The following is a 115,343-nucleotide window of genomic DNA, read 5'->3' as shown; positions in this document are numbered from 1 at the left end:
CTTATTAAGCATCATCAACCTCTAGTACGATGTACTTATTGTTACAACTTTATAAAAAAACAAGGGTCTTTTTAAACATAAAATTTATTTTAACACACTTTTTACAATTAGTAACATTGTTTTAATAATTGACCTAAATGTGATTTTAATTCCCTTGGAATATGAGTGAAAATATGATTATTATTAATTGCATGTGTGCACTTTACATTGAAGCAAGGATTAGCCCGTTTATCTTCCAATGATTCAAGCATTTCTCCGTGATATTATATAGGGAATATAGACCAAGCGTTTAAGCCTACCATATATCAGATTAGCTCCTTATAAAATTTGTTAGTTTAACAAATGATAAGTCTAAGGAGTGATACATTTGAAAGTGGAAGGTGTATATACTTATTTATGTGAAAGTTGTTTAACACTATTTGGCGTAGTTTCTCGTTTTTCTGTTATGGAAGATAAAGTTGATACACTGACGTGTCCCAAGTGTTCGAAGAAAGTAGCAGGTTGCATGGGAGAAGGGCATATAAATTACGTATATCATGAAAAAAAGGCAGAAATAATAACGAACGAAACGGATGAGATTTCACAACTGCCAGAATTATTAACAGTCGAGCATTTGGCAGCTTATTTAAATGTTAGTGAAAGAACTGCTGATGAATACATGGGAAATCCCGATTTTCCTTTGATTCGTTTAAAAAGGTCCAAAAGGGTTTTCAGGGATGACTTTTTAGACTGGTTACAATCAAAGAAAGAATAAATGCTTTGGATTTAGTATGGCTACTATAATTTTTAAAGAACTGAGGTGCTACGTAATGGCAGCACCTTATTTGTATTTTTCTTTTTAAACGATGATGGCAATTTAGATGAGATTTGATTTATTGAATTTCTGCAAAGCTGCAGCGGCACCTTCATTACATTCATTTTCCTCGACTGCTTATCTTGTTTTGGCTATTGCTTATTTTTTTGCCCAAAACGGTATCGTTTCCCCCCTTCAATTGAAACAGGAACAGCCCCCAATCAGATGATTGGAGGCTGTTCCTGTTTTTCCATTCACTTTTTAACTGTTACTTTTCTTGATTCGCTTACGTTTTTCGCTTTATCTTTGGCATGAATATATAGGTTCTTCCCGGCTTTTTGCTTGGGGATTCTAACCGAGAATGTACCTTTGGTCGTTGCTGTTGCAGAGCCGATCACTTTTTTTGATGCTCTGATGTACACTGTGGAGTTAGCTTCTGCCTTTCCGGTTACTATTGTCGTTTTTGTCGTGACTGTGTTGACCGTCGGTTTACTTGGTGCCGTTTTGTCTGCGACGGTCACGGTTTTGATCGAGCTTATATTGCCCGCTTTATCGGTTGCTGTAACGGATAGGACTTTTCCGGCTTTTTGTTTTTTTGACATCGTTACGGTGAAATTCCCTGCGCTGTTGGAATTTGCTTTGCCTAGAACCGTTTTGCCGGTTTTGACGGTGACGGAAGAGCTAGCTTCCGCTTTGCCGGTTACTTTTACGGTATTGTCACCTACCGTATTTACGGACGGTCTTGCAGGAGCCGTTTTATCTGCCACCTTAAATGAAACAGGTATACTTTTATTTCCCGATTTATCGATGAGCCTAGTAAAGATGGTCGTGCCGGCTGTTTGTTTTGCAATGGTCGCTGTAAACGTTTTTTCGCCGTTGATCTTCACTATGGCGAGTTGTTTTTTATCGGTATAAATGGAGACTGTCCCCGTTTTGAAATCAGCCGGGATTTTCCCATTGATTTTGGTGTCCTTATCGGATATCGCAGTCACGGACGGTTTGGTCAGCGTCTTCATTTCCAGTGCTTTTTTGGCATTGACCCGTCCGTTTCCATAGTAAATGTCTTTCCCTTTTGTACCTAGGTCCACGGCTGAATCATAGAGACGGTATTCAACCTCCGTTTTGTTGAGCTTGGGCTCATGGGACCAAATCAATGCCGCTACACCCGCCACCATTGGCGTCGCCATCGATGTTCCGCTCATCCAGCCGTATTTACCATTTGGCAAGGTTGAAAGGATGTCATCTCCAGGGGCCGCAATATCGACTGTTGAATGGTAGTTGGAATAACTGGGACGTTTGTCACTTGAGTTAGTGGCAGCAACGGAAATGACGTGGCTGAATGCAGCTGGGTACACACGCTGTACATTTTTGCCCATATCCCCTTCATTCCCGGCAGCCGCGACGATCAGTACGCCTTTTTTATAGGCTTCCTGGACGGCCTTGTTCAAGGACTCCGAATAACTGGTGTCGCCTAAACTCATATTGATGATGTTTGCCTTTTGCTGAACGGCATAATGTATCGCGTCAATGATATCTGCCGTATCGGCATACTCCCCATCAAAGACGTTGATCGGCATTAGTTTTACGTTCGGGGCAACACCCGTTCCGCCTATGCCGTTGTTCGCAGAACCGGCAATGATGCCAGCGATATGCGTTCCATGCTCCCCTTTTGGGACGATATGCTTCCGATTGCGTATCGTATCATAGGCATTGACGATCCTCCCTTTTAAATCTTCGTGGTTGCGATCGATGCCGTCGTCAATGATCGCAACGATCAGCTCCTTCGATCCCATTGACTTTGTCCACGCTGCACCCGTACCAAGCTTTTTATGGTGCCACTGGTCTATGTAGGCTGGATCGTTCGGGCTTTCCATCTTCTTGAACAGATAGTTTGGTTCTGCATATTCCACATCCTTCTGTTCTTCAAGTTCCTCGATCAGGTTATCGGTTGATTCCCCTTTAGGAACCTCCACCTTTTCTATCAACTCGTTGATCGGCTCATCGCTCGTCTCTTTGTACTTGACGATGACACCATCAGATTGCTGCGTCCCTTCCGCAGACGCAGCATCTGGCTGGTAGATTGGCAGAATCATAAATAGTAATAATACCGGCAATATGGCCTGAATAAGCTTGTGCATACAATCACTCCAAAAAATATGATTAAGAATAGCTATCGATGAGGTTAGATCATGAACCAATTCTACTATTATTCCTAACTAGATTGTATACCGTCCGATTCGGTTTTACTAACCTTTTTATCTAGTTGAATTAACTTATTTGCACAACAAAAAAACGCTATCCTTTCCTATGATTCTAGAGAAAGAATAACGTTTTTTTCATGTTATGGAGGATTTTGTTTTATTAGCTTAATAGCATGACTTTCCTTTTTGCCTACTTGCTAAATTCAGCAAGTAAAATATTTTTAAAAGGATCAGAACCACCATTAGCTTTATGGCCATTCAAATTGGTGGCCAATGTATGCTTGCCTCCAAGTGTGCCTCCAGCAAAAGTAGAAAACCCTGGAACACCGCCTGCGTGTCCCCATATCGAGACGTGGTTTGGAAGTTTAGTTTCATAGATTCCAAGACCATATCCATCGACCCCTTCCATTCCAGTAGGAACCGTAGTAAGCATTTGTTTTAGTTGCTGTTCCTTCAGTAATTTGCCACTGAGTAAGCAAGAGAAGAATTTGTTTAAGTCGTCAGCAGTAGAAATCAAATCTCCATCCGAACTACCTGGGTTAGAATACGTAACGTCTTTTAGCTCACTTTCTCCGTCATAACTTTCATATCCACGGGCATGCTTGGTGCCTGGAATAACCGTTGAATTGCCAGGCAGGAATGTATTCGACAATTCAAGCGGTTCAATAATCCGATTTTCAACCTCTTCCGCATAGCTGTTTCCAGTCACTTTTTCAATAAGGATGCCCAGTAATACGTATCCTGTGTTTGAATAAGACCAGCCCTTTCCTGGAGCAAAGTCTGGGGGAAGAGAAACCCCCATCTTTACGAATTCTTCAGCTGTATACGATTTTTTTGTATCTTTAATATCAAAGTCTTTTGACTTTATGTAGTCAGCGATACCACTTGTGTGATTCAATATCTGCCGGATAGTAATCTGGTTACTATCATATCCGTTTCCTTGAATGACACCAGGCAACCATTTTTCAATGGGGTCGTCTAGATTCAAGCGGTTCTCTCCAGCTAATTGAAGTAAAACCGTCGCGGTGAACGTCTTCGTCACACTGCCAATGCGAAAGCGAAATTCTGTTTTCATTGGTTTCTTGGTTCTCAGATCCGCTACCCCTGCGGCATAACCCCATGTTTTTCCACCCTCAGCAGTTTTAGCAAGTATCCCAGGGTATCCAAGTTGTAGTGTATCCCGCATTGCTTGCTTAACAGAAGTACGATCTTGTTGGGTACTTGTTTGTAACGAACTAGATACATTTTGAGTGGGCTCTGCTTTTATAATGGAGGTTGGTGTTGTATATAACAGAGAACTTCCAGTTATTAAAAGGACTAAACCTGTAGATGTAATTTGACGCTTTTTCATAAAGATATTCCTCTCCTCTATTCATATTGTATCGGTAGTTATTTGCTGTTTTATACTAGTCTCACAGCTTTCATCTTAACCAAAGACAAAAGGGCAAGAGTGGATTTGCAATTATCTTACTCATTATTATTTTCACAAACGCCATTGAGTTCTAACAAATGGTAAATTCCTCTTTTTCCACATGTATGTTAACCCTAGAAATTACTTCTTTTCCTTAAAAGACTCTTGTTACTGGTTTGTTTTTCATAAATAGGTCATACCAGTTTCCCCTTTCACGCCTCATTATATTTTTATCATGCACAATGAAAATCACCCCTCCTCCTTTATTGTTAATGCGTTAAGAACTGCTCTTTGATTCTATGGGTTTTTCTGTCACATACGGTAGTGTCAAAATGTCATGGTTTCTATGACATAGCTATTAATACAGCCGTATCCCACTCAAATTTTTGTTTTTTTTTATGAATATGACAAAAGTTCACTATCGACTATGACTCGCCGCTTGCTGCATGTAAAAATATTATGCTTTAGGATTTCGCCTCCCTACTTCAATAAAATAATTATGGTTACCTAGTTGTGGGGATAAAAACCGTTGATTAACTTCTTGTTTCTTTACAGTGAATGATTCTTGAACACTCTTTGTACCTAGTTTATATTTGTCCTTATTTTCATCATCATATCGAAATACTACAGTTTCATTATATTTCTCTGTAGACAGTACATTATTTGATGTAACTGCATAGCTAGATACCGGTAAACTAATTGATGTAGCAATAACACCAGCTGACAATAAAACTGCTAAACTTTGCTTCTTTTTTTTCATGTTTTTTTCTCCTTTGTTGTTACATTCTTCATTAGACAGAATGTTTGCGTTTTTCGAAAAGTGGTACCACATGTCCATCAAATTAAGAACTTTCCTTTCCCAAAAGATTTTTAGAGTAAGTTGTTTTTTTGAACCAGAAAGGTATATTTTCAACTATAAAAACTATGACAAAATTTATCCGGTTTTCCTTTTTGCCTACTTGCTAAATTCAGCAAGTAAAATATTTTTAAAAGGATCAGGACCGTTATCCCTACCCAAACTGTTCAAACTGACGGCCAACGTATGCTTACCGCCAAGTGTACCTCCAGCAAAAGTGCTGAATCCTGGTATGCCACCTGTATGTCCCCATATCGGGACACCGCTTGGAAGCTTAGTTTCATAGATTCCAAGACCATATCTCCCGATTTCAGCTCTTCCTGTAGGAACTGTAGTAAGCATTTGTTTTAGCTGCTGTTCCTTCATTAATTTGCCACCAAGCAAGTAAGAAAAGAATTTGTTTAAGTCGTCAGCAGTAGAAATCATCTCTCCAGCCGAGCTACCTATACTTGGATTAAAATAAGTAACGTCTTTTATCTCACTTGCTTCGTCTGGTTGGGAATATCCCCGGGCATGCTTGGTGCCTGGAATAACGCTTGAATTGCCAGGCAGGAATGTATTCGACAATTCAAGCGGTTCAATGATCCGATTTTCAATCTCTTCCGCATAACTGTTTCCGGTTACTTTTTCAATAAGGATACCTAGTAATACGTATCCTGTGTTTGAATAAGACCAGGTCTTTCCTGGGGCAAAGTCTGGGGGCATCAAAAGTCCAATCTTTACTAGCTCATCAGCGGTATACACTCTTTTTGTATGCGTAAAATCAGCTTCTTTTGATCTTGAGTATTCAGCGATACCACTTGTATGGTTCAACATCTGTCGGATAGTAATCTGTTTAGCATCATATCCATTTCCTTGAATGATACCAGGTAACCATTTTTCAATGGAGTCGTCTAGGTTCAGGCGGTTCTCTCCAGCTAATTGAAGTAAAACCGTCGCGATGAACGTCTTCGTCACACTGCCAATGCGAAAGCGAAAATCTGTTTTCATTGGTTTCTTGGTGCTAAGATCCGCTACCCCAGCGGCATACCCCCGCGTTTTTCCACCCTCAGCAGTTTTAGCAAGTATCCCCGGGAATCCAAATTGCAATGTATCCCGTATTGCTTGCTTGACAGCAGTACGATCTCGTTGAGTACTTGTTTGTAAAGAACTAGATACATTTTTAGTAGGCTCTCCTTTTACAATTGAGGTTGGCGTTGTGTATAACAGGGAACTTCCAGCTATTAAAAGGGCAAGACTTGCAAATGTAATTTTGCTACGTGTTTTCATAAGGTATTCCTCATCTCTATTTATCTTGTATAGTTAGTTGTTTGCTGTTTCGTATTAACCACACGGCCATTATCTCCGCCAATGTAGTTCATACCTGTTTCCTCTTTCACTCCTCTTTATATTTTTATCATGCACAATAAAAACCTCCCCTCCTCATTTATTGTTAATGCGGTAAAAACCGCTCTTTGATTCTAGGTGTTTTTCTGTCACATACGGTAGTGTCAAAATGTCATGGTTTCTATGACATAGCTATTAATACAGCCGTTTCCCACTCAATTTTTGTTGTTCTTTATAAATATGACAAAAGCTCACTATCGACTATGACTCGCCGCTTGCTACACTTTGTTCATACGCTAACGAGCCCCTAACTCGTTGTGCTAACAAAAATTCCAATCAAATAAAGGAGCGTACAAAAATGAAAAAAGCAATTAACAAACTGGGGATCGTTGCAATTCTCCTTACTTCTTCAACCATGATTTCTGCGTGTTCCCAACAATCGTTAGAAGCAGGAAAATCAAAACCATCGGCATCCACGACTGATATCCAAATGACGAAAGGACCTATTAATAAAAAAGAAATAGAATCTTTTGCTGATCCGTTATTTGAAGAAAAAATGAAGAAGTTCAATGTGAACGGTTCTAGTTTTGTCGTCGTTCATGATGGAAAGGTCGTTGTCAATAAAGGGTATGGATATGCCGATAAAGAAAAGAAAATCCCCGTCACTAAGGACACGGTCTTTCAAATCGGTTCAGTCACGAAAACTTTTACTGCTTTGGCTGTGATACAGCAAGTCGATAAAGGAAAGCTTAAACTAGATCAAGACGTACAAAAATATTTTGGTGGATTAAAAATGCCTAATCAAACTGGGAAACCTCTTACCCTGTTTGATATGCTCACTTATACCAGCGGGGTGGATTTTCCCGATCTTACAAACATAACTGGACCTGAATATATTAATAATAATAATAGTATACCGATGAAAGAATTTTTCGCTAAACATATGCCAACTGTGGTACGGCCACCAGGAGAAGTTTATACGTATGACAACGTCGGATTTGCGCTCGCAGGGTTTGCAGTGGAGAATGCTACCAACACCCCTTTCTCGAAATATATGGAAAAGAATATTTTCAAACCATTAGATATGAAATCTACAAGCATGAGCTTTACGCCTGATCTTCTCGAAAAAATGGCCACACCTTATGGTCCCACTGGCGATCCGATTCCAGCAAGTGGGAGCGGTTTAAGGGATACACCACAAGGAGGCATTTTATCTACTGCAGAAGACATGTCAAAATACATGATTATGCAACTACAGAAAGGAAAGTTTAAAGACAAGGAAATTGTAAGTAAAAAAAGCTTGGATATGATGCATGCCTATCAAGTTTTTGATGATAAGAAGATTCCTGTTGCGACAATTGGATTTGAAACGCCTTTTAATGAATTTGCTAACGGTCAACACGTTGTAATAAAAGGGGGAAGCATGCCTGGACATCAATCACTGCTGATTTTAGTGCCTGAACAAAAAACAGCATTCTTCATGTCTTACAATAATGATTCAAGGATGAGTTTAGACATATATGAAACTCTCATGGATCACTATTTCCCTGCTAAGAAGAATGAAGGAAAAACAAGTTATCTCCCGTTAGAGGAAAAAGAAGCTCATAAATACTTCGGCTTATTCCAAAATACGCGTTTCGCTGCACTTCGCACTCATTTCACTTATGAAAATGGGAACTTGGTCATGGAGAGTGGATTTGGAAAACAAGTTCTCAAAATGATTCATCCGTTGTTATTTGAAGATTCGGAAGGCAGCAAAGTTGCTTTCAAAAAGAATTCAGCTGGAGAAATCGCATATTTTCACTACAGCTCTCCTAAAAGCCTTGATTTTGTAGCAGATGCCCAGAGATTTAACAACAAACCACCTTTTGATGACGTTCCACAAAAGGGTAACTATAGAAGTCACATTGATAATCTTCATGCTCTAAATATTATGGGTGCTAAAACAGGTAATCTATTCAAACCGATGGACATCATGACACAAGGAGAGTTTGCGGATACGTTGTTACTTGCTTATGGATGGAACGGTTTTCCAGACGACTCCAAGGAGGCAAGGGAAAAAGTTATGAAAGGAATTCCAGGGTATGACCGTGCTACTCCGATTACCCGACAGGTCGCAGCAACCATGATTCAAAACTTAAAGCAAATTCATGACATGAAACCGATTCAACCTGACAAAGCTATTAAAGTTACATTACTTGATGCTGCGGATGACTGGGCAATTCAATCGATTCAGGCACTTGCCTCCCAAGGCATTCTAGACCCTGATACTTCCATTAATGCTGACGGATCCTTAACCTTCCGTCCGAAGGATTTGTTATTGCGTCAAGAAGCAAGTGCTTTGCTGGATTTAGCCTTTGGCTATCATGCACTACCTAACAAACAGCAGTAGATATTTTATTCATAGATTGAATCATGAAAAAATTGAATGCTGATGAGAAACCAACATCCAGCTAAAATAATACAAAAAATTCGACTTTGTAAGACCTTTATAAAAACGGAAACGATTCTAAAGATAATGTTATTGCATTTAAAGAAGGAACCTATCATGAAATATGATAGGTTCCTTCTTTGTTATATAGGGGGAATCATGCTTACCATCAACTTAAGAAATTAATGGTTCCCAAAAAAACGAAAAAATGAGCCAAAATCTCATAAATAACTGTGGAGGGTAAACTTTTCGTTATTAAAAACCTTAGCTTGATGGTCATGGGGTTCTATCTACGAGATGCGAGACTCCTGCGGGAAATGCGAGTCCGAGGGAGACCCCGCAGGCGCAAAAGCGCCGAGGAGGCTCCCGGGACCGCCCGCGGAAAGCGAGTGCCTGGAGTGGAAAATCAACGGTTCGAGTTTTACACACCCTCAAAAAAAGTGTAGACAAAAGAAGGTCTATTTTACTGTTAAAACAAAGTTGATTGGAGCGGGTGTTCGAGACTCCTGCGGGAAATGCGAGTCCAAGGGAAACCCCGCAGGCGCAAAAGCGCCGAGGGGCTCCCGGAACGCCCGCGGAAAGCGAGTGCCTGGAGTGGATATCAACGGTTCGAGTTTTACAAACAAAATAACTTCAGGCAACAAGGAGGTCTATCTAAGTATTCAAACAAAGTTGATTGGAACGGAAGGTACGAGACTCCTGCGGGAAATGCGAGTCCAAGGGAAACCCCGCAGGCGCAAAAGCGCCGAGGAGGCTCACGGACCGCCCGCGGAAAGCGAGTGCCTGGAGTGGAAATCAACGGTTCAAGTTTTACAAACAAAAAAACTGCAGCCAAACTCGTTTTTCCTCGAATATATCTCCAGTCAGTCTGGGAGTTCCGATTGGTCTAATCCTAAACCATGATTTTAAAACAAGACTAAATTATTCTTCATGTTTTTTTGCTGTAATCCTTAATAGATGGAAGAAATTTGCGACACTCCTGCCGAATTACTGGCTAGCCGAGACACCGGAGGCGCTTGCGCCGAGGAGGCTTGGCAAACAGTCGGCGGAAAGGGAGCGGATTTCTGAAATCAACTGGAACCTTTTTAAAATAAAAAAACTGCAGCCAAACTCGCTTTTTCCTCGAGTTCGTCTGCAGTCTGTAACAGGTTTAATGTCCGCCTAAATAGGCATTCTTGATTTCTTCGCTTGCAGTCAGCTCCTCTGATTTGCCTGATAGGACGATTCGGCCGGTTTCGACAACATAGGCTCTGTCCGCGATGGATAGTGCTAAGTTGGCATTTTGTTCGACCAGCAGAATCGTCGTACCTGTTTTGTTGATTTCTTCGATGATATGAAAGATTTGCTTCACCAATAATGGAGCAAGTCCCATCGATGGCTCGTCCAGTAACAGAAGCCGGGGCTTGGCCATGAGTGCCCTGCCCATCGCGAGCATTTGCTGTTCCCCGCCGGAAAGGGTTCCGGATTGCTGTTTCAGGCGCTCCAGCAAACGCGGGAATAATTCATAGACTTTCTCCATGTCCTGCTTGATGCCTGCCTTATCTTTGCGCAGATAAGCACCTAGCTGAAGGTTTTCTTCGACGGTCATGTTAGCAAAGACCCGCCGGCCTTCAGGGACATGGGAAATGCCCATTTTCACGATGGATTGCGCTGCCTTCCCCCCGATGGAATCCCCTTCGTATATGATCTTCCCTTGTTTTGGTTTTAATAGGCCGGAAATGCTCTTCAGCAACGTGCTTTTCCCGGCTCCGTTCGCCCCGATCAGGGTTACGATTTCGCCTTCGTTAATAGAAAGCGAGATTCCTTTCAAGGCTTGAATGTTTCCGTAATAGACGTTGATGTCCTCGATTTTTAACATTATGAAACCTCCTCGCCCAGATAGGCCTCGATGACTTTTGGATTGTTACGGATTTCCTCTGGCTTTCCTTGAGCGATCAGCTGTCCGTGATCGAGTACATATATGCGTTCACAAACACCCATGACGAGCGGCATATCATGTTCTATCAATAATACGGTCAAATCGAATTTCTCACGGATGAGGGCAATCAGGTTCATGAGTTCGTGCGTTTCCTGGGGGTTCATCCCCGCTGCCGGTTCATCGAGCAAAAGCAGTTTCGGGTTGGCGGCAAGGGCACGGGCGATCTCCAAACGTCTTTGTTTACCATATGGCAGGTTCTTTGCCTTTTCATCCTTATATTGATCAAGGTTGAAGATCTTCAGGAACTCAATCGCTTTTTCATCCATTTCCTTTTCGCCTTTAAAATGGATCGGCATGCGGAAGACCGAACTTAAGATGCCATGCTTCGAAAGCGAATGATAGGCCACTTTTACATTGTCGATCACCGATAGTTCGCTGAATAAGCGAATGTTCTGGAATGTCCGGCTGATCCCTTTTTGCGTGATTTTATATGGAGGCAGTTTTCTTAAGTTCTCACCTTCCAAAGAAATGGTGCCCTCCGTCGGGACGTAAACTCCTGTCAGCAAGTTAAAGAAAGTGGTTTTTCCAGCGCCGTTCGGCCCGATCAAGCCAATTAGTTCTCCTGGATATAATTCGACGTTAACATCAGAAACGGCTTTAAGCCCTCCGAACTGGATGCCGACCGAATCGACTTTAAGCAGCGGTGTTTTTATTTTTTTCATGGCTGCTTCCTCCTTTACGTTTGAACATGGATGTTATTTCTTTGGTACCCATTAAACCTTGCGGGCGATAGAGCATCATCACGATAAGCACAAGACTGTAGATGATCATTCGTGTTTCCGGATAATCCTGCAGGAAAGTCGTGACTACCGTCAGTAATATCGCGGCCAATACGGCACCGGAAAGACTTCCAAGACCGCCAAGTACGACAAGGATCAAAATATCAAATGATTTCAGGAATCCAAAGTTCGACGGCTGGATGATATAGAAGTTATGAGCGTAAAGCCCCCCAGCGATACCGGCAAAAAAAGCACCGATCGCAAAGGCGACAACTTTATAATAAGTCGTGTTGATTCCCATCGAATCGGCAGCCGTTTCGTCCTCGCGGATCGATATGCAGGCTCTTCCGTGGGTCGAGCTAGTAAAGTTTCGGATGACGATGATCGTTACGATGACGGAAGCGAATACCCACGGCCAAGTGGTCAAATGGGAAACCTGCATGCCGCTCGCCCCGCCGACATAATCGATATTCAAAAGCATGATCCGGACGATTTCCCCAAAACCAAGGGTCGCAATCGCCAGATAGTCACCTTTTAAGCGTAAGCTAGGAATTCCGATGATCAATCCTGCCAGCGCTGACGCCAAACCGCCGACTATCAATGCCGCATAAAATGGCATTTCCAGCTTCATCGTCATGACGGCTGAAGCATAGGCACCGACTGCCAGGAATCCGGCATGCCCGATGGAGAACTGCCCGGTTATCCCGATGATCAAGTGCAGGCTCGCCGCCAGAATGATATTGATCCCGATGAACATGAGCGTATTTTGATAAAAAGGATTTAGCGATCCGCCGCCGATTAACACTTGAACTACGGCGAAAAAGATCAATGATAGTAAAATCGAGAGCCAAAAACCTTTTGCTCGCTTAATTGTAGTCATTGCTTTGTCTCCCCTATACTTTTTCTTTTTTGTTTTTACCGAATAAGCCTTGTGGCATGAAAATCAAGATAAGAATCAGTACGACGAAGGCTACAGCATCACGCCATAATGAGTAACCGGCGGCACTGACCAAAGCTTCGATGACTCCTAGCAATAGGCCACCGACCATCGCGCCCGGTATAATCCCGATCCCTCCAAGTACGGCGGCAACGAATGCCTTCAATCCCGGAAGCACACCCATGAGCGGCTCGATCTTAATATAGTAAATACCGAAAATGACGCCCGCTGCCCCAGCCAATGCGGAACCGATTGCAAAGGTGGCAGAAATCGTGTTATCGACATTTATACCCATCAGCTTAGCTGCATCCGCATCGTAGGAAACGGCACGCATCGCTTTTCCAATTTTCGATTTATGAACGATGATTTGAAGGATGATCATCAAGACTACAGCCACTCCAAAAATCAAAATCGATTGACTATTGATGGAAACTCCAAAAATATTGAACTTGTCTGTCGGCAATACATCATTCGGATAAGCTTCCGGCTGTGCACCGCGGACGTAGATGAATCCGTATTCGATCAAAAGGGAAACACCGATGGCAGTGATAAGTGCCGCGATACGTGTTGCGTTACGCAATGGCTTGTACGCGATACGTTCGATCAATACTCCAAACAGAGCACAGACCGTCATCGAGATTAATAGGGCGGGCACGAATGACAGATCCAGGACCGTTATTGAGTAAAACCCAACGAATGAGCCGACCATGAATACATCGCCATGTGCAAAGTTTATCAATTTAACAATCCCGTAAACCATCGTATATCCGAGAGCGATAAGGGCATAAATACTTCCTAATGAAACCCCGTTAATTAACTGTTGTATCAATTCCATGTTCGACTCTCCTTGAAAATCTAATTTTATGAGTGATTAGTCCAGACTCTTTTCATTCCGCTAAGGGGATGTTCAACACCCTGGCATGCTTGAAAAATGAGAATTCGCCAGCACCTTCTTATTAAGGAAGGGCCGGCGAAAGGGTTGGAGTTGTTCTCCGAAATTAAGGATTGATTTTTGTGTTGAATACTTGTTTTCCTTCTTTAAATTCAAGGATGGTGGCAGATTTGATTGGATTATGTTTTTCATCCAATGTGAATGTACCCGTAACAAGCTCAAGGTCAGCCGTTTTTTCCAGCGCTTCTTTGATTTTTTCCGAATCCGCTGAACCAGCACGTTTAATCGCGTCTGCAAGGAAGTATCCTGTGTCATATCCTAGGGCATTGAATGCATCCGGGGACTTATCTTTGTATTTCGCTTTAAATGCTGACACAAAATTCTGAATTTTCTCATCAGGATCACCTGAAGAATAGTGGTTCGTGATGAACGTATTATTTAGAGCTTTTGCACCGGCAATTTCAACTAGCTTAGGAGAATCCCAGCCGTCGCCGCCCATGAATGGAACGTCAAGTCCAGTTTCCCGTGCCTGCTTCACGATCAGACCAGCTTCCTCATAGTAACCAGGAAGGAAAATGAAATCAGGTTTTGCCGATTTCAAACGAGTCAATGTGGAACGGAAATCAGTATCCTTCGCAATGTAAGCTTCCTCAGCAACAACTTTTCCGCCATTCTTTTCGAATTGTTCTTTAAAGGCTGCGGCTAACCCTTTTGAATAATCACTTGAGCTGTCAATATAGATGGCTGCACTTTTCGCTTTGATTTCTTTAGCGGCAAAGTTTGCAGCTACCGTCCCTTGGAACGGATCGATGAAGCTTGTCCTGAAAACGAAATCATTCAATTTATCCTTGCTGAAAGTGATTTCAGGGCTTGTACCAGAAGGTGAAATGACCGGCACTTTATTATCTTGGGCAATCTGTACTTGTGCAATCGAGTTCGTGCTTGTTGCTGCGCCCACGATCGCTGCTACCTGATCTTGCGATGTCAGCTTGATCGCCCCGCTTGTCGCTTCGGACGCTTCAGATTTATTATCGACTTTAATTAGTTTGATTTTTTTACCGTCAATGCCTTCTTTATTGATTTCTGCAGTTGCAAGCTCCAGACCTTCTGCAATCGATTGTCCATATGAAGCTACACCGCCTGATAATTCAAGGTTGACACCGATTTTGATCGTATCTCCATCCCCGCTTGATTTTTCAGATGAACCAGAGCCGGAACAACCCGCTAGCACTCCTGCAGCAAGTGATAGAGAAAGGAATGCACTTGCTAATTTTTTCTTTTTCATAAATAATCCCCCCATTTTGTAATCAAGCTCTGATGCATGAATATTTATTCATGATCCTTCAGAAAAAAATTGATTAGATGAAATGTTTCAAATTAAATTAATATTTCGAAAAATAGTTTACCGCATAATTTTCATTCCGTCTATACAATAATTGCGAGAAGATTTCGGTAATTAGGATATTCTTCACAGGTAGTGCCCTATCATTTTTATCTTTATATATTTTAAATATTGCGACAATAGGCGATATAATCAGAAAAAACGAATAATTAAATTATATTGATATTATAAATTCCTTATTTACAGATCAAAAAATTTTATTCATTCTCTAATTTTACTCATCCTATTAATTACATTTTTACCAAAATACAAGTATATTGATAGGGAATTAAACCCAGTTTTTTCGTGTTTTTTTAGTCTTAATTCCTATATCAAAATTGAATAATACTATATTGGATGTATAAAATCATGCATGAAACCCTGTGCTTTTTTATCTTTTTGCATATTTTGCATAACCCGATCAACAAACAAAAAAACCGCCAAATGGCGGTTCAGTGGCCTCCTAAATAGGCCATTTTTATTTCTTCACTTGATGTTAGTTCCTCGGCATTGCCCGACAGGACGATTCGGCCCGTTTCAACGACATACGCCCGATCTGCAATGGATAAGGCGAGGTTGGCGTTTTGCTCGACCAAAAGGATCGTTGTGCCGGACTCACTGATTTCCTGGATGATGTTGAATATTTGCTTCACCAGAAGCGGTGCAAGGCCCATCGAAGGTTCATCGAGCAGTAATAATCGCGGTTTCGCCATTAAGGCCCTGCCCATTGCAAGCATCTGTTGTTCACCGCCTGAAAGCGTGCCAGCCTGCTGTTTGATTCTTTCCAGCAGCCTCGGAAATAGCTCGTATACCTTTTCCATATCCTTATGGATGCCATCCTTGTCTTTCCGCAAATAAGCTCCAAGCTCCAGGTTTTCGGCCACCGTCATGTTGGCGAAGACACGTCGTCCTTCAGGCACATGGGATATGCCCAGTTTCACGATGGCCTGTGCCGCTTTTCCCCCAATCGAATCGCCTTCGAACAGAACTTTTCCTTGCTTTGGTTTTAACAGACCGGAAATCGTTTTGAGCAGCGTGCTTTTTCCCGCTCCGTTCGCCCCGATCAAAGTCACGATTTCCCCTTCATTTATCTCCATGGAAACCCCTTTTAGCGCTTGGATATTGCCGTAATAAACATTGATGTCCTCTATTTTCAGCATCAGGAAACCTCCTCCCCTAGATATGCCTCGATAACCTTTGGATCGTTGCGGATTTCATCCGGCTTTCCGTGAGCGATGAGCTGTCCATGATCAAGGACATAAATCCGTTCGCATACACCCATGACCAGTGACATATCATGTTCGATTAGCAAAACGGTAAGGTTGAACTCCTTCCGGATAAAAGCTATGAGGTTCATTAATTCTTTCGTTTCATGGGGGTTCATCCCGGCTGCCGGTTCATCCAGTAAAAGAAGTTTCGGATTGGCTGCAAGGGCACGGGCGATTTCCAGCCGCCTTTGCTGTCCGTATGGAAGATTCTTCGCTTTTTCGTCCTTAAAATGGTCAAGATTGAAAATCCGCAAAAATTCGAGCGCCTTTTCATCCATTTCCTTTTCCCCTGAAAAATGTCCGGGCAACCGGAATATGGAGCTTGGAATTCCATGCTTGGCAAGCGAGTGGTAAGCAACCTTCACATTATCGATCACGGATAACTCACTGAAGAGACGAATGTTTTGAAAGGTCCTCGAGATCCCTTTTCGGGTAATTTTATAAGGCTGCTGCTTATTTAGATTTTCCCCGTTCAAGGCGATCGTTCCTTCTGTAGGGACATACACACCCGTCAATAAATTGAAGAAGGTTGTTTTCCCAGCTCCATTCGGCCCGATCAGGCCTACAAGTTCCCCTGGAAATAATTCCACGTTCACATCGGACACCGCTTTCAATCCGCCAAAGCGGATACCCACCGAATCTACCTTAAGCAACGGTATTGTGGCTTCCATCCTTTGGGCCCCCTTTCGTTTTTTTATGTGTGAACAATGATGTGATTTCTTTTGTTCCCATTAACCCCTGCGGGCGGAAAATCATCATCAGGATCAGGACAAGACTGTAGATGATCATCCTCGTTTCCGGATAATCCTGAAGGAATGTCGTCACGATCGTCAGTAAAATGGCGGCCAAAACCGAACCTGAAAGACTTCCAAGACCGCCAAGTACGACGAAAATCAGTATATCGAAGGATTTCAGGAAACCGAAATTCGATGGCTGGATAATATAAAAATTATGGGCATAGAGCGATCCGGCAATTCCGGCAAAAAAAGCTCCGATGACGAAGGCCGCCACTTTATAATAGGTCGTATTGATTCCCATCGCATCAGCCGCCGTTTCATCTTCCCTTACGGATATGCATGCACGCCCGTGCGTCGAATTGGTGAAATTCCTGATGACTAAGACGGTGATCATGACACAGGCAAAAACCCATGGCCAAGTAGTCAGGTGGGATACCTGCATCCCGCTTGCACCGCCTACATATTCAATATTCAAAAGGACGATCCGGACAATTTCCCCAAATCCAAGGGTGGCTATCGCCAGGTAATCCCCCTTCAGGCGCAAGCTGGGTATCCCGATCACCATACCCGCAACAGCGGCGATGACGCCCCCAGTCAATACAGCTATGATGAAAGGAAGTTCCAGCTTCATTGTCATGACTGCCGAAGCATAGGCCCCAACCGCTAAAAAACCTGCATGCCCGATAGAGAACTGCCCGGTTATTCCAATGATTAAATGAAGGCTCGTCGCCAGCATGATATTGATGCCGATGAACATGAGCGTGTTGATATAAAATGGATTGAGGATACCGTTTGAAATGGTGTACTGCATGATTCCGAAAAAAATAAGTGCGAGCACGATCGAGAGCCAAAAACCCTTTGAATTCTTTAAAGTAGTCATCGCCATGTCTCCCCTATACTTTTTCTCTTTTATTTTTACCGAATAGTCCCTGCGGCAAGAAAATCAAAATCAAGATAAGTACGACGAAAGCCACACCATCGCGCCATAATGAGTAACCGGCGGCACTGACCAAAGCCTCGATCACACCAAGCAGCAGACCGCCGACCATCGCTCCCGGAATGATGCCGATACCGCCCAAGACGGCTGCAACAAATGCTTTAAGGCCAGGAAGGACACCCATCAACGGTTCGATTTTAATATAGTAGATGCCAAAAATGACACCAGCCGCCCCTGCCAGGGCCGAACCTATGGCGAAAGTAGCGGAAATCGTATTGTTCACATTGATTCCCATCAGCTTTGCCGCCTCGGAATCGAAAGAAACGGCACGCATCGCTTTGCCGATTTTGGTTTTATGGACAACGAATTGCAGGATGATCATTAATATGATGGATACGGATAAGATCAATATCGATTGACTGCTGATGGAAACTCCGAATATATCGAGTTTATCCATCGGAAGGACATTATTTGGATAGGCTTCCGGCTGGGCGCCCCGGATGTAAATCAGCCCATTTTCTATCAGAAGGGAAACACCGATGGCCGTTATCAAAGCCGCGATCCGTGTTGCATTACGAAGGGGTTTATAAGCAATGCGTTCAATTAAAACGCCAAAGATGGCACATGTGGCCATTGAAATCAATAAAGCCGGGATGAAGGATAAGTCCATTACGGTAATGGCGTAAAAGCCCACAAATGAACCGACCATGAATACGTCTCCATGAGCGAAGTTTATGAGTTTGACGATTCCATACACCATCGTATAACCAAGCGCGATCAAAGCATAAATGCTTCCGAGTGAAATGCCATTTACCAATTGCTGAATCAGTTCCATATTGCACTCTCCCCGTTAAGGTGTTTTTTAAGTGAATATAGAATAGGGGGGACTTGCCCCCTATCCACGTAAGGTATTATGGATTGATTTTTGTCTTGAATGTTTGTTTGCCATCCACATATTCCAGGATGGTCGCCGATTTGATCGGATCATGATTTTCATCAAGGTTCAGCGTTCCGGAAACTAATTGAAGATCTTTTACATCTTCCAACGCTTGTCTGATTTTTTCAGGGGAAGCATCTCCAGATCTCTTGATGGCGTCTGCCAGGTAGTACCCAGTGTCATAGCCAAGTGCAGCAAAGGCATCCGGTGTTTTATCGTATTCCTTTTTGAAGGCTGCAACGAAATCCTGGATTTTTGCATCTTCATCTTCCGGGGAATAGTGATTCGTGATATAAGTATTTTTTAAAGCTTCCGCTCCGGCAATTTCAACGACCTTCGGGGAATCCCAGCCGTCCCCGCCCATGAATGGAAGGTCTATGCCGTCTTCACGTGCCTGTTTTAGGATCAATCCGACTTCCTCATAATAACCAGGAAGGAAAACGAACTCAGGTTTTGCCGATTTGATACGTGTCAATGTAGAACGGAAATCAGTATCTTTCGTTACATAAGCTTCTTCTGCCACGATCTTACCGCCCTTGGCAGTGAATGCTTCTTTAAAAGCTGCGGCCAATCCTTTAGAATAATCGCTTGCGCTATCCACATAGATCGCAGCCGTCTTTGCCCCTATTTCGTCAGATGCGAAATTGGCTGCCACCGTACCTTGGAATGGATCGATAAAGCAAGTTCTGAACACATAATCATTTAATTTTCCAGCTTTGTTGGTAATGTCGGGATTTGTTGCAGTTGGTGTGAGTAGAGGAACTTTATTATCCTGTGCGACTTGAACCTGTGCCAATGTATTCGTGCTTGTCGCAGATCCGACTACAGCCACTACCTTGTCCTGGCTGACTAACTTGATCGAACCGCTTGTAGCTTCTGCTGCATCTGATTTATTATCAACCTTCACGATTTCCAATTTTTTACCGTCGATTCCCTCTTTATTAATCTCATCGATGGCCAGTTTCAAACCATCGGCAGCCGATTGGCCGAATGATGCCGTACCTCCGGACAATTCAAGGTTGGCCCCAATTTTAATGGTGTCACCCGATTTTGATGAACCCCCGCCTGAACTGCTGGTTTTCGAGTCGCCGCTGCAACCTGCCAGCGTCCCTGCAACCAAAGAAAGTGATAGAAACACTCCTGCTAGCTTTTTCTTCTTCATTTGAAACCCCCTTGTTTTAATATGTTCTTTTAAACAAATAGAATATCTGAATAAAAATAATATTCTGAAAATATAGTGTATCTCATTCTTTCGACCCCGTCTATATGATATGGATAAAAAAGTTATTTAAAGGAATATCTTCTATTCGCCACAAAAAAAACTGACCCTTTATAGAGTCAGTTGATTTTTATCAATCATTTACACGGCGAACTTCAATGTCTTTCAATATATCATTGATCACCCAACTTGCTGCAATTAAGCCCGCAACGGATGGTACGAAAGCATTCGAAGACGGAGGCATTTGGGCTTTACGGATTTTTGCCTCATCATTGCCGACTTCTTTCCGCACATCCTCCCGAATGACAATAGGGCTCTCGTCGGAAAAGACAACGGGAATTCCCTTTGTTATGCCCTCTTTACGCAATCTAGTACGAATGACCTTGGCAAGCGGATCGGTATGCGTTTTGGAGATATCGGCAATTTGAAAACGCGTCGGGTCCATCTTATTAGCGGCCCCCATGCTTGAAATCACCTTGATATTCCGTTTGAGGCACTCCTTCATCACATGTATCTTGTAAATGACCGTATCCGATGCATCAATGACATAGTCCAAGCCATAACTGAAGAATTCTTCAAACGTCTCTTCTGTATAGAACATTTTAAGAGCGATCACTTCGCAGTCAGGATTGATATCTTGAATGCGATTTTTCATCAATTCCGCTTTCGGTTGACCGACTGTTGATAATAGAGCATGGATCTGCCTATTTACATTTGTGATGTCGACATCGTCTTTATCCACAAGAATAATACGGCCTACCCCGGAACGTGCCAATGCTTCGGCTGAAAATGAACCGACGCCTCCAACACCCAGGACTGCAACGGTCGTATTTTTCAGTATATCGATTCCTTCCTTGCCAATTGCCAATTCATTTCGTGAAAACTGATGCAGCATATATATTCAACTCCAATAAATTCTGTTCTTATTTAGCTTCCCAATTAACAATATATCATAAACATCATTAATGACAAGCGAAATATGAGCAGTCTAATCGGAATTAGTGTGCTAGGTCATTTTTGATAATTTTTGAATGACTGTTGCCAATAGGAGTGTCCTTTCCGTAAGGCTGGGAATTTCCAAATACTCCTCTTCACTATGTGCATTCCCTCCAATGGGCCCGAGTCCATCCACTGTCGCGATTCCCAAATCAGAAGTGATGGAAGCATCCGAACCTCCACCCGTGGCCGTATCCTTGATTTCGATGCCGATTTCCTTCCCAGCCTGGCGGATCATCTCTAAAAGCAAGTTCGTTTTTTCATTCTTTTCCATGGGAGAGCGGTCCATTTTCCCGCTTAATGTCGTTTTCGTTCCTGGAATATAGGTTTCCGCACATATTTTTTTTAGTTGCTTGAGGATGACGGCTTCCTGCCTTTTTTCCGAAATCCGCACATCCACAAAGGCAGCCGCATGGGAAGCAATCATATTGACAGCGGAGCCCCCTTCAATTTTGCCGACATTCACGCTGATTCCTTTCTGCTGATCATTCATTCGATGTAAGGCGATGATCTTATGGGCCAATTCTTCAATTGCACTTCGTCCCTTTTCCGGCTCGATCCCTGAATGGGCGGCCACCCCCGCAATATCCACTTTAAACTGACCGCAGCCCCTTCTTGCCGTTACAAGCGAACCGTCCGTCCTTGCCGGTTCAAGAATTAGCGCAAACTTCTTATTGGCCGCTTTTTCCGATATGAGTGAAGCGGAGGACGGAGACCCGATCTCCTCATCACTATTAAGAATGATCTGGACATGCTTATAGCCTGTCTGCCCCGTCTGTTTCAGGCAAAGGATCGCATAAAAAAGCTCAACCAAACTAGACTTCATATCCGCCACACCGGGACCGTATGCCCGATTTCCCTTCACTTTAAAAGGACGTTTTTGCGCTGTCCCCTCCGGAAAAACCGTATCCATATGAGCAACGACCAGAATATGCGGTTGATGCGCATCACGATGCTGGATGAGCAGCTGATTGCCATAATTCTGCTGCTCAACGGTATCCACAATAAAATCCAGGCTTTCAAATTTCGTTTTCAAAATCGAACCAATTTCATCAATACCCTTTTTCGTATGAGAACCACTATCTATATTCACTAGCCGCTCCACTAATTGAAGCATTTCCATCCTCTTTGCATACAATAAATCTTTCAAAGCCCTCACTACTTTCTATCCTTGGCTGACTATTGCTCAACCTTACTATAATTTACGATTCTATATTGCGGAGTGTTACTTAAATCGGAATATTTGAAGTTTATTCGCTGGTTTTTAGTTGTTTTCTTTGAGTATGGGGTCTTTATTCGTGAGTCTGGATCGTTTACTCGTGAGTTTCCGCTGTTTACTCGTGAATTTGCACCATTTACTCGTGAGTTTGCGGCATTTACTCGTGAATTTGGCTCTTTTACTCGTGAATTTCCGCCATTTACTCGTGAGTTTGTGCAAAGTTTACTCGTGAGTTAACTATTTTAATGCACAAAAAAACCCATGTTATTTAACATGAGTTGCTTTGTAAGGTGTAAGAGTCCCAATTGTGCCGTTTACGCCTTTGTTTTGAACCCGCTCTCCGCAGGTGGGTGCTCGGTTCCTCGCGTTTGTAAGTCCTCTTCGAGGGAGGCTTTTACGCGGCCAGGAAACTAGTGCTCCCGGTAACTATAAGTGTTCGGTCAAAACTTATAGGTTAAAGAACGAACACATCAGGACTCTTACTTATTGAAAACATCATAGCATAATGCTTAACTCTATTTCAAGGAAAAACACATAGGTATTTTTTCATATTTTTCCCAAATGAATTATTTTTTAAGTGCAGCAAGCCTTAGGTTAAGTTCGGCCAATTGCTTGTCACTTACGGTACTCGGTGCGTCAACGAGCAGGTCGCTTGCGCTTGCTGTTTTCGGGAACGCGATGGTGTCGCGAAGGTTCGTGCGGCCTGCAAGCAGCATGACCATGCGGTCCAGTCCAAGGGCGATTCCGCCGTGTGGTGGCGTTCCGTATTCGAATGCATCCATTAGGAAGCCGAATTGTGCGTTTGCTTCTTCTTCGGAGAATCCAAGAACTTTGAACATTTTTTCCTGAACGTCGCGTTCGAATATCCGCAGTGATCCACCGCCAAGTTCGTAGCCGTTCAAGACAAGGTCATATGCTTGTGCACGGACGCTTGCTGGGTCTGATTCCAGTTTGTCCATGTCTTCACGGAATGGCATTGTGAATGGATGGTGTGCTGCATAGTAGCGTCCTTCTTCTTCGTCATATTCAAGTAATGGCCAGTCCGTCACCCATAGGAAGTTGAATTTGCTTTGATCGATCAAGCCTCTTTCTTTACCAAGCTTGATGCGAAGTGCTCCAAGTGCATCTGCGACTATGCCTTTCTTATCCGCCACGAATAGGATTAAATCGCCCACTTCAGCTTCCAATGCAGATACTAATTGCTCTTGATCTTCTGCGAAGAATTTTGCGATTGGCCCTTTTACACCGTCTTCTTCAACTTTTAGCCATGCAAGGCCTTTAGCACCGTAGATCGCTGCAAATTCAGCCAAGCCATCAATGTCTTTACGGGAATAATCCGCATTTCCGTCCTTAACGACGATTGCCTTAACTTGTCCTCCGCTTGCAACAGCACCGGTGAACACTTTGAAATCACTGTCTTTGACGATTTCGGAAACATCTTTAAGTTCCATTCCGAAACGTGTATCCGGTTTGTCGGAACCGTAACGGCTCATCGCTTCGTTGTAAGTCATTCGAGGGAATGGCAGTGTTACGTCCAATCCTTTTACGTCTTTCATCACTTTAGCCATCATGTTTTCTGCCGTGTTAATGATATCTTCTTGGCTCATGAAGCTTGTTTCAATATCGATTTGCGTGAATTCAGGCTGTCTGTCAGCACGTAAGTCTTCATCACGGAAACAGCGGGCAATTTGATAATAACGTTCGAAACCGGATACCATCAATAGCTGCTTGAAGATTTGCGGTGATTGCGGAAGTGCATAGAACTCCCCTTCGTGTACGCGGCTAGGCACTAAATAATCACGTGCTCCTTCAGGTGTACTTTTTGTTAAGATAGGTGTTTCGATATCAAGGAAGCCTTCACCGTCCAAGTAATCACGGATCGCTTTTGTTGTTTTGTTGCGCATTTTCAATGTTTCGAACATTGCCGGACGACGCAGGTCCAGATAACGATATTTCAAGCGGATGTCTTCTGATACATCCGTTCTTTCATCAATGATGAATGGAGGGGTCTTTGCTTCGTTTAAAATTGTAACGTTTTCGGCTTGAACTTCGACGGTCCCTGTTGTTACGTTCGGATTGAAGTTGGCCTCGTCACGTTTGATGACGGTCCCTTGGATATCAAGGACGTATTCATTACGGATTTTTTCGGCTGTGGCAAGCGCGTCTGCCGAAATGTCCGGATTGAAAACGACTTGGACGACTCCGCTTCTGTCACGTAGGTCGATAAAGATGACCCCGCCCAAATCCCGGCGTTTTTGTACCCATCCTTTTAATGTTACTTTTTCACCAATTGCTGCTTCTGTCACTTCACCATTGAAGTATGTTCTGCCAAACATGGTATTTCCCCCTTAAGCCTGTAGCTTTTTGAATTGTTCAACGAATGTTGCAAGATCCATTTGGACTTGTTCACCGGTTTCCATGAACTTTACATTGATTTTATTATTTGCCAATTCATCATCCCCAAGTGTCGCCACATATCTTGCTTCGAGGCGGTCGGCTGATTTGAATTGCGCTTTCACTTTACGATCTTGATAGTCTTTTTCGACGGTAAAACCGGCATTCCGCAATTGATGGGCAAGTTTGACGGTATAATCCTTGGCTGTTTCACCTAGTGAGACAAGATAGCAGTCAATTCCCTTTTTGATCGGAAGCTCGATGTTTTCTGCTTGGAGGGCAGCAATCAGCCGTTCAATGCTAAGTGCAAAGCCGATTCCCGGTGTTTCCGGTCCGCCAAGTTCTTCAGACAGCCCGTTATAACGGCCGCCGCCGCAAAGTGTAGTGATGGCGCCAAAGCCTTCTGCATCACTCATGATTTCAAATGCGGTATGATTATAGTAATCCAAGCCCCTCACTAGAGTCGGATCTTCGACGAAATCGATTTCCAAATCGGTTAAGTGCTGTTTCACCTTTTCGAAATAAGTACGGGATTCATCATTTAAATATTCAATGATGGAAGGAGCCGTGTTCATCAATTCGTGATCGTGATCCTTTTTGCAATCCAGGATACGCAATGGATTTTTTTCAAGGCGGTTTTGACAATCGCCGCAAAACTCGCCGATGCGTGGTTCGAAATGTTTGATTAACGCATTGCGATGCGCTGTCCGGCTTTCCTTATCACCAAGGCTGTTGATGACTAGCTTCAGCTTTTTCAAACCAAGTTCCTTGTACAGGTTCATCGCAAGTGACAGAACCTCTGCATCGATTCCGGGATCCTTACTTCCTAAAGCTTCGATGCCGAATTGAACGAACTGGCGGAATCGACCTGCTTGCGGACGTTCGTAACGGAACATCGGCCCGATATAATAAAGCTTGACCGGTTGATTGGCCCACCCGAACATTTTGTTCTCGATATATGACCGTACAACCGATGCGGTGCCTTCCGGACGAAGGGTTAAGTTCCTTTCACCGCGATCTTGAAATGAATACATCTCTTTTTGAACGATATCGGTTGTATCTCCAACACCGCGTAAAAATAATTCCGTGTGCTCAAAAATCGGTGTGCGGATTTCTTTATATTGGTAACGGTGACAAATATCACGCGCTGTGTTCTCGATATACTGCCAAATTTCCGTTTGGCCAGGCAATAAATCCTGGGTACCTCTAGGAATCTGAATAGACATATGTGTTTCCTCCTTTAAAGCAAAGCGGCCTTTCTTATCCGGCACGCTATACTGATTTTTTTTCCAAACAAAAAACTCCCGCCCCTTGTAACGTTATGTTACAAGGGACGAGAGTTTGGATATCCCGTGGTGCCACCCTAGTTGAAGCACAAAAAAAGTGCCCCCGCTCAAAAACAGTTAACGCCTGTTTTACGTCCATCTCCTATTAAGTAAATCCGTTCGGAGTGAAGCCTACGGAGGGTTCTTTCATTAAGTCATCATGTGGAATGCTTTCAGCCTCGGCATTTCCTCTCTTTTCATGTGTTTCTTAATTACTCTTCTCCATCATTGGTTATTGCAGTAATAAGTCTGATATTTTATAATCATACGGACGTTAACATCAAATGTCAAGGCAGACTGAGGATTTTTGTCGCATTTTACTGGTTCAATCGTTTTTTCAAATTTTTGATCGTCCGGACATTGACCCCGAATTCGGATGCCAATTCAACAAGGTTTGCGCTTTGTTCCTTTTGGATGAAATCGTGAAAATCGACACCCAGTACTTGGTTGCCTCCGCTTAAGCTCGTTTGATCTTTTTCGCTGAATTTCATGTGGTTTCCCTCCTACAGTTATATAAGCTATATTCTTTCCTAAAAAAAATGTTTTTTGCACAGGGAAAGAGGGAAATTTTCATTGAACGAGAATACATACATATAGACATTAAAAGGGAGAGACAACTTATGAAGAAGAAATCGGGTTTATTCGGCCTGACACTGATGCTGATATTCTCAGCGATTTTCCCCGTCCATCACGCTTTTGGAAAAGATGATGGGGAAAATATCGTGACGACCCAAGTGGTCAATGTCCGTGAAGGTGCAGGTCTCAGTTTCCCTATTATAAAAAAACTGTCAAAAGGGGAATCGTATCCCATTCTGAATGAAGATGGCGACTGGATTGAAATCCGGATTGGCACCGGCAAAACGGGCTGGGTTGCCAATTGGTTAGTGGAGAGACAATCAGGGTCTGATACCAATCAGGTCAAAAAGGAATCCGGACAAGGGACGATATCAGGCAGCTCCGTCCGTGTCCGAACAGGTCCCGGCACTACATTTCAAACGGTTGGGTCCTTGAGTAAAGGAACTTTTGTTGACATCATTGAAAAGAATGAGAATTGGATAAAGGTCAAAACGGCGGATATCGAAGGCTGGGTCTCTGCTGACTACATAACACTTCCCTCCGCATCGGAAAAAGCAGCGAAGAAAGATTCAACTAGGGAAAAAGGAACGAATCAATCCGTAAAAACCGGAGTAACTTTGGTGGACCGGCTCAATGTCCGTTCGGAACCGTCTACAAACAGTGCCGCTCTCGGAAAGCTGAATAAAAATACGTCAGTGACCGTCTACAGGGTTGAAAATGAATGGGCCGAAATTGATTTCCAAGGAACCCGCGGTTGGGTAGCTGAACCTTACATACAAGTAAGCGAAGATCATGTTGATATTAAAAAGGAAACGGAAGGCGCTACTGCAAGGGTGACCGCCACGGGTTTAACTGTCAGGAATGAAGCCTCGCTCTCAAGCAAGGTCATCGGTTCGGTCAACAAGGATGAGACTTACGCTGTGCTCCAAACAAAGGGAAATATGACACAGATCAAGCTCTCCGGTTCGAAAAAGGGCTGGGTCGTGAGTTGGTATCTGGAAAAAGAGAATGTTGAGCAAACGTCGAAGGAAAAAAAGGTTGATGTAAAAGGAAACAAGATTACCATCATTCATGATGGTACGATCCTTAGAAATGAGCCGGATGGCGACTCGGGGATTGTAGAGCAGGCCAATGCAGGTGAAACGTTCACGGCATCAGGTATGGAAGGCGACTGGTATTCCATTAAACTAAAGGGCGGAAAAACAGCTTATGTGGCCGGATGGATCGTGACGATCGAAGGGAATGCCGAGCAGATCCAACGACCTGGAGTTGAGAAATACCTAAAGGATAAAACGATTGTGATCGATCCCGGACATGGCGGCAGGGATAGCGGTACAATCGGGGTCGGTGGAACACTTGAGAAAAACCTGACGATTCGAACGGCAGAATTGCTGCGGGACAAACTTCAAGCGGCAGGAGCTAAAGTGATCCTGACCAGAAGCGGAAATACCTATATTCCACTTCCTTCCCGGGTCAGCACTTCTCATATACATAACGCGGATGCTTTCATCAGCCTCCATTATGATAGCACCAAGGACCAGATCACCAGCGGGATAACCACATACTACTATCATGACTACCAGCGTGCATTGGCGGCTACTCTGGCCAATTCACTCGGTTCAACCATGCAGGTGCCCAATCGCGGATCACGATACGGGAATTATCATGTTACCCGTGAAAATAAACGGGTAGCTACACTCATTGAACTAGGTTATTTAAGTAATCCAGTGGAAGAATTGACATTAACATCGAATGAGTATCAAGAAAAAATCACATCGGCCATCTATAATGGCTTGGCACGGTATTTTAAATAAGGACTAGAAAAGCCAGCTTCGTATCGAAGCTGGCTTTTCTACAAAAAAAACCTGCCGCAGCAGGTCATTTTTTGCTTTCGAGTATTAATGTGACGGGACCGTCATTAGTAAGCTGAACATCCATCATGGCACCAAATTGACCTGTTTCCGTATGGACGCCTTTTTTGCGGAGTTCCTCGTTAAATGCTTCATATAATTCATTCGCCTCTTCAGGACGGGCGGCGTCCATGAAGTTCGGTCGACGCCCTTTACGGCAATCGCCGTATAAGGTAAATTGTGAAACGGATAAAATCGAACCTCCCACATCCAATAGTGAGTGGTTCATCTTTTCATTTTCATCTTCAAATATTCTTAGATTGACAATCTTTTCGGCCAAATAGGCGGCGTCATCGATCGTATCTCCATGGGTGACACCAACCAATAGGACGAGACCGCTGTCGATTTGTCCGATTATTTGGTCTGCGACAACTACTTTTGCCGCTTTGGAACGTTGTAAAACAACACGCATGGCAATAAAAACTCCTTAGTTCATGATCCTTCTAACGGAATAAACATCTGAAATTTGTTTAATACGGTCGACAACCTTTTGCAAATGGGCAATGTTATGAATATAAATCGACATGTGAATGGTCGCCACCTTATTCCTGTCGGATTTACCCGAGACCGCTGAAATGTTGGTCTTGGTTTCATTGACGGCTTGAAGGACTTCATTCAATAAGCCGCGACGGTCATATCCGCTGATTTCAATTTCCACGATGTATTCCTTACGTTCGTTAATCGTACTTTCCCATTCAACCGGTACAAGGCGATGATCGGCATCCCCGCTATCCAGGTTCGGGCAATCTTGCCTATGAACTGAAACTCCACGGCCTTTGGTTATATAACCAACGATTTCGTCCCCTGGTACTGGGTTGCAACAGCGTGATAAGCGGATAAGCAGATTATCAATCCCTGGTACCTGTACGCCCGAGTCACGTTTTTTAGATGTATTCGAGAAGGTTTTCAGATCGGCTACCGCTTCAGAAATATCCGCTTCTTGCTCGACCATTTTCTGCTTGCGCCATTTTTCGGTAAGGCGGTTAGCTACCTGAAGGGCTGTTATTCCGTTATATCCAACTGCCGCATACATATCCTCTTCATTCAGGAAGTTGAATTTATCCGCAACACGCCTGATATTTTCGGCAGCCAGGATTTCCTTCAGGTCGAACTCCATATCCTTGATTTCCTTTTCAACAAGCTCTTTGCCTTTTTCGATATTTTCTTCCCGGCGCTGCTTCTTGAAAAATTGGCGGATCTTATTTTTCGCTTGAGATGTTTGCGTTAGTTTAAGCCAATCCTGACTTGGGCCATATGAATGCTTCGATGTTAAGATTTCTATGATATCGCCAGTTTTCAGTTTATAATCCAGCGGTACCATTTTCCCGTTCACTTTGGCACCAATCGTTTTGTTCCCGATTTCCGAATGAATCCGGTAAGCGAAATCAATCGGGTTGGATCCTGATGGCAGTTCGATGACATCGCCTTTTGGAGTGAAAATGAATACCATATCAGAAAAAAGATCTATTTTAAGGGATTCCATGAATTCCTCGGCATTAGTCGCATCATCCTGGAATTCAAGAATTTCCCGGAACCATGTCAATTTTTCTTCCAGTGAAGGCTGTTCACCGACATCTTTTCCCTCTTTATAAGCCCAGTGCGCAGCAACCCCGAACTCGGCAATGCGATGCATATCGGAAGTACGGATCTGCACTTCCAGCGGATCGCCTTTCGGTCCGATCACCGTCGTATGGAGCGATTGATACATATTCGGCTTCGGCATCGCGATATAGTCCTTGAATCGGCCAGGCATCGGTTTCCAGCATGTATGGATGATCCCTAAAACGGCATAGCAGTCTTTTATGCTATTGACGACGATCCGAACGGCAAGCAAGTCATAAATTTCGCTGAACTGTTTATTCTGCAATGCCATTTTGCGATAAATGCTGTATATATGTTTCGGCCTGCCGGATAGGTCAGCCTTAATGTTGACTTCCTCAACGTTTTTACGCACTTCATCAATGACTTCTTCCAGATAGTTTTCACGTTCTGCACGCTTTTTCTTCATCAGGTTGACGATTCGGTAATACTGCTGAGGATTCAAATACCTTAGTGCAGTATCTTCCAGTTCCCATTTAATCGTGCTGATACCAAGACGATGGGCAAGCGGTGCGAAGATCTCCAACGTCTCGTTCGATATCCTTCTCTGCTTTTCCTGCGGCAGATGCTTCAATGTCCGCATATTATGCAGTCTGTCCGCAAGCTTGATCAAGATGACCCGTATATCCTGGGCCATCGCCACGAACATTTTCCGATGGTTTTCCGCCTGTTGCTCCTGCTGTGATTTGTATTTGATTTTCCCTAACTTGGTCACGCCATCCACAAGCATGGCGACTTCAGGACTGAAATTTTCTTCAATATCCTTCAAAGTGATCTCCGTGTCTTCAACAACATCATGTAAAAAACCTGCCGCAATGGTTGCAGGGTCCATTTCAAGATCAGCCAGAATGCCCGCCACTTGAATCGGATGAATAATATACGGCTCTCCCGATTTACGGAATTGTTCTCGGTGAGCATACTCTGCATACTTAAACGCTCTATGAATAAATTCAGCTTCTTCCGGCTGAAGATATAAGCTGGCCCGTTCTACAACCTGCTCGGCAGTCAATATTTGATCATTAGCCATTTAATCACCTTAACCCCACTTTAACTGCCACCGGATATGATCCGGATTGAGTATGATTGGTAGCACTTCCCTTTATTCTGCAAAACGTGACAATTTTTGCGAAAAAAAATAAATCCGCTTAAACGGATAAAAGTGCAAATAAACTTATTAGCAGAAAAACTCTTTATTATTACTATTATCGAAAAAAAAGGCAAGGATGTAAAGAGTTAAACGTGTATTTTATTAAGAATAGTGCATTTTTTCACTGGAAATTCGACAAAATCCAGCTAAAATGGGAAAAACAGAAAGAGAGCACCCTGGTCAGAGTGCTCTCCTTTATTAAAAGCTCATTAATGTCAAGACATCATAGCCGTCTAATTTATCTTTTCCATCCAAGTCAGTCAATTCAATAAGGAAGGCAATCCCTGCTACAATTCCGCCAAGCTGTTCAACCAACTTGATCGTCGCTTCGATTGTTCCCCCGGTAGCAAGCAAATCGTCCGTAATCAGGACACGCTGTCCCGGTTTAATGGCATCTTTATGGATTGTCAATACATCCTTGCCGTATTCTAAACCATATTCGACTTTTATCGTTTCACGTGGAAGTTTTCCTTCTTTTCTCACTGGCGCGAAGCCCACTTCCAATGAGTATGCGACTGGACATCCGATAATGAATCCGCGTGCTTCCGGCCCGACCACCAAGTCGATATTTTTATCGCGAGCATACTCGACGATTTGGTCTGTTGCGTATTTATAAGCTGCGCCGTTATCCATTAATGTTGTAATATCTTTGAAGACGATACCCGGTTTTGGCCAGTCTTGCACAATTGTTACATATTGCTTTAAATCCATTGCTTTGTTTCCTCCTCAAGGTCTGTTGCCTCATGAACTAAATAATGATTGAACCAATCGAATAATTGCTGATAGGAAGAATAAACAAGCTCTTGTTCAAGCTCAAATTGCTCTTTCTTTCTTGTATACGATTCAGATTCACTGAAATCGCGTTTTTTCGCATTGGTTGTGAGCATAATTAACCCATTTTCTATTGTAACAAAATCAAGCTCAAAAAACACCTTAGAAATGAAATCCACTGTATCTCTTGACCAGCCGCGATATTTGGCCAGGTCATCACCATATCTTTTCACATCAAGCGGACCCTTCTTGGCAAGGAAGGCATAAAACCATTTAAAATGATCCCTTGTCGGCATCGTACTTAAGAAATGGTCCTGTTCATGGGAAAAATGAGCGTAGATACGGGAAGGGTTCTTTTTGGCAATCACCCGTTTCAAATATTCCCTGGACGGCGGCATGTCCATGAGCACCAAATGCCCTTCGAAGCAGTCGAGCTGCTCAGCATCCAGTTCTTTCTCGATATGAACGAGATCTGGATGGTTTTGCAAAAATGGATATCTGCTATAAATATCTTCCGAGAAAATGACGATCTTCCGGTTTTGTGCAGGAATGTCGGCAAGCCACTTCTCTGCCTGTCCCTTGCCGCGGTAATCGAATAACTGCCAATGGTCCACCGAGACATCCTGGACAAAGATCTGGGGCTTTTTCATATTATTCCACTCATTGATGGAAAGCTCTCCAATCACCGAAACTTCAGCGTGCGGAGCTATTTCATCGACAAAATGACCGAGACCGAAGCCCACACCGTCAAGTTTGTGTTTTTCACCATCTTCCAGCTGAACCTTCAAGTGATTTTGGTTGGCACCAATTTTGCGGACACTTGATAGTTGTACGGAATCTATCAAAATCTTCGGCTTGGGATTCGTAACCCCAAATGGTGCAAGCAAGCTCATTTCCTGAATCGTTTGAATGGAAACTTCAGCTAAAGTCGTAGCACCGTCCAAGTTTGTAATCGGTGTGAAGTCCTCTTCGTTCAGTTCTTCCTTCGCAATCAAGTTCATGCGGTCCCTAAGCTCCTGAACATCCTCTATTTTCAACGTCATTCCAGCTGCCATAGGATGTCCACCGAAATGAGGCAGCATTTCACGGCATTGGGAAAGACTTTGAAAAAGATCGAAACCAACGATGCTCCGAGCAGAACCTTTAGCTAATCCCTTATCCCGATCATAGCTCAATACAATCGTCGGCCGGTAAAAGCGTTCAACAAGTTTAGAGGCCACAATCCCCACAACTCCGGCATTCCAGCCTTCCCTGCCGATGATGAGCACGCCATTGGACTCCGGCGGGAAGTTTTCCTCAACTTCAGCAATCGCTTCCTCAGCCATTGCTGCAACCATTTCCTGCCGCTCTTTATTGATATCATTGATTTCATTAGCAAGTTCCATTGCTTCTTCGAGACTTGCGGACATCAATAAATCAACAGCGGGATCGGCATCTCCAAGGCGGCCGACAGCATTGATCCTCGGTGCCATTGCAAAGCCGATCGATTCTTCATTCAATGCTTCCTGCTGAACATTCGCCACTTTCATTAACGCAACAAGTCCCGGGCGGCGAGTCAATCGTAACTGCTCGATGCCTTTAGCAGCAATGACGCGGTTTTCCCCTTGTAAAGGCACTAAATCCGCTATCGTCCCGATTGCCGCAATTTCTAGCAAATCTTCAGGCAATTCCCCAAGCAAGGCGTGTGCAAGCTTAAATGCGACCCCTACTCCGGCCAGGTCTTTAAATGGATAGGTACTGTCCTCAAGTTTAGGATGGATGATCGCCAATGCCTCAGGCAATTGCGGTCCCGGTTCATGGTGATCGGTCAAAATATAATCCATGCCCAGCTCGGCGGCAAGTTTCGCTTCAGCGACTGCGGAAATTCCGGTATCTACGGTTATTAATACCTTCACACCTTGCTCGGCTGCAAGGCGGAATGCCATCGGATTCGGACCATATCCTTCAGTAAACCGATTCGGGATATAAAAATCAACATCGGCCCCCAATCTCGTCAGCGCAGTCATCATTACGGTGGTCGATGTCACGCCATCCGCATCATAATCACCGAATATACGTATTTTTTCTCCATTTTGAATCGCTTCTTTTATTCTATATACTGCTTTATCCATATCCTTCAATAAAAATGGGTCATGAAAAGTTTGATTTTTTACAAATAAAAACGATCGGGCACTTTCAATCGTATCCAGGCCTCGATTCACAAGCAGGGCTGCAACCAAAGGTGTGATATGAAGCTCTTCAGCTAGTACAGCAACTTTGTTTTCATCGGCAGTTCGCAAGTTCCACCGGGTTTTTGGCTTTAACATTTATTCACCCCTCAACCTACTCATTATACAAAACGAATATACCAGTTTCAATTTTATTTTAAACTCATAATTGGCTGTAATTCCCTATTCAATAAGCTAGTTCAACAAAAAGAAGGCTGGCATCACGCCAGCCCCCTTTCACCTTTTAAACTTGTCCTTCAAGACTTTGTTTCTTTTCTTTTGCGGTATTCAGCGGACCTTTCTTCCTCAATTCCCTGATTTTCAAATCAAGCCAGAATTGGGAAGCGATCAATAGCGATGAATACACGCCGCATATTAAACCGATAAACAGGGCAATGGAGAAGTTACGGATAGCTTCACTGCCGAAGATCATCAACGCGATGACCGTAATGAGAACGGTCAGAACCGTATTAATGGATCTCGTCAGCGTTTGCCTGATACTGACGTTCACAATGTTCTCAAGTTCTTCGACGGTTTTTACTTTACGGCTGAAGCGCAGGTTTTCACGAATACGGTCAAAGGTTACGATCGTATCATTGATCGAATAACCGACGATCGTCAGAACCGCAGCAATGAAGGTGATATCCACTTCGAGCCGGAGCAAGCTGAAAATCGTGATGATGAAGAATGCATCATGTATAAGCGCGACCACGGCAGGTACAGCCATTCGCCATTCAAACCGTATCGATACATACAATATGATTCCGATTGAGGCAATCGCTAACGCAAACATGGCATTTTTCGCAAGCTCTTTTCCTACTGTCGGTGATACGGTGCTGACATTCGGTTCTGCTCCGTGATTTTTCTTGAAATGGTCCTTCAATTCAGCAATCTCTTGCTTATCGAGGACACCGACTGTCCGAACGACAGCATTTTTATTGTCTTGTCCAGCGAGCCTGACATCCTTGATATCATCTTCGTCGATACCAACCTTTTCCATTTCGTCATTGACTTGCTGAGTCGTCAAGACATCTTTGGACGCAATCTCGATTCGGGTGCCGCTCGTGAAATCAATCCCAAGATTCAATCTGAAGACGAGCAGGAAGATGATCCCGATAATGGTGACACCGATTGAAATGCCGTAAAAAACTTTCCGATGTTTCACGAAATCGATTTTATCAAAGCGTGTTGGCAATGACATTAAATCCATTTTCTCGGATAAATCGTGAATATTTTTCTTCTTCACGCCAAACCATCCAGTACGTTTGTCCAGGAACCCGCTATTCACCCACAGGCTCATGAAGAGGCGTGTACCATAAACGGCTGTAATGAAACTCATTAAGATCGAAATGATCAAAGTGGTGGCAAACCCTTTAACCGAGCTTGTACCATAATAGAACAGTACGGCCGCAGCCAGCAGGGTCGTTAAGTTGGCATCCGTGATTGTAGCAAGTGAATTCTTGGTACCTTCTTTATATGCTGCCTTAACCGATCTGCCAAGTTTCAATTCATCCCTGATTCGCTCATAAGTTATGATATTGGCATCGACAGCCATCCCGACTCCGAGAACCAATGCCGCAATACCTGGCAGCGTAAGGACCGCATTCATCCAATCAAACACTAATAGCGTCAAGAAAATGTAGATGCTTAAAGTGACGACTGCAATGAATCCCGGGAAGCGGTAATACACAAGCATAAAGATGAAAACAAGTGCAATTCCGATGATTCCTGCAAAAATGGTATCATTCAGTGCACCCGCACCGAATTGGGCACCTACTGAAGTGGAGTACTTTTCTTTCAAATCTACAGGCAGGGCACCTGCATCCAGAAGGTCTGCAAGCTCTTTCGCTTCATCCACTGTGAATTGACCGGTAATATACACCTTCTTCGTATTGAAAACTTCACTTACAGCTGGAGCTGAAATCATATTGTCCTGTGAAGCTGTATCCTTAATGGAATCTTTTCCTTCCTCGAAATCCAGCCAGATTGCCAGTACATTGGTCGGACTTTCCATCGAGGAGATTTTTTGAGTGATTTCTTTAAACTTATTCACGTCTTTCAGCGTGACTTCGACAACCGGTTTATTATCTTGGAACGTTTGTTTCGCGCCGCCTTCTTTCAGGTCGGCACCGGTCATCATTTCCTTATCGTTGTAATCACGGAAGGATAATTTAGCTTGTGTAGAAAGGATTTCCCGAGCATTGTTTTGGTCTTTGACACCAGCCAATTGAACGCGGATCCGGTCTTTCCCTTCTATTTGAATGTTTGGTTCGCTAACACCCAACACATTGACACGCCGCTCAAGTGAGCTTACTGTAGCCCGTAAAACTTCCGGGGTGATCTTTTCCCCAGACAGCGGTTTTACTTCATATAACACTTCAAACCCGCCTTGAAGATCAAGACCCAGCTTGATATCCTTTAGGATTCCTTTTGAAGTCGTACCCATCGCTGCGAAAATCAAAAGTGCGATTAGAAAAAACGCAACGATCCTGCTTCTTTTTACCATTATGTAGTAGGCCCCTTTCTATAATACGCCTGTTCCTGAAGTTAAAAAAACTGTCATTTTTTGTTTATATGATAACTGCATACACTATGCTTTTTGAGAAAAAAGACACAGCTTTCCATACTTTTTCCAAAAAAAGCATAACCATATCTATTATGAGTCATATACAAACAGCTGTCAATTTAAGTATATCTTTGCGTTATTCTTTCAAAAGCTCCTTCAGTTCCTCTTCGGAAAGCGGCTCGAATAGGTTCGGTGATTTATAAGCTTCGACCATTTGGAAGGTCATGAACTGGTTGCTCGAAAATGTCACGATATCTGCGACAAGTTCATGAAGGTGAATGTTTTCCTGCGGGCGCTTCCATTTATTTTTGGTTAAGGTTCCCCATATGTCTTCCTCTGTTACGGCATTCAATCCGACCATTTGGAATTCCTCGCGCTTACTCTTCAAAAATGGACGCACCTTTAGATAATACCTTTGATAGGGATGATTCTTTTTTGCCATCATTTTGCCTCCAGTAAAATGATTCTCAAATGAATGCGCATTTTCTTAGAAGGGTTTCTTATCATTTGTTAGAACGCAAACAAACACTTTTGTCATGCTTTGTCCAAGTACAAGCATATAGATAATTGTATAGCATAACCGCTTTTTTGAGAAGGCAGGGAGGGAGTTCAATGTCCAAATTTTTAAAAGGGACGCTGATTTTATTAATCGCAAGCCTGATTACAAGGGTTCTTGGTTTCATTAACCGTATTGTCATCGCCCGCTTCATCGGCGAAGAAGGCGTTGGTTTATATATGATGGCTTTACCGACACTCTTTCTCGTCGTGAACATAACCCAGTTAGGCCTGCCAATCGCCATTTCGAAATACGTGGCCGAAGCCAATGCAAGGGGTGATGAACGGAAAATCAAGAAAATCCTTGTCGTCTCTTTGGCATGCACCTTTACTCTATCGATGATTTTCACTCCTGCGATGCTGCTTTTCGCACCGGTTCTATCAGAATACCTATTCACGGACGGACGGACATTATGGCCGCTCATGGCGATTGCCCCAATCGTCCCGATCATTGCCATTTCATCCGTACTGCGCGGTTATTTCCAAGGCAAGCAAAATATGAAGCCCTTCGCTTTCTCACAAGTTATCGAACAGGTGGCCCGAATCACTTTCATAGCCGTCCTGACCAAGGCCTTTTTGCCATACGGTATCGAATATGCGGCAGCCGGGGCAATGCTTGCATCGATTATCGGTGAGCTCGTCTCTCTCATTTACTTATTGACCAGCTTTAAAATAAAGAAACATTTTAAGTTCAGAAAGGGTTTCTTCAATAATGTCAAATCGGGAAAAGGAACGTTCACCGAATTGATGGGGATTGCCCTTCCTACCACCGGAAGCAGGATGATTGGATCGGTATCGTGGTTTTTCGAACCGATAGTGGTCGCCCAGAGTTTGGCACTTGCCGGGGTCACCGCGGCCGCAGCCACCAGTCAATACGGGGAGTTGACTGGATATGCTCTGCCTTTACTTATGCTTCCTTCCTTCGTTACATCATCATTGGCGACAGCACTTGTCCCGGCAGTGAGCGAAGCCCGTACGACCGGAAACTTTTTACTCGTTGAACACAGGTTTCAACAAGCCCTGAAAATCACCTTCATCACAGGCTGTTTAGCTATCGTCATTCTGTTCATCTTTGCCGAACCGATATTGCAAGTCATGTATGGATCTTCGCATGCTGCCGTTTTCATTAAATTCCTGGCGCCTTTTTTCATCCTTTATTACTTTCAATATCCGCTGCAATCCATGCTGCAAGCACTGGACCTTGCAAAGGCTGCAATGTTCAACAGCCTGGCTGGGAACATCCTTAAAATCGGTGTGATCTGTCTTCTGGCTTCAAAGGAAAGTTTCGGGATCATGGGAGCCGCAATCGGGATAGCTGTCGGTACGATGCTCGTTACTTTCCTGCATTTTTCAACCGTGCTGAAGGTCGTCCCTTTCACGCTTCATTTCCGAAGCTATATCTCAGCTCTTGTCCTTGCTTTAATTTCAGGATGGGGCGGTTATTATCTTTATCAATTCCCGCTCTCCTCACAGCCTATCGGCATACGGCTTTTGCTTTCCGTAACCGTCGTTATCCTGCTGTTCACATTTTTCCTGCTCATGACCGGCAGCATAAAAAAGGCCGATCTGATCAGGATTCCTGTAGTGGGCGGCTATTTGTCAAAATTGGCTTGGAAATAAAATGAACCGAAGCATTCAAGGCTTCGGTTCATTTCTTCGTTTCATTTTTATCGATGTAAATTTGGCCATCTATGTACCCGCAAATCGAAATCTCTTTAACCTTCGTTTCTCCATGTTCTTTTAACTGATTCAGAAGCCAAAAATGGTTTTTCCCAATTTTATCAAGATTTTTTTCCTGTATCTCCCCATCGACAATCAGCGGGAATGGTACCTGACTTTCCGACCCTTCTTTGTCGCTTTTTTTAATCACCGAGAGCCTTCCTGAAGTCTCAAGGATGGCAAACTGCACTTCGTTTATATCAATAATTCCTTGTTCACGAAGTTGCGTCAATAAGTCATCAAAATTATATCGTTGTCTGCGCATCGCTTTTTCATCTATTTTCCCCTGATTAATGATGATTTGTGGCTTACCGTCCATGAAATTGCGTAATTTGACACTTTTCAATGAGGCAAATGCCAATGTGATTTGGAGGAACGCGAGAACAAACATCGGGATAGTCTGTCGGATAAACGGTCTTTCCAAATCTTCAAAGGATAGCACAGCAATGTCCCCTATCATGATGGATACCACTAAATCAAGAACGCTCAGTTCCCCAACTTCCCGCTTACCCATCATTCGAAAAAGGAACCAGATGACCAGATAGATTACCGCCGTTCGAAATATAATCCCTAGATAGATATCCAATTCAACAACACTTCCTTCATCCATAGCATGGCTTGGGAACTGAAAAATTACTCCATAATCTTTTCTAATTTTACGGGAAGCTTCTTAAACCTGGTCTAAAGGTTCGATATCGGGAATATGCTTGTACAAACACATAAACAGGCTATACGTATCAGCCTTTTAAAAAGGAGGAATACCCATCGAAACTAAAAAAATGAGTGTCGCCGTAATTTATGGCGTAGGCTCCATCTTTGCCATAGCGATGATTGCTAGTTTAATCGTTTCCATCCTTCTACGTTTTACTTCACTGACGGAATCATCCCTGACATACGTGGTCATGATCGTGTCCTTTTTATCGCTGTTCATTGGTGGATTCATATCAGGAGGCAAAGGGAAAAAGCAAGGATTATTCTTGGGCGGAAGCACTGGGCTGCTTTATCTGTTGGTCGTGTTCCTTTTTCAATATTTAGGTCACGATGCCCTTTTCACCATCAAGCAATGGATATACTATGGCTGTTTTGTGATTACGGCCATGATGGGTGGCGTTCTTGGGGTCAACATGAGTTCCGACTCACGTTCCGATTAAAAAAAGACAGCAAAAAACCGGGCACACGGCCCGGTTTTCGTTTGTTTTATAGGGATGTTTCTTTATTCGGTGCGCTTTCCGTAATTTCACGGATTGCTGCACGGTCAAAAGTCAGTTTTGTACCGTCTGGTGATTTAATGACGATTTGCTGTTCATCGATTGCATCGATTGTTCCGTGCATGCCGCCGATAGTAGCAACTTTATCACCTTTTTTCAAACTGCTTTGCATGTTTTGCGTAGCCTTTTGGCGTTTTTGCTGCGGACGGATCAATAAGAAATAGAACAATACGAACATTAAAATCAACGGAAGTATTTGTGTTAAAGAACCCATTTAAGTATATTCACTCCTTTCGTTCATTAAAATATTTATGGAATTAGAAGTTTCTCGCATTTGGTTCATTGAAACCATACTGCTCAAAAAACTCTTCCCTAAAGTCTCCAAGACGATCTTCTCGAATAGCTTGTCTGACCTGTTCCATCAAGTTTAACAGAAAATGAAGATTATGGTAAGTCGTAAGGCGAATTCCAAAGGTTTCTTCACATTTAATCAAGTGGCGGATGTATGCCCGGCTATAATTCTTGCAAACATGGCAATCGCAATTTTCATCGATTGGACCGAAATCGCGTGCATACTTCGCATTTTTCACAACCAGCCGCCCATTGCTCGTCATGAGCGTACCATTACGCGCGATTCGCGTCGGCAGTACACAGTCAAACATATCAACACCGCGGAGTGCACCATCGATCAATGAGTCCGGTGAACCGACACCCATAAGATAGCGCGGTTTGTCAGATGGCAGCAGCGGAGTTGTAAACTCAAGGACGCGGTTCATGATGTCCTTCGGTTCCCCTACGGATAGTCCTCCAATAGCATAACCCGGGAAGTCAAGGGAGACAAGGTCTTTTGCACTTTGTTTGCGAAGATTTTCAAACTCCCCGCCTTGAACGATTCCGAACAGCCCTTGGTCATTTGGACGCTCATGTGCATTCAAACAGCGTTCCGCCCAGCGCGATGTCCGTTCAACCGACTTCTTCATATATTCTTCAGTCGCCGGAAATGGCGGACATTCATCAAAGGCCATCATGATATCGGAGCCAAGCGCATTTTGTATTTCCATCGCTTTTTCCGGAGATAAAAATAATTTATCGCCATTCAGATGGTTCCTGAAATGCACACCCTCTTCTTCAATTTTGCGAAACTCGCTTAAACTGAAGACTTGAAAGCCGCCTGAGTCGGTCAAAATCGCGCGATCCCAGTTCATGAACTTATGCAATCCGCCAGCTTCCTTGATGATTTCATGCCCCGGACGCAGCCATAGGTGGTACGTATTGCTCAGGATGATTCCTGCCCCCATTTGTTTCAAATCTTCCGGGGACATCGTTTTGACAGTAGCCATCGTTCCAACCGGCATAAATGCCGGCGTTTCAAAAGAACCATGCGGCGTATGGACCCGGCCTAGCCGTGCACCTGTCTGTTTACATGTTTTGATTAACTCATATCGTATTGCAGTCAACGCAATAACTCCCTTCAAGAGCTTCTCACTCTTATATTACTTAATTAACATTGCATCTCCAAAACTAAAGAACCTGTATTTTTCTTCCACAGCCGTTTCATAGGCATGAAGGACATGCTCCCTGCCTGCAAGTGCAGAAATAAGCATGATTAAAGTCGATTTAGGCAAATGGAAGTTCGTTATCATCGCATCGATCCCTTTGAACTCATAACCAGGATAAATGAAGATGCTCGTCCAGCCATTCTCTTCCTTGAAAACCCCATCATTGCGGGACGCAATCGTTTCCAATGTCCTTGTGGAAGTAGTGCCGACCGTAATGATTTTCCCGCCTTTTTCCTTCACGTCATTCAGTAATCTGGCAGTGCCTTCCGTCATTTGATAAAATTCCGAATGCATTTCATGGCTGTCAATATCGTCGACACTTACCGGACGGAATGTACCAAGCCCGACATGCAGCGTGATGAAGGCGATGTGGACACCCATCCCTTTAAGTTTCTCAAGCAAATCCTCCGTAAAATGCAGGCCAGCGGTAGGTGCAGCTGCAGATCCCCTTTCCCGCGCATAAACGGTTTGATAGCGGTCCTGATCATCAAGTTGTTCCTTGATGTATGGAGGTAACGGCATTTCGCCCAGCTTCTCCAGTATTTCATAAAATATGCCATCATATTTAAATTCAAGGATACGGCCGCCATGCTCGAGTACACCTGTACAGACGGCACTCAGCTTACCATCGCCGAAAACGATCGTCGAGCCTTCCTTAATCCGCTTGGCCGGCTTCACAAGCGTTTCCCAGACATCATCATGCTCTTGCTTAAGCAGCAATACTTCGATCTTTGCACCTGTCCCTTCTTTACTGCCGTATAGTCGGGCCGGAAGCACTTTTGTATCATTCAACACCAGGCAATCTCCCGGTTTGATATATTCCGTGATATGGCTGAATACATCATGCTGGAGCTTACCGGTTTCTTTGTCCAGTACCATCAATCTACTTGCTTCCCTATCCTCCAAAGGAACTTGGGCAATCAGTTCCTCCGGTAAATGAAAATCAAACATATCCAATTTCATCTGTTCCACTTCCTTACGTGTCTATCAAGCTGTAATCATTATTTAAAACGGCCGATCAAATAAAAAATCGCGGACAACACAACACTGACGATGATTGATGTAACGATAGGAAAGTAAAAAGTCGTATTCCCCTTTTTCAGAAAAATATCTCCCGGCAGCCTGCCGAGATGGATATATTTCATCGCGAAACCAATCACGAAAATAATCACACCCAGAATCATGACCATCTTTGGTATATTCATCATTCAGGCATCTCCATGCCGAAATGCTCATAAACAAGCTGTGTTGCCATCCGGCCTCTTGGGGTGCGCTGAAGAAAACCGACTTGCAACAGGTATGGTTCATACACATCTTCGATCGTATGTGCCTCTTCGCCAATCGTTGCCGCAATCGTTTCCAAGCCCACGGGCCCGCCACGGAATTTTTCAATGATCCCTTTAAGTAATTTATGGTCAATATGATCAAGTCCTAAACGGTCGACCTGCATTAATTCAAGCGCATAATCGGCAAGCTCCGCCGTTATCGTCCCATCACCGCGTACCTGGGCGAAATCCCTGACCCTCCGTAAAAGCCGATTGGCTATTCTTGGTGTGCCCCTTGACCTTCTTGCAAGCTCTGCCGCTGCTTGATCGTCCATTTCCGTATCCATGATTCTTGCTGTACGGATGATGATATCAGTCAAATGGTTTTCGGTATAATATTCAAGACGGCTCAATACGCCAAAACGGTCCCTGAGCGGTGCAGACAGCGAGCCTGCCCGTGTCGTGGCCCCTACAAGGGTGAACGGCGGCAAGTCGATCCGGATCGAACGGGCTTCCGGCCCCTTACCGACCACAATATCCAGACAGAAGTCCTCCATAGCCGGATATAACACTTCCTCAACAACACGAGGGAGACGGTGAATCTCATCAATGAACAATACATCACCTGGTTCAAGTGCACTCAAAATGGCCGCCAGATCTCCCGGCCGCTCAATGGCGGGACCGGAAGTCGTGCGGATATTCACACCCATTTCGTTGGCGATGATGACGGCAAGCGTCGTCTTGCCAAGACCAGGCGGTCCATATAAAAGTACATGATCGAGCGTTTCTTCACGCATCCTTGCCGCCTCGATGTATACACTCAAATTCGCTTTCACTTTATCCTGTCCGATATATTGCTTTAAGTTTTGCGGCCGCAGGCTTTGTTCAAAGGACAGTTCGTTCAGATCGGCTTCCTGATTGAATATTCTCTCCTCCATTGCGCCACTCCTTATCTTAACATCATTTGCAATGCTTTCTTAATATATTGCTCGGTCGTCATATCTTCAGCCTGCAATTTCTTGGCTACCTTTTGGACTTCCTTTTCAGAATAACCAAGAGCCTTCAATGCAAGAATTGCTTCATCCAATTCCTCCGTATAACCATTTGGACTGATTGCAGCCGTGACGCCTTCGTTAAACAAGCTTGGAAACGCATCCGGTATAATGTTCTCCAGTTTCCCTTTTAAGTCGAGAATCATTTGCCGTGCCGTTTTCTTTCCGACTCCCGGGAATTTCACCAAAAATGATTCATCTTCATTTTCGATCGCCTGTACCACCTGATCAACCTGGCCTGATGCCAATATGGCTAGGGCACCCTTCGGCCCGATTCCGGTTACATTCAATAATTTTGTGAATAATGCCTTTTCTTGACGAGTCTGAAATCCGTATAATGCCACCATATCCTCACGAACATAATGATACAGGAAAACTTGGATTTCTTTCTGGTATTGAGCGGAAAAAATAAAAGGATTCGGCGTCATCACTTGATATCCGATCCCCCCATTTTCCACAACTATGTATTCAGGTCCGATATAATCGACCTTGCCTTTTATATAATCATACAAATTAATTCTCTCCCTGATTTTGCTGTACCTCTCATTTTATCATAAAAAGGGGGTGTTGTTCATTAAAAGTTATTTCATAATCGGCAAAGTCTATTCACGAGGAATTCCGGGTGTCACCTCACTGCTTAAAATAAAGTTGATTGAAACAGGCGTGCAAGACTAGCGTCCAAGGGAGACCCGACAGGCGCAAAAACACAAAGGGTGGACCGCCCGCGGAAAGCGAGTGCCCGCAATGGAAATCAACGGTAATGGTAAACACCAAAAAAACTGTAGACAACTCTCCATCATTATCGAGTTAGTCTACAGTCTGAAGGGTGGGATATCATCCCACCCTAGTTTACCGAATATGGCTCATATTCTTTAATGAGCTGTTTATATTGGTCTTTATTCATGATCGGAATCCCTTTTTGCAGTTCCTCCTGCTTGTATGCTTCAAGTTTACCAACGTCTATTTGGTAGAATGTATGAATGATCTTGGCGTGCTCAGGCCTGCCGATAAAAATGGATAATGTACCATCTTCCCTCATCCCAAGGTAACCATTCGCTTTTAACAGCGGAGATATGTCATTCTCAATTTTCTTCATGACAATCTGCTCTTCATTTTGATCGACTACTTGCCATCCTTCATATTTTGCCCAAAAGTCCTCCATCGACCAAATTGTTTCTGTCAATTTCTCTTCACTTAACTCGCCATCCAAATACATACGCTGAAGAATGACCTTCCTTTCAATTGGATCATTTTCCTTTTGAACGGTTTCTTCCGCAAAAACGGTTAAGCAAAATGGCAATATGAAAAGTGCCATGAAAAATTGGATTCTAAGTTGATTAAACAATATACTCACCTCTTAAGGCGTTTACTTTTTATGTAGTTTGACCTAAATAAGGATTATTAACCTGAAAAAATCAAAAAGAGCTGACTCCAAGTCGGGTCAGCCCACAAATTATTTTAAGTGATTTTCGTGGATGTTAAGGTTATCGAACATGTCATTGGCATCCAAAATGATCATTTCCCTCGTATCTCCATCCCGAAGATTGTTATCAAGTGTCATCGTCCTGAAATAGACACCTTCATCGGTGGTTACATATAGGGTACGGCCATTGGTAAGCGGTCCGATCTCCTTCTTGATTCTCTGTTTAACATCATTTGCTTGGCTGTAGTCATCAAGCAGCAAGGCTACCAGCATTTCATCTTGCATGATGATTGTCCTGGCATCGCTAACCTGCTCCACTTTATTGGCGACACCATTTACTCTGTCGGCTAAAGTGCCTTCATAAGAATTATAATAAGATGATTTTGCCTTTAGCGGCTTACTTTCATGTCCATGGTAGTTACGGTCACTCTTACTGTACGCATCATCTTTATTGTATAAACCATGCACCATATTCTCATAATTGATGTTTCGCACCAATGCATCTTTTTCATGGTACCCTGTATCATTCGTGATATTTTCATTTTCCGCTGTATCATTATTAGCACATCCAACCAAACTGACGGCGGCCAATACCGTACAAAGCGGCTGTGCCCATTTTATTTTCTGCACCAATAACCCTCCCATTGCAATAGAATGAGCTATATTCCGCTCATAATTAGCATGGGTGTCGAACGGGAAATGTACTCTGTAAGATACGGCCAAAATCCCGTTTTAATTCCTATTAAGGGAAGAAATCCTTTTCGCCAATTTTTCATTCATCTCCATCCGCTCCGAATAACCTTCCACTGTCATTTTCCAGACCGAATGAAGCTGGGAAGAACTTTTATTAAGACGATTCCATTCACGGAAGATATCGGTAGGGTAAGTTAAAGCATATAAAAAGGCCAGGTCTGACTGATACCTTTGCAATTGCGGCACTTCCCACAGCTCGTTGGCCGCATCTTCCAAATGGGGCGAAATTCGATTTGCGTACTGTAAATAATCAATGCACCTCGGGGCATTTGCCATTAAGTCAAAATCGATTAAAGTCAAAATACCGTCCGCTCTCCGCAAGAAATTATGGTGGGCACAATCACCATGAATGATGACTTTCTTTTCCTTATCCCATAAAGACTGATATTTATCAAACCCCTCTAGCGACCATTCCCCCCATCTAATCCATTCCTTGATTATATCTTCGGAAACATATTGGCGAACATAAGAAAAGTTCTTTTTAAAAAGTGATAAGCGTTCTTTCCACTTTTTTGATTGATTGAACACAGGCGCGTTAATGGAGAGATTTTCCGACACATCATGGAAGCTTTCCAGTAACTGAATGCCTTCTAAGCGGTCCTTATCATTGGAAAACCTGAATTTTTTCTTGTTCGGCGGAAAATAGTCCATACTGCCATACCACTTCCCTTTAAATTGAAAGGGCATTAAATTCTGATGAATATAATACGTTTGATGAAATCCCTTTTGTTTTAATAAAGAAGTCAGTTCTCTTTGTCGATCCCATTTTTCAAAACTGTCAAACCCTTTAAGGATCATTGAATGACCTTTTTCAAAACTTATTAAATAGACACTGCTTTGGATATGGTGGACATTCTTTGGCTTACGATTTAAATAAGAGAGGAGACGAGTGTTAAAAACACTGTCTCCTTGATGATTAGTAGTCATCGCTTTCATCTACATATGTCGGTATCCCAAATGTTTCAGGTGCACGCACGCCCCCGAATTGGCCTGGCTGGCCTCCCATTTGTCCAGGTAACATAGCTTCAGGTTGCCCCCCAAGCTGTCCGCGCATCATGTCCGGCTGACCGCCAAATTGTCCCGGCATCATCCCTGGTTGACCTCCGTTCTGGCCGCCCATCATCCACGGCTGGCCTCCATTTTGGCCGCCCATCATTCCTGGCTGAGCTCCGTTTTGGCCGCCCATCATCCACGGCTGGCCTCCATATTGGCCGCCCATCATTCCTGGCTGACCTCCGTTTGGACCGCCCATCATCCACGGCTGGCCGCCATTTTGGCTGCCCATCATTCCTGGTTGTCCTCCGTTTTGACCACCCATCATCATGCCTGGCTGACCTCCGTTTTGTCCGCCCATCATCCCCGGCTGGCCTCCATTTTGGCCGCCCATCCTTCCTGGCTGTCCTCCGTTTTGACCGCCCATCATCCACGGCTGGCCTCCATTTTGGCTGCCCATCATTCCTGGTTGACCTCCGTTTTGACCACCCATCATCATGCCTTGCTGACCTCCGTTTTGACCGCCCATCATCCACGGCTGGCCTCCATTTTGGCTGCCCATCATTCCTGGTTGACCTCCGTTTTGGCCGCCCATCATCCACGGCTGGCCTCCGTTTTGGCCGTCCATCATCATGCCTGGTGGCTGACCTCCGTTTTGACCGCCCATCATCCACGGCTGGCCTCCGTTTTGGCCGCCCATCATCATGCCTGGTGCCTGACCTCCGTTTTGGCCACCCATCATCATGCCTGGCTGGCCTCCGTTTTGGCTGCCCACCATCCCTGGAGGACCTCCTATTTGCATCTCCTTTATGCCTGGCTGGCCTCCGTTTTGACCGCCCATCATCATGTCCGGCTGGCCTCCGTTTTGACCGCCCATCATCATGTCCGGCTGACCTCCGTTTTGGCCGCCCATCATCATGTCCGGCTGACCTCCGTTTTGGCCGCCCATCAACATGTCCGGCTGACCTCCGTTTTGGCCGCCCATCATCATGCCTGGTGCCTGACCTCCGTTTTGGCCGCCCATCATCATGCCTGGTGCCTGACCTCCGTTCTGGCCGCCCATCATCATGCCTGGTGGCTGCCCTCCGTTTTGGCCGCCCATCAACATGTCCGGCTGACCTCCGTTTTGGCTGCCCATCCTCATGCCTGGTGCCTGACCTCCGTTCTGGCCGCCCATCATCATGCCTGGTGCCTGATCTCCGTTTTGGCCGCCCATCATCCCGGGTGCCTGACCTCCGTTTTGGCCGCCCATCATCATGCCTGGTGCCTGACCTCCGTTTTGGCCGCCCATCATCATGAATCCATCTGATTCTTCTGACTCATCATCAAATTGATATTGCATATCCATTCCCATCTGAGACTCGTTAGGTGACATCCCTGGGTATGGGGCCTGTTGATGTGATTGAACGGATTGATATTGGTGATAATCCGGATGGTTATGTGCATTGGCATCCATCCCTTGGTTCCCTTGATACTGTCCCTTCACTCCCGGACCATAAGTTCCAAGTAGCCCCTTATTACAGCCGCAATCTTCCTCTTCCTCACCGGCAGTCTGTGAAAACTGAGGGAAGTTTTGATTGTAGGAAGGTGATTCACCTGGTGACTCATAATCTTGTTGCATATATGAACCTGCTTGAGGTTGTTGATTCATCCCTCCATAATAATGGTGCGGAACCGGTGCGGAGGCTTGATATGGATAATATTGCTGGCTTGGTGCATTCATGCTCGCCCCTTGGACAAATCCATGATCCATCATTTCCATGTCAGGAGATTCTCCCCAAATATCAGAGCTCTCTTCCATCATTTGATAACCATGCATTTCCGGAGCCCCCTGATACCCTTGAACGCCTTGGTATGGGGCTTGCATGCCTTGCATGTGCATATGTGCCCACGGTGGCGGTTGAATGCAATAGCCGCTTCCAGGCAAGATTGGCGTTACTGGAATACAATCATCCACCGGCTCATCCTGAGCTGACTGTACAGCTGGCTTTTTCTTCTTCTTTTTAGTGACTGCAGGCTCTTCTTTTTTCTTTGGTAAAGGCGGTGGTGCAGGAGGCTTTTGCACACTCATATTAGTCATGTTGACCATATAATAATTATTGACATCGATCTCCGGAATTACCGGCATAGGCACCGGCATTTCTTTTGGAACGACTTTTTGCTTTTCTTTAATGATAGGCTTTGGCTGAATGATTTGCTGCTCTTTTTTTGGTTTTTGAACGATTGGTTGCTCTTTTACAGGCTGTTGAAATTTCGGTTGCTCTTTAACGGGCTGTTGAAATTTTGGCTGTTCTTTCACCGGTTGTTGAAATTTCGGCTGTTCTTTTACCGGTTGTTGAAATTTTGGCTGCTCTTTTACGGGCTGTTGAAATTTCGGCTGTTCTTTTACAGCCGGCTTTTGCATGATTTGCTGCTCTTTCATTGGTGCTTGCTGAGGCTGATACGGTTGAATTTGGGATTCTTTCATTCCCGGCTGAATATTCACGTTTGGTTTACCCGTTTCTTTTATTACAGCTCCGGATGTCCCTGGAATTTTAATTTTCATTCCGGGCATCATCATGTCCGGGTTGCTCAATTGCGCGTTAACTTTTTTAAGTTCTTCAAAACTGACGCCGTATTTTTTGGCGAGTTTCCAAAGTGTATCGCCTTTTTGGACTATATGAATTTTCACGCTGTTAACCCCTCCTGTGCATATGTCCATATATTCTATGAAGCAGTGGGTGAAATGCTATTATTTTTATCATGAAAACTTATGCGTGAAAAATGACTTTTATGATTGGTTCAATGATTTAGGGACATGGAAGCTACTTTTTTGGAGAAGAAATAAATGATATGACATCTTAAAAAAGGAGATTCCATTGCATTCATCCTAGAGAGGAGGCAATGGTTTTTTAGTTATGTTCTGAAATGCTTCTTTCAAGCTTCTGTCTAAACTTAGGGAAATACGGGTATAAGAAAGTAAATGGCCTAAGGCTTTGTCTTCAGGTACTTATCTTACATTCCTAGGGGGAATAATAATGAAATGGAAAGGTAGACAGGGCAGCTCGAATGTCGAGGACAAAAGAGGGATGACCGGAAAAGGCATGGCAGGAATCGGCGGTGGGGTCGGATTGGTAATTGTCTTGATCGTGACGCTCCTTGGCGGTAATCCAAGTGATTTGCTGGGCAGCTTGAATTCTACTGAACCGAACAATGGCAGCTCTTATGTCGAAACGGATGAAGAGAAGGAGCTTGCGCAGTTCGTATCTGTCGTCCTTGCAGAAACGGAACAGGTCTGGACAAAAGAATTCCGTAAAAATGGACTGGAATATAGGGAACCTACACTTGTCATGTATTCAGGCAGTGTCGAATCGGCATGCGGGATGGCAGCTTCTTCGGTAGGGCCATTTTATTGTCCTGGTGACATGAAACTATATATTGATCTAAGCTTTTATCAAGAGTTGAAGCGAGAATTCCAGGCACCCGGGGATTTCGCCATGGCCTATGTCATTGCCCACGAGGTCGGACATCATGTTCAGACACTTTTAGGGACAACGGAGAAGGAAATGCCCGATCGGTCAAAGGTCAGCGAGACTGAATATAATAGGTATTCTGTCCGTCTTGAATTACAGGCCGATTATTTGGCTGGAGTTTGGGCACATCATGTCCAAGGAGAGAATTTGCTTGAAGAAGGCGATCTTGAGGAAGCCTTGAATGCAGCAAGTGGTGTGGGAGATGATCGTATCCAAAAAAAGGCACAGGGGTACGTGGTTCCGGACAGCTTCACGCACGGTACATCCGAACAGAGAAAACGGTGGTTCAATAAAGGATTTAAATCCGGTGATATGAATGAAGGCAATACTTTTAAAGCGAATAACCTTTAAAAGTTCTACTTGTTTCAAAACATAAAAAAAGGGGGAGTTTATCCCCCTTTCAGACTGAGACAAATTCGAAGAAAAGCGAGTTTGTCTCCTTTTTTATGGTGAAAATTATATTCGATTTCAGAAATCCGCTCCCTTTCCGCCGACTGTCTGCCAAGCCTCCTCGACGCAAGTGCCTCGGCTATCCAGTTATTCGGCAGGAGAGTCGCAAACCTGTGAGTTTCAGCTAAAACAGTAACAATACACGTGGATTACTGTCTTGTTTTAAAATCATGGCAATAATCCCATGATAAAATTGCATTCGGGATAAGACCATTCAATCCTCATTAGGCCGACTGACCGAACGGGTGTTCTACCCCTCTTTTTCTCATGATTCAAAGTCTTTTGCACTGACTCAAACGCGCTCCAGCATTCTGTTTAATGCCAGGATGGCATTATCAGCAATGTTCTTCTCCACTTTTATCGGATTGATGATGATACCTTCTTCAATGGCTTCAAGCGCCCATAGCAGGTGAGGCAGATCAATCCGGTTCATTGTAAGACACGGACACATATTCGGATTTAATGAGATGATGTTCTTGTCAGGATTATTGGCGATAAGACGCTTGACAAGGTTCATTTCCGTGCCTATTGCCCAAGAACTACCTGGTTCGGCTTTTTCAATCATGTTTATGATGTACGATGTCGAACCCGCGTAATCAGACAGGGCGACTACCTCACGGCGGCATTCGGGATGAACGATGATATTCATTTCAGGCTGCTCCGCTCTAAGCGTTTCAATATTCGCCGTAGTGAAATTTTCATGGACTGAACAATGTCCTTTCCAAAGAAGTACCTTCAGATCTTCCAGTTCCCCTTCATAGATCAATTCATCCTTATGCGGGTCCCAGACAGCCATTTCATTCAATGGGATTCCAAGGTCAAAGGCGGTATTCCTCCCAAGATGCTGATCGGGAAGAAAAAGGATTCTTTCTTTTTGCGAGAGGGCCCACGAGACCATCCCTTGTGCATTGGAAGACGTCACCGTCGCCCCGCCATTTTTCCCTACAAAAGCTTTGATGGCCGCAGTTGAATTCACATAAGTTAGCGGAAGGATCGTATCGCCAAAAAGATCCTGAAGCTTTGTCCACGCCCGTTCCGTTTGTTCAATATCGGCCATATCCGCCATGGAGCAGCCTGCACGCATATCAGGAAGGATAACCGTCTGCCCTTCTTCCGTCAAAATATCCGCTGTTTCAGCCATGAAATGCACGCCGCAAAACACGATATAATCCGCTTCACGATTTTGCGCGGAAAGCTGTGCCAATTGAAGTGAATCCCCCGTTGAATCCGAAAATTGAATGACTTCCTCCCGTTGATAATGATGACCTGGGATATAAAGACGGGTCCCCAGTCGTTTCTTGATGTCATGGACCCGATTCTCCATCTCTTCCTTTGTCATCGTTTTATACTTTTCAGGCAATGTATTTCCTGCTGTTTTAGCCATCTCCAATATGTTCATTTCAATATCCCCTCCTGCTCTTTGACCTTTGCGCTGATATCAAGTGCCCTGACACTGTGCGTCAAGCTGCCCAACGAAATATAATCTACCCCTGTTTCCCGATATGAGGCTAGATTGTCTAAATGGATTCCTCCAGAAGCTTCAGTAATGATGTGGGCGGGAACCAATTTGATCAGTTGCTTGATTTCTTCGGGGCTCCGGTTATCGAACATGATGATATCTGCACCGGCTTCCACTGCTTCAAGCACCTGCTGCGGTGATTCCGTTTCCACTTCCACTTTAGTGGTATGTCCCAGTTTGGATTTTACCGTTTGAACCGCTTTCGTTATGGACCCAGCGAAAGAAATATGGTTGTCCTTTATCATGACTGCATCATACAGACCATATCGGTGATTGAATGCCCCGCCGGAACGGACCGCATATTTTTCCAGCATCCGCAGGCCCGGTGTGGTTTTTCTCGTATCACAAGCTCTCGTCTTCGTCCCCGCTAATATCATGGCAGCTTTTTGAGCCTGTGTCGCAATTCCGGACATACGCTGCACCAAATTCAAAACGACCCGTTCCCCTTTTAAAAGGGAGGCCATATCGCCGGTCATTTTTGCAAGCTGCTGTCCTTCTTCGAAAACTTCGCCATCTTGAACAAAAAGGAAAACCTCGATTTGCTCATCCAGCAATGCAAATCCCGTCTTGATGACGTCCCCTCCACTGAAGACCCCGCCTTCTTTTGCGATGAATGTCAAAGTACCCTGTTCACCTTGATCAAAAATCGTATCACTCGTTACATCGCATTCCCCTATATCTTCCATTAAAAATTGTTGCAGCATCTGCTTAAGCTTCAATATATTCATATAGTCGTCTCCCTTTCACTCGGTTTTTTACATCCGTGCAAGCAAGGCTAACCGAATTTTCAAGCCATTGGGTGTCATCTTCGTTAGGATAGTCACTGCGGAAATGACCGCCCCTGCTTTCGGTTCTGGTCAATGCGGATTCGGCAATCAGCCACGCCACGATGATGGCATTGATTTTCGTTATTTCCTGTATCGGTAATGCCGTCACTTCCATTTGCAGCAATTTTTCGATATTAAATGTCTCAAGATAATCCTTCAGTCGAGTTAAACCCGCTTCATTTCGAATGATTCCCGCTTCGTTCATTAATTTTTCCTGCAATGTCGTGAGTTCAGGTAGAAAGGAAATTTGACTGGAACTCTTGGACTGCTCTTTTTCTTGCGGTATCGACCTTGCCGGCACTTTAGCAAGGAAACGGCCAAGCGTATTTCCAAAAACCAATCCTTCGAGAAGGGAGTTGCTTGCCAATCGGTTTGCACCATGTACACCAGTGCATGCCACTTCACCAACTGCATACAAAGAGGGTACAGAGGTTTGCCCCGATTCATCCACATCAATCCCTCCCATTAGAAAATGGTTTCCAGGTGCAACCGGGATTTTCCCCAATTGAAGGTCCAGCCCGCTTTTTTCGCATAATGAGCTCACTGTCGGAAAACGATTTTTAAAATCCTTGATCATCGAAATATCCAAAAATACCTTTTCACCGCGCTGCAAATAAGAAAAAATCGTCTGTGCAACAATATGCCTTGGTGCTAGATCCTTCAAGCTATGGACATCCTCCATGATCGGCTTTCCCATTTCCGTCACTAATCTCGCACCATCCCCGCGAACCGCTTCTGAAACCAGCCCTTTCACTTTGCCATTCACAAAAAGCAGGGTCGGATGGAATTGTATGAATTCCATGTCACGCACTTTTGCACCGGCCTTGAATGCAAGTGCGATCCCATCACCTGAAACCGTTTGTGAATTTGAAGTGAAATGGTATAGGGAACCACAGCCGCCTGTTGCCAAAACCGTCCGTTCCGCGTGATAGGCAACAAGTTCCCCTGCCTTATCAAGTGTTTTGACGCCTATGCAAGAATCATCTTTCCCGATGATCAACTCCACTGCAGCAACATTCTCCATCACAGTAACCGATGATTTTTTCAAGCAGCCTATAAGATGTTCCATCATGTACTTTCCGGTAGCATCCCCGTGACTATGGAGGATTCTTCGTTCACTGTGGGCCCCCTCCATGCCAAGCAATAAAATTCCGTCATCATCTCGGTCAAATCGCATACCCGAAGCAATAAGTTCAGCTATAACCGAAGGTGCCTCTTCAACGAGTTTTTCCACTGCCTTCACCTTGTTATATCGCTGACCAGCCGCCAGCGTATCTTTTTTATGAAAGGATACTCGATCACGATCAGATATTGCAGCAGCAATCCCGCCCTGGGCTAAATAAGAATTACCATGACGGATATTTGATTTTGTGATGAGTATCACATGCTTATGTTCACTTGCTTCCAATGCCGTTTTCAAGGCAGCAATCCCACTGCCTATCACGATGATATCCGCTTTTACCATTATTTCATTCCTCCTGTTTATGACAGGTGTCTTGACAACTATATTTACATATTATTAAACTATTATCAAGAGTTTTTTAAGATTAAAGGATGGAAGTGATTTCTTGATTTATTTGGATTACGCCGCTACAACTCCGATTGATGAGGAGGCTCTTGACGTATTCAGCCAAGCATCCCGGAAGTTTTTCGGGAATGCGAGCAGTTTGCATGATATTGGCTCTGAAGCGGCACGTTTATTGGATATGTCACGGCAGCAACTCGCAGAAATGCTGAACATAAAAAAGGAAGGAATCATCTTTACGAGCGGCGGATCAGAAAGCAACATGCTTGCGATCGATACTTTCATCGCTTCGAAACCATCCTGGCAGAACCACTTGATTGTAAGCCGGACTGAACATGCATCTCTTGCCAATTTCGTCGAAAAGCTTGAACAAGATGGCTTCGAGGTTACTTATTTACGGCATTTGAAAGATGGCCGTGTTGATATTGAACATCTGCAGGAATGCATGTCGGAGAGAACATGCTTAGTCATTGTCCAACATGTGAATTCGGAAATCGGGGTCATTCAACCCATTGAGCAAATAAGTGAAATCGTTCGAAAACACAAGGCTTTTTTTCATGTGGATTGCGTCCAATCATTTGCTAAATTACCACTTGGCAAGATAGCCGCCTCATGTGATGGACTATCCGTTTCCAGTCATAAAGTTTATGGTCCAAAAGGGACTGGGGCCGTCATTTTCCCGGCCATCCATCAGTTGAAGGCTTCGGTACCGAATATCACTCATGAATATGGTTTCAGACCAGGAACAGTGGACGTCCCCGCGATAGCTTCCTTCGTGACCGCTGCTAAGAAATTGGGCGACATCATGGAAGATGAACGAAAACGGATCTCCGCACTTAGGACGCAATTGATTCAACGGCTGACGGAAAGGAAAATCGATTTTCAAATCATTGAAGCAAAATACGAGCAATTGCCTCACATATTGGCGCTGACCTTCGCTGGATTGCAAGGACAGTACATCATGCTGGAATTAAACCAGAAAGGATTCGCCGTTTCGACGGGAAGCGCCTGCCAAATCGGAAAACAGGATCCTTCAAAAACGATGATGGCCATTGGAAAAAGCGAAGATGAAGCCCATCAATTCGTCCGCTTTTCCTTTGGCAAAAACACGACGGCCGACGACATTCACAAGTTGGCGGACTGCATCGAAGGAATAGCTTCCATTCGATAAAACCCTCCAATCTGTGTTAGAATGTTTGTAATTAAAGAGGTGAATGTTTATGGAAAGAAAGAAATTACTTGGGGAAGAAAGACGGACGAAACTCTTACATTTATTGCAAACAAGCACGGAGCCTGTAACGGGCAGCGAGCTTTCGCAAATAACGAATGTAAGCCGGCAGGTTATCGTTGGTGACATAACCCTCCTGAAAGCGCGGAATGAACCTATCATTGCCACAAGCCAAGGCTATCTGTACCTGCAAACGGGGAGCACGCAGAAGCCGGAAAGGATCATTGCTTGCCAGCACGATCCTTCCCGGACCCAAGAAGAACTATATTTACTAGTGGATATCGGCATCACGGTGAAAGATGTCAAAATCGAGCACCCCGTATACGGCGACCTAACCGCTTCCATCATGGTCAGCAGCCGTAAGGAGGTCCAGCAATTCCTTTCAAGGGTGACGGCAACGAATGCATCGTTTTTATCGGAACTAACGAGCGGCATCCATCTCCATACACTGAGCGCATCATCTGAAGAACTGCTCGACGAAGCGGAGTGCGCTTTGAGGGATGCCGGCATTTTAGTCGATTGAATGAACGAAAAATCCTCAAAAATAGGGCTTTTGAGGATTTTTTTTATGGACTCTCATGCTCACTCATCATTGGAATTGCTTTCATTTGAGCTTCCATTCCCGGAGTTTTCATCTTCGTTACTTCTCAACTGCCCTATAAGGCTAATGACGGAACCGACCGCCTGTACCCATCCCCCCATCACTTGGATTAATTCTGCATCAGATGGCTTCTCTTCCAAATTAGGATATTGATACTTTTGCTGTTCCTGCTCCTTATCTTGTTCTTCTTGTTCATGATTCTTATCTTGGTCTTTTTCTAGAATGCTATTTTTAAGTTCGGCAATTCCACCCATCGCTTGCATCGAATTACCAATCGCCTGCAACAAATTTCCCGTAGCATTGAAGGCCTGTTCCGGTTCATCCGGATTTTCGTATGCCCCCGCCAAAGCGGTTCCTCCTCCCAACGCTTGAATCAGATTGCCTTTGATGATTAATTCCTGTTTCGTTATTTCATCAAAGTCAATGACTAGACCTAAGATAACAGTCGAATTTCCGATTGCCTGTATTATATTCCCGAATTTATCCAGGGACCAGGTTTCTTCCGCGTCGGCCAATAAGGCATTTCCTGTTGCTTGAAGTTCATTTCCAATCAAATCCAAGTTCTTACGAAATTCTTCGTCCAAGACATGGGACGGTGTACCAGCAACAGCTGAAATGATGGTACCTATCGCTTGGGTCCACGAACCGAAAGTTTCTTTGAATTGATTATCCATCTCTGGTGACCACCACCCTCTCTCTACATTTTTGATTAAAAAGGTGCATCCACTGAATTAGTTTTCAAATATGTATTTGCCAGTTCCACATGTGGCCTACCGAGATTTACTTATTGTATTTGCTTTCAGCACAATCGGTGTTTGTTTTCCATCCAGAATCATAGGCACTTTTTATCATGAAAAACTTCTCCATCTTCCCAGAATCCAATAAACCTGCCTATTGCTATATATTTCATCAAATGACAGCCCACCATTTTAGGAACTTGTACACAAGGGAAATACAAATCTTAACGAACACAAAAAATGCCCCGGAAATAATTCCGGGGCACCCATCTTATTCATCGTACTCAGCTTTTAACATTCATCGTTGCGGTACACCAGTTTGGACTTTAAAACATGAATAGCTTCCCATGATCGATACCGTACATCCTAAGGCCTCGAGCTCAGAGATCGCTCCTGGGATGAGGACATCGTCAAGGGACATTTCGATGTCGATGATGAAGAAGTAATTGCCCAATCCTGTTTTCATTGGTCTTGATTCAATCTTGGAAAGGTTAAGTTTCCTCCAGGAAAAAGCGGAAAGGACTTGGTGCAGCTGCCCTGAGTGGTCGGCAGGCAGCTGAATCATCAAGGTCGTTTTCTTGTCCCCTTCAACGGTCAAATGCCCTTCATAGTCGACTTCACTGTTGGATACGACGATAAACTTGGTGTGATTATGTTCGTAATCGTGAATATTTTGTTTGGCAATCGTCAAACCGTACTCCTCCGCAGCCATATCATTCGCAATCGCCGCAATATTGATATCGGGATTCTCCATCACCATTTTCGCAGCGGCTGCTGTGGATGTGACATACTCATACGGAATGCCCCTTAGCTCATTATGTAGGAATTTGCGGCATTGAGCGATGGCATGGGAATGCGAATAAACCATGTCAGGTTTGAAACCAGGATATGCATGATCCGGGTGCACCATATAATGCTGTTGGATTGGAATCGTCACTTCGCCTTTCATCGGCAATGTGACTTCATGGATTAAGTAATCCATCGTTATATTTACCGAACCCTCTAAAGCATTCTCGATCGGCACGAGCGCGTGATTCACTTCCCCGTCCCGAACAGCATCAAGGCAGTCCGGAATCGTGTTCATCGGTATTTTTATATCATTAGGAAATAGTCGCGATACAGCTAAATCCGTGAACGTTGCTTTTGGTCCAAGAAATGCAATTTTCGCTGTCATATTATAAACTCCTTTTCACGGAAAATCTATTGTTTATGTTATGCCATTTTCTGATTTTTTACAATAGTTAATCGTTAATTTCCTCTTACAAATGAAAACAGCCTGAAGACAAACCCGATAATAAATGAGTTTGTCTTCAGGCTATTTTATGTTTTTAAACGTTGACCTCGCTTTCCGCGGACGGTCACCTGTTTGAACAGATTTACTATTGCATTTTAATGAAAGCTGCCGGATTATTTCCCGGAGCTACTATCGTCCCCAACATAAATCCATTACGGTCTGCACCGCATGAAACGAATAGGCAAACTTTTTTGTTCAGTATCAGTTGGAAAAGGTTTGGGAACCTTTTGTCTACAAACTGACAGCCTGTACATGTGTCATGTACAGGCTGTTTTCATGCGCCGTTACCAATGATTTCGACTTTTTCGACGAACTCCATTTTACGCAGTTTAGTGAGCAGTTCATTAATATCCATCGTCATCCCACCCGTATTCAGGGATAGGGTGACATTTGCACGTCCCTGTAAAGGAATCGTTTGGTGGATGGTCATGATGTTGCAACCGGATGAGGCGACGAGCCGTAAAAGCTCCGATAGAGTACCAGAACGATCTTCAAGATAGAAGAACAGTGTAATCAGCTTTTCCTTAACAACTGTATGAAACGGAAAAACCGTGTCACGGTATTTGTAAAAAGCACTCCTGCTTAGGTCCACTCGCTGTACCGCTTCCCAAACTGATTCCGCTTTTCCCCGTTCAATCATTTCTTTTGCATCCAGCGTTTTTTTCATCGCTTCGGGAAGGACATCCTCTCGAACGAGGAAAAATTTCTGATCGGACTTATTCAAACTCCGCACGCCTCCTTTTGCCTGCCATCATGTTCTCCAATCAATCAACAAATTCAAATTCATATTCAAGGATACGGACGATATCGCCATTTGTCGCACCTTTTTGGCGAAGGCCTTCGTCGACTCCGAATGAACGAAGCTGTCTGGCGAAACGACGTATGGACTCTTCACGGGTGAAGTCAGTCATTTTGAATAGACGCTCGATCTTGAATCCTGATACGGCAAAGCTGCCATCGGGTTCGCGTTCAATGTTAAATTCATCCGACTGTGATGTATGTTTATATAGAACCCGATGGATTCCAGTATTCTCTTCTTCATGTTCAAGAGGGAACTCAGGGGTCTCTTCAATTTTATCAGCGATTGCATAAAGAAGCTCACGGATCCCTTCACGCGTCACGGCAGAAATCGGGAAGACAGGATAGTCTTCTTCCAGCTTTTCTTTGAAAGCAGCTAAGTTATCTTCTGAGTCCGGCATATCCATTTTACTTGCTACAATGATTTGCGGACGTTCAGTCAAGCGCAGGTTATACTCTTCCAATTCTTTATTGATTGTTTGGTAGTCTTCATATGGATCCCGGCCTTCAAGACCCGACATATCGATTACATGAACGATTACCCTCGTTCTTTCAATATGGCGCAGGAATTGATGTCCAAGTCCCACTCCTTCTGAAGCGCCTTCGATCAGACCAGGTAAATCGGCCATGACGAAGCTGCGGTGATCTTCCGTTTCCACCATTCCTAGGTTCGGTACGATCGTTGTAAAATGATATTCGGCAATTTTAGGCCTTGCTGCGGATACGACAGAAAGCAAAGTGGATTTCCCTACACTTGGGAAACCAACCAAACCGACATCAGCCAACAGTTTCAATTCCATGACGATATCGCGTTCTTGGCCGGGTTCGCCATTCTCCGCGATTTCAGGTGCAGGATTGGCAGGCGTGGCAAAACGGGAATTTCCCCGGCCTCCGCGGCCACCTTTGGCGATAACGGCGCGTTGTCCATGCTCAACTAAATCAGCAATGACTTCCTTCGTTTTATCATCGATGACAACGGTGCCAGGTGGAACCTTGATGACCATATCTTTTGCAGCCGCACCATGCATGTTTTTGGACATGCCATGTTCTCCGCGAGGTGCCTTAAAGTGACGTTGGTAACGGAAATCCATTAATGTACGCAAGCCCTCTTCCACTTCAAATATGACATTGGCCCCATTACCGCCATCTCCGCCAGCCGGTCCGCCTTTAGGTATGAATTTCTCACGACGATAAGCAACTATCCCGTTACCACCGTCTCCGCCTTTTACATAGACTTTCGTTTGATCGACAAACATGCTATCACTTCCTTGTTTTCTGCAAGTCAATTCTTGCTGTATACTTCTCTAAAAGTTAATATCCATCTTAAAAAATATTTCATCCTCATTACATTCAAGAATTTCAATTGATTGCTCGGCCGTTAATGAACTTTCCAAAAACTCGATCACTGGGGATTGATCAATGAACCTGCCTTGCATATGAAATGTACAGTGCATATCGCTCACTTCTTTTTTACACATAGAAACAGCCAGTATATTTTCAAAAAACGGATCCAGGTTTTTATCCAGAATCTTGAAGAAATCGTTTGTCCAGCGATACATCAGCCCGTCCATCTCGGTTGAGCCTTCAAAAACATCAATGATTTCATATTCGCAAAAAAATGATCCATTATTCCAATTCGACGTCAACAGCATCTCGGTGAACTTGGGCAAATTCAAACTGGAAAGTCGTGCTTCATTCTGGGTTTCAACAATGATTTCATCAATGATGCCCTTGACACGATCAATTCTGTTCAACTCCAGATTCCCTTTGATGATTTGAATTTTATTCAGCCAGTCATGCCTGGTTTGACGCAGAGTTTCAATAGTCGTCCAATTTTTATCCATTATTAACACCTTCAATTATGATAAAGAAACTTTTTTCAGCTCTATCATGTTGAATACTTCCATTTGTACAGTATATCAAAAAAACAACAAACAGGAAATGAAGCTCGATTCACATGCCTTCACATGAAAGCCCCCGTCCAAAAAATACAGCCGCACACCCTGAGTTCTTTGGACGATGGTAGAGCCATTTGAACTAAAAAAGAGAATGGGCCTTATTTATGCACCAATTGGAGATATTATAGTTGAATTGGAGTGTCTATTTGGTTTAACCAAATCGGATGGATGAATAATCTTGGATTTACCCCCTGAAAGTTTAAGAAAGCCCGCCTATTGGCGAGCCTTTTGTAAGTCAGAGGTTGTTTCCTTATACTAATGACTAAAGTCTCCTGCAAAATGCTGGTTCGTTCCTATAGTATAAATAAAGGGCCGGACCCCTTCATCACTATATAGCATACCATTATTAATAATGACGCGGTATATAGTGTCTTGTAGAAGGAATCAGACCCTTTTGAGTCAGCCTCTGTTCAAAGATGCCAATTATGCTTCTTGTGCAACTGGATATACGCTTACTTTTTTACGGTCACGTCCGAAACGTTCGAATTTAACAACACCGTCTACTTTAGCGTATAGAGTATCGTCTCCACCACGGCCTACGTTCTCACCAGGATAGATTTTTGTTCCGCGTTGACGGTAAAGGATAGAACCACCAGATACGAATTGACCATCTGCACGTTTAGCGCCAAGACGCTTGGAGATTGAGTCACGTCCGTTCTTTGTAGAACCTACTCCTTTTTTCGAAGCGAAGAACTGAAGATCTAATCTTAACATTTGTTCCACCTCCTATTGGTTGAGGATAATTTTCATGTATTTACCATAATCACGTTCGATGGTTTGCAGCGATATGAGCATTCCGTTCAAAAGCAGCTGAACCTTCTCTTCCGATTCCGGCGAAAGATTCCCCGGAATGGCGCAGCGAAGATAGCCGCCTTCTCGCCCTTGCTCAATCTCAGGCTCTACGTCCGTTAAGGACATGATGGCATTGACTGCCCCGAAGGAAACAGCCGATACACCTGCACAAACGATATCAGAACCTTTTTTAGCAAAATCAGCATGTCCGCTTAAGGTGAACGAAGCAATCCGTTCCTGCGGAGCATCAAATACAACTTTGATCATCTAGAATCAGCCCTTACGCGTTGATTGCTTCGATAACAACTTTAGTGTATGGTTGACGATGACCTTGTTTTTTACGATTGTTTTTCTTCGCTTTGTATTTGAAAACAGTGATTTTCTTTTGCTTACCTTGTTTTTCGACAGTACCTGTTACAGTAGCGCCTTCAACTAGTGGAGCACCGACTTTCACGTCTTCGCCACCTACGAATAAAACTTTGTCAAATGTAACAGTTTCGCCTGCTTCTGCGTTTAATTTTTCAATGTAAACCGCTTCGCCAGCTGCTACTTTAATTTGTTTACCGCCAGTTTCGATAATTGCGTACATACTTGCACCTCCTTAAATGTCTCAGACTCGCCAATCACAGGCGTTTTACCAAAAAGGCAAAAGCTTAAAACCTGATGTTGAGCGGTTGTAGCACGGGTGCTACAAACATAACATTAAAATCCTACCATGAAACAGGAAAGGCTGTCAATATATTTATAACAATTCCCGCTCTTCACTCGAAAGCCCGCCCGATTTCCTGAATGCTTCCGAACCGCTTGATGGAATAGGCATTCGTCAAACCTGGGATAAAAGACAGGAATATCTTTTTAGCGATCAATTCCTCCAATGCCGGCCGATATGATTCCTTTTCACCAAGCAGCACGTCCGCCACCGCTTTACTGACCTCCACCCATACCGCTTCATCATCCGTCTTCCTGTGTTCCAGCAGTTCACGTTCCAACCGGAAGGCCACCGTTTCCGGGCTCTCGATTTTACCGCTTCCACTGCACACAGGGCAAGGCACCGTCGTCATTTCACTTAAAGACGGGGAGGTTCGCTTTCTCGTCATTTGTAAAATGCCCAGTTCCGTAAAACCGATGACCTGGATTCGCTTCTCATCTCTCACCGCTTCCTTTTTGACGATTTCGATGATTTCCTGCTTATGCCGGGACTGGTCCATATTGATGAAATCTATTAGGATGATTCCGCTGATATTCCTCAATCTCAGTTGACGGGCGACCTCTTTCGCCGCAGCCTGATTGACCGCAAACAAGGTTGCTTCCTTCGCCACCTTGCCGGTGAACTTACCTGAATTGACATCGATTACGGTGAAAGCTTCCGTTTCTTCAAAAATTAAATATCCGCCATTATCAAGCCAAACGATTTTCTTGGCCATTTTCTCAACTTGCGCTTCCACATTCCATTCGGAAAAAATATTCTTGGTACCCGCTACATGGGATATTTCCCACTCCTTACGGTTTTCCTGTATCCACTTTTTCAACTCGCGATAGGCCTCGAAGTCATCGATGGCAAGTTCCCCATTCGCCGTTCCCGACATTTCGGAAATGATCATATCAAGGTATGCGTCCCTTTCATAGAGAAGGGACGGGGCCTTTAGGGACGCAGCCTTGACTTCAAGCCCTTTATGGAGCTCCCGCAATCCAGTTAACCTGTCAAGGAAGACCGATTCACTTTCGTTCTCCATCGAGGTGCGGACAATCAGTCCCTCATCAGGATTTTTATGCTGCATGGCCGTTTCCCGCCATTGCTTCTGAAGATCGTCGTTTTTGAATTTCTTTGAAACACCAACATAATCTATTCCATGTATGTAAACGAGGGACTCCGTTGAAAACTCGATCAGCCCCGTCAATTTAGCTCCTTTTGTTCCCGTTTCATCCCGGGTCACCTGAACTAGCAGCTTTTCTCCCTGACGGACAAATTGACCGATGGATGCTTTCCCATCACTTTTTTTTGTAAGCTGGAAGGAGGGAATCTCGTCACGGTGTAAAAAACCATTCTTCTCTGCACCATAATCAATGAAGGCGGCATCCATTCCCGGCAGCACCTTCGTCACCTTCCCAAGATAAATATTACCGACCGTACTGCGCTTTTGAGGCGGCATGATTTCAAGTTTACGCAAAACACCATTCTCAAGGACGGCCACTCTTTTTTCGCGTGAAGCTAGGTTCGCGATCATTTTTTTCATCAAAAAAAATCCTCTCCTCAATTTGAAGAAAGGATAACATATTTAATAAGAATATAATAGGTCGCCGATTTTCCCGTTCGTCATTTTCTCCGAAAAATAGGCGTGAAGGATTTCCGTTTCATCCAACGAGCCGCTCTCTTTCCCGTTTTTCATGATGATGACGGGGTGTTTACAGCCGCGTTGAAACAGTTCCAGCACTTTATAAATCGGTTCTTGTGAATCCACCGATATCGGCTTCAGTTTCGCCAAATCATTCGTATGCCCGTAATGGCGCTGCAAAAGAAAGCGGATGAACGCGTAATACCTCTGCCGCCATTCCATGACGAGTGAGAGACTTATGAAAAAGATGATGAGCCAGATGTTCAAATTGAGCGGATCCAGTATGATCCAGGTCAAAAAAGCCAGGACAGCGAATACTGCAGAAAAGTGAAGGGTATGTTTCTGCGCTTCCAAAAAGGTGCAGTATAGGGAAATGCCGATGAATAGCAAGCGTCCCCCGTCCAAGGGCCAAATTGGCAGCAGATTAAAAATCAGCAGCATGAGATTCATATACAAAAAGGGCTGATACAGCTCATATGGGATAATAGTGAAGAAATAGAGCAAAAAAGCTGCACCAATGAGCCAAACATGTTGAAGCGGACCGGCAAGCACCACCGCCAAATCCTCCTTCAAACTCTTATTTCCATACTCCTCAGTCTCGACAGCCCCGCCAAAAGGAAGCAGCTGGATTGACTTTATCCGCCATTTGAAGTGCTGGGCACAGACAGCATGCCCCATTTCATGAATGAAGACGATGAGCAGCAGCATCATCATTTCAACGAAATGGGCTGTGAGGATGGCGATGCCAATGACAAACCACAGTGTCGGGTGCACCCTGATTTTAAACAGTAACTTCGCATATTCACTCAAAGGAAATCACCTTTTTAGGATCGACGAAAGCATCATTTTCTTTTATCGCTAAATAAAATCTGCCCTTCGATCCATCTTCACTTAGTGTAACCTGTCCGACTTCATTGCCCTTTTTAACGAACTCATACAATTTCACATCAATTTCTTTCAGCTGCCCATACCAAGATTCAGTTTTATTGGCATGCTGAATGACTACCGTCTTTCCGATCCCCTCCTTTTCACCGGCAAAAATGACGACCCCTTCATTAACGGCCTCGACCTTTGAGCCTTTGCTCGTTTCCAATATGATTCCCTCACCGTTCGTCTCGAAGTTTTGGGTAATCTTCGCAGAAGCAGGCATTGCATATTCTTCATTCGAATCAACAGTTTCCGTATCGGCATCATTCGGTAAAAAAGCGATTGGTTTACCAAATGCACTTTCATACCAGTTGGAAATTGAAGCGAACTGAAATTCCTTGTTCATGTTCTCCATGACAAAACTCCTGGCAGGGTCAAGCCGCACTGAAGGGTGTTTGAACATCACCGCTACTATCAGGAACAGGCATACACTGGCAAGGATTTTAAAGAAAAAATATTCTTTCTTGAAGAGCGGATGATCTTTCTCTGAATACCCGTTATATGAATCAATCCCATATGGTTCCTCATTGTTGATTTCCGTCCAACTGCTGCTTCCTGCCGGCTTATCATTAAACTTGCGTCTCTTGGCGATACGATTTCGGATATCTTTCCTGCGATCATCCATTCCAGATTCCCCTCCCTGCTCATGTCAAAGCGCTATATTACAACGTATGAGCAACTTGTCCAGACTATGACGGAGAAAAGATATTCTTTCTGCACATCCTGAAAAATTTTTCCCAATGAAAAATCATCCGGAAACTAATGAATTTCCAAGGTGATTTCTGTATCGATTCAGAAAATCTAATAATTGAGATTGATATTGTTCCCCGAAATTTGTTATAATAAAGTGGTTTTAACATTATTGAGGGGGAACATTTTTTTATGTCAATCGAAATAGGCAGCAAAGTACAAGGTAAAGTAACAGGTATCACTAATTTTGGAGCATTCGTAGAATTACCAGGAGGCTCAACAGGTCTTGTGCATATCAGTGAGGTAGCAGATAGCTATGTAAAAGACGTAAATGACCATCTTAAAGTAGGCGACCAAATTGAAGTAAAAGTGATTAGTGAGAAAGACGGAAAAACTGCCTTGTCCATCAAAAAGGCTATAGATAGACCCGAAGGGCAAACCTCTTCTTATACCAAACGCCCACCACGCCAAGGGGATAGCCGTTCTAAAGATTTTCGTTCAAAAGGTAATTTCCAACCAAAGGAAAATTTCGAAGATAAAATGGTGCGCTTTTTAAAGACTAGCGAAGAAAATTTATCGACTCTTAAACGCAGCACTGAATCAAAACGCGGCGGCAGAGGCGGAAGACGCGGATAACCCGCTGCATTTTAGCATATAGAACAGGCAAGCCGGGATACGGCTTGCCTTTTTTATTTTCATGAAGTTCCGTGCAAAAAAAAAGCGAGGGCATCAAATGCTCCCCGCTTCTGGACAAAAGAATATAGATTTACCGCACGCTAAAGAATTTTTTCAACTTGGACATGAAGCCCTTTGGTTCGCTGCCAATTGGAGTCAAGGGCACAGATTCACCAAGGATCCTTCTGGCAATGTTCCGATAGGCAAGCGAGACTCTATTGTCCGGATTGTAGGCAATGGGTTCCTTTTTATTCGCTGCCACGATGACCTGGTCATCATCAGGAATGACGCCGATCAAATCAATCTTAAGAAAATCGGCAACTCCATCGATATCCATTTCTTCATCCTCATGAAGCAAATGGCCGCGAATCCGGTTGATGATCAATTGAGGCGGTTCAATATGCTCTTCTTTTTCAAGCAGGCCAATAATACGGTCAGCATCCCTTACAGCAGGTCTCTCTGCCGTCGTAACGATAATCGCCTTGTCTGCCCCAGCTATGGCATTCCTGAACCCCTGTTCGATGCCTGCAGGGCAATCAATGATGACATAATCATAGTCAGGCTTCATATCGCTTATGAGTTTCCTCATCTGCTCTTCATTCACCACTGTTTTATCACTATTTTGCGGAGCGGGAAGCAAATAAAGCAAATCCTCGAAATGTTTATCCTTAATGAGCGCCTGGTGTATCTTGCAGCGCCCTTCGACCACATCGACCAAATCATAGATGATGCGATTCTCCAATCCCATGATCACATCCAAATTCCGAAGACCAATATCCGTATCAATCAAGCAAACCTTCTTGCCTAGAAGAGCTAAAGATGTTCCTAAATTGGCGGAGGTGGTCGTTTTCCCGACACCACCCTTACCGGATGTTATAACTATTGCCTCTCCCACGATTAGAGACCCCCTTCTAATCTATTTAAATTAGGTCTATATTTCTTTAAAACTTGCAGTTTTTCTATAATGATATTTTCTTCTTCATCCATGAAGGCACATTCCAGGTCATGTCCCCATTTTGAATATTGATCAGGAGATAAGTTCACTTGTCCGGCAATGCGCAGCTGGGCAGGCTTCATGACAGAGGCAGCTATGATGGCCTCATTATTCCCTTTATATCCGGCATGGGCTATTCCCTTTAGCTGTCCCATGATATATATGTTGCCACCCGCACGAACCGTTCCGTCGGGATTGACATCCCCAATTAACAGTAAGTCACCGGGAACTTCAAAAACCTGTCCCGACCTTATCACCTTTGTCACGGTCGTCACTTGGTTTTCTTCTTTCCATCGTTTCGCTTCATCCTTCGTCAGGACATTCGAAATCATCTCAACCACGAAAAGCTTCTTCTTTTTATGGATGACCTCTTTAATCTTTTCTTCTTGTTGTTCATCAAGATAGCGGTTCCCTGTATGTACTTTTACGGAAATGGACGGGTCATTTTCTTGAAACTGATAGTTTGCCGAAAGCTTCACTTCTAACTCTTTCAATAATTCGGAAAATGAGCAAGAATCATCGAGATGAAGCATAAACCCGTCTTTTGTTCCCTTAATCATGACATTTTGCTGAATTCTTTTATTCATGACGTTTGTTTCACCTCAATGAAATATAATTCGACATAGGAAAACAAATTTCCTTTTTCTACGTACACGGAAAAGAGAAAATACATTTCCCACCTGCTTCTTAAAGACACAGGAACGTTATTCCGTTTCTCCTTGCAAATCAAGCATTTCAATCATTCTTTTTAAAGGATAGCAGCTGATGATAATGAATGCGAGATTCAATAATAATGTCGGAATCAATCTCCGTTCCGCAAATTCACCAAATCCCATATCTGCAAATGATAGGATGATATTCATCTGAAAGATGACAACCTCTAAAACTGCCGTGAATAAAAGCGCAGTAAGGCAGGCAACCAAAATATTATTTTGCAGGATTTTCATGCTTTTCGATATCAGATAGGCAAGAAAAGGCAGCAGGAACATGTAAATTCCAAGGATTTCTGTATATACGACATCATAAGTCAACCCAAGAATCGCCCCATAAAGCATACCCATTTTCCTGGACCCGTACATGGTCAGGAAAAAAACGAATATCATCATGAAATGGGGCACGAGGATTTTATCGGCCCCGAATGCATCTCCAGCGAACATCTGGGCGAAGATGCTTTCAAAAACAAAAAAAACCAAGGCTATGAAAGAAAGGATGAAATATCTCACTCAGCTTCATCCTCCCCTTCACTTTCTTTCGGTACACCGTCCACTTCACGCTGAACGACCATGACATTATTAATATCATAAAAATCCGTCGAAGGTTCGATATATGCAGTCTGGTTCAATCCATATTGATCCACTTTGACATCGACAACTTTCCCGATCAGCAGACCTTTCGGAAAGATTCCTCCATAACCGGATGTGATGACCAATGAATTCTTCTTGATCTTTTTATCGTAAGGAATCCGTTTCATCAGCAAAAGGTTCTTCTTATCATCGAACCCTTCAATCAAGCCATATGCTTTATCATCACCCTGAACGATGGCTGAGACACGGTTGGCTTTATCGATCGAACTTAAAAGTTGAACCGAGGCCGTGAAATCCGTCGCCGATTTCACCTTACCGACTAACCCATTGGAAGTGATGACAGCCATGTTTTTTTCTACCCCATTACGCTTCCCTTTATTGATCGTCAGCATTTCATGCCAGCGGTCGGGATTACGGCCGATGACCGTCGCCTGAGTGGGCGAATACTTCCGCAGGTCATCTTCTTTTTTGAGGTTGTCGCGTAGTTCTTCATTTTCTTCCTTTAAATCTTGGACTTGGGTTTTCAATAATACATATTCATCCAAGCGGGCTTTCAATTTTTTGTTTTCATCGTATGTATGTTGAAGGTCTTTTAAGCCCCCTACAAAACCTGTTATACCCGATACTGGCTTATTAAACACATTTCCGACCCAGCCTGTCGTATCTTTCAGGAATTGCTCCGGCCAGGTCAACTCTTCTCTCTCCCTTAATGAAAAACCGATCAATGCCACGAGAACGATAATACTAACGAGCAAGAGAAGGAGCTTTTTATTAAAAAACTGTGGCATGGTGATTACACCTCTATCTAAAATTTACTCTATGGTTTTTAAAATTACACTATGGATTCAATGAAACAGCAAAACATAAGAAAACCGGCTCAAAATTGCACCTTTTGTTGAGCCGGCCCTATTTGAGAAGTGATGCTTATCGCGAATCTCTTGATTTAGTCTTGAATAAATGAATGTGGTCCAGCGCTTTTCCCGTTCCGATCGCAACACAATCCAGCGGATTTTCAGCGATGATCACCGGCATTTGCGTTTCTTCACTGATGACTTTATCCAAATTGCGCAGCAAAGCACCCCCGCCTGTCAGTACAATGCCTCTGTCCATGATGTCAGCGGCTAATTCAGGTGGTGTTTTCTCTAAAGTGTTTTTCACGGAATCCACAATTGCAGAAACGGTGTCGCTTAATGCTTTGGATATTTCCTCAGCTGTAATTTCGATCGTTTTTGGTAATCCAGTCAATAGGTCACGGCCGCGAATTTCCATGTTTTCGACGCCTTCCGTGTCTCCAGCAGAACCAATTTCCATTTTGATCGCTTCAGCAGTACGCTCACCGATCATCAAATTGTAGTTCTTACGGATGTAGACGATTATGGCATCATCCATTTCGTCACCGGCAATACGGATCGATTGGCTTGTAACGATTCCGCCAAGGGAAATGATGGCCACTTCCGTCGTCCCTCCCCCGATATCGACGACCATGCTGCCTGTAGGCTCCCAAACGGGAAGGTCCGCCCCGATCGCTGCTGCAAACGGTTCTTCGATAGGATATGCGTCACGGGCTCCAGCTTGTCTTGCTGCATCGATGACTGCACGCTGCTCAACTGCCGTAATTCCAGAAGGCACACAAATCATGACATATGGCTTGTTGCCGAATACGCCCTTCTTTTGAGCTTCCTTCATATAGTACTTCATCATGGTAGCCGTCGTTTCATAATCGGCAATTACTCCATCCTTCATCGGGCGCAGGGCAACCACGTTACCAGGCGTACGGCCGATCATGTTTTTGGCATCGTTTCCGACTGCAACGATTTGCTTTGTATCTGTTTGCACCGCTACAACCGATGGTTCACGTACTGCGATGCCTTTTCCCTTCACATAGACAAGCGTATTCGCCGTTCCTAAATCAATCCCTATATCTCTTGCTCCAATTCCAAACATTATGGTATCTCCCTTTCGTAAACAAAAATGCCTTTTTATAAGTTCAAATAATAATTTGTCGTTTTTTGACAATAAGAGTTTTGAAAAAGTTTCCTCTTTTAAAAATCATAAACAATATTATATCGTATCGTCAAAAAATTTGATAGTGTCATAAATAACCTTTTTCCTTCAAGCTAACATATTTATGTTCCCCGATGATGATATGGTCCAATACTTCAATGCCGATTATTTTACCACATTCGACTAACCTTTTTGTCACTTCAATATCTTCTCTGCTGGGAGAGGGGTCTCCGGAGGGGTGGTTATGAAGACAAATGATAGAGGCAGCTGACCTTTTGAAAGCCTCTTTAAAGACCTCGCGCGGATGCACGATCGAGGCATTGAGGCTCCCGATGAATACCGTAGTTTTTTGTAGCACTTGATTTTTCGTATTTAAATAGAGACAGACGAAATGTTCCTGTGATAAAAACCGCATTTCCTCCATGCAATAATTAGCTCCATCTTCAGGAGATCGAATCACATAACGGTCTTGGTCATTCAAATTGTTAATTCTCCTGCCAAGTTCGACAGAGGCCAGGATTTGTATCGCTTTTGCTTCACCAATCCCTTTAATCACGGTCAGTTCTTCCACTGAGGCTTCTTTTAGCAGGCGCAGGCCCTTGAAGGAATTGATGAGCCTGCCGGATAGTTGCAGGACTGATTCTTCCCTTGATCCTGTCCTCAATAGCAAAGCAAGCAATTCCTGATTGGAAAGACTTTGCGGCCCGTCCTGGAGAAACCTTTCGCGCGGCCTCTCTTCTTTCGGGTAATCCCGTATTAACATTTTTTCGCTCAAAAGATCAACCCTTCCTTAGAAAAGGGAAGATGCCAGGGGAAATCAGATTATCCTAACTCTTCCTGCATCGCTTTAAGTTCCCGGGCCAGTCTTGAGACCGGAAGCCCGACGACTGAGAAATAGTCCCCTTTGATTTGTTTGACAAGAAGAGATCCGTATCCTTGAATCCCATAGCCGCCAGCTTTATCAAAAGGTTCCCCGCTATCCAGATATCGTTCGATTTCAGCTTCTGGCAGCTCCCAAAATGTCACTTCCGTTTTTTCTGCGAATACTCTGCGATGCTTTCCGAACAGGATGGCGACACCTGTGTATACTTCATGTGTCCGTCCTGATAACATTTCCAGCATTCTTTTTCCATCCGCCCTGCTTACCGGCTTACCCAAAATCTTACCATCAAGGACAACAACGGTATCCGAGCCGATTACCCAGCTTTCCTGAAATTTTGCTGCGATGGCTTCCGCTTTACGGGATGCCAGTTCTTTCACCGCTGCATCAGCACACATGTTTTCATCAATACTTTCATCAACATTGGAATTCATGCTTTCAAAGGGGATTTGAAGAAATTGAAGAAGTTCTTTACGACGTGGTGATGAGGAAGCTAAAATCAATGGCTGCATAATATAAAAGTCACCTTTCTTTACATAGGGAGATACATATCTATCCTATCAAATAATGGTGCAATCCACAATTATTGTTTACTAGGAATCGACAAATCCCTGTAAGTATTTCCCGGAAAATAAAAAAGGTGTCACAGATGGTTTCATATTAGGAGGCTTGTCCCATAAGGCAGCCCCCCCTTTTTCTTTACTTTTGGTAATTCAATAAAAAATTCAGAAGACTTTCTTGAGCCTGGAATAGCTTTTCTTCGTTTTTGGAAGTCTCATATTCATCAATCGACTTTGCCGCAGCAGTCAGGTCATCGTTCATCTTTGAAAACGCCGGCGATAATTTTCCCGCCTTCAGTTCATCCATGTTTTTTTTCAGGGTTTCCCCGTTTACCGTCCCTGCCTTTCCGCGAAGCTTTGTTGCGGATGTTTCTGCCAACGAAGCATATACTGCCTTCATCTTGTCGAGGGTTTTTTCATCTTCTTGGCTTGTCCCGGCCGCTTCAAAATTGATTTCCTTCCAATATACATCCACATCATATGACTTTAAGAACAAGGCCAGTTCTTTACTTGCAGCTAGACTCTCTGCCGATCCCAGAAATAGATAATAGCTTTCTTCCAATTTGAAGATTTCAGCAGGAACCTGCTTTTCAATGATTTTCTTTTGAATTTGCCTTGCCGCATCCTCGCTGCTGAATACTCCACCCTGTACAAGGAATGTCTTCAGCTGGTTTCCCGGTTCAGTCACTGCCGCTTTTTTATCTTCAACTGTGGCTTCAGTTGGAATCGGGGTCTCGACCGAAGATACTTCGGCTTTTTCCTTTGTAATCGTTTTAACGGCGATCAAGCCAAGAATCGACCCAAAAAACACAGCACAAATGACTGCAATCATGAATGTCTTGATCGGTCTTTTATCCGAGCTTTTCAGTGACCCGGTACCAAAACCGATGAGCTTCGGCATTTTCTTCTTTGGCGGTGTGGGTACCAATACGATCTTGCTTTCATTTGAATCCTCAGGGAGTATCCATTCGAAACTCTCATCAGTTTGTTCCTGCTCCTTACTCGCCGCCTCTTGACTTTCAATTTTTTTATCGGCAAATACTTTTTCTTCCCCATTTATTTTAATCGTTACACCCTTGCTTTCTTCCGGCTTGCCCAATTTTTTTCCTCCCCTCCAGATCATTTTTTTCATCCTATCATAGAGGGAAAAAAAAATAACAAGACTTTTGTCGTCTTGTCATTAATAGGTTTCGTCAAATTTCCCTATTCATATATGGGTAACCAAAAAGGAATTCCAGGTACTGGTACTATTGCTTCATGAACCATTCCATATCACCTCTCACCAATTACATACCTCCCTCTATCATTTCATAATCTCTTGCCGTCAAATGGGGATGGTTCCCTACTGAGCTATTTTTCAGGTGATTTTTGACAAATTCCTCTTGGATCAGGATGGCCCTTTAAGCTCATCTTAAAAATGTTACATACCAATGTAATAGCGAATCGCCCCAAAAATAAGCAGTCAATGTCCCAAAAACGATATACGGTCCGAAAGGAATAAGGGTTTTCTTTTTTAAGATTCCGGTCAGCAACCCGATGATGCCAAGCAATGCCCCATAAAAGCACGCAAAAAGCAAAGATAACAGCACCATCTTCATTCCCAATACGAAGCCAATCACTGCAAACAGCTTGATATCACCGCCACCCATGCCACCCTTACTTACGACCGCGATTGATAACAGCAGGCTAAAACCAACCGCTGCCCCGACAATTGAATCCCACCAGGGCGTCAGTGGAAATGAGACTCTTAAAACAATAAAAATCACTATAAAGAAAAGCAGTATTTTATCGGGTATGAGCATATAGGCGACATCAGTCACGAAGATGATCATAAATAATGAAATCAATATCCAGCCAACCAACAGTTCACCCGACCAGCCAAGGAATATCGGAGCAGAGGCAAACAAAACACCGGTCAGTATTTCCACGGCCGGATAAAGGGGGGATATCCTTGCTTTACAGCCCCGGCATTTACCGACTTGCAACATATAAGAAATAACCGGTATCAACTCGAAGAATGTCAATGTACGCCCGCAAGAAGGGCAGGCGGAGCGACGATTCGCGAATGAATGACCAGCTGGAACACTTAAACCGACAACGTTAAAGAATGAGCCTAAAATTAAGCCCAATACGAAGAGATAGATATGGATAGCCATCATTTATACAAAGTGCATGAGGATTCGATTGCCTTTCTTTGAAACCCTGATATAAAATTCCCTTCCGCTATGTAATTAACCATTGGGTTCTTCATGCTCATTCCTCCCATCATTTTATTAAGCAGATCCTATTCATATGGAATGCAATATATAAACATATTTTAACAAATAAACTGGCTGATTTGTCATCAATCACTCTATTGGAGTTTTTTCTTTCCAAGAGGCTCTTTAACAAGAGAAAAGGACCTTTGAAAAGATCCTTTTCTCAGACTGAAGACAAACTCGATGAAAATAGAGTTTCTCTTCAGTTTTTTAGGGGTTTGTGCAATTTGAACGTTAATTTCCACTCCCCAGGCACTCGCTTTCCGCGGGCGGTCCGCCCTCGGCGCCTTTGCGCCTGCGGGGTCTCCCCTGGACTCGCTTTTCCCGCAGGAGTCTCGTACACCCGCTCCAATCAACTTTGTTTTAACTTATAGATAGAACCCCTTTTGCCAGGTGAAGATGATGCTTTCGAAACATTATTCTATTCAGCGAGGCCAACTTGAAATGATTACTTTAGATCAACTGGTGCCGGCGAATCATTTGGTTCGTAAAATTGAGGCTGCCATTGACTTCACTTTTATTTATGATTTGGTGAAAGATATATATTCAGAGATAGGAAGCCCAAGTATTGATCCAGTTATATTAGCCAAACTGACTTTCATTCGATTTACTCTCGGTATTCGTTCAATGCATAAAGCAATTGAAGAAGTTGAAACAAATATGGCTTACCGTTGGTTCTTAGGCTTTGGTTTCCATTATAAAGTGCCTCATTACGGTAATGCACATCCTTTAGGCATCTTCTCTGATTAGGAACTCCCTCACCAGTGAAAGGAAATGAAGGGACCCTGTAATGACAAGGATCTCTTTATCCCCCGTTTTCCTTCTGCCTTCCGTTATCGCCGCCTGCCAATCCTTGTTTATACTTTTATTTGGATGACTGCATTTTTCATAAAGCGTTTTCGCATCCGCCGCCCGTTCATGGTCGAATTCGGTAATGATGATTTCCATTGCCCCCGTTTCCAGTCCACGAAGCATCTCGGAATAGTTTTTATCTTTAAATGAGCTGAATACGAATCGGTACTTATAGTCGGGGTAATGCACTTTTAGCGTTTCCTTCAGTACGTCGATGCCGGCAGGATTATGTGCACCATCAATGATCACCAATGGCTCATCTGATATTTTTTCAAAGCGTCCATCCCATTTCGCTGCCCCTATTCCTTTAAGGATGCTTTTTTCATCGATATTTTCCATCCCTACTGTGACAGCAGCAATGGCCAGTGCCGCATTTTCCATTTGATGACGGCCCAGCATCCGCATTTCCACATTTTCGATCGACCTGTCGGCAAGCGAAAATGAGAAACTTTGCCCACGTTCACTTCGCTTCATATCGCTAACACGAAAGTCTTTACCCAATTGGTAATAAGGTACGCCTAAAGCTGACGCTTTTTCTTCAATTACTTTTGCTGGTTCCCCGGCTGTGACTCCGCTGATGACCGGCGCCCCGCTTTTTATGATGCCTGCCTTCTCAAAAGCAATTTCCCCAAGTGTGTTACCCAGGATGTTCGTATGTTCCAAAGAGATCGAGGTAATGATCGAAAGAAACGGCTGGATGACATTGGTTGTATCAAGCCTGCCTCCCAAACCGGTTTCCATCAAAACCAAATCGACTTCCTTTTTGCTAAAATAAGAGAATGACATTGCAGTCAAAATTTCGAACTGGGTGGGACCAATCCCCTTGCTGTCCATCTCATGGATGATCGGCCAAAGCTTCCGGAAGACATCGATGAAATCCTGATCACTGATTTCATCCTCATTCACCTTCAGCTGTTCATTCATCCGGATTAAATAAGGAGAAGTGAAGGAAGCGACCCGAATCCCTTGGGCAAGCAGAATTTCTTTAATATATTGCAGTGTCGATCCTTTCCCGTTGGACCCCGCAATGTGAATATATCTTAGCTCCTTGTGCGGGTCGCCTAATTCAGTTAACAATGTTTCCATCCGTGACAGGCCAAAATTCATGCCCAACCGAACTTGGCGCCGTTCGAAAAATTGATTGATTTCTTTCATGGCTGTAACCATTATCGTGGAGCCTCCTCTTTCTTTATACCGCTCTTATGCGTTAAGATTATTTTATCAATATATGTACGATTAACCTAGATGAAAGGTAGTGTTTTACCATGAAACCTTCAGATTTCCACTGCTGGATTGTCGTCAACGGCTATTTACAGCATGATAAGTTTTCCAGTTTAGCTTTGTTCATTAAAGAGGCGGCTGAAAGGAAAGATATCATGGCAACCCTTATCCGCAATTCAGATCTCATTCCCATAATCGAAAAAGGAGTGCCGCTGCTTAAAGGAACCTTTGATAAGCTGCCGGATTTTGTTCTGTTCATGGATAAAGACATTCATTTGGCGCGCCATTTGGAATTGCTCGGCATCCCCGTATATAACAGCAGTGCAGCAATCGATATATGCGACAGCAAAGCAAAAACACATCAAGCCTTAACAGGGCATGGCATACCGATGCCGAAAACCATATTTCCCCCTTTTACGTACGAAGGGATTGAAAGGGGTAATATGGATGCTTTTATCCAAATCGGCAATGAACTCGGGTATCCTCTTATCGTAAAGGAAGCATACGGTTCTTTTGGGGAACAAGTATATTTAATCCAAACAGAGGATGAGTTACTGAAGACGGTCCGTGATCTTGGCCATAAACCATTTATCATCCAGGAATTCATCGAGCACAGTAAAGGTCGGGATATTCGCGTGAATGTCGTGGGCAATCAAGTCATAGCAGCGATGCAACGTCATTCCGAGCAGGACTTCCGTGCTAATATGACTGCCGGGGGGCAGGCTGCACCATATATACCCACCAGTGAAGAAGCACAACTTGCCATTCGATGTGCGCAAATTCTCGGTGCCGACTTCGCTGGCGTCGATTTGCTTTTTGGTGAAGAAGGTCCGCTTTTATGCGAAGTGAATTCGAATTCGCATTTACTGAATATTTTTGAATGTACAGGCATCAACATCGCCGATAGCATGTTCGATTATATCTTGAAAGAATTAGGAAAAGGAAGTGCATCTGATGAAAAAACAAGCAGGCTGGTTGATTTACAACCGTGAGGATGCCTTGAAAAATAAAGGATACATAGATTGGATGCTTGACGAAGCCAGTAAGCTTGATCTTGATTTACACTTTCACTTTCGGGAAGACCTTAGGATCGGACATCGTTTCAACAAGTTGTATGTGGAACATGAGATGCTGCCAATTTCATTGCCGGACTTTGCCATCGTCCGGACCATTGATCCTTTTTTCACTAAGCAACTAGAGCGATTGGGAATTGCTTGCTTTAACTCCTCCTTCGTATCGGAAATCGCGAATGACAAAGCAAAGACGCATCAATATTTGTCCTCGCTTGGGATTCCAATGGCCGATACCGTATATTGTAACGGAAGGCCGAGTGCCGATGACATGGAGCTCCCTTTCATTGCTAAAGAAACAAGCGGCCGCGGCGGGAAACAAGTATTTCTAATCGAGCATGCCGATGATCTTGCCCAACTGAATGATGGGAATTGGATAGTTCAAAAACCTGGCTTATTCGGTAGGGATATTCGCGTTTTTGTGGTTGGTAATAAAGTGAAGGCTGCTGTACTCAGGGAATCCGCTTCCAGTTTCAAGGCAAATTATACACTGGGCGGATCGGCTTCGCTATATGAGCTGACTGCATCTGAATTTGGCCTTGTTGAAAGAGTGATGAGTTCATTTGATTTCGGCCTGGTCGGTATCGATTTCATATTTGCCGAAGATGGCAGCCTCATGCTGAACGAAATTGAGGATGTCGTCGGGAGCCGGACATTAAGTGCACTAAGTGATATGAATATCGTTGGGGAGTACCTTACATTCATAAAAGAAAGCATATCCTCTTCTTAAATAGCATGTAAACAGAAAAAGGATGAACCGGCTTCAAGCTGGTTCATCCTTTTGTTTTACAGTTGTTTCAGTTCGCTGATCCTGTGGATTACAGAGTCGCGTTTTTCGCTATAGTCTTTTTCCTTGGCACGTTCTTCTTCGATGACGCTTGCCGGCGCCTTTTTAACGAAGCCTTCGTTGCCTAATTTTTTCTGTACACGCTCAACTTCTTTATTAAGTTTGTCGAGTTCTTTTTCAAGACGTTTCACTTCTTCGTCAATATTGATCAGTCCTGTAAGCGGAAGGATTAGTTCTACGCCAGTTACGACAGCTGTCATGGCTTGAGCAGGCTCTTCGACTTCGATTCCGATCGTCAATTGTTCAGGATTACAGAAACGCTCGATATAGCTGCTGTTTTTCTGTAATGTCGCTAAGATGGCCTCATCTTTCGCTTTTAAAATCAAATTGATTTTTTTGCTTAACGGTGTGTTCACCTCAGCACGGATATTACGGACGGAGCGGATGATTTCAACAAGCAGCTTCATTTCCTCGGCTGCAGCTGTATCTGTCAACTCTTCATTCACTTCCGGCCAAGCGGCAACAGTGATGGACTCACCGTGGTGAGGTAGGTTCTGCCAGATTTCTTCGGTAATGAATGGCATGAACGGGTGTAACAATCTCATTGTGTTATCCAGTACATACGCCAAGATCGAGCGCGTCGTTTTCTTAGCCGCTTCGTCTTCACCATATAAAGGAAGCTTCGCCATTTCAATATACCAGTCACAGAAGTCATCCCAAATGAAGTTGTATAGCACACGGCCCACTTCACCAAACTCATAACGGTCCGCAAGTCTGGTTACGTTGGAAATCGTTTCATTCAAACGCGTCAAGATCCATTTATCGGCTACAGACTTCTCACCGCTTAAATCGATTTCGTCATACGTCATGCCATTCATGTTCATCAAAGCAAAACGGGATGCGTTCCAAATCTTATTGGAGAAATTCCAAACTGCTTCGACTTTTTCCGTACTATAACGAAGGTCCTGGCCTGGCGAGCTGCCCGTAGATAAGAAGTAACGCAGGGAATCGGCACCGTATTGATCGATGACATCCATCGGATCGACACCATTGCCTAGCGATTTACTCATCTTGCGCCCCTGTTCGTCACGAACCAGACCGTGGATCAGCACATCTTCAAATGGTCGTTCACCTGTGAACTCAAGAGCTTGGAAAATCATCCGCGATACCCAGAAGAAAATGATATCATAGCCTGTCACAAGTGCCCCGGTTGGATAGTAACGTTGGAAATCGACACTGTCCTTGTCAGGCCAGCCCATAGTCGAGAACGGCCATAATGCCGAGCTGAACCATGTATCAAGGACATCTGTATCTTGTTCCCAGTTTTCAGCGTCCGCCGGCTCTTCATGACCTACATACACTTCACCTGTTTCTTTATGGTACCAGGCGGGAATGCGGTGACCCCACCAAAGCTGACGGGAAATGCACCAGTCGCGGATATTTTCCATCCAATGCAGGTACGTTTTCTCGAAACGGTCCGGTACGAAATGAACTTTTTCCTCATCGGTTCCTTTTTGAAGCTCAACGGAAGCATCAGCCAGCGGCTGCATCTTAACGAACCATTGCGTCGAAAGATATGGTTCAACAACAGCACCGCTTCTCTCTGAATGGCCTACTGAGTGAAGGTGATCTTCGATTTTGAAGAGTACTCCTTCTTCCTGAAGGTCCTTGACGATTTGCTTACGGCATTCAAAACGGTCCATGCCTTCATATTTACCGGCCTTTTCATTCATCGAGCCATCTTCATGCATGACAAGGATGCGCTCCAAGTCGTGACGGTTCCCGATTTCGAAGTCATTCGGATCATGAGCAGGAGTAATTTTGACCGCGCCTGAACCGAATTCCATATCGACATAATCATCACCGACAATCGGGATTTCCCTGCCAGTAATTGGCAAGCGGACCTTTTTGCCGATCAAGTGTTTATAACGGTCATCTTCAGGGTGTACAGCAACAGCAGTATCGCCAAGCATCGTTTCTGGACGGGTGGTGGCAATTTCTATTTCACCCGATCCGTCAACCAATGGATATTTCATATGGTAAAATGCGCCCTGCACATCTTTGTATATGACCTCGATATCGGATAACGCCGTTTTCGTTGATGGATCCCAGTTGATGATGTATTCGCCGCGATAAATCAAGCCCTTGTTATAAAGCGAAACGAACACTTCGCGCACTGCTTTTGAAAGACCTTCATCCAGGGTGAAGCGTTCACGGGTATAATCAAGTCCAAGACCTAGCTTTGACCATTGTTCACGGATATGGCTCGCATATTCCTCTTTCCATTTCCATGTCTCTTCCACGAATTTTTCACGCCCAAGGTCATAACGGCTCACGCCATCCGCACGAAGTTTCTGTTCTACTTTCGCTTGAGTGGCAATACCCGCATGGTCCATGCCTGGTAACCATAAAACATCATAGCCTTGCATCCTTTTCATGCGTGTCAGTATATCTTGAAGAGTCGTATCCCAAGCGTGGCCAAGATGCAGCTTACCTGTAACGTTAGGCGGCGGGATGACGATCGTGTATGGTTCTTTTTTATCGTCACCCGTCGTTTCGAAAAACTTTCCATCAAGCCACCATTTGTAGCGGCCTTTCTCTATCGTCTGCGGATCATATTTAGTCGGCATTGAAATTTGGTTCTCTTCCATATCATTTCCTCCTTTTGGGCATAAAAAAAACTTCCATCATCACAAAAGGACGAAGGAAGTTGTTCGCGGTGCCACCTTTTTTCCGAAAAAGAAAAAATCCCTTTCGGCTCTCAAATCGGATAACGGCTCTTCACCGGCCTTCGCTACTAAGAAGTTCACGAAGACTGCTCGCGGACGACTTCGGATGCTGCTTCCTGGAAACCTCGCACCAATTTGGTTTCCTCTCTGAAAAGTGCATTTCATCTTACTATTTCCGGTCTTTGCATTGATTTATATTCATATGTAAAAACATTGAATGCATATAGTATATAGTACAAAAAACATGGGGCTCCAGTCAATCATCTTTTCGCTTACTTTCTCAGGAATCATCCCATTTGATGCATTCAAGTTCATTTTCTTTATTTTATCCTCCAGGAACAGTGAATGTGACGGCTGTTTCACCTTTTTCACTGCCCACCCATAGAATATAAGAAGTCCTAAAAAGGAAGGTAATAATATGAAGCGAAGATATACTCCCTATACTTTACCGCCTTGGGTGAAAAAATTCCGCGGTGTCTGCCAGCAGTTCATCGTCCCCTTTATCGTATTCCAAGGATTACGTACGCTGATTTTCCCGACTTTTTTCGATATGCTCCTGCTTATCGCGTTTATTTTCCTGGCCATGTCTTTGTATTTCGAATGGATTTAATTATTCCCTTACAGCAAAAAAATATACATGACTGGAGATGATCCAATCATGTATATTTAGCTTGGGGGTGATTGTTCTTCGTTGGCAGCCTCGGCAGCGGCCTTTTTCTTCTGTTCGATTTCTTCGATTCTCATCACCATATATTCAATATTTTTCAAAAGCCAAAATTGCCTCTGAAGTTGTGTGACATTATCAAGCTCTGAACGATGGCTCCTGCCATCGGAATAACCCTTCACTAATTCCAAAGCTGATCCAGGGAATGCCAGATAACTTTGCATGAGCAATAATTCTTCTTCTTTTAACGGAAAATAACGAAAATAGTTATATAGCCAGTCAACACAGTCATCGCATTGGACAGGATAGGTCCTGGCCGATTTAACGAGAAATGGCAGTAAATCGAAATGCGGCGGAGCCGTATTCGAATTCTCAAAATTGATGAAGTAGCCATATCCCCGTTCATCATAAACGAAATGCTTCAAAGAAACCTTTCCGTGCGTTACCACGGTTCGAACCTTTTCACTATCCTTCGTTTTTTCATACCAGGTTTCAAACTTCTTGATCGAGTACTTCAGCGCCTGTGAAATATCAGTGTAGAAAGAACAAACCGTCAGTTCGAATGGAGACATATACCACTTCTTTTCACAGCTGACAATATACTCTTCTATAAATTCCTTTTCGTTATTCCAGGCATCAAGCGTCCGCTCATAATGGGCTTCCCGTTCCTCAATATCCACTTGTATTTCCTTAACGGAAAGTGTATGCATGCGAGCAAGCTCCCTGAACAATTGCTTATGCTTTTCATCGCGCTCCCCGTCCCTTTCATCATTGAGCCAGGGCATCAGGTAATACAAACGTCCATTATGAAGAACGGCGTAACGCTGATCCATCGTTTGATAAATGGGAACGATTCGATTATAGCCGCGATGGTACAGTTTTTGAACATTTTTGATAAAATCAATGCCGTTATGCGGTGACATGGATTTCAAGGCAAATGTACCGCGATCACTGTATACTTTTTTTACACGCCCGAAGTCCTCAATATATTGTACATACATGGCATATTCCTTCAATACGGTCTCCGTGTCCCGATCCCGATTGGCAGGCTGCTGATTCTCGTTTTCCCTCACGAGACTCACTCACTTTCTCTAAAAAAACTAAACAATCCGCTTCCTCTAGCATTTAAAAAACAGGAGCAGAGCATATGCCCTGCTCTCTGTTCCGGTCAATTCTTATACGCAACCGCCTTCGGTATATAAATGACTTGCCCTTCATGGACGTTCTGATTCGACTCCAATTCATTGCTGAAAAGGATCGATTGAACCGTAACATCATATCGCTGAGCCAAGTCATCAAGCGTTTCCCCTTGCTGAACAATGCAAACCTTCATCCTTACCAGTTCTTCTTCTTGTTTCCGTCCGAATAAATCCATGATGGAAAGCTGCTTTTCATCATGATCGGCCGTATCTTTTTCATCACGTTCCGCTGCTTGTTTCCTGCCTTTGAAATTCTTACCTTCCTTAGCCGGAGGCGCAGGTCTTTCCCTCTTTTTGAATAGATCGCTTATGGATGAATTGGATTCCTCTTCCTGCTCCACCTTCACATTCTCATTAAGGATAGGACCCGCTGTAACGGCATCGTCTTCCTGCCGGATGACATCCTCGGTTTCTACATTTAAAACTGGGCTACTTTGATGATCGGTTGCTTGACTTGGTTCTTCCTCTACTTCTTCTATAAATGTCACTCTAGGAATCTCCAAGGAATCCTGCCTGCTTGGTTCTTCCTCCAATTTTGCCTCTCCCATGAAAGGTACCTTTTCCGAGGAGTCAGGCGGATCACCAATTACTTCTTCCTCTACAGCTTGAGCTTCTTCCTGTCTATGCACTTCCGTTTCCCATTCCTCCTCTTCAGGATATGGTGAAACCGGGATTTCAAAAACGGGAGCATTATGCTGATCGCTTAAATAAATCGGTTCCTCTTCTTCTTCTTCATTTGCTTCAGAAACCCGTTTTGACTCTGCAGAAAAAGGGGCGTATAACTCTTCTTCCTCCTCATCACGGAAAACGGGCTGAAAATCCGGGATTGGCGGCACTGCAGCTGCATAAGGAATGTATGACTCATTTTCCCCATCCGTTTCTTCCTGATCCTCCGTTTCCCCAACTTCCTGCTCAGTATCAAACCGTTCTTCCACATATGAATCATTATAGATTCCGGTTATCAAAAGGTCCGCCTGCAATTTCAAGCAGTTATGCTCTGGCATGGCATAATCAAAGCTTTGAATCGAGACATCAACCTCATCCAAAGAGGCAATCCGATTATTCGGAATCGTTATATCAACCGGAAAACGGTGTGTGAACTCATTAAGTCCATTGGGATGCCTCTCGACCTTTTGAACAGCTTTTGGCAAAAAGGTCTGCGAAAACTCCTCTTCTTCACCATTTTGCGAGTCTTTGTATTCACCGCTTAAATCCAACGAGCCTCGTATAAAAACATATTGATCACTTTCTTGAATCGACACATTTGGATCAAGGGAAATCGAATATAGCTCAGCCACTTCCTGTCCCTTCTGAAACCAAACGGATTCCTCTAAAGAAAATCGTAAATACGATTCATTTTCTTGCGACAAGACAACTCCTCCTTTCAGCTTCATGAAACGGTACCTATACCAATATCAATCTATGAAGGAAGGAAGCTGTTTATTCCTTAATTTCATTTGCAGCGCTTCTTAGATATTCCCTGAACCTTTTAATAGAAGGGGGTTCAATTTTCAGGCTAAATCAAGCGGGAATACAATCAGATTGAAAAACCCGCTCGGTTATACCGCCATATTAATTCTCAACAGCCTATTAATTCTGCTTTCTACCAATTATTTAGATCTACCTCCAAATAATTCGGCCGTGAACGTTAAATTCGGTTCTTACACATACGGATTGAATTCAAAAAAACTGGCTGCCTTTCTCCAAAAGTTTTTGGAAAAATGGCAGCCAGTTCAAATTTATCATTATCGAATATCGCGGTAGCTCATGAAGCCTTGAATCATTTTTTTAATTTGGCAAAAGCCTGTTCTGCCGCAGCAATGGTTTTTTCGATATCTTCATCACTATGTGCAGTGGAAAGGAATAACCCTTCAAACTGTGACGGCGGCAAGTAGATGCCTTGATTCGCCATTTCCCTATAGTAGGAAGCAAAGAACTCTAAATCGGATGTTTTTGCTGTATCATAGTTTACGACATCTTCATTAGTAAAGAAAAGTCCAATCATGGAGCCGGCACGGTTGAATGTATGGGGAACACCGTACTTATCCGCTGCCGCTCCAATTCCTTTTTCGAGCATATCCCCTTTTCGGGTGAACTCATCATAAGATTCTGGAGTCAATTGGCTCAGCGTCTCAAAGCCGGCCGTCATGGCAAGAGGGTTACCGGACAATGTTCCCGCTTGATAGATTGTCCCACTCGGGGCAATTTGTTCCATGAATTCGCGCTTGCCTCCGAATGCTCCGACAGGCAAGCCGCCGCCAATTACTTTCCCAAGGCAAGTCAGGTCAGGTACGATGCCAAAATAGCCTTGTGCACAATTATAGCCGACACGGAACCCTGTCATGACTTCGTCAAAGATCAATAGAGCTCCGTATTGGGTCGTCACTTCACGTAAGCCTTCGAGGAAACCAGGTTGTGGCGGAACCACGCCCATGTTCCCTGCAACAGGTTCTACGATGATACAGGCGATGTCTTCACCAAATTGTTCAAACGCATATTTGGTTGCAGCAAGATCATTATATGCTACGGTAATCGTATTTTTTGCAATGCCTTCCGGTACACCAGGGCTATCCGGTAAACCTAATGTTGCAACGCCGGAACCCGCTTTGATCAGCAATGAATCGCCATGGCCATGATAGGAACCTTCGAATTTCAGGATTTTATCACGGCCTGTAATGCCTCGTGCCAGCCTTAGCGCACTCATCGTCGCTTCGGTTCCTGATGATACCATCCGGATCATTTCAATCGAAGGCACCCGTTCCATGACCAGCTTGGCCAGTTCATTCTCAATCAGTGTAGAGGTTCCAAAGCTTGTACCTGACTCCGCTACTTTTTTCAATGATTCCACGACACGGTCATTCGTGTGACCCAGGATGAGCGGTCCCCATGAAAGAACATAGTCGATATATTCATTTCCATCGATATCATACATTTTCGAGCCTTTTCCACGCTCCATGAAAATGGGATCCATGTCCACAGATTTGAAGGCACGTACCGGGCTGTTCACGCCGCCTGGCATCAAATTTTTTGCTTCGGCAAAAGCTTTTTTCGATTTTTCATATGACCGCATGATTCAATCCCCTTTTTCCATTACAGGTTATATTTTTTTATCATTGATTATCTTCGTTTATCCAGCGTGCTACCTCTTTTGAAAAATACGTGATGATCAAGTCGGAACCTGCGCGTTTCAAGCCTGTCAGCATTTCCATCACTATCGCTTTTTCATCAATCCAGCCGTTTTGGGCAGCAGCTTTGACCATTGAATATTCACCGCTGACATTATAGGAAACGATCGGAAGATTAAAGTTATTCTTAACGTCCCTGATGATGTCCATGTAGGAAAGGGCTGGTTTCACGATTAGGAAGTCCGCACCTTCAGCAACATCGGATTCAGCTTCACGAAATGCTTCCAGGCGATTGGCGGGATCCATTTGGTAAGTTTTCCTGTCGCCAAATTGCGGCGCACCATTCGCGGCATCACGGAATGGACCGTAAAAAGCCGAAGCATATTTCACCGCATAGGACATGATCGGAATATCTTCATAACCCGCTTCATCCAGACCTGCACGGATGGCCGCAACGAAACCGTCCATCATATTGGAAGGCGCAATGATGTCTGCTCCGGCCTCAGCCTGGCTGATTGCCGTTTTGGCAAGAAGGTCAAGAGAAGCGTCATTAAGGATTTTTTCCCCTTCAACGACCCCGCAATGGCCATGGCTTGTATACTCGCAAAGGCAGGTATCCGCTATGACAATAACTTCAGGATATTGTTTTTTAATAAACCGCGTTGCTTCTTGCACTAGTCCGTTGTGATGAAATGCCCCTGTTCCCTGTTCGTCTTTATCATGATCAAAAGGGACACCGAATAAAATGACTGATTTAATGCCCAGACTCACGACTTCATCCATTTCGGCACCCAGATTATCCATGGATAGCTGATAGATACCTGGCATGGAGTTGATTTCATTTTTCACATTTTCCCCGTCGATGACGAAGATCGGATAAATCAAATCCTCTTTATGCAATTGTGTTTCACGGACTAAAGCCCTCATGCCAGCACTTGCACGCAAGCCGCGGTGGCGATTGAATGGAATGTTTTTCATTTGAAAGTTCCTCCCTTTTTATTTCTTTTCAAGATAAAGCGTATTAACTCCGCAACCATGGCATCCGTCGTATAAACATCTGGACAGACATCGACGGATAGCCCATGTTTTTCAGCCGTTTTAGCGGCAATCGGCCCGATGCAGGCGATGATGATCCGGTCTATGTATGTATCCAATTCATGGCTTTTCATGATCTGTAAAAAATGATTGACCGTCGATGAACTCGTAAAGGTCATGATGTCGATTTCATGGTTCTTTATAAGCTGCACCAGTTTTTTTTCACTGCTTCGGGGAAGCACTGTATGATAAATTATCACTTCATCACAGATTGCTCCAGCTTCATTGATCGCCTCCGCAATAACCGCCCTTGCGAGATTTCCTTTTGCAAGCAACACGCGGGCCCCCGGATCAAGCAGGGTATTGAACTCCGCCACGAACCCTTCGGCAACAAACTGAGCTGGAACGAAATCCGCCTTATATCCATGCCGTTTCAGGGCCGCTTCTGTTTTGGAGCCGATTACGGCTATTTTCGGAAGCTTCAAAGGCTGGTTTCCTAGAAGCTTAAAGAAGAAATCCACTCCATTTTGACTGGTCAGAATGATCCAGTCATATGTGAGCAGCTCTTCAAACCGCTGTTGCACATCTTCCATATGATCTGGAAGGGTGAACTCAAGCAATGGCACAAGAAGCGGCGTTCCGCCATTTTTTTCGATCGACTCTTTTAAACCATCTGCCTGTCCTTTCCCTCTGGTGATCAATACCTGATAATCCTTAAGAGGTTGAACTGGCTTCATTACTGATCAAGCTCTTCTTTAACGCGATCGATCAGTTCTTTACCGCCCATTTCGCTAATCTGTTTGGCAGCGGCATGCCCAACCGCCTCGGGATCAGCACCTTCAACCATTTCTTTATATATCACCTTTCCATCCGGGGCAGCGACCAAAGCCGTCAAGGAAACGGATCCATTATCTTTTGCCACCGCAAATCCAGCAATTGGCACCTGGCATCCGCCTTCCATTTTATCCAAAAAGGCACGTTCCGCTTCAACCGTCCTTTTCGTTGTTTCACAGGTCAATTTCGCAAGTTCCGCCAGCAGTTCTTTGTCGTCTTCACGGCATTCAATGGAAAGAGCTCCTTGTCCAACTGCCGGAATGCAAATATCTTCATCTAAAAATTCCGTTACGATGTCCTGCTCCCAACCCATTCTTGATAGTCCGGCTGCCGCTAAAATGATAGCATCATAATCTTCCGTTTTCAGCTTATTCAGACGGGTATCGATATTCCCGCGAATCCATTTAATTTCAAGGTCCGGCCTTCTAGCCAAAATTTGCGCGCCACGCCGCAAGCTGCTTGTACCTATGATGGAACCGGGCTTCAGTTCGGAAAGGGTTTCATGGTTCTTTGAAATCAAGGCATCCCGATGGTCCTCCCTCGGTGGTATGCAGCCGATCGTCAAACCTTGAGGCAGCACTGCCGGCATATCCTTCATACTATGTACGGCCATATCAATTTCTTTATCCAGCATCGCTTGTTCGATTTCTTTAACGAATAAGCCCTTTCCGCCGACCTTGGAAAGTGTTACATCAAGGATTTGGTCACCCTTTGTGACAATTTCCTTCACCTCGAACTCGTATGGGACCCCAAGTCCTTTAAGTTGATCGATCACCCAGTTCGTTTGGGTGATCGCTAATTTACTACGTCTTGAACCGACAATTATTTTTCTCATAGTTTCCTCCTATGTATTCCAAAAGTGGAATGTTGAAAGGCTTCCGAAAAGGAAAAAGTTAATTAACACAATCATGAAAGATCCAATATTCAGAAAGGCTAGCGTCCTTCCATACATTTGTTTCCGAATTTTCAAGTATAAAAACACACTGTAAGCAATAAGCAAAATAAATGAGCCGATGATCTTCATGTCCAGCCAGGATACCCCAGGGACTTTTATATAAGCCCATTGAATCCCCAGGATGAGGGAGACCACCAATAATGGAACACCTATAACTGCGAGGACATAGGACATATGCTCGAGCTTTGTTAAATCGCCGAGTCGAAGCAGGCGTTTTCCCCACTTCTTCCGTTTCAATAAATCATATTGAATTAAGTATAAAACTGAAAAAACGAAAGAAAGCGTGAATGCCCCATATGATAGGATCGCAAAAGTGATATGTATGAGCAATAGCTCTGAAACCAGGCGCTGTGCAAGCACTTGAGATTCTATCTGAACAGGTGCAAAGGTATGGATGGCCATAACCATGAAACCTAATACATTCGTAAAAAAGACCGTAAAATCGACTCTTAGCAATCGGTTAATGATCAATGATAGCGATATGAGGACCCATGCATAAAAATATAATCCTTCAAAAATCGTCAATACCGGGAACCTTCCCGTTTTCAACACATACAGAAACAAAAAAATTGTTTGCAGCACCCAAACAATAGAAAGCAACCAGAAGGCGACCCTGTTCGCCTTCTGGTTATTATTAAGGAAATCAATAAAGTATAAAAGCATACTGATGGCATACAGCAAAACAGTGGCTTCATGCAATCTTGTCATTAGTAATTCCATATCTACCTCATTACTGGACAGGAACTGGATTCAATAGGGATGACTTGGAGCTGTTCCGTTCTTTTTCATCCGCAACCAGCTGGTCTTCAATCAATTCCTCTAAATGGAAGATTTTCACGAAATTATTTAATTGCTCTTTTGCATTCGGCTCATCTGCCAGCTCTTTTGCATAAAGTATCGGATCTTTCAGCATTTGGTTGATGATGCTTTTCGTATGCTTGTTCAGGACTTTTTTGTCACGTTCGCTCAAATGCGGAAGCTTTCTTTCGATGCTTTCCATCGTTTCCTTTTGTATCGATAGGGATTTTTCCCGTAAAGAAGAAATGACGGGAACCACACCAAGTAAATTAATCCACTGGTTGAAGTCCACGATTTCTGATTCGATCATCATTTCTATTTTCTCGGCAGCTTTTTTACGTTCTTCGATATTGGCTTGCACGATACCTTCGAGATCGTCAATGTCATACAAGAAGACATTTTCCAGCTCGGCCAATGTTGGATCGAGGTCACGCGGCACTGCGATATCGACCATGAAAATAGGACGGCCCTTACGAAGCTTATTGACGAATGACATCATTTCTTTTGTTACAAGAAGATCTTTTGCACCAGTGGAAGTAATCAGGATATCGGTATCCACTAAAGCGCATTGAAGCTCCTGCAGCTGTTTGGCCGTACCATTGAATCTCTCAGCCAGGTCGACCGCTTTCTGAAAGGTGCGGTTAATGACCGTAATGCTGTCGGCGCCATTGCTATGCAGATTTTGAATGGCAAGCTCACCCATCTTACCGGCCCCAAGAATCAAGACATTCTTGCCGTTCAGGCCTCCGAAGATTTTTTTTGCAAGCTCGACTGCCGCATAGCTGACGGACACGGCATTGGTATTGATTTCGGTTTCCGAATGAGCTTTTTTAGCTAATGTAAGGGCTTGCTTGAAGAGATGGTTAAAAACGGTACCGATCGTATCTTCCTTCTGCCCTAACAAATAGCTTGAACGTACTTGTCCCAAAATCTGAGTTTCCCCCAGTATCATGGAATTCAAGCCGCAGGTAACTGAAAATAAATGCTCTACAGCCCCGTCGCCTTCATAAATGAACAGATATTTAGAAAATTCTTCTTTATCGATGTTAAACCATTCCGAAAGAAATTCCTTGATATAATACCTGCTTGTATGGAGCTGGTCCCCGACCGCATAGATTTCCGTCCTGTTGCATGTTGAAATAATAATATTTTCCAAGATGCTTTTTTTATTTTTAAGAGCTTTCATTGCCTCGGCAAGTTCGGCTTCGTTAAACGATAGTTTTTCCCGAATTTCTACAGGGGCAGTTTTGTAATTTATACCAACCGCTAGAATATGCATCCTTTTGTTTTGCACCCCCAAAATTTTTCATGTAAATTAATTATACCATGTACTAAAATGGATTCACGCAAATAATATGAACAGTTTATGAAAACGTATGCTACCATGAAAAGACAGCCAAAACGCCTCAATGCTACAAAAGGTGTCTAAGCGGGATTTGTAAAGTTACATACATATTTCGACATTGTGTACAAAAGTACCATATCAAAAATGGCAAAAAACTTCAAGTAATCGAATTGCATAGGAGGATAAAATGAAAACGCATCGTATTTTCCCAGGAATCGTTTTAATCGGTTTCGGGCTCTATTTTTTTCTTGAACATTCCCAAATTGAAATCTTTCCGGGCTTTTTCAGCTGGCCCACTTTATTATGTATTGTCGGTGCCGCCTTCCTGATTCAGGCATATAGCGGTAATGAATATGAGTCCATCCTGCCAGGCGTCATCTTACTGGGGTTCGGGGCTCACTTCCACATCGCCGAGAACCTGGAGATTTGGCCGGATGATATAGGTATCTTTATTTTAATCATCTCACTGGGATTTATTCTCCGGGCACGTAAAGCAAATTCTGGAATGTTTTACGGGTTGGTCATATTCATCGTCTCGATCACATTCTTATTCTATGATAAAATTAAAACGTCTTTCGGGCTTGTTGAAACAACCACCGCGAACATCGAAAGGTTTTGGCCCTTTGCCTTGATGGCGATCGGCATTTATTTTTTGGTTCGAAAAAAGTGAAGATTTTCCATAATGAAAAAGGGTATTCCAGATGCGGAATACCCTTTTCTTTTACATATATTTCTTAAGGACGCCCCATGCTTGTTCCTTACCTTCGCCTGTTTCACCAGAGAATAGAAGCAATTCATCTTCTTTTTCCATATTTAACGTTTGGCGCGTGATTTTCAAGTGTTTCTGCCATTTGCCTTTTGGAATTTTATCCGCTTTGGTGGCAATGACGATCCGGGGCAGGTCATAATGCTTCAGGAATTCATACATTGCGATATCATCCTTTGTCGGCGGATGACGCAAATCGACGATCAGAAGCGCAGCGCGGAGCTGGTCACGGGAAGTGAAGTACGTTTCAATCATCTTCCCCCAAGCATCACGCTCCGTCTTGGATACTTTTGCATAACCATAACCGGGTACATCCACAAAATGGAGTGCTTCATTTATGATATAAAAATTCAAGGTCTGCGTCTTCCCCGGTTTAGAGGATGTGCGCGCCAAGTTTTTTCGATTGATCATTTTGTTGATGAAACTGGACTTCCCAACGTTGGAACGGCCTGCCAAGGCAAATTCCGGTATTGGCGTATTGGGATATTGTTCAGGCTTCACAGCACTGATGACAATATCTGAACTTGTTACTTTCATTCATTCACACCTACCAATGCATGCTCAAGGACTTCATCGACGTGTGAAACTGGAACAAATGTTAATGCTTTACGGACACTTTCCGGGATATCATCAATATCCTTTTCGTTATTTTGCGGGATGATGATTTTCGTAAGTCCTGCGCGATGGGCCGCTAAAGATTTTTCTTTAAGCCCGCCGATCGGAAGAACCCGTCCGCGTAATGTAATTTCGCCTGTCATGCCTACCTCTTTTCTGATCGGCCTATTTGTAAGGGCCGATATTAACGCTGTTGCAATCGTGATGCCTGCAGAAGGGCCATCTTTTGGAACCGCACCTTCGGGGACATGAATATGAATATCATATTTTTCATGGAAGTTCGCATCAATCTGAAGTTTCTCGGTTTTTGAACGGACATAACTGAAAGCAGCCTGGGCTGACTCTTTCATTACATCGCCAAGCTTTCCTGTCAGGATCAGCTTCCCTTTACCTGGTGATAAGGAAACCTCGATTTGCAGCGTATCGCCACCTACCGACGTGTATGCTAAACCATTAGCAACACCAACTTGGTTCTCGACCTCCGCCTGTCCATAATGGAACATGGTTTTCCCTAAAAACTCCTCGACATTCTTTTCAGCGATGACGACCCGCTTTTTATCTCCGGACACGATGATTTTTGCAGTCTTCCGACAGATGCCTGCAAGCTGTCGTTCCAGACTCCGAACACCGGCTTCCCGAGTATAGTAACGGATGATTTTTGTAAGTGCTTCCTCACGGACTTGCAATTGTGTCTTCAATAAACCATGGTTTTCAAGCTGTCTAGGCAGCAAGTGATCCTTGGCTATATGAAGTTTCTCTATCTCAGTATAACCTGCAATCGAAATGATTTCCATACGATCACGAAGCGGACCAGGAATCGAGCCCAAATTATTTGCCGTTGCGACGAACATGACTTTGGAAAGATCGTAGGTTTCTTCAATATAATGATCACTGAAATTATGATTTTGCTCTGGATCGAGCACCTCAAGCATCGCTGCAGATGGATCTCCCCTAAAGTCATTGGACATCTTATCCACTTCGTCCAGTAAAAAGACCGGATTTATCGTTCCAGCTTTTTTCATGCCTTGAATGATCCGTCCCGGCATTGCCCCTACATATGTGCGGCGATGTCCGCGGATTTCTGATTCATCGCGCACCCCACCTAAAGATATACGGACGAAATTCCTATTCAGGGATGAAGCGATCGATTTAGCCAAGCTCGTTTTCCCGACTCCTGGCGGTCCCACCAAGCAAAGGATCGGTCCCTTCAATGATTTGGTCAATTGCTGTACGGCCAAATACTCAAGCACACGCTCCTTCACCTTTTCCAAACCATGGTGGTCCCGGTTCAGGATTTTTTCGGCTTTATGAATATTCAAGTCATCTTTGGTCGCTTTGGTCCAAGGAAGAGAGATCAGCCATTCGATATAATTGCGGATCACAGAGCTTTCGGCTGAGCTCGAAGGAACTTTTTCATAACGGTCCAATTCCTTTAATGCCGTTTCTTTGATATGCTCAGGCATTTCCGCTTCTTCTATCTTTTCGTTCAGGACTTCAATTTCCCCTGTTTTTCCTTCTTTATCGCCCAATTCCTTTTGGATCGCTTTCATTTGCTCTCGTAAATAATATTCCTTTTGAGTCCGTTCCATCGAACGTTTAACACGCTGGCCGATCTTTTTCTCGAGAAAAAGAACTTCTTTTTCGTTATTGATGATCTCGATTACACGGCTAAGACGCTCTTTCATATCAATGGTCTCAAGCACTTCTTGCTTCTCCTTCAATTTCAAAGGCAAATGGGAAGCGATTATATCCGCTAATCGCCCAGGCTCTTCAATATCCGAAGTGGACGAAAACGTTTCACCGGTTATTTTCTTGGACATTTTTATGTATTGTTCAAAATAATCCAGTAGTGTGCGCATTAATGCTTGATGTTCAGCATCCTTTTCATCACTGTCTTCATATATTTTAATCTTGGCACCATAATGTGTCTCATAATCGTAAAATTCCATGACTTCTGCGCGGTTCAACCCTTCCACCAACACCCGGATTGTACCATTCGGAAGCTTCAACATCTGTTTTACCTTTGTTAAAGTTCCCATTGTAAATAAATCTTCTTCACCTGGTTCGTCCAACGAAACATCTTGTTGTGTCGTCAAAAATATAAGATGGTCTTCCACCATTGCTTTCTCAAGGGCTTGTACCGATTTATCTCGGCCTACATCTAAATGAAGTACCATCGTTGGATATACAAGCAGTCCTCTAAGCGGCAGGAGGGGGACGATGATTTCTTTATCAGTCATTTCCTGACACCTCCATCTAATTAGTATCGTCGTTGTAAACTATTTACCCATGTTCTCAACCTTTTAACAATTCTATCCTATTTATATAGAAGTGTCTATTCGTTTACCTTAACACGTTTCGACTGCTATTATTATCTCCAATATTAGATAAAAAAGCACGTCTGAATGCGTGTTTTTTAAGACAGGGTGGCCGGGAACGCCAATTTTGTCCTTAAAATGCCCCGGTTCTATTTTTAGCCGGGGCATGTCCTTTATACACTTTCTTTTTTTGATAGGTCCAAGGTTGTGAGGATTTGTTCCGACATCAATTCTTTCTTCAGTGCCTGATCCAGCACTTCTTTCACATTCGAAACAGGAATGATCTCTATATCCTTGATTTCAGATAGAAGCGGCTGCATGTTTTCGGCTGGGATGATTACCTTTTTTGCCCCGGCAAGTTTAGCCGCCTTGATTTTCGGAATGACACCGCCGATCGGTTTAACGCCGGCATGAATGCTTATTTCCCCAGTCATCGCCACAGTGTGGTCAACAGGGATTTTATATATGGCCGAGTATATGCCTGTGGCCATTGCAATTCCTGCAGAAGGGCCATCCACTGGACTTCCGCCCGGAAAGTTCACATGGATATCGAATTGATTGGCAGGCACTCCCATCGAACGTAATACCGTAATGACATTTTCAATCGAACCTTTCGCCATGCTCTTGCGTCGAACCGATTTGCCACTCCCGCCGCCGATACTTTCTTCCTCAACGATACCGGTAATGTTTATCGAACCTTTTTCATCAGAGGCAGCCATTACCGTAACCTCTATTTCCAGCAATGCCCCGCTGTTTGGACCATAGACTGCAAGACCGTTGACAAGGCCTATTTTGGATTTCGATTGTATTTTCCTGTCCATTCTTTGGGTCAGCTGGCTGCTATGGGCCATCCAATCTATATCTTCTTCCCTGATGAAAGTCCTGTTTTCATTAATTGAGATTCCTGCAAGAGTCTGAATCATGTTGACAGCTTCCCTGCCATTTCGGGCATAATCCGAAATCGATTCCAAGCCTTTATCACTGATGGTGATCCCCACTTTATCTGAGGCATTCTTGGCCACGGCGATTATTTCTTCCCGGTCCAGTTCACGGAAAAACACTTCTATGCATCTTGAACGTATCGCAGGCGCGATTTCATTTGGCGTTCTTGTTGTAGCACCAATCAACCGAAAGTCAGCCGGCAGTCCATTTTTAAAAATATCATGGATGTGAGTGGGAATATTTTGATTTTCCTCTTGATAATAGGCACTTTCCAGAAAAACCTTACGATCTTCCAATACCTTTAAAAGTTTATTCATCTGTATCGGATGAAGCTCCCCTATTTCATCTATGAACAGTACGCCTCCATGTGCATTGCTGACTGCACCCTGCTTTGGCTGCGGAATGCCTGCCTGTCCCATTGCCCCGGCTCCTTGGTAGATTGGATCGTGCACAGAACCGATGAGCGGATCGGCAATTCCTCGTTCATCGAACCTGGCTGTGGTGGCGTCCAATTCAACAAAAACGGCCGAATTCTTAAAAGGGGACTTGCCATTTTTCTTCGCCTCTTCCAAAACAAGTCTGGCAGCTGCCGTTTTCCCTACCCCAGGAGGACCGTAAATTATCACATGCTGGGGATTCGGCCCACATAAAGCAGCTTTTAAAGATTTAATCCCATCTTCTTGACCGATGATTTCATTAAATGTGCTTGGTCTAACTTTTTCTGCCAATGGTTCTGTTAACGAAATCGATCTCATCTTCCGTAATTGGTCCATCTCCTTACGTGAATCACGGTCAATGGAAACTTTTTGTGTCCGCTGGCCTTTCAATAAGTTCAAAAAATACAATCCAATAATAATCCCAAAAAACAGCTGGATAAACAACGCCAATCCTGTCCAATTCATCTTATTCCCTCCTGCACTCTCCTAGTTTGTCATTTCTGTTAGTATCTCCTTTGGAAGGGCGAAATTATCCAAGAAATTCGTGTTGAAAAATTGGCGTTTTTATCCTAAATACAACAATTTTGAAAAAAGGGAAAAGAAAAAGACTGCCAGGATGAACTGGCAGTCTCAGACTGTAAACAACTCGAAATTATCTGGTTTTACCCTGCTGTTTTGAGGTTTTAACGTTGATTTCCACTGCAGGCACTCGCTTTCCGCGGGCGGCCTGCGCCTGCAGGGTCTCCCTCGGACGCGTATTCCCGCAGGAGTCTCGTACCTTCCGTTACAATCAACTTTGGTCTAAAAACAAGGCTGTTTTCGCATACTTTGTTGCTATTTACGAAGTAGTGCAGTGTGGTTGATTTCCCCTCCAGGTGCTCGCTTTCCGCGGGGAGGGCGGTGAGCCTCCTCGGCGTAAACGCCTGTGGGGTCACACCTGTCCCGCAGCTCCCGCAGGAGTCTCGCACTTCCGCTCCAATCAACCTAAAATAGTTTCGTTTTAAAAACAACAATCTTTACGAAAAGAGCCAAAAACAAAAAGACTGCCAGCATTAACTGGCAGTCTTTCTTTTCCTTATAAATCAAGCAGATGTTTTCTTTTCTTGTCCTTTTATGGTTGTACCGTCTTTAAGGACGAGCTTTGGAGATTCATTTTTCGAAATCGTGCTGCCTGTGATTACACATTTTGCAACATCATCACGTGAAGGCAGATCGAACATCACTTCAAGGATGATGCCTTCGATGATGGAGCGCAGACCACGTGCACCAGTTTTGCGTTCAATTGCCTTTTTAGCAATTTCACTTAGCGCTTCCTGTTCGAATTCCAATTCAACATCGTCAAGCTCAAGTAATTTTTGATATTGTTTAACAAGGGCATTTTTCGGCTGTGTAAGGATTTCAATCAAAGCCGCTTCATCCAATTGCTCAAGAGTCGCAATTACCGGAAGACGTCCGATGAATTCCGGAATTAATCCGAAACGAAGCAAGTCTTCAGGAAGGACTTTGGAAAGCAATTCTTTTTCTGCAATATCATCCTTTTTCACGTCAGAGCCAAAACCAATGACTTTTTGCCCAAGACGGCGTTTGATGATCGGTTCGATGCCGTCAAAGGCACCGCCGCAGATGAACAAAATATTGGTCGTATCGATTTGGATGAATTCTTGATGTGGATGTTTACGTCCACCTTGAGGCGGAACGCTTGCAACCGTTCCTTCAAGAATTTTCAATAAAGCTTGTTGCACACCTTCACCAGACACGTCACGTGTAATGGAAGGATTTTCCGATTTACGGGCAACTTTATCGATTTCATCAATATAAATGATGCCTTTTTCCGCTTTTTCCACATCATAATCAGCTGCTTGGATTAATTTGAGAAGGATGTTTTCAACATCTTCCCCAACATATCCAGCTTCCGTCAAGGAAGTGGCATCAGCAATGGCAAAAGGAACATTGAGTAAACGTGCCAATGTTTGCGCAAGAAGGGTTTTCCCGCTTCCCGTCGGTCCGATTAGGGCGATGTTACTTTTAGAAAGCTCAACATCGTCGACTTTGCTATTGGAATTGATACGTTTATAATGGTTATAAACAGCTACAGCCAAAGATTTCTTTGCCTGTTCTTGTCCAATCACATATTCGTCAAGAATTTCGCGGATTTCCATAGGTTTAGGAACATCTCTGAATTCTACTTCTTCATCAGTTCCCAGCTCTTCCTCGACGATCTCCGTACAAAGTTCTATACACTCGTCACAAATATAGACACCTGGACCAGCAACCAGTTTACGGACTTGTTCTTGTGTTTTACCGCAAAAAGAACATTTTAACTGTCCTTTTTCATCATTAAATTTAAACATGTACGTTCACCCCTTTAAATACTCTTCCAACTCTATTACATAGCGGTACCTAATCGTAAAGAAAAAAAACTAGGCACACATCTGCTTAAACATTCCAAAATCCCTAGTATGTTTTGCATTTTATCATGTTCTTGGAAGTTTAGTAACAAAAATGCTCACGGTCCGAGTTGTTAAATAAGTACAATAATCAATCAATATGTATTTGCCCTTTACCAGCATGCCCAAAACTTCGGATTTTTAAAAGCAGGATTTGCTGTATAAATATGTATATGCGGTATTAGAACTAATCTACACCGAAATCCAAAAAAATCAATCAGGAATTAACCGATATTTAAAATTTACACTAATTCTCAATATGTATAAAACAAGGCACGATTACTCGCGCCTTGTTTTTTTAAAGGAAATATTTAAATCTACTTATTTATAAAAATTATTTTGCGTCAACTGTTTTGCTGTTTTCTACCAAGAAGTCAATTGCTTTCTTAATTTTAAGATCGCCTTTGATTCCTTCTAAGTTTCCAAGAGCTTGTTTGATCGCGTCAACTTCCATATTGTACATAGTAGCCATTTGTGCAAGTTCAGCTTCTACATCTTCGTCAGTCGCTTCAAGTTTTTCAACTTCTGCGATTGCTTCAAGAGTAAGGCTCGTACGAACTTGTCCTTCAGCTTCTTCTTTCATTTGCGCTTTTAAAGCTTCTTCGTCTTGACCTGAGAATTGGTAGTAAAGTTCCAAATTAAGACCTTGAGATTGGATGCGTTGAGAGAACTCATTCATCATGCGGTCAACTTCGTTTGAAATCATTGCTTCAGGAACGTCGATTTCTGCACCTTCAACAGCTTTACCAATTACAGTGTTTTGGATGAAGTTTTCTTCTTCATGTTTTTTGTCATGCTCTAATTTATGTTTTGTTTTTTCTTTAAGTTCAGCCAAAGTTTCCACTTCGTCGTCGACATCTTTCGCGAACTCATCATCCAACTCAGGAAGTTGTTTCGTTTTGATTTCGTGAATTTTCACTTTGAATACTGCTGGTTTACCTGCAAGTTCAGCAGCGTGGTATTCTTCAGGGAATGTAACTTCGATATCTTTTTCAGCGCCAGTTTCAAGACCGACAAGTTGCTCTTCGAATCCTGGAATGAAAGAGTTTGAACCGATTTCCAATGAATGGTTTTCTGAAGCTCCGCCTTCGAATGCTTCACCGTCAACGAATCCTTCAAAGTCAAGAACAACCGTATCGCCTTCAGCGACTTGTCCTTCTTCTTTAACGACAAGTTCAGCTTGACGTTCTTGTAAAGTTTTCAATTCGTTTTCAACATCTTCGTCAGTTACTTCAGTATTGAATTTTTCAACTTCAACACCTTTGTAATCTCCCAATTTAACTTCAGGCTTAACTGTTACAGTTGCAGTGAAGATCAGGTTTTCGCCTTTTTCCATTTTCTCGATGTCGATTTCTGGACGATCTACAGGCTGAATTCCAGCTTCTTCGACAGCATTTGCGTAAGCATCTGGAAGAATGATATCAAGCGCATCTTGGTAAAGTGATTCTACGCCGAATTTTTTTTCGAACATTTGACGTGGCATTTTACCTTTACGGAAGCCAGGTACATTTACTTGTTTCACTACTTTTTTGAAAGCTGCGTCTAAACCTTCGTTTACTTTTGCAGCGTCAACTTCAATTGTTAGTACGCCTTGATTACCTTCTTGTTTTTCCCATTTTACAGACATGTGTTTCCCTCCAAAAATCTATATACTTCAATAATAAGCATTGGATGATTATGCTTTGCAAGTGTTAACAAGTCATCCTTCAAATATACCCCCAAAATAATGGGGAAATCGTCAAAATTAGACGAATTATACATTACAACCACTACATTATACCACAGGATTAATCTGTTACAACAGCAATAGCTTAAATAATAGGATAAGAAATTTCTTCAATTTCTTTAATATAGGAAAGAATATCCGCAACGCTTTCCTCATCTGCCTCGTAAAGATCCGCTAAGTCCCTCACGGAAACTTCCCCGGTCATGTACTCTTCCGCCAAGGCATGGTAGGCAGCTGCCCATGCAGGCAAGCTTTCAGGTCCTGGTTCAAAAGGAAACAATAAAAAGGAATGACGTTCAATCAAACTATGGACCATTTCATATAAGCTCGGATTATCCTGACTGATTTCCTCTTCGGCCAGTCCGGTCACCATCTTATAGAAGTCCGTCTCCTTCAAACTTTTCAATTCCCTTGGGATGACCGACTTCGATTGATTGAATTTCCTCACCGTCATTTCCTCGTTATACTCCTGGTCGATAAGGATGTTAAGGAGCATCGTTTTGAAGAAAGGATGTCCCTCATCTTTTTGTAGAAATTCTTCGATTTGAGGGATAAATGGTCGAATATTGATATTCGTGAGTTTTGAAATGACCATAAGCATTTCATTATCCGTTTTCCCTTCAAAAAGTTCATCCTCCTGCATTTCCTCTGAAAGCTGTTGATTTTGCCTTTCTTTCTCTTCTTTTTTATCCTCAAGGGCCCTTTTACTGAACTGAAGCATCTTTTCGAAATGTTCCTCTTTATCAAAGGGAATTTGGTTTTCTTCAAATAGCAGTTCGATCGTCGTGACCATTTCCTGATGCTCGCCTAATTGCAGCAGTACCATCAAATAAATATTGATCAGTTGAAAATAGTCGCCGATGCCTTTATTCAGCATCTCTATACACAACTCTTTTGCCTCCTGATAATACTCAAGTTCAACTAGCGAGACCACCAGTCCCATGCAAACTTCATCATTTTCGGGCTCATACTCCCTGGCTTGGCTGAAAAGCTGCGCAGCCGCTTTAAAGTTCCTGTTACCAAGCTCATCCAGTCCTTTTACAATCAGCCTCTCACCGAGATTTGGAAAGGCGATAATCTTTGTTTCTCCGGCCTTCTTTTGGTTGTTCTCATCATCCATCCTATTTTCCGCCTCACCGTTCGCTTTTTGAGAAACAGTTTAGCATGTAATAGCTGGAAACACAAAAATTTATATGGGCGGATACCTTCTTTCCCCGATAAAAAAAATCCCGTATCCTTTCAAATAAGAAAGGATAACGGGAAATGACTTTTTTCTATTATATACTCGATACAGCCTTTTTTTGAGATTCATAGGCAGAAATCTCTTTATCATATTGAAGCGTTATCGAAATTTCATCCCAGCCTTTGACGAGCATTTCCTTCCAATATGGATGAATTTCAAAGCTCGTTTCAAACCCTTGACCATCTTTCAATGTCTGATTGGGAAGGTCGATAGTCAGCTCATAATCAGGTGCCGACACTCTCTCCATTAAATAGTTTACTTCAGTCTGGGTCAAAGCGATGGGGACCATGCCATTTTTCATGCAATTACTTTTAAAGATATCAGCATAAGACGGAGCGATGATGATATCGAACCCGTAGTCTTTCAAAGACCAAGGGGCATGCTCACGGGACGAACCGCAGCCAAAATTTTCACCTGCTATTAATATGGACGTGTTTTGATTATGGGGCTGATTCAATTCAAAATCAGGACGTTTCTTCCCGGTTTCATCAAAACGCCAGTTATAGAATAAAAATTCGCCAAATCCGCTTCGCTCAATCCTTTTTAAAAATTGCTTTGGAATGATTTGGTCCGTATCCACGTTTTTACGGTCAAGTGCCGCCGCTCTTCCTTTATATATAGTAATGGGTTCCATTTTCTGCACCTCCGGTTAATTCGTATCCTTATTGGACTTGTTCAGTTCTTTTCAAATTCCTAATATCGACAAATTTCCCATGAATGGCGGCCGCGGCAGCCATAGCCGGACTAACCAGGTGTGTTCTTGCTCCAGCTCCTTGCCTGCCTTCGAAGTTCCGATTGCTTGTGGAGGCACAATGCTCGCCGGCCGGAACCACGTCAGGGTTCATGCTCAGGCACATGCTGCAGCCCGATTCGCGCCATTCGAAGCCTGCAGATTTGAAAATTTCATCCAACCCTTCATCCTCCGCTTGCCTTTTGACGCTTTGTGAACCGGGAACGACCATCGCCCGAACCCCTTTTTGAACAGTTTGGCCATCGATCATTCCTGCGGCTTGCCTTAAGTCCTCAATGCGTGAATTGGTACACGATCCTATGAATACATGTTGTACGGGAATTTCCGTGATCGGCATCCCTTCCTCAAGGCCCATATACTCAATGGCTCGATTCAATTCCTTAGGATCCATGATATCCTCTGCGAGGGTAGGTACTTTTCCGTCCACGCCACTAGCCATTCCAGGATTTGTCCCCCAGCTGACCATTGGTGAAATCAGGCTGCCATCAAGAATGATTTCTTGATCATAAACAGCATCCTCATCACTGGAAAGTGACTTCCAGTCCTGAACACATTGCTCGAACTCTTCTCCTTTCGGCAAATATTTACGGCCTTTCAAATAAGAGAACGTTGTTTCATCAGGCGCTACCAGCCCTGCTCTTGCCCCGCCTTCAATAGACATATTGCAGACCGTCATTCTTTCTTCCATTGACATATCCCGGAAAACTTCCCCGCAATACTCAATGATATGTCCCGTACCGAAATCGACCCCGAATTTGGAAATTACATATAAAATGACATCTTTCGCCATCACGCCATGACCAAGCTTGCCATTAACCTCAAGCTTCAATGTTTTGGGTTTTGTTTGCCATAGGGTTTGTGTGGCCAAAACATGCTCGACCTCACTCGTACCGATTCCAAATGCAATCGAGCCAAACGCACCATGCGTGGAAGTGTGACTGTCTCCGCAGACAATCGTCATCCCTGGCTGTGTAAGCCCTAATTCAGGCCCGATAACGTGAACGATACCTTGATCCGGACTGTCTAAATCAGCAAGGCGGATACCGAACTCCTTACAGTTTTGCTCAAGCGCCTCTAGTTGTTTCCTCGCAATATCATCCTCGATGAAATAGCGATTAACGGTTGGCACATTATGATCCATTGTAGCGAAAGTACGATCGGGTCTCCTGACTTTCCGTCCTTTTAATCTCAATCCTTCAAATGCTTGCGGAGAGGTCACTTCATGAATATATTGAAGGTCTATATAAATTAAATCCGGTTTATTCTCCTCTTCATTTACAATATGGCGATCCCATATTTTCTCTATTATCGACTTACCCATCACTATCCCACCTCGATCAATCTTGTATTTTTTTTAAAAAACACGGCCTAATGTTAGGCCGTGAAAGAAGTTTATGCATAAGCTCCCATGATGTTGGAAATGGCTTCCTGGTCTAAAAGGTTTGCTTTTATTTCTGCAATCATCTCTGAGGTAGACGTAATTGTCGGTTGGCCATTTGCGATATCGCCTGTTCTCAAGCCATATTCAAGGACCGTTTCCACCGCCTGTTCAACTGCTTTCGCCTCATCTTCCAAACCAAAGGATAGACGCAGCATGGAAGCCGCCGATAAAATCGTCCCAATCGGATTAGCCAGGTTTTTGCCTGCGATATCCGGGGCAGAGCCATGAATCGGTTCATATAGATTAGGACCATTAGTTGATATGGAGGCGGAAGGAAGCATTCCAAGCGAGCCAGTCAATACCGACGCTTCATCGCTTAAAATATCACCGAACATATTCTCCGTCACGATAATATCAAATTGTTTCGGGTTTTTGATCAATTGCATGGCTGCATTATCAACAAGCATATGTTCAAGGATTACATCCGGATAGTCCTTGGCAATTTCTTCAGCCGTCTCACGCCACATCCTGCTGGATTCAAGAACATTCGCTTTATCCACGGAAGTTACTTTTTTCTTGCGCTCCGATGCTAATGAAAAAGCAAGTTCGATGATGCGCTTCATTTCGCTTTTCTGATAGAAAAGTGTATCGACGACCGCTTCTTTCCCTTCTTTCTCAACGCGCTCACTTGGCTTTCCGAAATAAAGGCCGCCAGTTAGTTCCCTGACAATTACGAAATCCACATCTTCAATGAATTCCTTCTTAAGAGGAGAAGATTCCGACAAGCTGGAATAATAGCTGATTGGACGGATGTTAGCATAAAGATTCAAATCTTTTCGGATTTTCAACAAACCTCGTTCCGGTCTTAGGTGCGCAGGCTGGTCATCCCACTTAGGTCCTCCAACGGCCCCTAATAATACCGCATCGCTGTTTTTACAAATCTCCACTGTTTCATCCGGCAGGGGTGAACCTGTGCTATCGATGGCCCCTCCGCCAATCTCACCATATTGAAATTCAAAATCGTGTCCATATCTTTGGGCAACGGCTTCGAGGATTTCTACAGCGCCTCTTGTTACTTCTTTCCCGATGCCATCTCCTTGAAGCACCGCAATATTCCTTTTCATCGAAATCTCCCCTTCCTATTGTAATACTGCTTTTTCTTCCAGTTCCTTCATGATGATCACACGGTTAACAGCGTTCAAATACGCTTTGGCGGATGCTTCCAAGACGTCCTGATCAAGACCCCTGCCGCTTGTTTCCACACCGTTATAATCAATTTTCACAAAAACCTGTGCGAGGGCATCCATTCCGCCCCCCACCGATTGAATTCGATAGTCCAGCAAGTTGATCTCTTTGCCCAAACATCTTTCAAGCGTGTTATATAGGGCTTCTACACTTCCTGCACCTGTAGCCGCTTCCTGAATCTCTTCATTATCGCCTTTTTTCAGTGTGACCGTTGCAGTCGCCGTCTGATGGGTGCCATGTGAAATCTGTAAGGAAATCATGTCATAGAAACTGATATCCGTGGCTTTCTCTTCAAGCACCAGCGCAACGATATCTTCATCAGTCATGGTCTTTTTATTATCGGCCAATTCCTTGAACTGGACGAATAATGAGTTCATTTCCTCATCCGTTACCGTAAAATTCAACTCTTGTAATCTTTCTTTGAAAGCATGGCGTCCTGAATGCTTTCCTAAAACGAGTGAATTGGACGAAACCCCGACGAGTTCAGGTGATATGATTTCATATGTCGTTTTTTCTTTTAACACGCCATCCTGGTGAATGCCTGATTCATGTGCGTAAGCATTGGCACCAATAATGGCTTTATTAGCAGGAACTTGCATTCCCGTAAGGCGGCTGACCAAATCACTGGTCCTTTTAATTTCATTCAATACAAGACCCGTTTCCGCTTGATAGAAATCTTTACGGATGTAAAGTGCCATGGCCACTTCTTCAAGTGCCACGTTTCCGGCACGTTCACCAATTCCGTTGATTGTGCCTTCGACTTGCGTAGCCCCGCCTTCGATGGCCGCCAATGAATTGGCCGTCGCCATCCCAAGATCGTCATGACAGTGTGCAGATAAACTAACTTTTTCAATAGAAGGAACATGTTCACGAAGGTATCTGAAAATGTTGCCATATTCGATTGGAGCTGCATATCCTACTGTATCCGGGATGTTAATGACCTTGGCACCAGCCTGAATGACCGCTTCAACGATTTCAGCCAAATAGTCAAGTTCCGTGCGGCTTGCATCTTCTGCAGACCATTGTACGATCGGAAAACGCGCTGCTCCGTACTTAACCATTTCAACCGACCTTTCAATCACTTGCTGCTTAGACATTTTCAACTTATATTCACGATGAATGGGCGAAGTGGCGATGAACGTATGCAATCTTGGTTCTGCGCCGCCCCTTAATGAATCCCAAGCTGCATCGATATCTCCTTTTACAGCACGCGCCAGCCCTGTGACAGAGCTGTTTTTGATTTTGCGCGCGATTTCCTGTACGGAGTTGAAATCCCCTTTGGATGCTGCCGGAAAACCGGCTTCGATAATATCAACACCCAATCTTTCAAGCTGATAAGCAATTTCAAGTTTTTCGGTAAAATTCAAATTTACACCTGCGGATTGCTCCCCATCACGAAGTGTGGTTTCAAATATATTAATTTTTCGCAACGGCTACCACTTCTTTCTCTTTTTGTTGAGGTTTTACGAATGGCATCATTTTTCTTAATTCACGGCCAACCACTTCGATTTGATGTTGGTTTTCACGATTATTGATCGCATTGAAGACTGGACGATTCGCTTGGTTTTCCAAGATCCATCCTTTAGCGAACTCACCGTCTTGGATGTCTTTCAAGATCGCTTTCATTGCCTCTTTCGTAGTTTCCGTCACAACGCGTGGTCCAGAAACGAAATCTCCCCATTGAGCTGTGTCAGAGATGGAATAGCGCATGTTTTCCATACCGCCTTCATACATAAGGTCGATGATTAACTTAAGTTCATGCAAACACTCGAAATATGCTACTTCCGGTTGATATCCAGCTTCTGTCAAGGTTTCGAATCCAGCTTTCACAAGGGCAGTCAATCCGCCGCAAAGTACAGCTTGCTCTCCAAATAGATCCGTTTCCGTTTCTTCCTGGAAAGTGGTTTCCAAACCGCCAGCTCTTAAAGAACCGATTCCCCGAGCGTACGCAAGTGCCAATTCTCTTGCTTCACCCGTAACATTTTGATAGATGGCGAACAATGCCGGCACCCCTGCCCCTTGTTCATATGTACGGCGAACAAGATGTCCCGGACCTTTTGGAGCGACTAATAAAACATCTACGTCTGCCGGAGGAACGATTTGATTGAAATGTACGTTGAATCCGTGTGCGAACATTAACGCTTGACCTGCACGCAATACCGGTTTGATTTCTTCTTGGTATACTTTCGGCTGAGTTTCATCCGGTAATAGGTTCATGATCACGTCTGCCTGTTCAGCTGCTTCCTTCACTGTGAAAACATTAAAGCCGTCTTCCACCGCTTTATCGAAGGATTTACCTTTCCTGATTCCGATGATTACATCTACACCGCTGTCACGTAGGTTTTGAGCGTGTGCGTGTCCTTGTGAACCATATCCGATGACCGCTACCTTTTTATTGTTGAAGAAATTCTCGTTTGCCTCTGCGTTATAATATACTTTTGCCATAATAATTACATCTCCCTTTTCATCATTGTTTTTGTTTTTGTTTTATACGATTGTCGCACTCTTAGCGTGTGCAATTTGCATTCCACGCGGGATGGCGGCAGTCCCTGTCCTTGCCAATTCCTTGATGCCATATGGCTTGATCAGTTCAATGAAAGCTTCGATTTTATCCGATTCTCCTGTGATTTGGACGGTCACGCTATCTTTACTGACATCAATAACTGAAGCTCGGAAGGGTTCGATGACTGAATAAATCTCGGCTCGGGTTTGTGTAGTCACCAATATTTTAATGAGTGCAAGTTCCCTCGCCACAATCGATTGATTCGTAATATCATATACTTTCAAAACATCGATCTGCTTATTCAGCTGCTTGGTGATCTGTTCAATGACAGTTTCGTCATCGACATCGACCACAAAGGTCATCCTTGAAATGCCATCCTGTTCGGAAGGTCCGACAGTCATGCCTTCAATGTTATAATTTCTTTTCGTGAACAGGTTCGTAATCCGATTAAGGACGCCTGGCCGGTTATTCACGGTGAGGCTAAGAATTCCCTTCATTGATTAAACTCCTTCCATTTCATCTAGCCCTTTTCCTTGTGCTACCATCGGAAAGACATTTTCGTTTTGTTTGACCCGGAAATCAATCAACACTGGACCATCAGTCTTTAACGCTACATCCAGGCAGTTGCTTGCTTCTTCCTCCGTCGTCACCTTATATCCCGGAATTCCATAGGCATCGGCCAATTTCACGAAATCCGGATGCGATTGAAAAATACTGTGTGAAAAACGGTTATCATGAAAGAGTTCCTGCCACTGTCTTACCATCCCTAGTGCACCGTTATTGACGATGATGATTTTGATTGGCAGATTCATTTCGGCAATGACCGAGAGTTCCTGAAGGCACATCTGGAATCCACCATCCCCCGATATGGAAAGCACCGTCGCTTTCGGATTCGCCAGCTGCGCTCCGAGAGCCGAAGGTAAGCCAAAGCCCATCGTCCCCAATCCACCGGAAGTGACCCATGAATTCGGTTTGTTAAATGGATAGTATTGTGCTGCCCACATTTGATGCTGTCCAACATCGGTCGTAACAATGGCCTCCCCATTCGTTTTTTCATGAAGCATCTGGATGACCCGCTGAGGTTTCAATACGCCTTCTTCATGGGTATAGCGCAATGGGAACTCTTCATTCCATGCAGTAAGCTGTGTTGTCCATTCATCAATTTCCGGTTTCTTGCCATTTTGCGCAATCAATTCCGAGAGTGCTTCTTTAGCACTTCCGACAACTGGAATTTTTGTCGGAACATTTTTACCGATTTCGGCTGGGTCAATATCGATATGGGCAACCGTTGCGTGCTGTGCGAATTTCGCTAGATTCCCAGTCAATCGATCATCGAACCTTGCACCGATATTGATTAATAGATCACATTTCGCTAACGCCATGTTTGCTGCATAGCAGCCATGCATACCACCCATACCGATAAAGAGTGGATGATCCGCCGGAAAGCCCCCAAGTCCCAATAAAGTGTGGACGACAGGGATGCCTTGCTGCTCGACATACTCCTTTAATAGATGGGAGGCCTTTGCATGCAGGACACCTGCCCCTGCAAGAATGACCGGTCTTTTCGCCCCGCTTACGGCTTCAACAAGCTTTCTGATCTGTAAGTAATTCGGCTTGGTCGTCGGCTGATAGCCAGGGAGATTCATTTCTGGCTCCTCATCCGTCGATACACCTTCCAAAATGGCCATGTCCTTAGGTATATCGATCAATACTGGACCGGGCCGGCCGCTGGAAGCGATATAAAACGCTTCTTTAATGATGCGCGGAAGGTCTTCCGGCTTCCTTACCTGATAGTTATGTTTTGTGATCGGGGTAGTAATCCCCAGTACATCCGCTTCCTGGAAAGCATCCGAGCCGATTACACTGGTAGCTACCTGACCTGAAATTACAACTAGCGGTAAAGAGTCGATCATTGCATCGGCCAAACCAGTGACGATGTTCGTTGCCCCTGGACCGGATGTGACGATGACCACCCCCGGCTTGCCGGTAATCCTGGCGTATCCTTCCGCTGCATGAATCGCACCTTGTTCGTGCCTTGTCAAAATATGGAAAAGTTCTGAACTGTAAAGTTTGTCATAAATCGGCAATACAGAACCTCCTGGATAACCAAAGATGACATCAACATTTTCCTTTTTCAACGCTTCCAGCAGAAATTCGGCACCACTATAATGTGTCTTTCCACTTTTCCGATCAGCAACAACTGACTTTTGTGTCATTTCGTAAAAAACCTCCTTCGCTTTCCTAATTGAATGTTTTCTCAAAATTCAGAATTTTCAGCTTTTTAAGCATACAAAAAAGCCTTTTCACCCCAAATGTACTTGCACTCGGCAAGTTAAAGGGGTGAAAAGGCTTGATGAGCCACTCCACGGTACCACCCTTTTTCGCATGAAACTCCATGCGCACTTTGAATAGACTACACTATTCTCTGTTTTGGTAACGGGTACTGGTACGCACCCGTTCAGCTCTACTAGTCAGACGTTCAAGCTGAAACTCCAAGGTGAGTTCATCTTTTGGGACAATACCGGCTCTCAGCTACCCGGCTCTCTGTGACTGCCTTTTTAAAAGACTACTTATCCTCTTCAATGCTTTTCGCATTATTCATATTTTTCGAAACGCTTATGTTTGATGTCTTGTATTTGTGATTATCTTACGTGTATTTCAGGTAGTAGTCAACAGGTTTTTTTAAATTTTTTGATAATTCTAAATTGAAAGATTTGTTGTATCCGCTTACATACCTATCATGGCCACATTTTATAAAAAAAGTTTTTTCAATTTTTAATTTTTAAAAACATCGGATATCCCAATTAAATGATTAATGTCACGCATCATCCACATGATGTCAGTCACAAGTATCGGATCCCTAAAAAAGAATCATCCATTTTCCCTTTCAGCCTCATTTTCACTGATTGCGGACGCCACTCGCGATATAAGATTCGGCCGCCATCCCTTTTGAAGATCTCTCGTTGATAAACCGCCTGACATTCCAAGGTGCGGAAAATCACGGAACAATTCAAAATCCCCTCCCCAAACAAATCCCAGGGATTTTGCTATGGCTGCCACCTTTGTCCACTTCTCGCCCTCTGTCCACAGTGCCCGCTTGCCGTCATCACTAAGGATGACAAAATCGACTGCAAGGCCATAGTTATGCAAGGATTGCCCCCCTCTGGCATATGTCACGATTGGCTTGGATTTATTCGTTCTGCCTCGTTCATACAGTTCATGTTGTTCTCGGAAACTTCGATAACCAGCCGTTATTTGAACAAATATCCCCGCTTCATAAGCTAATTTCACCACTTCGAGTATCGTTTCGTTCACGACCGGGTTCATACCGCTTCCCATATTTTCCTTTGCATGATTCAATAGGGTTTGTAATTTGATGGCCATCCTAGCACCTCCCCTATATTAAATGCGAACATAACTGTAGGAGGAAAGGCTTTACCATTATTTTATTGGGGGTGTAAAGATTATCTGGAAAATGAAAAAGGGCTGAACATAGGTGATATTAATCATCCCCTAAGTCAGCCCTCCGGTTTATTTAGCCAATACATCCTCGTATTCTGCATTTTTTTCAAATTGTTTTTGAACGAATGAACATACCGGAACAATTTTCAGGTTTTCCTCCCTTGCGAATCCTATGATCTTTTCAACAAGGGCATTTCCTACCTTTTGCCCGCGAAGCTTGTCAGAAACAACGGTATGATCGACCGTGATCTCATCATCACCTGATTTAAAGAATGTAATTTCCGCTAGTTTCTCACCTGATTCTTCGACAAAAAAAGAACTTTCACCTTTTTTGATATCCACCATCACGATGACCTCCTTTTAATTCCTCTTTATCATATCTCACAAAAAGGAAATTAAACAAATATTTAAAACGTGATTGAAATTGAATAAAGCAAGTACTTTCAAGGATTATAAAGTTAGGAATTACCCATGTGAAGTTTATTTACAAAACGATGATGGTTTATATTTTAAAAGGAAGGCAAAAGAAAAAACTTGATCGATCTTTTCCCTACGCTTATATACCCTTCCGGTTTAAAATTTCACCATGTTTAACGTGCACAAAAATGCATTCATAACGAAGGTGCGAGACTCCGCAGGCTCACCTGGGCCGCCCGCGGAAAGCGAGTGCCTGGATGGGAAATCCACGCCCAAATTGTAACAGCCATAACATTACAACAAACTCGTTTTCTTCGAATTAGTCTAATTCTGAATGATTCTTTCATAACCTGAAATACAGTGTTTTCCAAGCTTTCGTTTTTTGATGGCATTAAATTAATGGAAGAAATCTTTCCGTATCGATGTAAGAATAAGTATATAATAGCAGAAACTAAAAAAACCGCCCTAATCAGGTTAGGACAGTTTTAAATGAAAACAAAATATAAAATGATCATCGATAACAATATGACCATAAAAACAGCGATTAGAATTACGTGTGCACTTGAAGACCGGAACGTCCCTTCATTGATTTGCCGTTTCTTCTGAAGATAACCGATTGTCGCCAGAACGGTAATCACAAGTCCCAATGCACACGCAAACATCCCCAGCACGATGCTGATCAAGTCAATCCGGGCATCCCGATGCACACCAATCGTAAAATGCAGGCTTGTCGCAAGAAAGCCAACTCCCACTATTGCAATCACCGTTCTTATCCATGCCAAGAAGGTGCGTTCATTAGCCAGATGCTGCTGGGCATATTTCAATTGGTTTTTCTCCATGTCATCACCTTAATCGAGCGTTTTTATCAAATGGTAAAATCAGTCATCTTTTCAGGAGCGAAAAGGCCCTGAACATCGACCCGGCAAACATTAGCCCTGCACCGCCGAGCAATAAATATATACATAGAGTTTTATCAATAACATTCAAAGGATAAAGCAAGGCCCCCAGCGCCATGATTGCCCCTATTCCCGTTATGGTCCATCCTATTTTTTTCATTCGCAACTCCTAAGATTAATTATTATTTAGTGAAGGTCCTCCACGGGTTTCCCCTTTTTCATAGACAGGTCCCTCATTACTAGCTTAAACCATTTAAAAACTTACAACAAGTGAGATCCACCGATTATTTTTTCCCACAAAAAAAGAGCCATAAATGACCCCTGTTTTGAACACGCCCAAATTCAGCCGTTCTTTTTATCCTTTTCCATATATTCTTTTATTTTTCTTTCTTCCCACTCTGACCCGAAGTTTCCTTGTGCAAGAATGGTAATTCCATGTATCAGAACACCAATCCCCCACCCACCGAGGGGATAAAGGAACCACCAATAACCGGGATCCGTCAAAAGGTTAATTGCAATCAACATGACATTCACCAATACATACACCATTAGATGAATGTAGAATGCCTTAAGGTTTTCAACCCTTTTTTTCGCCCGTAGATATCCATCTCCATTTTCCATCCCAGCACCCCCTAATCATAAACACTAAAGTATATTACCATTTGCTTCCATAATACCTTATTTTTCATAAAGAAATAAGAATGAAATGCATCAAAGGTAAATCGGGAGCCGGGAATCAAGGAGAATCCCTAAAGGCCAATTACAAGTCAGCGGGTTTCATTCCATTGTATCCCCGTTCTTCGTAAGGCTGTATTTTTTCCATCCACTTTTCTTCAAGTTTTTTCAATTCCCGTTTAGCATCAAAAAATCCTGTTTCTTTTGGCTTCAATACCTCCAGTACCTCAAAAGAAAAAGCATCTTTCCCATATTGGTTCCACTCACTTTGCAGCACTTTATTGGTGTTTGTCCCGACTTCCAATTCAAATTGTTTCCCCTTCAACGTCTTTAAATTCCTGGTGCTTCCGATAAAGACTTTATTATTTACCGTATTTCTGATTTGGTATACCCCTGCTTCAACCTTCGTTTCTTTATATAATTGCTTCAATTCTTTTTTACGATCCATCTTTCTTGCCCCCAGTCATCATTTCTTCAGCCAATATTGGCTCCCATCAGGCTTTCTATCCAAGAATCCATATTCTATTAAGTATCTTCTCAAAAGAACATGATCATGATAAATCGCACCCAATATTTGATTGATTTCCTTTTCTTCGTATTTCCGCTCATTTTCAAAACGGTTCATAATTTCTTGGAGAATGATCAGCCTTTGTTTTTCCTTTGGCGGAAAAGACTTTAATGCATCCTGACTGCCTTTAGGGAAGTATTTTTTCAGTACAGTCACCTTTTCATCCTCAGTAACGTTATAACGATCATCGACCATCCTTGCTTTTTGATGAAGCGGGATAAATGCCGGCGCGTGTTCATCTTTATCTTTCAATAGTTCCATCAGGGCTAAAAACAACTTTGCCTGACGCTCTTTCTCTTTCAACACAAAACGATGGTTCCGAATCGTGGAAGGACTGCCAATTCCCATTTCCTCCTGAACCTCGGCATCATTTTTCCCTTGGTAAAAAAGGCGAAGGAGACGGTTTTGATGGTCGGTGAGACCTGTAAGTTTTTTATCGAGATCAATCAAGTATTCAAATACCGAGCTGTGTGCATGTTCAATATGAATGCGCATATACCTCTTCGCTTCATAAAGAACTCCATCTTTCGGGTATACTATCCCCTTTTCAACTGCATTTCCACACAGCAAACAAACATATTGATTCTCACCTTCGATGTACCCTTGTTTAAGCTCATCCTGAGATGCGCTCCAAAACATTTCCGCGTCCTTCATTAAACAAACACTTCCCTATAAAGTTTATAATATAATAAACATATTATTTATTTGTTTGTATTATGTCAATGTTTTTTCTGTTTTTTATAATTCCAGCAAATTATGGCCTTCTTAGTCAGAGGGGCTTCATAACATAAAGCTGACAAGGGTTTTCACCTTCCATTTTACGGTTTCCATGGCACTATGCCGATATAGTATCAAGAGTAATAAGCGGAATTTCCCCAATAATATGCTTTATAAACGTGAATAAGCTTTAGAGGAGGATATCTTATCGAAAGAGGAAAACGAAGCGATTACATCGATCCATAACACCGATTTGCACAAGGCATCACAACATGTATCCGAACAATTCAAGGTCTCACGATTGAATCACTTATACAAAAACAATCGATGCAGCTGAGTGAAGCTGATGAAAAAAGTTCACCCGTCGAAGAATTGAATACGGCAATAATCAAAAACCGTGAAATCATTAAAAAAATCTCCGAACCTTAAATAGAATTTGATATCGAAAAAAAGACATCCAAGTATGGATGCCTCAGACTGTAGACAAAATTCGA

At 43.6% G+C, this 115,343-nt stretch carries 103 protein-coding genes, 1 other RNA gene, 1 pseudogene and 4 other annotated features; of the genes and pseudogenes, 15 read left to right on the top strand and 90 right to left on the bottom strand.

All coding sequences use genetic code 11. The features are described 5' to 3' along the window. Positions 1–373: 373 nt before the first annotated feature. Complete coding sequence (locus tag A6755_RS09695; RefSeq protein ID WP_244889736.1) at positions 374–754, top strand: helix-turn-helix transcriptional regulator; 381 nt, start codon at positions 374–376, stop codon at positions 752–754. A 293-nt stretch (positions 755–1,047) separates the two neighbouring features. Here the strand turns inward: A6755_RS09695 and A6755_RS09690 are convergent, their stop codons facing one another. The 4 genes from A6755_RS09690 to A6755_RS09675 form a co-directional block, all read right to left on the bottom strand. Next, complete coding sequence (locus A6755_RS09690) at positions 1,048–2,931, bottom strand: S8 family peptidase (RefSeq protein WP_063590535.1); 1,884 nt, start codon at positions 2,929–2,931, stop codon at positions 1,048–1,050. Positions 2,932–3,184: 253 nt separating this feature from the next. Beyond that, complete coding sequence (locus tag A6755_RS09685; protein ID WP_063590534.1) at positions 3,185–4,345, bottom strand: serine hydrolase domain-containing protein; 1,161 nt, start codon at positions 4,343–4,345, stop codon at positions 3,185–3,187. A gap of 517 nt (positions 4,346–4,862) precedes the next feature. After that, positions 4,863–5,165 (bottom strand): hypothetical protein, encoded by a 303-nt coding sequence (locus A6755_RS09680; RefSeq protein WP_063590533.1) that lies wholly within the window; start codon positions 5,163–5,165, stop codon positions 4,863–4,865. A gap of 195 nt (positions 5,166–5,360) precedes the next feature. After that, entirely contained in the window at positions 5,361–6,530 is a 1,170-nt protein-coding gene (locus A6755_RS09675) for a serine hydrolase domain-containing protein (RefSeq protein WP_063590532.1), read from the bottom strand. 415 nt (positions 6,531–6,945) lie between these two features. On the opposite strand from A6755_RS09675, the gene A6755_RS09670 reads away from it, so the two are divergent. Further along, on the top strand, positions 6,946–8,979 hold the full coding sequence (locus A6755_RS09670; protein ID WP_063590531.1) for a serine hydrolase domain-containing protein: 2,034 nt from the start codon (positions 6,946–6,948) through the stop codon (positions 8,977–8,979). Between the two features lie 1,189 nt (positions 8,980–10,168). Here A6755_RS09670 and A6755_RS09660 read toward each other — a convergent pair. From A6755_RS09660 to A6755_RS09605, 12 genes are all read right to left on the bottom strand, one after another. After that, positions 10,169–10,876 (bottom strand): ABC transporter ATP-binding protein, encoded by a 708-nt coding sequence (locus tag A6755_RS09660; RefSeq protein ID WP_034308744.1) that lies wholly within the window; start codon positions 10,874–10,876, stop codon positions 10,169–10,171. After that, positions 10,876–11,658, bottom strand: coding sequence for an ABC transporter ATP-binding protein (locus tag A6755_RS09655; protein ID WP_063590529.1), 783 nt, complete (start codon positions 11,656–11,658; stop codon positions 10,876–10,878). The genes A6755_RS09660 and A6755_RS09655 overlap by 1 nt, the downstream gene beginning before the upstream one ends. Further along, positions 11,630–12,595 carry a branched-chain amino acid ABC transporter permease gene (locus A6755_RS09650; protein WP_063590528.1) on the bottom strand — a complete coding sequence of 322 codons (966 nt, stop codon included), beginning with the start codon at positions 12,593–12,595 and terminating at the stop codon, positions 11,630–11,632. The genes A6755_RS09655 and A6755_RS09650 overlap by 29 nt, the downstream gene beginning before the upstream one ends. A gap of 13 nt (positions 12,596–12,608) precedes the next feature. After that, on the bottom strand, positions 12,609–13,487 hold the full coding sequence (locus A6755_RS09645) for a branched-chain amino acid ABC transporter permease (protein WP_034308751.1): 879 nt from the start codon (positions 13,485–13,487) through the stop codon (positions 12,609–12,611). A 163-nt stretch (positions 13,488–13,650) separates the two neighbouring features. After that, the gene (locus tag A6755_RS09640; protein WP_034308753.1) at positions 13,651–14,829 is read right to left on the bottom strand and encodes an ABC transporter substrate-binding protein; all 1,179 of its coding nucleotides are present in this window, start codon (positions 14,827–14,829) and stop codon (positions 13,651–13,653) included. Positions 14,830–15,377: 548 nt separating this feature from the next. Further along, positions 15,378–16,085 carry an ABC transporter ATP-binding protein gene (locus tag A6755_RS09635; RefSeq protein WP_034308755.1) on the bottom strand — a complete coding sequence of 236 codons (708 nt, stop codon included), beginning with the start codon at positions 16,083–16,085 and terminating at the stop codon, positions 15,378–15,380. Further along, positions 16,085–16,864, bottom strand: a complete 780-nt coding sequence (locus A6755_RS09630; protein WP_063590527.1) for an ABC transporter ATP-binding protein — start codon at positions 16,862–16,864, stop codon at positions 16,085–16,087. The genes A6755_RS09635 and A6755_RS09630 overlap by 1 nt, the downstream gene beginning before the upstream one ends. After that, the gene (locus A6755_RS09625; protein ID WP_034308758.1) at positions 16,839–17,810 is read right to left on the bottom strand and encodes a branched-chain amino acid ABC transporter permease; all 972 of its coding nucleotides are present in this window, start codon (positions 17,808–17,810) and stop codon (positions 16,839–16,841) included. Before A6755_RS09625 ends, A6755_RS09630 begins: the two co-directional genes overlap by 26 nt. A gap of 13 nt (positions 17,811–17,823) precedes the next feature. Further along, the gene (locus tag A6755_RS09620) at positions 17,824–18,702 is read right to left on the bottom strand and encodes a branched-chain amino acid ABC transporter permease (RefSeq protein WP_034308761.1); all 879 of its coding nucleotides are present in this window, start codon (positions 18,700–18,702) and stop codon (positions 17,824–17,826) included. 76 nt (positions 18,703–18,778) lie between these two features. Beyond that, positions 18,779–19,966 (bottom strand): ABC transporter substrate-binding protein, encoded by a 1,188-nt coding sequence (locus A6755_RS09615; protein ID WP_063590526.1) that lies wholly within the window; start codon positions 19,964–19,966, stop codon positions 18,779–18,781. A gap of 190 nt (positions 19,967–20,156) precedes the next feature. Continuing rightward, a complete protein-coding gene (locus A6755_RS09610) occupies positions 20,157–20,918 on the bottom strand; it encodes a tRNA threonylcarbamoyladenosine dehydratase (protein WP_034308767.1) in 762 nt (253 codons plus the stop codon). A 111-nt stretch (positions 20,919–21,029) separates the two neighbouring features. Continuing rightward, positions 21,030–22,178 carry a M20 family metallopeptidase gene (locus tag A6755_RS09605; RefSeq protein ID WP_343929275.1) on the bottom strand — a complete coding sequence of 383 codons (1,149 nt, stop codon included), beginning with the start codon at positions 22,176–22,178 and terminating at the stop codon, positions 21,030–21,032. Between the two features lie 84 nt (positions 22,179–22,262). Between A6755_RS09605 and A6755_RS26615 the strand changes: the two genes are divergently transcribed. Beyond that, positions 22,263–22,475 (top strand): hypothetical protein, encoded by a 213-nt coding sequence (locus A6755_RS26615; protein WP_134402116.1) that lies wholly within the window; start codon positions 22,263–22,265, stop codon positions 22,473–22,475. A gap of 57 nt (positions 22,476–22,532) precedes the next feature. Here A6755_RS26615 and ssrS read toward each other — a convergent pair. The 4 genes from ssrS to A6755_RS27015 form a co-directional block, all read right to left on the bottom strand. Further along, a non-coding RNA gene (ssrS, locus tag A6755_RS09600) (6S RNA) lies at positions 22,533–22,718 on the bottom strand. Between the two features lie 86 nt (positions 22,719–22,804). Next, positions 22,805–24,574 (bottom strand): aspartate--tRNA ligase, encoded by a 1,770-nt coding sequence (gene aspS / locus A6755_RS09595; protein ID WP_053535813.1) that lies wholly within the window; start codon positions 24,572–24,574, stop codon positions 22,805–22,807. Positions 24,575–24,586: 12 nt separating this feature from the next. After that, positions 24,587–25,858: a histidine--tRNA ligase gene (gene hisS, locus A6755_RS09590; protein ID WP_063590525.1), complete on the bottom strand. Its 1,272-nt coding sequence runs from the start codon at positions 25,856–25,858 to the stop codon at positions 24,587–24,589. 100 nt (positions 25,859–25,958) lie between these two features. Next, positions 25,959–26,195, bottom strand: a binding site (T-box leader). A gap of 79 nt (positions 26,196–26,274) precedes the next feature. Then, entirely contained in the window at positions 26,275–26,448 is a 174-nt protein-coding gene (locus A6755_RS27015; protein ID WP_034308777.1) for a hypothetical protein, read from the bottom strand. Between the two features lie 129 nt (positions 26,449–26,577). On the opposite strand from A6755_RS27015, the gene A6755_RS09585 reads away from it, so the two are divergent. Continuing rightward, positions 26,578–28,347 (top strand): N-acetylmuramoyl-L-alanine amidase family protein, encoded by a 1,770-nt coding sequence (locus tag A6755_RS09585; RefSeq protein ID WP_063590524.1) that lies wholly within the window; start codon positions 26,578–26,580, stop codon positions 28,345–28,347. Between the two features lie 64 nt (positions 28,348–28,411). On the opposite strand, the gene dtd is transcribed toward A6755_RS09585, so the two are convergent. The 6 genes from dtd to A6755_RS09555 form a co-directional block, all read right to left on the bottom strand. Beyond that, on the bottom strand, positions 28,412–28,855 hold the full coding sequence (gene dtd / locus A6755_RS09580) for a D-aminoacyl-tRNA deacylase (protein WP_053535817.1): 444 nt from the start codon (positions 28,853–28,855) through the stop codon (positions 28,412–28,414). Positions 28,856–28,870: 15 nt separating this feature from the next. Further along, the gene (locus A6755_RS09575; protein ID WP_034308787.1) at positions 28,871–31,069 is read right to left on the bottom strand and encodes a RelA/SpoT family protein; all 2,199 of its coding nucleotides are present in this window, start codon (positions 31,067–31,069) and stop codon (positions 28,871–28,873) included. 318 nt (positions 31,070–31,387) lie between these two features. After that, positions 31,388–31,900, bottom strand: a complete 513-nt coding sequence (locus A6755_RS09570; protein ID WP_034308789.1) for an adenine phosphoribosyltransferase — start codon at positions 31,898–31,900, stop codon at positions 31,388–31,390. After that, positions 31,891–34,266: a single-stranded-DNA-specific exonuclease RecJ gene (gene recJ / locus A6755_RS09565; RefSeq protein WP_063590523.1), complete on the bottom strand. Its 2,376-nt coding sequence runs from the start codon at positions 34,264–34,266 to the stop codon at positions 31,891–31,893. Before recJ ends, A6755_RS09570 begins: the two co-directional genes overlap by 10 nt. 145 nt (positions 34,267–34,411) lie before the next feature. Then, positions 34,412–36,673 (bottom strand): protein translocase subunit SecDF, encoded by a 2,262-nt coding sequence (gene secDF / locus A6755_RS09560; RefSeq protein ID WP_063590522.1) that lies wholly within the window; start codon positions 36,671–36,673, stop codon positions 34,412–34,414. Positions 36,674–36,869: 196 nt separating this feature from the next. Next, positions 36,870–37,175, bottom strand: a complete 306-nt coding sequence (locus A6755_RS09555) for a post-transcriptional regulator (RefSeq protein ID WP_034308797.1) — start codon at positions 37,173–37,175, stop codon at positions 36,870–36,872. Positions 37,176–37,345: 170 nt separating this feature from the next. On the opposite strand from A6755_RS09555, the gene spoVB reads away from it, so the two are divergent. Beyond that, entirely contained in the window at positions 37,346–38,908 is a 1,563-nt protein-coding gene (gene spoVB, locus A6755_RS09550; protein WP_063590521.1) for a stage V sporulation protein B, read from the top strand. A 28-nt stretch (positions 38,909–38,936) separates the two neighbouring features. Here spoVB and A6755_RS09545 read toward each other — a convergent pair whose 3' ends face one another. Then, complete coding sequence (locus A6755_RS09545; RefSeq protein WP_063592501.1) at positions 38,937–39,593, bottom strand: DUF421 domain-containing protein; 657 nt, start codon at positions 39,591–39,593, stop codon at positions 38,937–38,939. A 193-nt stretch (positions 39,594–39,786) separates the two neighbouring features. On the opposite strand from A6755_RS09545, the gene A6755_RS09540 reads away from it, so the two are divergent. After that, positions 39,787–40,158, top strand: coding sequence for a TIGR04086 family membrane protein (locus A6755_RS09540; RefSeq protein ID WP_096337820.1), 372 nt, complete (start codon positions 39,787–39,789; stop codon positions 40,156–40,158). Between the two features lie 46 nt (positions 40,159–40,204). Here the strand turns inward: A6755_RS09540 and yajC are convergent, their stop codons facing one another. The 10 genes from yajC to safA form a co-directional block, all read right to left on the bottom strand. Further along, positions 40,205–40,489 carry a preprotein translocase subunit YajC gene (gene yajC, locus A6755_RS09535; RefSeq protein ID WP_034308805.1) on the bottom strand — a complete coding sequence of 95 codons (285 nt, stop codon included), beginning with the start codon at positions 40,487–40,489 and terminating at the stop codon, positions 40,205–40,207. Between the two features lie 43 nt (positions 40,490–40,532). Then, positions 40,533–41,672, bottom strand: a complete 1,140-nt coding sequence (gene tgt, locus A6755_RS09530) for a tRNA guanosine(34) transglycosylase Tgt (protein ID WP_034308807.1) — start codon at positions 41,670–41,672, stop codon at positions 40,533–40,535. A 36-nt stretch (positions 41,673–41,708) separates the two neighbouring features. Next, a complete protein-coding gene (gene queA, locus A6755_RS09525) occupies positions 41,709–42,737 on the bottom strand; it encodes a tRNA preQ1(34) S-adenosylmethionine ribosyltransferase-isomerase QueA (protein WP_063575570.1) in 1,029 nt (342 codons plus the stop codon). Positions 42,738–42,775: 38 nt separating this feature from the next. Next, complete coding sequence (locus tag A6755_RS09520; protein WP_034308809.1) at positions 42,776–42,982, bottom strand: DUF2905 domain-containing protein; 207 nt, start codon at positions 42,980–42,982, stop codon at positions 42,776–42,778. Continuing rightward, positions 42,979–43,977 carry a Holliday junction branch migration DNA helicase RuvB gene (gene ruvB / locus A6755_RS09515; RefSeq protein ID WP_034308811.1) on the bottom strand — a complete coding sequence of 333 codons (999 nt, stop codon included), beginning with the start codon at positions 43,975–43,977 and terminating at the stop codon, positions 42,979–42,981. The genes A6755_RS09520 and ruvB overlap by 4 nt, the downstream gene beginning before the upstream one ends. Before the next feature lie 11 nt (positions 43,978–43,988). Beyond that, a complete protein-coding gene (ruvA, locus tag A6755_RS09510) occupies positions 43,989–44,603 on the bottom strand; it encodes a Holliday junction branch migration protein RuvA (RefSeq protein ID WP_057276624.1) in 615 nt (204 codons plus the stop codon). A 332-nt stretch (positions 44,604–44,935) separates the two neighbouring features. Continuing rightward, the gene (locus A6755_RS09505) at positions 44,936–45,445 is read right to left on the bottom strand and encodes a BofC C-terminal domain-containing protein (protein WP_373689759.1); all 510 of its coding nucleotides are present in this window, start codon (positions 45,443–45,445) and stop codon (positions 44,936–44,938) included. 99 nt (positions 45,446–45,544) lie between these two features. Continuing rightward, a complete protein-coding gene (locus A6755_RS09500) occupies positions 45,545–46,144 on the bottom strand; it encodes a YhcN/YlaJ family sporulation lipoprotein (RefSeq protein WP_063590520.1) in 600 nt (199 codons plus the stop codon). A gap of 102 nt (positions 46,145–46,246) precedes the next feature. Continuing rightward, positions 46,247–47,194 (bottom strand): phosphotransferase, encoded by a 948-nt coding sequence (locus A6755_RS09495; RefSeq protein WP_174878705.1) that lies wholly within the window; start codon positions 47,192–47,194, stop codon positions 46,247–46,249. Further along, a complete protein-coding gene (gene safA / locus A6755_RS09490; RefSeq protein ID WP_063590518.1) occupies positions 47,184–49,931 on the bottom strand; it encodes a SafA/ExsA family spore coat assembly protein in 2,748 nt (915 codons plus the stop codon). Before safA ends, A6755_RS09495 begins: the two co-directional genes overlap by 11 nt. A gap of 346 nt (positions 49,932–50,277) precedes the next feature. Here safA and ypfJ point away from each other — a divergent pair, with 346 nt between their 5' ends. After that, entirely contained in the window at positions 50,278–51,123 is an 846-nt protein-coding gene (gene ypfJ / locus A6755_RS09485; protein ID WP_063590517.1) for a KPN_02809 family neutral zinc metallopeptidase, read from the top strand. Between the two features lie 391 nt (positions 51,124–51,514). On the opposite strand, the gene nadA is transcribed toward ypfJ, so the two are convergent. The 3 genes from nadA to nadB are packed head-to-tail and all read right to left on the bottom strand — an operon-like array spanning position 51,515 to position 55,033. Next, a complete protein-coding gene (nadA, locus tag A6755_RS09480) occupies positions 51,515–52,621 on the bottom strand; it encodes a quinolinate synthase NadA (RefSeq protein ID WP_063590516.1) in 1,107 nt (368 codons plus the stop codon). Further along, positions 52,618–53,469, bottom strand: a complete 852-nt coding sequence (nadC, locus tag A6755_RS09475) for a carboxylating nicotinate-nucleotide diphosphorylase (protein ID WP_034308822.1) — start codon at positions 53,467–53,469, stop codon at positions 52,618–52,620. The genes nadA and nadC overlap by 4 nt, the downstream gene beginning before the upstream one ends. Beyond that, positions 53,450–55,033, bottom strand: a complete 1,584-nt coding sequence (gene nadB, locus A6755_RS09470) for an L-aspartate oxidase (RefSeq protein ID WP_063590515.1) — start codon at positions 55,031–55,033, stop codon at positions 53,450–53,452. The genes nadC and nadB overlap by 20 nt, the downstream gene beginning before the upstream one ends. 103 nt (positions 55,034–55,136) lie before the next feature. Between nadB and A6755_RS09465 the strand changes: the two genes are divergently transcribed. Next, positions 55,137–56,264: an IscS subfamily cysteine desulfurase gene (locus A6755_RS09465; protein WP_063590514.1), complete on the top strand. Its 1,128-nt coding sequence runs from the start codon at positions 55,137–55,139 to the stop codon at positions 56,262–56,264. Between the two features lie 49 nt (positions 56,265–56,313). Continuing rightward, positions 56,314–56,844: a transcription repressor NadR gene (locus A6755_RS09460; protein WP_053535832.1), complete on the top strand. Its 531-nt coding sequence runs from the start codon at positions 56,314–56,316 to the stop codon at positions 56,842–56,844. 59 nt (positions 56,845–56,903) lie between these two features. Here A6755_RS09460 and A6755_RS09455 read toward each other — a convergent pair whose 3' ends face one another. The 11 genes from A6755_RS09455 to A6755_RS09405 all read right to left on the bottom strand — a co-directional run bounded on the left by A6755_RS09455 (position 56,904) and on the right by A6755_RS09405 (position 66,386). Beyond that, positions 56,904–57,596, bottom strand: a complete 693-nt coding sequence (locus tag A6755_RS09455; protein ID WP_063590513.1) for a DUF6944 family repetitive protein — start codon at positions 57,594–57,596, stop codon at positions 56,904–56,906. A gap of 361 nt (positions 57,597–57,957) precedes the next feature. After that, a complete protein-coding gene (pheA, locus tag A6755_RS09450) occupies positions 57,958–58,833 on the bottom strand; it encodes a prephenate dehydratase (protein ID WP_063590512.1) in 876 nt (291 codons plus the stop codon). Between the two features lie 394 nt (positions 58,834–59,227). Further along, a complete protein-coding gene (locus tag A6755_RS09445; RefSeq protein WP_034308837.1) occupies positions 59,228–59,677 on the bottom strand; it encodes an ACT domain-containing protein in 450 nt (149 codons plus the stop codon). 40 nt (positions 59,678–59,717) lie between these two features. Further along, positions 59,718–61,007 (bottom strand): GTPase ObgE, encoded by a 1,290-nt coding sequence (obgE, locus tag A6755_RS09440; protein WP_063590511.1) that lies wholly within the window; start codon positions 61,005–61,007, stop codon positions 59,718–59,720. A 48-nt stretch (positions 61,008–61,055) separates the two neighbouring features. Then, positions 61,056–61,595 carry a Spo0B domain-containing protein gene (locus A6755_RS09435; RefSeq protein WP_063590510.1) on the bottom strand — a complete coding sequence of 180 codons (540 nt, stop codon included), beginning with the start codon at positions 61,593–61,595 and terminating at the stop codon, positions 61,056–61,058. Between the two features lie 537 nt (positions 61,596–62,132). Beyond that, on the bottom strand, positions 62,133–62,423 hold the full coding sequence (gene rpmA / locus A6755_RS09430) for a 50S ribosomal protein L27 (RefSeq protein WP_048688955.1): 291 nt from the start codon (positions 62,421–62,423) through the stop codon (positions 62,133–62,135). Between the two features lie 12 nt (positions 62,424–62,435). Continuing rightward, on the bottom strand, positions 62,436–62,768 hold the full coding sequence (locus A6755_RS09425) for a ribosomal-processing cysteine protease Prp (RefSeq protein ID WP_063590509.1): 333 nt from the start codon (positions 62,766–62,768) through the stop codon (positions 62,436–62,438). A 13-nt stretch (positions 62,769–62,781) separates the two neighbouring features. Next, a complete protein-coding gene (gene rplU, locus A6755_RS09420) occupies positions 62,782–63,090 on the bottom strand; it encodes a 50S ribosomal protein L21 (RefSeq protein WP_034308849.1) in 309 nt (102 codons plus the stop codon). 13 nt (positions 63,091–63,103) lie between these two features. Beyond that, positions 63,104–63,187: a sequence feature (ribosomal protein L21 leader region), on the bottom strand. 75 nt (positions 63,188–63,262) lie between these two features. Then, entirely contained in the window at positions 63,263–64,735 is a 1,473-nt protein-coding gene (locus A6755_RS09415) for an Rne/Rng family ribonuclease (RefSeq protein ID WP_231688587.1), read from the bottom strand. 42 nt (positions 64,736–64,777) lie between these two features. After that, positions 64,778–65,644 carry a M50 family metallopeptidase gene (locus A6755_RS09410; RefSeq protein ID WP_034308855.1) on the bottom strand — a complete coding sequence of 289 codons (867 nt, stop codon included), beginning with the start codon at positions 65,642–65,644 and terminating at the stop codon, positions 64,778–64,780. Further along, positions 65,637–66,386 carry a M23 family metallopeptidase gene (locus A6755_RS09405; RefSeq protein ID WP_063590508.1) on the bottom strand — a complete coding sequence of 250 codons (750 nt, stop codon included), beginning with the start codon at positions 66,384–66,386 and terminating at the stop codon, positions 65,637–65,639. The genes A6755_RS09410 and A6755_RS09405 overlap by 8 nt, the downstream gene beginning before the upstream one ends. 257 nt (positions 66,387–66,643) lie before the next feature. Between A6755_RS09405 and A6755_RS09400 the strand changes: the two genes are divergently transcribed. After that, the gene (locus A6755_RS09400; protein ID WP_034308861.1) at positions 66,644–67,087 is read left to right on the top strand and encodes a S1 domain-containing RNA-binding protein; all 444 of its coding nucleotides are present in this window, start codon (positions 66,644–66,646) and stop codon (positions 67,085–67,087) included. A 130-nt stretch (positions 67,088–67,217) separates the two neighbouring features. Here the strand turns inward: A6755_RS09400 and minD are convergent, their stop codons facing one another. From minD to A6755_RS09355, 9 genes are all read right to left on the bottom strand, one after another. Further along, positions 67,218–68,021, bottom strand: coding sequence for a septum site-determining protein MinD (minD, locus tag A6755_RS09395; RefSeq protein WP_034308862.1), 804 nt, complete (start codon positions 68,019–68,021; stop codon positions 67,218–67,220). A 2-nt stretch (positions 68,022–68,023) separates the two neighbouring features. Beyond that, positions 68,024–68,707, bottom strand: coding sequence for a septum site-determining protein MinC (minC, locus tag A6755_RS09390; RefSeq protein WP_034308864.1), 684 nt, complete (start codon positions 68,705–68,707; stop codon positions 68,024–68,026). A gap of 117 nt (positions 68,708–68,824) precedes the next feature. Beyond that, positions 68,825–69,343 (bottom strand): rod shape-determining protein MreD, encoded by a 519-nt coding sequence (gene mreD, locus A6755_RS09385; protein ID WP_034308867.1) that lies wholly within the window; start codon positions 69,341–69,343, stop codon positions 68,825–68,827. Beyond that, on the bottom strand, positions 69,340–70,212 hold the full coding sequence (gene mreC / locus A6755_RS09380; RefSeq protein WP_034308869.1) for a rod shape-determining protein MreC: 873 nt from the start codon (positions 70,210–70,212) through the stop codon (positions 69,340–69,342). Before mreC ends, mreD begins: the two co-directional genes overlap by 4 nt. A 136-nt stretch (positions 70,213–70,348) precedes the next feature. Then, a complete protein-coding gene (locus A6755_RS09375; RefSeq protein ID WP_034308871.1) occupies positions 70,349–71,368 on the bottom strand; it encodes a rod shape-determining protein in 1,020 nt (339 codons plus the stop codon). Positions 71,369–71,516: 148 nt separating this feature from the next. Next, on the bottom strand, positions 71,517–72,191 hold the full coding sequence (gene radC / locus A6755_RS09370) for a RadC family protein (protein ID WP_053537324.1): 675 nt from the start codon (positions 72,189–72,191) through the stop codon (positions 71,517–71,519). Positions 72,192–72,250: 59 nt separating this feature from the next. Continuing rightward, positions 72,251–72,820, bottom strand: a complete 570-nt coding sequence (locus A6755_RS09365; RefSeq protein WP_063590507.1) for a Maf family protein — start codon at positions 72,818–72,820, stop codon at positions 72,251–72,253. Between the two features lie 187 nt (positions 72,821–73,007). After that, on the bottom strand, positions 73,008–73,967 hold the full coding sequence (locus A6755_RS09360; RefSeq protein WP_134402112.1) for a hypothetical protein: 960 nt from the start codon (positions 73,965–73,967) through the stop codon (positions 73,008–73,010). 307 nt (positions 73,968–74,274) lie between these two features. Then, positions 74,275–75,027 (bottom strand): prepilin peptidase, encoded by a 753-nt coding sequence (locus tag A6755_RS09355; RefSeq protein WP_063590505.1) that lies wholly within the window; start codon positions 75,025–75,027, stop codon positions 74,275–74,277. Positions 75,028–75,528: 501 nt separating this feature from the next. On the opposite strand from A6755_RS09355, the pseudogene A6755_RS09345 reads away from it, so the two are divergent. Next, positions 75,529–75,840 (top strand): annotated as a pseudogene (locus A6755_RS09345) (transposase); the annotation flags it as partial. A 15-nt stretch (positions 75,841–75,855) separates the two neighbouring features. Here A6755_RS09345 and A6755_RS09340 read toward each other — a convergent pair. Next, positions 75,856–77,145, bottom strand: a complete 1,290-nt coding sequence (locus A6755_RS09340; RefSeq protein ID WP_063590502.1) for a bifunctional folylpolyglutamate synthase/dihydrofolate synthase — start codon at positions 77,143–77,145, stop codon at positions 75,856–75,858. A gap of 98 nt (positions 77,146–77,243) precedes the next feature. On the opposite strand from A6755_RS09340, the gene A6755_RS09335 reads away from it, so the two are divergent. Together A6755_RS09335 and A6755_RS09330 are read left to right on the top strand one after the other, a co-directional pair. Then, positions 77,244–78,191 (top strand): ATP-grasp domain-containing protein, encoded by a 948-nt coding sequence (locus A6755_RS09335; RefSeq protein ID WP_063590501.1) that lies wholly within the window; start codon positions 77,244–77,246, stop codon positions 78,189–78,191. Then, positions 78,154–78,999, top strand: a complete 846-nt coding sequence (locus A6755_RS09330) for an ATP-grasp domain-containing protein (RefSeq protein WP_063590500.1) — start codon at positions 78,154–78,156, stop codon at positions 78,997–78,999. The genes A6755_RS09335 and A6755_RS09330 overlap by 38 nt, the downstream gene beginning before the upstream one ends. A gap of 56 nt (positions 79,000–79,055) precedes the next feature. Here A6755_RS09330 and A6755_RS09325 read toward each other — a convergent pair whose 3' ends face one another. Then, complete coding sequence (locus A6755_RS09325; RefSeq protein ID WP_063590499.1) at positions 79,056–81,707, bottom strand: valine--tRNA ligase; 2,652 nt, start codon at positions 81,705–81,707, stop codon at positions 79,056–79,058. Positions 81,708–81,749: 42 nt separating this feature from the next. Continuing rightward, positions 81,750–81,977 (bottom strand) — a binding site (T-box leader). A 226-nt stretch (positions 81,978–82,203) separates the two neighbouring features. On the opposite strand from A6755_RS09325, the gene A6755_RS09315 reads away from it, so the two are divergent. Continuing rightward, positions 82,204–82,395, top strand: coding sequence for a hypothetical protein (locus A6755_RS09315; RefSeq protein ID WP_034308896.1), 192 nt, complete (start codon positions 82,204–82,206; stop codon positions 82,393–82,395). A 56-nt stretch (positions 82,396–82,451) separates the two neighbouring features. Here A6755_RS09315 and ysxE read toward each other — a convergent pair whose 3' ends face one another. The 8 genes from ysxE to hemA all read right to left on the bottom strand — a co-directional run bounded on the left by ysxE (position 82,452) and on the right by hemA (position 91,674). Further along, positions 82,452–83,522 carry a spore coat protein YsxE gene (gene ysxE, locus A6755_RS09310; RefSeq protein WP_244889654.1) on the bottom strand — a complete coding sequence of 357 codons (1,071 nt, stop codon included), beginning with the start codon at positions 83,520–83,522 and terminating at the stop codon, positions 82,452–82,454. A gap of 95 nt (positions 83,523–83,617) precedes the next feature. After that, positions 83,618–85,018 carry a LysM peptidoglycan-binding domain-containing protein gene (locus A6755_RS09305; protein WP_063590498.1) on the bottom strand — a complete coding sequence of 467 codons (1,401 nt, stop codon included), beginning with the start codon at positions 85,016–85,018 and terminating at the stop codon, positions 83,618–83,620. A 410-nt stretch (positions 85,019–85,428) separates the two neighbouring features. Continuing rightward, a complete protein-coding gene (hemL, locus tag A6755_RS09300; RefSeq protein ID WP_063590497.1) occupies positions 85,429–86,718 on the bottom strand; it encodes a glutamate-1-semialdehyde 2,1-aminomutase in 1,290 nt (429 codons plus the stop codon). Between the two features lie 40 nt (positions 86,719–86,758). Continuing rightward, a complete protein-coding gene (gene hemB / locus A6755_RS09295) occupies positions 86,759–87,751 on the bottom strand; it encodes a porphobilinogen synthase (RefSeq protein ID WP_063590496.1) in 993 nt (330 codons plus the stop codon). Continuing rightward, positions 87,748–88,545, bottom strand: a complete 798-nt coding sequence (locus tag A6755_RS09290; RefSeq protein WP_063590495.1) for a uroporphyrinogen-III synthase — start codon at positions 88,543–88,545, stop codon at positions 87,748–87,750. The genes hemB and A6755_RS09290 overlap by 4 nt, the downstream gene beginning before the upstream one ends. Next, entirely contained in the window at positions 88,545–89,477 is a 933-nt protein-coding gene (gene hemC, locus A6755_RS09285) for a hydroxymethylbilane synthase (RefSeq protein WP_063590494.1), read from the bottom strand. Before hemC ends, A6755_RS09290 begins: the two co-directional genes overlap by 1 nt. A 9-nt stretch (positions 89,478–89,486) precedes the next feature. Continuing rightward, entirely contained in the window at positions 89,487–90,317 is an 831-nt protein-coding gene (locus tag A6755_RS09280; RefSeq protein WP_034308913.1) for a cytochrome C assembly family protein, read from the bottom strand. A 10-nt stretch (positions 90,318–90,327) separates the two neighbouring features. Beyond that, the gene (hemA, locus tag A6755_RS09275; protein ID WP_034308915.1) at positions 90,328–91,674 is read right to left on the bottom strand and encodes a glutamyl-tRNA reductase; all 1,347 of its coding nucleotides are present in this window, start codon (positions 91,672–91,674) and stop codon (positions 90,328–90,330) included. A gap of 253 nt (positions 91,675–91,927) precedes the next feature. On the opposite strand from hemA, the gene A6755_RS09270 reads away from it, so the two are divergent. Beyond that, the gene (locus A6755_RS09270) at positions 91,928–92,410 is read left to right on the top strand and encodes a LiaI-LiaF-like domain-containing protein (protein ID WP_063590493.1); all 483 of its coding nucleotides are present in this window, start codon (positions 91,928–91,930) and stop codon (positions 92,408–92,410) included. A 51-nt stretch (positions 92,411–92,461) separates the two neighbouring features. Here A6755_RS09270 and yihA read toward each other — a convergent pair whose 3' ends face one another. From yihA to A6755_RS09175, 20 genes are all read right to left on the bottom strand, one after another. After that, positions 92,462–93,043 carry a ribosome biogenesis GTP-binding protein YihA/YsxC gene (yihA, locus tag A6755_RS09265; RefSeq protein WP_034308918.1) on the bottom strand — a complete coding sequence of 194 codons (582 nt, stop codon included), beginning with the start codon at positions 93,041–93,043 and terminating at the stop codon, positions 92,462–92,464. Then, a complete protein-coding gene (gene lon, locus A6755_RS09260) occupies positions 93,040–95,361 on the bottom strand; it encodes an endopeptidase La (RefSeq protein WP_063590492.1) in 2,322 nt (773 codons plus the stop codon). The genes yihA and lon overlap by 4 nt, the downstream gene beginning before the upstream one ends. Positions 95,362–95,612: 251 nt before the next feature. Beyond that, the gene (lonB, locus tag A6755_RS09255) at positions 95,613–97,283 is read right to left on the bottom strand and encodes an ATP-dependent protease LonB (protein ID WP_063590491.1); all 1,671 of its coding nucleotides are present in this window, start codon (positions 97,281–97,283) and stop codon (positions 95,613–95,615) included. Between the two features lie 617 nt (positions 97,284–97,900). After that, positions 97,901–99,169 (bottom strand): ATP-dependent protease ATP-binding subunit ClpX, encoded by a 1,269-nt coding sequence (gene clpX, locus A6755_RS09250; RefSeq protein WP_034308926.1) that lies wholly within the window; start codon positions 99,167–99,169, stop codon positions 97,901–97,903. Positions 99,170–99,599: 430 nt separating this feature from the next. Next, positions 99,600–100,892 (bottom strand): trigger factor, encoded by a 1,293-nt coding sequence (tig, locus tag A6755_RS09245; RefSeq protein ID WP_034308928.1) that lies wholly within the window; start codon positions 100,890–100,892, stop codon positions 99,600–99,602. 184 nt (positions 100,893–101,076) lie between these two features. Further along, on the bottom strand, positions 101,077–102,111 hold the full coding sequence (locus A6755_RS09240) for a tetratricopeptide repeat protein (protein ID WP_063590490.1): 1,035 nt from the start codon (positions 102,109–102,111) through the stop codon (positions 101,077–101,079). Between the two features lie 157 nt (positions 102,112–102,268). Beyond that, on the bottom strand, positions 102,269–102,868 hold the full coding sequence (gene leuD, locus A6755_RS09235) for a 3-isopropylmalate dehydratase small subunit (protein WP_034308930.1): 600 nt from the start codon (positions 102,866–102,868) through the stop codon (positions 102,269–102,271). Positions 102,869–102,896: 28 nt separating this feature from the next. After that, a complete protein-coding gene (gene leuC / locus A6755_RS09230; RefSeq protein ID WP_034308934.1) occupies positions 102,897–104,306 on the bottom strand; it encodes a 3-isopropylmalate dehydratase large subunit in 1,410 nt (469 codons plus the stop codon). Between the two features lie 71 nt (positions 104,307–104,377). Then, complete coding sequence (gene leuB, locus A6755_RS09225) at positions 104,378–105,490, bottom strand: 3-isopropylmalate dehydrogenase (RefSeq protein ID WP_034308935.1); 1,113 nt, start codon at positions 105,488–105,490, stop codon at positions 104,378–104,380. Positions 105,491–105,505: 15 nt separating this feature from the next. Further along, positions 105,506–107,041, bottom strand: coding sequence for a 2-isopropylmalate synthase (locus A6755_RS09220; RefSeq protein WP_034308937.1), 1,536 nt, complete (start codon positions 107,039–107,041; stop codon positions 105,506–105,508). After that, positions 107,028–108,056, bottom strand: a complete 1,029-nt coding sequence (gene ilvC / locus A6755_RS09215; protein ID WP_063590489.1) for a ketol-acid reductoisomerase — start codon at positions 108,054–108,056, stop codon at positions 107,028–107,030. Before ilvC ends, A6755_RS09220 begins: the two co-directional genes overlap by 14 nt. A gap of 42 nt (positions 108,057–108,098) precedes the next feature. Further along, a complete protein-coding gene (ilvN, locus tag A6755_RS09210; RefSeq protein ID WP_034308941.1) occupies positions 108,099–108,611 on the bottom strand; it encodes an acetolactate synthase small subunit in 513 nt (170 codons plus the stop codon). 3 nt (positions 108,612–108,614) lie between these two features. Continuing rightward, entirely contained in the window at positions 108,615–110,330 is a 1,716-nt protein-coding gene (ilvB, locus tag A6755_RS09205) for an acetolactate synthase large subunit (RefSeq protein ID WP_034308944.1), read from the bottom strand. Between the two features lie 117 nt (positions 110,331–110,447). Continuing rightward, positions 110,448–110,706 (bottom strand) — a binding site (T-box leader). 279 nt (positions 110,707–110,985) lie between these two features. Continuing rightward, positions 110,986–111,498, bottom strand: coding sequence for a M15 family metallopeptidase (locus tag A6755_RS09200; RefSeq protein WP_063590488.1), 513 nt, complete (start codon positions 111,496–111,498; stop codon positions 110,986–110,988). Between the two features lie 147 nt (positions 111,499–111,645). Continuing rightward, positions 111,646–111,921, bottom strand: a complete 276-nt coding sequence (locus A6755_RS09195) for a GNAT family N-acetyltransferase (RefSeq protein ID WP_053535861.1) — start codon at positions 111,919–111,921, stop codon at positions 111,646–111,648. 557 nt (positions 111,922–112,478) lie between these two features. Continuing rightward, positions 112,479–112,832: a YidH family protein gene (locus A6755_RS09190; RefSeq protein WP_063590487.1), complete on the bottom strand. Its 354-nt coding sequence runs from the start codon at positions 112,830–112,832 to the stop codon at positions 112,479–112,481. Positions 112,833–112,875: 43 nt separating this feature from the next. Next, the gene (locus A6755_RS27010) at positions 112,876–113,049 is read right to left on the bottom strand and encodes a hypothetical protein (protein WP_164468799.1); all 174 of its coding nucleotides are present in this window, start codon (positions 113,047–113,049) and stop codon (positions 112,876–112,878) included. Positions 113,050–113,231: 182 nt separating this feature from the next. After that, positions 113,232–113,510, bottom strand: coding sequence for a 2TM domain-containing protein (locus A6755_RS09185; protein ID WP_034308952.1), 279 nt, complete (start codon positions 113,508–113,510; stop codon positions 113,232–113,234). A gap of 139 nt (positions 113,511–113,649) precedes the next feature. Beyond that, the gene (locus tag A6755_RS09180; RefSeq protein ID WP_034308954.1) at positions 113,650–114,012 is read right to left on the bottom strand and encodes a GIY-YIG nuclease family protein; all 363 of its coding nucleotides are present in this window, start codon (positions 114,010–114,012) and stop codon (positions 113,650–113,652) included. Positions 114,013–114,030: 18 nt separating this feature from the next. Continuing rightward, positions 114,031–114,786 carry a DUF2087 domain-containing protein gene (locus A6755_RS09175; RefSeq protein WP_063590486.1) on the bottom strand — a complete coding sequence of 252 codons (756 nt, stop codon included), beginning with the start codon at positions 114,784–114,786 and terminating at the stop codon, positions 114,031–114,033. Positions 114,787–115,343 lie beyond the last annotated feature (557 nt).

This window comes from Peribacillus frigoritolerans (genome assembly GCF_001636405.1).
Classification (GTDB): domain Bacteria; phylum Bacillota; class Bacilli; order Bacillales; family DSM-1321; genus Peribacillus; species Peribacillus frigoritolerans.
The sequence above is the reverse complement of the archived record's forward strand: the minus strand, read 5'-3'. Positions and strand labels throughout refer to the sequence as shown.

Coding starts and splice junctions, on each gene's coding strand:
- A6755_RS09690 (WP_063590535.1), bottom strand. CDS start 2,931: ATGCACAAGCTTATTCAGGCCATATTGCCGGTATTATTACTATTTATG.
- A6755_RS09685 (WP_063590534.1), bottom strand. CDS start 4,345: ATGAAAAAGCGTCAAATTACATCTACAGGTTTAGTCCTTTTAATAACT.
- A6755_RS09680 (WP_063590533.1), bottom strand. CDS start 5,165: ATGAAAAAAAAGAAGCAAAGTTTAGCAGTTTTATTGTCAGCTGGTGTT.
- A6755_RS09675 (WP_063590532.1), bottom strand. CDS start 6,530: ATGAAAACACGTAGCAAAATTACATTTGCAAGTCTTGCCCTTTTAATA.
- A6755_RS09670 (WP_063590531.1), top strand. CDS start 6,946: ATGAAAAAAGCAATTAACAAACTGGGGATCGTTGCAATTCTCCTTACT.
- A6755_RS09660 (WP_034308744.1), bottom strand. CDS start 10,876: ATGTTAAAAATCGAGGACATCAACGTCTATTACGGAAACATTCAAGCC.
- A6755_RS09655 (WP_063590529.1), bottom strand. CDS start 11,658: ATGAAAAAAATAAAAACACCGCTGCTTAAAGTCGATTCGGTCGGCATC.
- A6755_RS09650 (WP_063590528.1), bottom strand. CDS start 12,595: ATGACTACAATTAAGCGAGCAAAAGGTTTTTGGCTCTCGATTTTACTA.
- A6755_RS09645 (WP_034308751.1), bottom strand. CDS start 13,487: ATGGAATTGATACAACAGTTAATTAACGGGGTTTCATTAGGAAGTATT.
- A6755_RS09640 (WP_034308753.1), bottom strand. CDS start 14,829: ATGAAAAAGAAAAAATTAGCAAGTGCATTCCTTTCTCTATCACTTGCT.
- A6755_RS09635 (WP_034308755.1), bottom strand. CDS start 16,085: ATGCTGAAAATAGAGGACATCAATGTTTATTACGGCAATATCCAAGCG.
- A6755_RS09630 (WP_063590527.1), bottom strand. CDS start 16,864: ATGGAAGCCACAATACCGTTGCTTAAGGTAGATTCGGTGGGTATCCGC.
- A6755_RS09625 (WP_034308758.1), bottom strand. CDS start 17,810: ATGACTACTTTAAAGAATTCAAAGGGTTTTTGGCTCTCGATCGTGCTC.
- A6755_RS09620 (WP_034308761.1), bottom strand. CDS start 18,702: ATGGAACTGATTCAGCAATTGGTAAATGGCATTTCACTCGGAAGCATT.
- A6755_RS09615 (WP_063590526.1), bottom strand. CDS start 19,966: ATGAAGAAGAAAAAGCTAGCAGGAGTGTTTCTATCACTTTCTTTGGTT.
- A6755_RS09610 (WP_034308767.1), bottom strand. CDS start 20,918: ATGCTGCATCAGTTTTCACGAAATGAATTGGCAATTGGCAAGGAAGGA.
- aspS (WP_053535813.1), bottom strand. CDS start 24,574: ATGTTTGGCAGAACATACTTCAATGGTGAAGTGACAGAAGCAGCAATT.
- hisS (WP_063590525.1), bottom strand. CDS start 25,858: ATGTCTATTCAGATTCCTAGAGGTACCCAGGATTTATTGCCTGGCCAA.
- A6755_RS27015 (WP_034308777.1), bottom strand. CDS start 26,448: ATGAAATTCAGCGAAAAAGATCAAACGAGCTTAAGCGGAGGCAACCAA.
- A6755_RS09585 (WP_063590524.1), top strand. CDS start 26,578: ATGAAGAAGAAATCGGGTTTATTCGGCCTGACACTGATGCTGATATTC.
- dtd (WP_053535817.1), bottom strand. CDS start 28,855: ATGCGTGTTGTTTTACAACGTTCCAAAGCGGCAAAAGTAGTTGTCGCA.
- A6755_RS09575 (WP_034308787.1), bottom strand. CDS start 31,069: ATGGCTAATGATCAAATATTGACTGCCGAGCAGGTTGTAGAACGGGCC.
- A6755_RS09570 (WP_034308789.1), bottom strand. CDS start 31,900: ATGGATTTAAAGCAATATGTAACAATTGTGCAAGACTGGCCAAAACCG.
- recJ (WP_063590523.1), bottom strand. CDS start 34,266: ATGTTAAAGCCAAAAACCCGGTGGAACTTGCGAACTGCCGATGAAAAC.
- secDF (WP_063590522.1), bottom strand. CDS start 36,673: ATGGTAAAAAGAAGCAGGATCGTTGCGTTTTTTCTAATCGCACTTTTG.
- A6755_RS09555 (WP_034308797.1), bottom strand. CDS start 37,175: ATGGCAAAAAAGAATCATCCCTATCAAAGGTATTATCTAAAGGTGCGT.
- spoVB (WP_063590521.1), top strand. CDS start 37,346: ATGTCCAAATTTTTAAAAGGGACGCTGATTTTATTAATCGCAAGCCTG.
- A6755_RS09540 (WP_096337820.1), top strand. CDS start 39,787: ATGAGTGTCGCCGTAATTTATGGCGTAGGCTCCATCTTTGCCATAGCG.
- yajC (WP_034308805.1), bottom strand. CDS start 40,489: ATGGGTTCTTTAACACAAATACTTCCGTTGATTTTAATGTTCGTATTG.
- queA (WP_063575570.1), bottom strand. CDS start 42,737: ATGAAATTGGATATGTTTGATTTTCATTTACCGGAGGAACTGATTGCC.
- A6755_RS09520 (WP_034308809.1), bottom strand. CDS start 42,982: ATGATGAATATACCAAAGATGGTCATGATTCTGGGTGTGATTATTTTC.
- ruvB (WP_034308811.1), bottom strand. CDS start 43,977: ATGGAGGAGAGAATATTCAATCAGGAAGCCGATCTGAACGAACTGTCC.
- A6755_RS09495 (WP_174878705.1), bottom strand. CDS start 47,194: ATGACTACTAATCATCAAGGAGACAGTGTTTTTAACACTCGTCTCCTC.
- ypfJ (WP_063590517.1), top strand. CDS start 50,278: ATGAAATGGAAAGGTAGACAGGGCAGCTCGAATGTCGAGGACAAAAGA.
- nadA (WP_063590516.1), bottom strand. CDS start 52,621: ATGAACATATTGGAGATGGCTAAAACAGCAGGAAATACATTGCCTGAA.
- nadC (WP_034308822.1), bottom strand. CDS start 53,469: ATGAATATATTGAAGCTTAAGCAGATGCTGCAACAATTTTTAATGGAA.
- nadB (WP_063590515.1), bottom strand. CDS start 55,033: ATGGTAAAAGCGGATATCATCGTGATAGGCAGTGGGATTGCTGCCTTG.
- A6755_RS09460 (WP_053535832.1), top strand. CDS start 56,314: ATGGAAAGAAAGAAATTACTTGGGGAAGAAAGACGGACGAAACTCTTA.
- A6755_RS09455 (WP_063590513.1), bottom strand. CDS start 57,596: ATGGATAATCAATTCAAAGAAACTTTCGGTTCGTGGACCCAAGCGATA.
- pheA (WP_063590512.1), bottom strand. CDS start 58,833: ATGACAGCGAAAATTGCATTTCTTGGACCAAAAGCAACGTTCACGGAT.
- obgE (WP_063590511.1), bottom strand. CDS start 61,007: ATGTTTGTCGATCAAACGAAAGTCTATGTAAAAGGCGGAGACGGTGGT.
- A6755_RS09435 (WP_063590510.1), bottom strand. CDS start 61,595: ATGGATAAAAATTGGACGACTATTGAAACTCTGCGTCAAACCAGGCAT.
- rpmA (WP_048688955.1), bottom strand. CDS start 62,423: ATGTTAAGATTAGATCTTCAGTTCTTCGCTTCGAAAAAAGGAGTAGGT.
- A6755_RS09425 (WP_063590509.1), bottom strand. CDS start 62,768: ATGATCAAAGTTGTATTTGATGCTCCGCAGGAACGGATTGCTTCGTTC.
- rplU (WP_034308849.1), bottom strand. CDS start 63,090: ATGTACGCAATTATCGAAACTGGCGGTAAACAAATTAAAGTAGCAGCT.
- A6755_RS09415 (WP_231688587.1), bottom strand. CDS start 64,735: ATGAAAAAAATGATCGCGAACCTAGCTTCACGCGAAAAAAGAGTGGCC.
- A6755_RS09405 (WP_063590508.1), bottom strand. CDS start 66,386: ATGGATGATCGCAGGAAAGATATCCGAAATCGTATCGCCAAGAGACGC.
- A6755_RS09400 (WP_034308861.1), top strand. CDS start 66,644: ATGTCAATCGAAATAGGCAGCAAAGTACAAGGTAAAGTAACAGGTATC.
- minC (WP_034308864.1), bottom strand. CDS start 68,707: ATGAATAAAAGAATTCAGCAAAATGTCATGATTAAGGGAACAAAAGAC.
- mreC (WP_034308869.1), bottom strand. CDS start 70,212: ATGCCACAGTTTTTTAATAAAAAGCTCCTTCTCTTGCTCGTTAGTATT.
- A6755_RS09375 (WP_034308871.1), bottom strand. CDS start 71,368: ATGTTTGGAATTGGAGCAAGAGATATAGGGATTGATTTAGGAACGGCG.
- radC (WP_053537324.1), bottom strand. CDS start 72,191: ATGTTAATACGGGATTACCCGAAAGAAGAGAGGCCGCGCGAAAGGTTT.
- A6755_RS09365 (WP_063590507.1), bottom strand. CDS start 72,820: ATGCAGCCATTGATTTTAGCTTCCTCATCACCACGTCGTAAAGAACTT.
- A6755_RS09355 (WP_063590505.1), bottom strand. CDS start 75,027: ATGATGGCTATCCATATCTATCTCTTCGTATTGGGCTTAATTTTAGGC.
- A6755_RS09340 (WP_063590502.1), bottom strand. CDS start 77,145: ATGGTTACAGCCATGAAAGAAATCAATCAATTTTTCGAACGGCGCCAA.
- A6755_RS09335 (WP_063590501.1), top strand. CDS start 77,244: ATGAAACCTTCAGATTTCCACTGCTGGATTGTCGTCAACGGCTATTTA.
- A6755_RS09330 (WP_063590500.1), top strand. CDS start 78,154: ATGAAAAAACAAGCAGGCTGGTTGATTTACAACCGTGAGGATGCCTTG.
- A6755_RS09325 (WP_063590499.1), bottom strand. CDS start 81,707: ATGGAAGAGAACCAAATTTCAATGCCGACTAAATATGATCCGCAGACG.
- A6755_RS09315 (WP_034308896.1), top strand. CDS start 82,204: ATGAAGCGAAGATATACTCCCTATACTTTACCGCCTTGGGTGAAAAAA.
- hemL (WP_063590497.1), bottom strand. CDS start 86,718: ATGCGGTCATATGAAAAATCGAAAAAAGCTTTTGCCGAAGCAAAAAAT.
- hemB (WP_063590496.1), bottom strand. CDS start 87,751: ATGAAAAACATTCCATTCAATCGCCACCGCGGCTTGCGTGCAAGTGCT.
- A6755_RS09290 (WP_063590495.1), bottom strand. CDS start 88,545: ATGAAGCCAGTTCAACCTCTTAAGGATTATCAGGTATTGATCACCAGA.
- hemC (WP_063590494.1), bottom strand. CDS start 89,477: ATGAGAAAAATAATTGTCGGTTCAAGACGTAGTAAATTAGCGATCACC.
- A6755_RS09280 (WP_034308913.1), bottom strand. CDS start 90,317: ATGGAATTACTAATGACAAGATTGCATGAAGCCACTGTTTTGCTGTAT.
- hemA (WP_034308915.1), bottom strand. CDS start 91,674: ATGCATATTCTAGCGGTTGGTATAAATTACAAAACTGCCCCTGTAGAA.
- A6755_RS09270 (WP_063590493.1), top strand. CDS start 91,928: ATGAAAACGCATCGTATTTTCCCAGGAATCGTTTTAATCGGTTTCGGG.
- yihA (WP_034308918.1), bottom strand. CDS start 93,043: ATGAAAGTAACAAGTTCAGATATTGTCATCAGTGCTGTGAAGCCTGAA.
- lon (WP_063590492.1), bottom strand. CDS start 95,361: ATGACTGATAAAGAAATCATCGTCCCCCTCCTGCCGCTTAGAGGACTG.
- lonB (WP_063590491.1), bottom strand. CDS start 97,283: ATGAATTGGACAGGATTGGCGTTGTTTATCCAGCTGTTTTTTGGGATT.
- clpX (WP_034308926.1), bottom strand. CDS start 99,169: ATGTTTAAATTTAATGATGAAAAAGGACAGTTAAAATGTTCTTTTTGC.
- tig (WP_034308928.1), bottom strand. CDS start 100,892: ATGTCTGTAAAATGGGAAAAACAAGAAGGTAATCAAGGCGTACTAACA.
- A6755_RS09240 (WP_063590490.1), bottom strand. CDS start 102,111: ATGGATGATGAGAACAACCAAAAGAAGGCCGGAGAAACAAAGATTATC.
- leuD (WP_034308930.1), bottom strand. CDS start 102,868: ATGGAACCCATTACTATATATAAAGGAAGAGCGGCGGCACTTGACCGT.
- leuC (WP_034308934.1), bottom strand. CDS start 104,306: ATGGGTAAGTCGATAATAGAGAAAATATGGGATCGCCATATTGTAAAT.
- leuB (WP_034308935.1), bottom strand. CDS start 105,490: ATGAAAAGGAATATTGCGGTGCTTCAAGGAGATGGCATCGGGAAAGAA.
- ilvC (WP_063590489.1), bottom strand. CDS start 108,056: ATGGCAAAAGTATATTATAACGCAGAGGCAAACGAGAATTTCTTCAAC.
- ilvN (WP_034308941.1), bottom strand. CDS start 108,611: ATGAAGGGAATTCTTAGCCTCACCGTGAATAACCGGCCAGGCGTCCTT.
- ilvB (WP_034308944.1), bottom strand. CDS start 110,330: ATGACACAAAAGTCAGTTGTTGCTGATCGGAAAAGTGGAAAGACACAT.
- A6755_RS09200 (WP_063590488.1), bottom strand. CDS start 111,498: ATGGCCATCAAATTACAAACCCTATTGAATCATGCAAAGGAAAATATG.
- A6755_RS09195 (WP_053535861.1), bottom strand. CDS start 111,921: ATGGTGGATATCAAAAAAGGTGAAAGTTCTTTTTTTGTCGAAGAATCA.
- A6755_RS09190 (WP_063590487.1), bottom strand. CDS start 112,832: ATGGAGAAAAACCAATTGAAATATGCCCAGCAGCATCTGGCTAATGAA.
- A6755_RS27010 (WP_164468799.1), bottom strand. CDS start 113,049: ATGAAAAAAATAGGATGGACCATAACGGGAATAGGGGCAATCATGGCG.
- A6755_RS09185 (WP_034308952.1), bottom strand. CDS start 113,510: ATGGAAAATGGAGATGGATATCTACGGGCGAAAAAAAGGGTTGAAAAC.
- A6755_RS09180 (WP_034308954.1), bottom strand. CDS start 114,012: ATGGATCGTAAAAAAGAATTGAAGCAATTATATAAAGAAACGAAGGTT.
- A6755_RS09175 (WP_063590486.1), bottom strand. CDS start 114,786: ATGAAGGACGCGGAAATGTTTTGGAGCGCATCTCAGGATGAGCTTAAA.